This is a genomic window from Mesorhizobium sp. B2-4-1 (genome assembly GCF_006442185.1).
Lineage (GTDB): Bacteria > Pseudomonadota > Alphaproteobacteria > Rhizobiales > Rhizobiaceae > Mesorhizobium.
The window spans coordinates 111,820-223,514 of record NZ_VFVN01000008.1; the positions used below are offsets into that span (position 1 = coordinate 111,820).

Consider the following 111,695-nt stretch of genomic DNA (forward strand, 5'->3'; position numbering starts at 1 on the left):
CGGGCTCGCCATCTTCCCGCTGCGTTTCGGCGCCGCGGCGACGCTGCTGGAACAGGCAACGCCGCCCAACATGGTCCACATCATCGAAACCTACAAAGCGACGATCTCCTTCACCGCGCCCACCGCCTATCGCGCAATGCTCAAGGCCATGGACGAAGGGGCCGATTTATCGTCGCTGCGCGTCGCCGTTTCGGCCGGCGAGACCTTGCCCGCGCCGGTCTTCGAGGAATGGACTGAGAAAACCGGAAAGCCGATCCTTGACGGCATCGGCGCCACGGAAATGCTGCATATTTTCATCTCCAACCGCTTTGATGACATGAAGCCTGCCTCCACCGGCAAGGCCGTTGGCGGCTATCAGGCGCGCGTCGTCGACGACGAAATGCGCGAAGTGCCGCGCGGCACCGCGGGCAGGCTCGCGGTGCGGGGACCGACCGGCTGCCGCTACATGGCCGATGCCAGGCAGAGCGACTATGTCCGCGACGGGTGGAACCTCACCGGCGACACGTTCTGGCAGGACGAGGACGGTTTTTTCCACTTCGCAGCGCGCTCCGACGACATGATCGTCAGTGCCGGCTACAACATCGCCGGCCCAGAGGTCGAAGCGGCGCTGCTGGCGCATGCCGATGTCGCCGAATGCGCGGTGGTCGGCGCCGAGGATGCCGAGCGCGGCCAGATCGTCGAGGCTCATGTGGTGCTCGTGAAAGGCGTGGCGCCAGACGCAATGACCGTCAAGCGTCTGCAGGATCACGTCAAGGCCACGATCGCGCCCTACAAATATCCGCGCTCGGTAAAATTCATCGCCGCTTTGCCCAAGACGCAGACCGGCAAGATCCAGCGCTTCCGGCTGCGCGCGGAGAAGATCAATTGAGCAAGCCCTACGACCCGTCCGCCGAGGGCGCGGAAATGTCGTTCAAGGAGCGCATGTCCTACAGCGACTATCTGCATCTGGAAAAGGTGCTCGAGGCGCAGGAGCCGCTTTCGTCAGCCCATGACGAGATGCTGTTCATCATCCAGCACCAGACATCGGAACTCTGGATGAAGCTCGCGCTGCACGAAATCGGCGCCGCAATCCGCTCCATCCGCGCCGACCGTCTCGAACCGAGCTTCAAGATGCTTTCGCGCGTCGCCCGCATCTTCGAGCAGCTCAACAATGCCTGGGACGTGCTGCGCACGATGACGCCCAGCGAATACACCGAGTTCCGCGACGCGCTTGGCCAGTCCTCGGGCTTCCAGTCGTGGCAGTACCGTGCCATCGAGTTCATGGCCGGCAACCGCAATCTCGCAATGCTCGGACCGCACAAGCACCGGCCGGACCTCAGCGAGAAACTGGAGGCGATCCTGGCGCAACCGTCGCTCTACGACGAGGCGCTGCTGCTGCTCGCCCGTAACGGCTTCGACATCGGTGCCGACGCAAGGCGTACGGACTGGCGCGAAACGCGGACCGAGAACGAAGAGGTCCTTGTCGCCTGGCAGATCATCTACCGCGACCCGCAGCGCTACTGGATGTTCTACGAACTCGCCGAGAAGCTGGTCGATTTCGAGGATTATTTCCGCCGTTGGCGCTTCAACCACGTCACCACGGTCGAGCGCATCATCGGTATGAAGCGCGGCACCGGCGGCACATCGGGCGCGTCCTACCTGAAGAAGATGCTGGAGGTGGAGTTGTTCCCGGAGCTGTGGAAGGTCCGCACCCGGCTCTGACGTAGCTTTGCCGACTGCATATCGTTATCCCGAACCCACTGCGCTTTTCTGAGCGACAGGCTCTTAAGTCACCGCCGCCTTGACGGCGAAACGCGCCTCCTGCCACGCGTCCGTGCGCAAAATGTCTTCCAGCACCTCGACAGCCTGCCAGACATCGACATAGCCGACATAAAGCGGCGTAAAGCCGAAGCGAATCGTGGATGGCGCGCGGAAATCGCCGATCACGCCGCGCTCGATCAAGGCCCGCATCACCTGATAGCCATGCGGGTGGAGGAACGAAACCTGGCTGCCGCGCTCATTGCCATCGCGCGGGCTTTCGAGTTCGAGGCCGTAGGCGCCGCATTTTGCCTCGACCAGTTGGATGAACAGATCGGTCAACGCCATGCTCTTCCTGCGCACCTCTGCCATGTCGACGTCGTTCCAGACATCGAGCGCCCCTTTGAGCGCGCGCATCGACAGCACAGGCTGCGTGCCGCAGAGAAACCGGCGGATGCCTGTGCCGACAGCAAAACCCTGTTCGAAGGCGAATGGCCGCGCATGGCCCCACCAGCCGCTGAGCGGCTGGCGGACATCGCCATGGTGGCGCTCGGCCGCGTAGATGAAGGCCGGGGCACCCGGGCCGCCATTGAGATATTTGTAGGTGCAGCCAACGGCGAAATCGGCATTCGAACGGTCGAGCTCGACGGGCAAGGCGCCGGCGGTATGGCAGAGATCCCAGACAATCAGCGCGCCGGCATCATGTGCCGTCCGCGTCAGCGCGGCCACGTCGCGCAACTGCCCGGATTTGTAGTTGACGTGGTTGACCAGGATGACCGCGACCCGCTCGTCGATCAGTTCTTCTATGGTCGGCGCATCGACACCCTCGAGCCGCAGCACCGTGCCCGGCCGCGTCGAGGCAACGCCTTCGGCCATATAGAGATCGGTCGGAAAGCTGTCCCCCTCGGCGACGATGACTGACCTGTCCGGCCGCATCCCGAGTGCCGCATGCAGCACCTTGTAGATGTTGATCGAGGTGGTATCGCAGACCACCGTCTGGCCGGCGGCGGCCCCGATCAGGCGCCCGAGTTGGTCGCCGAGTTCGACCGGCATGTCGAACCAGCCGGCGGTGTTCCAGGCGCGGATGAGATCCTGCGCCCACTCCTGCGTGGCGGCCTTCTGCAGCTCGCCGAACACGGCGGGCGAAGCGGCGCCCAGCGAATTGCCGTCGAGATAGATCACCCCCTGGGGCAAGGTGAAGCGGTCACGCATGGCACGCAGCGGATCCGCGGTGTCCATTGCCTCGATCGCTGCGAGATCGGGAATTTTGCTCATGGTCGCGATGTTCCTCGGTGAGAAGAGCGCCCTGGAAACGGGCCGGCTGTTTTGCCGCCCGGGCAAGGGCTGGCCGCATAGACGCGCAAGAACAGGGTGAACGCCCGGTTCGATCTTTGCTCGATTTCCGCCCGAGGCAGTTCCTCGAGCACCCCAACGATCCGGCGAACCTGGAGATCGCCGATCAAAAGACTGATGTAGATGTCGGCGGCTTCGGCAGGATCGTCACAGGCGATCAGGCCGGCCCGACTTGCGGTTCGAAGCAGGTCGCCAACAAGCGGCATTATGGCATTGCGGCCGAATTGCGCGATCGATTGGCCAAGCGTGCCTGTATCGTTGACGTCGCCGGCCGCGGCGCGATTGAGCGCCACCGCCTTGTCGCCCGTCACGAGGGTCAGCAGGACTGGCCCGAGCAAGTTCAGGGTTTCGAGCGGATCGCGCGCCTGGTGAAGGGCGTCCTCCAGCAGCTTCCTTGCCTCTCCCGCATTGGCTTCGATCAAGGATCGAAACAGGGTCTGCTTGTTGCCGTACCAGTTGTAGAGGGTTTCGTTCGAGGCCGATGCCCGCTTGGCGATAGCAAGCAGGGAGGCGCTCTTGTAGCCGGCTTCCCGGAGCACCGCATAGGCGGCCTCCTCTATCCGTTCGCGTCGCGCGGCCTGCTTCGGCGTGGTCATTGGTGTTCCTCTTCGAAAACCGTACATTATTATACGGTTTCGTCAAGCGAACGGGAAGCAAGGAGCGAGCGAACGCAGCCCATCGCGACCAGTGGTGGTGCCTCGTCGTTTTCCCGCAGGAAGTTGGCATTTTGGTTTCGTTTCGTTCACGAGCCGCAGGGGTTTTTAATCCGCCCAAACGCACCCCGCACCTGCCGGTCACCCAGCTTGCAGGCTTGTGCCAAGAGTGGAGACCGGTCGGGCCACAGGCCATTAACCAAAATAGTTTCAAAGGGCCCGGGAGCGCATTGACGACGGACCGCGCTGGCAGGATGCTGGCTGCGGGAGGGCATTTCGTTTCCGTCGCCTTAACAAATTCATTAAACTTTAAATGGTTGCGGAACACAACTGGAACAGATAGTGTTTGTTCTGGGTTTGTTTTCTGATTCTGGTTCCAGACCCTTCGTGCAATGCCTTTGGGGGCCGCCATGCTCACGCGCAAGCAACATGAACTCTTGATGTTCATCCATGAACGGCTGAAGGAAAGCGGCATTCCGCCGTCCTTCGACGAGATGAAGGAAGCGCTGGACCTCGCCTCCAAGTCGGGAATTCATCGGCTGATCACGGCGTTGGAGGAGCGCGGCTTCATTCGCCGCCTGCCCAACCGGGCGCGCGCGCTGGAGGTGCTGCGCCTGCCGGACTCGATCGCGCCGGGTCTTAACGCGGCAAAGAAGTTCTCCCCGAGCGTCATCCAGGGCAGCCTCGGACAGGGCAGCAGCCCTAGCCGGCAGATCAAGCCGGCGACGTCTTCGCGTCTGCCCGCTGCCGGCAATGACGACGATGCGGTTTCAGCGGTGTCGATCCCGGTCATGGGTCGCATCGCAGCGGGTGTGCCGATCGACGCCATCCAGCATCAGACGCATTCCATTTCAGTGCCGCCTGACATGATCATGGGCGGCGAACACTATGCGCTGGAGGTCAAGGGCGATTCGATGATCGAGGCCGGCATTTTCGACGGCGACACGGTCATCATCCGCAATGCCGACACCGCAAGTCCCGGCGAGATCATCGTGGCCCTGGTGGACGAGGAGGAAGCAACGCTGAAGCGCTTCCGCCGAAAGGGTGCTTCGATTGCGCTCGAGGCTGCCAATCCGGCCTATGAAACACGTATTTTCGGACCGGACAGGGTCAAGGTGCAAGGCAAGCTGGTCGGCCTGATCAGGCGCTACTGAGCGGGGTCGGCGGTGGGCTTTTCGGGTTTGCGGTAAGGCGGCAGTCCCCTTGCCTCGCGTGAGAATTTCCGCTGTTCGTGCCAAGGCCGATATGGCCTGTCGACGGCAAAGCTGACCCGTGCCGGTGCCGTCGCCGATTGCTGGTCGAAGAAGACGGCGGCACTTCCCTTACGAGCGAGCTGCCGCTTGGTGATGACGAGAACCAGCGGATTGTGGCAGGGATCGTAGCCCGCGGGGTCGTTGATGACGATCAGATCCGCATAGGAGCAGGCCCTCCAGGCGTCCTTGCGATCCTCCACCTGCGCGATGATCGCCCCCGAGGTATGCCGGGCCATGCACAGGCCCGTGAAGCAATAGAAAGGCGCTCCCGCCGGAAGTTGCGCGGGATCGAAGATGTCGAACTGTCGGTCTCCGCTGTCGAACAGTTCCGGCGCAACGATGGTTTCGGACTTCAGCGCGCGTTTCCAATTATCGACGGTGAATTCGTTCGGGCGCGCCCGGTTGATCGCGAGCTCGCCGCCGCCGATCGGCAACGCCACCAGGCGGGCATCCTCCGAAATCAGCACGTCCGGCGTGCGCGTGTCCGAGACGGTCAACAGGCCGGCGAGCGCGAAGGGAAGTGCCGCCAGCCGCAGCCATGTCGTGGCCATCGTCGCGATGACCAGGGCGATCGCCACCAGAAGGACGGATGCTGCGAAATCAACCCGACCGCGTCGACCGGCGAGCGTTGCGAGATCCATCCTGATATGGCGATCATCGCGGTCAGTCCCTTGCCCATCAGATAAAGGGATGGTCCATCGAACCCGAACGGCATCAGCAGCGCGCTGGCAACCGCAAGGAACATCACGACAGAAACGATCGGCATGACGGCAAGATTGGCGAACAGGCTGAGCGGCGACACGCGCTGGAAATGCCAGATGGCGAAAAGCGCCGTGGCGCTTCCCGCGATAATCGAGGTCATCGCCAGCCCACCTGTCGCCAGCAGCAATTTTCGCGTCAGCAGGCCAGGCAAGGTCCGTTGCGGCGGCGGGGTCCGCGCTTTGTCGGCTTTGCGATCCGACCAGCCGGCATAGGCGCCGACCAGGGCCGCGGTGGCGGCGAACGACATCTGGAAGCTCGGCCCTACCACCTCGTGCGGCGACACCACGATGACGGCGATCGCCGAAATAGCCAGATTGCGCATGGTGAGTGCCGCCCGATCGAACAGAACGGCGATCAGCATCACCGCCAGCATGATGAAGCTGCGTTCGGCGGCGACAACGACGCCCGAAATGACGAGGTAGGCGGCGATCGAGAAAAGTGCCGCCGCGGCCGCGTATTTCTTGACCGGCCGGCGGGAGGAAAAATTCGGGAACAGCGCGAAGCCGCCACGCAGCAGACCCATGACCGTGCCGGCGACCAGCGCCATGTGCAGCCCGGAAATTGAGATGATGTGGTAGATGCCGGTGCGTCGCATCGCTTCATTGATCTCGTCGGGAATCCCGGCGCGCACACCCACGATCAGCGCCGCGGCGATCTCGCCCTCGGCACCGCCGATGCTGCCCCTGATATGGTCGGCAATGCTTTCGCGAGCACTCTCGATGGCGGCTGAAAGGGCGGCCCACAGCGGCCTGTCATCGGCTGAGACGATTTTGGGGTTGCCGAGAAAGAAGCCGCTGGCGCCTATGCCGGCGAAGTAGCTGTCGAAGGAAAAGTCGTAGCTGTCCGGCCGCACCGGTCCGGTCGGCGGCAACAGCCTGGCATAGCCGGTCACGAGCGAACCGGCCGTCACTTCAGCCGGCACCTTGCGTGCCGAAAGGCGAACGCGCTCCGGCGCGTAGAGTAGTTTCGGCCGCGCGGTCGATGTCACATCGATGGTCAGCCGGATGCGCCCGGTCTCCATCTGGTCGACCGAAACGACGCGGCCGGTGATTTGCGTGGAGATTTCCGAGCCCAGCATCCGCGTTCCCGCTCGCCACGTCTCGACTTTGCCGGCGAGCATGCCGAGCGCGCACAACAGCGCCGCCATGAAGCACAGATGCGTTTTCGGCCATGAGCGTGAAACGAGCGCGCACAGCGACATCAGGATCGCGACCGCGACAGGCTTGGCAAAGCCCGGCTCCGCCGCCAGCGAAAAATAGGCGATCGATCCGCATGCCAGGAACACCGGCACGAGCAGGAAGGCTATGCCCCGATCGAGTTCGAGCTCGGACGCTCTGGCCACGCCGTTGCGCAGACGAGGCCATGAAGCACGGCCGAACTCACGGCGCAGACGCACGGCCGCGCCGGCTGCGGGAATGCCGGGCGGCGTGGAAACATCCGCCGGCGGCGACTTGCCCGGCTGCTGTAGGGGCGGCAACGCCAGCGGCAATGAGGCGGGCGCGGGCATGGCAAAAAGGGAGCGTTCGCTGACGCCGGCAACGACGTCCTCGCCTTCCTCCGCGCCCCGGCCCGCTCCAGCCATCGGGTCTGCCCCTTGCGCCCTCGACACCCTATGCTACATGAACGCGCAACGCGCGAAAGTGCGTGTGATCCGCACCCCGCTCCAGACGTTTCCCGAGAGTTGTATGTCCGACAAGGTTGTCACCCGTTTTGCCCCCTCGCCCACCGGCTACCTGCACATCGGCGGCGCGCGTACGGCGCTCTTCAACTGGCTCTACGCCAAGCACACCGGCGGTACGATGCTGCTGCGCATCGAGGACACCGACCGCGAGCGCTCCACCGATGCGGCGACAGCAGCCATTCTCGAAGGACTGACTTGGCTCGGCCTCACCTGGGACGGCGACGCCGTCTCGCAGTTCGAGCGCGCGCCGCGCCATCGCGAGGTGGCCGAGGAGCTGGTGCGCATGGGCAAGGCTTACTACAGCTACGAGACCCCTGCCGAGCTTGAGGCAATGCGCGACGCGGCGCGGGCCAAGGGCCTGCCGCCGCGCTATGACGGAAGCTGGCGTGACCGCGACCCTTCGCAGGCGCCTCCTGGCGTCAAGGGCGCGATCCGCATCAAGGCGCCGACCAAAGGCGAGACGGTGGTGCATGACCGTGTCCAGGGCGACGTGCGCTTTCCCAACAAGGATCTGGACGACTTCATCATCCTGCGCTCGGACGGCAATCCGACCTACATGCATGCCGTCGTCGTTGACGATCACGACATGGGCGTCACCCACATCATCCGTGGCGACGACCACCTGACCAATGCCGCCCGCCAGACCGTGATCTACAACGCCATGGGCTGGGATGTGCCTTCAATGTCGCACATACCGCTGATCCACGGCGCCGACGGCGCCAAGCTGTCGAAGCGGCACGGCGCGCTGGGCGTGGAGGCCTACCGCGCCATGGGCTACCTGCCCGAAGCGCTGCTCAACTACCTGGCTCGGCTCGGCTGGAGCCACGGCGACGACGAGATCATGTCGATCCAGGACATGATCGCATGGTTCGACATCGGCGATGTGAACAAGGGCGCCGCCCGCTTCGATTTCGCCAAGCTGGAGGCGCTGAACGGCGTCCATATGCGCCGCATGGGCGATGCCGAGCTGTTCGATATCTTCATTGCCACCTTGCCCTATCTCGAGGGCGGCCCGGCGATGGCCGCACGCCTCGACGACAAGAACAGGGCGCAGTTGCTGGCAGCGCTGCCGGGCCTGAAGGAGCGCGCCAAGACGCTGGTCGAACTCGTCGATGGCGCTGCCTTCCTGTTTGCCGCGCGGCCGTTGCCGATCGATGAGAAGGCAGCCCTGCTGCTCAATGACGATGCGCGCAAGGTCCTGCGTGGCGCTCACGACGCGCTCGAGGCGGTTTCAGGCGACTGGACGGCGGCCTCGGCTGAAGCCGCGATCCGCGACTATGCGACGGCCGGCGGCTACAAGCTCGGCGCCGTCGCCCAGCCCTTGCGCGCCGCCTTGACAGGCAAGAGCACCTCGCCCGGCGTGTTCGACGTTCTCGCCGTGCTTGGTCGCGAGGAGAGCCTGGCGCGCATCGCCGATCAAATCGATTAGGAGCAATCTGGCCCAAGAAGATTGGCATTGAAAGGCGCGTTTCGCAGTGCAACATTGAGCCTTGGCCCAATCTGGCACGCACTTCCTAAAATGCGGTCGCGAATACGCGCATTCGGTGACTTCGACGTGTCGCTTTGCAGAATTTGCCTTTGCCGGCATGAGGAAACAAGAAGGAGTTTGCAATGACCGAAGCTGCGACAAGACGGGAACTGGGCGGCAAGACCCAGGAAGCCACGGCAAAGCTGGAATTCGCCGGCAAGACGCACGAATTCAAGGTGCGAAGTGGTTCAGTCGGGCCTGACGTCATCGACATCGCCACGCTGTACAGCACCACCGGCGCCTTCACCTACGATCCCGGCTTCACCTCGACGGCAAGCTGCGAGTCCGAGATCACGTTCATCGATGGCGACGCCGGCATTCTCCTGCATCGCGGCTATCCGATCGACCAGTTGGCCGAACATGGCGACTTCCTGGAAGTCTGCTATCTCCTGCTCTACGGCGAACTGCCGACCAAGGCGCAGAAGGACGATTTCGATTACCGCGTGACGCGCCACACCATGGTGCATGAGCAGATGTCGCGCTTCTTCACCGGCTTCCGCCGCGACGCGCATCCGATGGCGGTGATGTGCGGCGTGGTCGGCGCGCTGTCGGCCTTCTATCACGACTCCACCGACATCTCGGATCCTTACCAGCGCATGGTGGCGTCGATGCGGCTGATCGCCAAGATGCCGACGATCGCGGCCATGGCCTACAAATACCATATCGGCCAGCCCTTCATTTACCCGAAGAACGAACTGAATTTCGCCGCCAACTTCCTGCACATGTGCTTTGCCGTGCCGTGCGAGGAATACAAGATCAACCCGGTCCTGGCGCGCGCCATGGAGCGCATCTTCATCCTGCACGCCGACCACGAGCAGAACGCTTCGACCTCTACCGTTCGGCTCGCCGGCTCGTCTGGCGCCAATCCGTTCGCCTGCATCGCCGCCGGCATCGCCTGCCTGTGGGGCCCGGCGCATGGCGGCGCCAACGAAGCGGCGCTGAACATGCTCGGCGAGATCGGCCATGTCGATCATATTCCGGAATTCATCGCCCGCGCCAAGGACAAGGACGATCCGTTCCGGCTGATGGGCTTTGGCCACCGCGTCTACAAGAACTACGATCCGCGCGCCAAGATCATGCAGAAGACCGCGCATGAGGTGCTGGGCGAACTCGGCATCAAGGACGATCCGCTGCTCGACATCGCCATGGAACTGGAGAAGATCGCACTCACCGATCCCTATTTCATCGAGAAGAAGCTCTACCCCAATGTCGACTTCTATTCCGGCATCACGCTGAAGGCGCTGGGCTTCCCCACCACCATGTTCACCGTGCTGTTCGCCGTCGCCCGCACCGTCGGCTGGATCGCGCAGTGGAAGGAGATGATTGAGGATCCGCGCCAGAAGATCGGCCGCCCCCGCCAGCTCTACACCGGCGCGCCGGAGCGAGACTACGTGCCGATCGCGAAGCGGTAAAAAGGAAGAAGTGAATAAAAGTGAGTAGTCAGTAGGGAAAGAGCGGTAATCCTACTCACTACTCACTACTCACTACTCACTCTCTTGATATACCCCATCACCACCTGCGCGGCGATGTCGCCTGACGGCTTGGCGGTTGTCATGCGCCGCGCGATCTCGGCGAACCCGTCCTTCTGCCATCTGCGCATGCCTGTGTCGGCGAACAGCGCTTCGAGTTGGCGGGCCAGATTGTTCGGCTTGACATACTCGTTGTAGAATTCCGGGATCAGCGCCCGATCCGATATCAGATTGGGTAGCAGCGCCGACCAGACCGAAACGAGATATGGCGCCACGATGCGCGCAACAGGGTCAAGCCGGTAGCAGGAGATCATCGGCACATCGGACAGCGCCAGTTCAAGCGAAACCGTGCCGGACGCGATCAGCGCCGCGTCAGCCTTGCCGAAGGCCTGCCACTTTCGCTCAGCGTCGAGGATGATCTCGGGCTTCTCGTCCCAGCGAGCGACCGCCGAGCGCACGACATCGGCGACATGCGGCACGGTCGGCAACATCAGCCGCAGGCGATGCCCGCGTGCCCGCAGCATCGAAACGGTCTCCCCAAACGGCTCGAGCAGCCGCCGCACTTCGCTGCGCCGCGAGCCGGGCAGGACGAGCAGCGTCTTCAGGCGATCCGGCGAAAGATCCCGCGGTTGGGCCTGCGTCCTGGCTGCCGAGAGCACGCCCGCGTCATGGGTGAGGCGATGTCCGACATAGGTCCCTGGCGGTCCGCCGAGCCTGCCTAGCTCCTTCACCTCGAACGGCAGGATGCAGAGGATGTGGTCGACATAGGGCTTCATCGCCACCGCCCTGCCCGGCCGCCATGCCCAGACGCTGGGACAGACATAGTGGATGATCGGGATGGTGGGGTTGGCCGCGCGCACTTTCCTGGCCACGCGCAGGGAAAAATCGGGACTGTCGATGGTTATGAGGCAGTCGGGCTTCGCATCCGCGACCGTCCTGGCCAGCTGACTGATCCGCCGCATCAGCCGCGGCAGGTCACTCAGGATGGCGCTGAAGCCCATGAGCGCGATCTCGCCGGCGTCGAACGGCGAGACCAGCCCGAGCGCCTGCAGATGGCGGCCGCCGAGACCGACGAGCTGCACCTCGCGCCCCGTCGACTGCTTAATCGAACGCACGATGTCGGCGCCAAGCAGGTCGCCGGATTCCTCGCCGGCCACGATTGCGATCTTCAGCGCCTTGTCAGCCATGCGCCGGCTCCGCCGCTGGCAGGCCGACGATGAACAGACCGAGCGCATTCGCCCGCGACAGCGTCGCCGGCCCCTCCAGGATGAGAGAGCGCCCCGCTTCGACGGCAATGCCGGCAAGCCCCGCCGCATGGGCTGCTTCCACCGTCTGCGGCCCGATCGACGGCAGGTCGGCCCGCAGCTCCTGGCCGGGTTTGGCGCATTTGACCAGCACTCCGCGGGTCTTTCCGGCAAGCCTGCCATGGCCGCGCAGCGCGCGCGCTCTTTCGAGCAGGCCGCTCGTGCCTTCGATGCCTTCCAGCGCGATGGCCCGGCCTCCGATCGCAATCGCCGCCTGCCCGATATCAAGCGCGCCGATGGCCTTGGCGGCCAGCCTGGCCGCCTCGATGTCGCGCCAGTCCGATTGCTTTGGTTTCGCCGTGGTCAGTGTGCCTTCGCCGGCGGCCAGTTCGGGAACGACCTCATGCGCGCCGACCACTTTGATGCCCCGCTTCTCCAGGCCGCGTGTCACCACCTTCAAAAGTCCATCATCGCCGCGCGCCAGCGCCATGATCACCGATGGTACGATCGCCAGCAAGCCAAGGCTCGGACGGATGTCGGCCAGCCGGGGCCTGCGTCTGATTTCGCCGGCAAGGACCACATGAGTGATGCCGTGGCGCTTCAGCGTCGCCACCAGTGAACCGATCTGCTCAAGGGCGAGGCTGTCGTGTTCGTATCGGAGCAACTCCTGCCGGCGGTCGGCCTCACCTTCCATCAAGAGGATGAAGGGCGGGTAGCCATGCGCGGCCAGGCCTTGCGCGACTTCCACCGGCAGGCTGCCACCGCCGGCGACGATGCCGACCCTGGCCCCCGGCGAGAGAACGAAATCCGCTGCCGCCGCCTCAGTCTTCGTCATCGCCGTCATCGCCATCGCTCCCCTTGAGCGATGGCACAGCATAGTGCCGCTTGCCGCGACTGGAGATGAAATCGATGATCTTCATGGCGGTCGGTGACGTGGCGAATTCCGCCTTGGCGAATTCGATGTTCTCGCCAACGGTGCGCGAGCGGTCGAATATTGTCTTATAGACCCTGCGCAGCAGATAGATCTCGGATCTTGGCAGACCGGAGCGCTTGAGCCCGATGATGTTGAGGCCGCGCAGGCTGGCCCGATTTCCCGCCGCCATGGCATAGGGAATGACATCACCCACAAAAGCCGAGCACCCGCCAAGAAAAGCGTTGTCGCCTACCCGCACGAATTGATGAACGGCGCTGAGACCGCCGATATAGACGTTGTCGCCGATTTCGCAGTGTCCGCCCAGCGTCGCGCCGTTGGCGAAGGTGGCGTTCTTGCCGACGACGCAGTCATGGGCGATGTGGGCGTAGGCGAGAAAATTCCCATTGTCGCCGACCGTCGTTTCGCCGCGGCTGGTATCGGTGCCGACATGCATGGTGACGCCTTCGCGGATCGTGCAGTTCTCGCCGATGACGAGCGTGGTGCGGCCGCCCTTGTGCTTGGTGTTCTGCGGCGGCCCGCCCAGTATCGCCATCGGATAGACCTTGGTCGACGCGCCGATCGTCGTCGCGCCTATCACCGAGACATGGCTGACCAGTTCAACGCCGTCGCCAATCACGGCATCTGCGCCGACATAACAGAGCGGTCCTATGCGGACGCCTTGGCCGATTTGAGCGCCTTCCTCCACGACGGAGGAAGGATGGATGGATGTCTTGATTTTCATAAGCATTCGATTGTCAGTCGCCGGTGACCATCATGGCTGAGATCTCAGCCTCGGCGGCCTTGTTGCCGTCGACCAGGGCTTCACAGGCGAATTTGAGCAGGTTGCCGCGTTTCTTGATTTTCTTGACATGGATCTTCAACTGATCGCCGGGAACGACCGGTTTGCGGAACTTGGCGTTGTCGATGGTCAGGAAATAGACCAGCGACGGCTTTTCAGTGCGAAGACTGCGGATGCAGATGGCCCCGGCAGTCTGTGCCATCGCCTCGACGATGAGCACGCCCGGCATGACCGGCTGCTCGGGGAAGTGACCCTGAAAATGCGGCTCGTTTATGGTCACGTTCTTGATGCCGGTGGCGGATTCGTCGCCATCAATGTCGACGATGCGGTCGATCATCAGGAACGGATAGCGATGCGGCAGGAGCTTCATCAGCCCCAATATGTCGACTGCTTCCAGCGTCGTCCCGGTGATGTCAGCCATTGCTCCCCTCGCCCTGTTTGCGGGTCCTGGCGAGCTTGCGCAGCATGGCTATCTCGCGCATGGCTTCCGCCATCGGCTGTGCCGGATAGCCGCCCCAGATCTCGCCCGCGGGCACATTGCTCATGAATCCGCTTCTCGCGGCAAGCTTCGCGCCCGACCCTATGGTCAGGTGATCCGCAAGCCCGACGCCGCCGCCCATGGTGACATTGTCGCCCACGACGACGGAACCGGAGATACCCGAAAGTCCGGCCACGATGCAGTTGCGGCCGATGCGGACGTTATGGGCGATCTGCACGAGATTGTCGATCTTGGTGCCTTGGCCGATGATCGTGTCGGACATGGCGCCGCGGTCGACGGTGGAATTGGAACCGATCTCGACGTCGTCCTGGATGATGACGCGGCCGATCTGCGGAACACGTTCCGGCCCCTTGGCGCCGGCAACGAAGCCAAAGCCGTCCTGGCCGATCCGGGCGCCGCCATGGATGATGACGCGGTTGCCGATCAAGGCATACTGGACGCTGGCGCCCGGGCCGATATAGCCGTCACGCCCGATCTGGCAGGAACGGCCGACAACGGCGTGAGGCGCGATGACGGTGCCGGCGCCTATGGACACCGCAGGACCGATCACCGCGCCGGCTTCGACGACGGCACCTTCCTCGACATGTGCGCTCGGATCGATATGGGCATGCGGCGAGATACCGGTTTCACCGGTCATCGGACCAGGTGTCGCGGCCGTCGGAAACAGCAGTCGTCCGACCAGCGCGAATGCCTGTTGCGGACGGGGATGTACAAGGACGGCGATGGCGGCAGGCGCCTTGCCGGCGAACTCCGCCGGACACAGCACCGCGGCCGCCCGCAGCGACGGCATCAGCACGGAATTGCGTTTGCCATCGACGAAAACGAGTGCATTCTCGCCGCCTTCGTTGGCAGGCGCCAGCGCGTCGATGAAAACGCCGGACTGGCCGGAATCGACAAGCACCGAGCCGGTCAGATTCGCGACTTCGCCCGCCGTATACCGGCGTGATGGCGCGAAGAACACCGGATCGGTCATTCCAGAAGCTATATCCAGCTAGATCGGAACATTTTCTCCCGGACCTCAACGACCCGGGAGCATCGTCATCCGCCGGTCAGAAGCGGGTCGATATGCCGAAGTTGAATTCCTGCACGTCGTCCCTCGCTTCTTTCTTGACCGGGATCGCATAGTCGATACGGATCGGGCCGAACGGCGAAGCCCACATCAAGCCGACACCGACCGAGGCGCGCCATTGCATGCCAGTGGACGATTGATCGACCAAGCTCTGGTCGTCGATCTTGCTGCCGTAGAGCGTGGCGGCATCCGCAAAGACCGCGCCGCGCAAGCCGAAGCTCTCCGGAACGACCGGCAGCGGAAACTGCGCTTCCGCCGAGGCGTTGAAATAGGTGGTACCGCCGAGATGATCGCCGCTGGTGCCGGAAGCAATCGGGCCGATGCCGCCATAGGCGAAACCGCGGATCATGCGGTCGGTGCTCTGGAAATGATCGAAAATGCGCAGATCGCCGTCGTTTCCGTAGCCTTCGACATGGCCGGCGCCGCCCGAAAGGAGGCCGACAAGATCGAACTGCTCGGACAGCGTCTGATAGACGCTGCCGCGTCCCGTCACCTTTACGAACTTTGCATCGCCACCGAGACCTGCCACTTCCACGGTTGTGGTGGCATAGATACCCTCATGCGGGTTCTTCATGTCGTCGATGGTGTTGTAGACTAGTCCCAGGCTGACCGACGACTTGATCCACGGGCTTTGATCGATGCCATCCAAGATAGCCTCGGAAACATCACAGCCTGAGTCGGGAACACCGTCCCCGTTGTCGTCGCAACTGTTATCCAGCTCATACTTCTCCCGGGAAATATTATACGCCAGCTGGGTCGAGATGCTGTCGGTGATCGGCAGGCCGAAGCGCACCGTCGCGCCCAACGTATCGCTGTCGTAGTCGTCGTATTCCCTGGTCCGCTTGTAGACATCGAAGCCGGCGGCGATACGGCGCCCGAGGAAATAGGGCTCGGTGAACGAAAGGCTGTAATCGCGCGAGTTCTTGCCGCCACCCGCCGACACCTTGATGAACTGGCCGCGGCCGAGGAAATTGCGCTCGGTGATCGATCCTTCGACGGACGGACCGGCGGTGTCCCCACCGGTCGAATAGCCGGCACCGACAGAGAATTCGCCGGTCGACTTTTCGACCACGTCGACCACCAGCACGACCTGGTCCGGCGCCGAACCGGGCACCGTCGAAACCTCGACTTTGTCAAAGTAATTGAGATCTTCCAGCCGCTTCTTCGCGCGCTGGATCAGCACTTGGTTGAACGCATCGCCTTCGCTGACGTCGAACTCGCGGCGGATGACATAGTCGCGTGTGCGGTCGTTGCCGCGGATCTCGATACGCTCGACATAGGCCTTGGTGCCCTGGTCGATGGTGTAGACCACCGAAATCGTATGATTCTCGAAATTGCGGTCGCCACGCGGCGTCACCTGCGCGAAGGCGTAGCCGGAGCCGGCCACCTTCTCGGTCAGGGCAATGATGGTGTCCTCGACGTTCTTGGCGTTGTAGACGTCGCCCTTGTGGGTCTCGACCACCGATTCCAGCGCCTTCGAGTCGACTTCCGGAATCGTGCTTTCGACGCTGATGTCGCCGAACGTATAACGCTCGCCTTCCTGGACGGTTATGGTGACCGTGTACTTGTTGGTCGCGTTGTCAAGTTCGCCGACAGCGGACACGACCTGGAAGTCGGCATAGCCGTGATTGTAGTAGAAGCGCCGCAGCAGCTCCTGGTCGGCGCGCAGCTTGTCGTCGTCATAGACGTCGTCGCGCAGGATGAACGAAACCCAGGACGAGCGCTTGGTCGTGATCACATCTGACAGGCGGCGGCTCGAATAAGCGCTGTTGCCGACGAAATTGATCGCCGCGATCTGCGTGCGATCACCTTCATTGACATGGAAGACCACGTTCACGCGGTTGTCGCCGAGCTGCATGACCTCGGTGGTCACGGCGGCATCGTCACGGCCGATACGTCTGTAGGCGGCCTTGACCGACTCTACATCGGCGTCGAGCGCCGCCTGCGAGAACGTGCCGCGCGGCTTCAACTGCACGGCAGCCGCAAGCGCGTTGTCCTTGAGCTTCTTGTTGCCCTGGAACAGCACCTGGTTGACGACCTGGTACTCGGAGACCTTGACCACCAACGTCGAACCGACCTGATTGATCTGCACATCCGAGAACAACCCGGTTCCGAACAGCGCCTTGACCGCGCTGTCGATGTCGGAGCTGGAGAAGGATTTGCCCGGCTTGATGGTGATGTAATTGCGGATGGTATCGGCGTCGACACGTTGGTTGCCGCTCACCTCCACCCTGCTGACGACAGCGGCTTCGGCCGCCGATGTGGCAACGAACTGCACTGCGAGCGCACCTGGCACGACCAAAGCCGCGGACAGGGCTGCCGCGGAAGCGGCGCTCAAAAACTTGGATGCTGCCTTCATCGGGCTTAATAACCTTTTCTCGTAGTCCCCACGGCGAGAAAACCGGACGTGCGGTAATTTCTCGTACCGTATTAACCGGATTTTCCCTACACGCAAGGCTTCTGGTTAATTTGTATTTACTTAACCCTGGTGCGTGGCTTTCGCGTCACTCATATCCCCGTGCATGGTAAACGGCGTCTCAACATCGACCATCCCGAAGCCAAATTTCTTCATGATTTCAGCATCCAAACAGATCGTTCCAGAATACGAAACCCATGAAGCCCAAAACCAGAAGCAGACCGGCCCGATAGGCCATTTCCATCATCCGTTCCGACACCGGCCGGCGGATGACGGCCTCCACGCCGTAGAACAGGAGATGGCCGCCGTCGAGGGGGGGAATCGGCAAAAGATTGAGGATGCCGATGCCCACGGACAGCAGCGCAACGAGCTGCACGAGCCATTCGAAGCCGAGCTTCGCCGCCTTGCCGGCCATGTCCGCGATCTTCACCGGGCCGCCGAGCTGGCACTTGTCCTCGCGCCCGACGACGAAACGCTGCAGGAACTGGCCGGTGCGCTGGATGACGTGCCCGGTTTCCTCCACCGCCGCGGCCAACGCGCCGGCGGGGCTGTAGGTGATCAGCCTGGGCTGGCCGAGTTCCTGGTTGTTGACGACGCCGATCACGGCCACCTTGACCTTGTTGCCGAGCGCGTCCTGCTGCTCCATCAGCTGCGGCGTGGCGGTCACGGTCACTTCCTTGCCGTCGCGCAGCATGACGAAGGTGATGCTGTCGCCGGCCCGGCCCGAAACCAGGCGTTGGACGTCACCGAAGGTTTCGATCTTGCTGCCGTCGACGCTGACGAATCGGTCGCCGGGCAGGATGCCGGCTTTCGCCGCCGGGCTGCCGGCGGTCACCTCGGCCACCATGGGTTCCGCGACATAGCGGCCATAGGCTGAAAACAGCACCGAAAAGACGACGATCGTCAGCAGGAAATTGAACAGCGGCCCGGCCACCACCGTCGCCGCCCGCTTCCAGATCGGCTGGGTGTGAAAGGCGACCTTGCGTTCCTCGTCGGTCAGCGTTTCGATCTCTTCCGTCGACGGCTGGCTGGAGGTGGCGTTCATGTCGCCGACGAATTTGACATAGCCGCCAAGCGGTATGGCGCAGAGCTTCCAGCGCGTGCCGTGCCTGTCGTTGAAGCCGAAGAGTTCCGGGCCGAAACCGATCGAAAAGGCCCTGACGCCGATGCCGCACCAGCGGCCAACGAGATAGTGGCCCATCTCGTGGACGAACACGACCACGGTCAGCACGAACAGGAAGGGCACGAGCGTGCCGAGAAGGAAGCCTTCCATGCCGAAGATCGCGTGAAGAATCTCGTTCAACTCAAATCCTCAGTTCTTCCGCGACACCGTTGCGCCGCGACTGTGACATCAATCCAGGCGAATCCAAGGCGCGCCCGCATCGATCGTGGAACGATGCCGTTCAAATGGGAAACAGCCCCTGTGCCGGCTGATCGGCGCCCGCCGAAATCCAGCCGATGACGTATAGGGCGAAAGCCGCCGCGACAAGCCCGTCGACACGGTCCATGACGCCGCCATGGCCCGGAATGAGCGCGCCCGAATCCTTGCGGCCGTGGCGGCGCTTGACCCAGGATTCCAGGAGGTCGCCAGCCTGGGAGACGATTGAAAGCGCGAGCGCGACGAGACCGAGCATTGGCAGGTTGCCCGCACCGGCGGCGACGGCCAGGATGAGCCCCGCAACGACCCCGCCCACGGCGCCGCCGAGCGCGCCACTTCGCGTCTTGCCGGGAGAGATGGACGGCGCCAGCCTCGGGCCACCGACGGCCCGGCCGACGAAATAGGCAAAGATGTCGGTCGCCCAGACCACCGCGAACAGGAACAGGATGGCGACGAGGCCGGAATGGTCGCCGTCACGCAGAAGCGCAAGGGAAAGACCCGAGACGGCTGCATAGGCAAGGCCGGAGGCATCCCACTGCCCGGCCCCGCGCAGTTGGGCGGCGATGGCCGTGACGGCGACCAGTGCAGCCACTAGAAGCAGCAGCCACAAGGCAGGCAGGCCGGTGATCAGGGCGCCGAGAAACACCAGCAGCAGCGCTTCCGGCAAAAAACCGAGCCCGGTCGTCCCGGAAGGGCGAGACATGCGCGTCCATTCGTAGAAGATCACCGCCGAAATCGCGGCTGAAAGCAGCCGGAACGGCAGGCCGCCGAACCAGGTCAGGCCAAGCGTCGCGATGGCAAGCACGACCGCCGAAAGAACGCGAAGCTGGAGATTGCTCATCCCGCGGCCGGCCGCGAAGCGACATCTTGCGGATCCAGCCCGCCAAAACGGCGTTCGCGCCCGGCGAACTCGCGCAAGGCCTCGGCTAGATGCTCTCGGCTGAAATCGGGCCAATAGCAGGGCAGGAACACAAGCTCGCTATAGGCAGCCTGCCACAGAAGAAAATTGGAAAGGCGAAGCTCACCGCTGGTGCGTATGACCAGTTCGGGATCGGGAACGCCTTGCGTGTCGAGGCAGCCGGCAAAGGATTCGGCGGTGATCGCCTCGCTGTCGAGCTCGCCGCGCGCGACGGCCGAGGCAAGCTTGCGCGCCGTGCGCACGATCTCGTCGCGTCCGCCGTAGTTGAAGGCGATGATCAGCGTCAGCGCCTCGTTGGCCGACGTCAGCGCTTCGGCTTCTTCGAGCAGGAGCCTGATATCGGGCTGCAGCCCTGCCCTGTCGCCGATGATCCTGACGCGCACGCCGCTGCGGTGCAGTTCGGCGAGATCGCGGCGAATGAACAGCTTCAACAGGCCCATCAGGTCGCTGACTTCGGATTTCGGCCGCGACCAGTTTTCCGAAGAGAAGGCATAGACAGTCAGGTAGGAAATGCCGAGATCGGGCGCGGCGCGCACCGTCTTGCGCAGTGCTTCTACGCCCGCGCGATGGCCGGCGAGCCGCGGCATGCCGCGCGCCTTGGCCCAGCGTCCGTTTCCATCCATGATGATCGCGACATGCGCGGGCGTTGCCATGATCTCGCTTTCGGGCCAGCCGCCGGCCAGACCCTAAACCTGCATGATTTCAGCTTCCTTGTCGGAAAGCAGGTGGTCGATGGTGCTGATCGTTTCGTCGGTAAGCTTCTGGACCTGGTCGGAGCGCTTGCGCTGATCGTCCTCGCTGATGACGCCGTCCTTCTCCGCCTTCTTCAGGAAGTCCATGCCGTCGCGGCGCACATGGCGCGCTGCGACACGGGCGTTCTCGGCGTAGCCATGCGAGATCTTGACGAGTTCCTTACGGCGCTGCTCGTTGAGTTCCGGAAGCGGAATCCTGAGATTGGTGCCGTCCACGATAGGGTTGAAGCCCAGATTGGATTCGCGGATGGCGCGATCGACCGCGCCCACCATCGACTTGTCCCAGACCGACACCGAAATCATGCGCGGCTCAGGCACCGTGACATTGGCCACCTGGTTGATCGGCATGCTGGTGCCATAGGCCTGCACCTGGATAGCGTCGAGCAGGTTGCTGGAAGCGCGACCGGTCCGCAGCGAAGCCAGGTCATGCTTGAACGCGGCGATTGCCCCATCCATGCGCCGCTTGAGATCGTCGTACTCACCACTCATCTTAGTCTCCTCGACCCGTCTGACGCGGGTTCACTGCTTTCGGGGCAAGGCCCCGTGTTCGAGCCTGATTTCGAAACCGGTTTTCGCCTTTTCCGCGATCAGGCCCCGGATCAATCGTCCGCGACGACCGTGCAGCGGCCGCCGCCCCTTAGAATATCGCCGAAACCACCTTTTTCGTGGATCGAATAGACGATTATCGGAATGTTGTTTTCGCGCGCAAGTGCAATCGCTGCCGTATCCATGATGGAAAGGCCGCGATTTATCACTTCGGCATGGCTGATGCGCTCGAAACGCGTCGCGTTCGGGTCCTTCTTCGGGTCGGCAGAATAGACGCCGTCGACCTGTGTGCCCTTGAACAGCGCGTCGGCGCCGATTTCAGCGGCGCGAAGTGCCGCGGCCGAATCAGTGGTGAAGAACGGATTGCCGGTGCCGCCGGCAAAGATCACCACCTTGCCCTGGTTCATGTAGGCGGTTGCCTGGCGCTGCGAAAAGCTCTCGCAAAGCTCAGGCATGGCGATCGCGGAAAGAACCACCGCATCGACGCCGATCTTGTTCAGCGAGGTGCGCAGCGCTAGCGAATTGATGACGGTGGCGAGCATACCCATATGGTCGCCGGTGACGCGGTCGCCACCCTTGGAGGCAACCGCCACACCGCGAAAGATATTGCCGCCGCCGATGACGACGCCAACCTCGATGCCGAGCGCGCGGGCTTCGGCGATGTCGCCGGCGATGCGGTCGACGACCGAGACGTCGATGCCGAAATGCTGTTCGCCCATCAACGCTTCACCAGACGCTTTCAGCAAGACACGTCGGTAGAGGGGCTTCACCGTCATCTGGTCCTCGAAAATCTCGGCGCGGCAAATCAGGAGGCGAAACTGCCCCGCTTCGCCTGGCGGCGCTGGCATGATGGTTCGACCCGATACACGAAGGGCGCGGCGATGTCACGCCGCGCCCTTGCGCAAAATCCCAGGCTTTTTCGATCAGTTGCTGCTGATGCTGACCGCCTCGCCTTCCACCAGAACCTGCGGCGAATAGCCGGAGGGCTTGTCGCCGGTCACGACACCGCCGGCCACCCTGACCTGGATCTCGGGCCCGAAATAGGAATGCGGGAACGGCGCCGGCATGCTGCTCACCGAATCCAGCCGCTTGCGGAGTTCGGGGGCAATCGAAAAATCCAGCGCCGCGAGGTTGTCCTGCAGTTGCGCGAGCTTGGTCGCGCCCAGGATGACGGTTGCGACGCCGGGCTGCGTCGCCACCCAGTTGAGTGCCACCTGGGCCATGCTGCGGCCGAGTTCGGCGGCCACCTTTTCGAGCTCGGCCACGATCGCCCAATTGCGGTCGCTGAATTTCCGGAAGCTCGGATGCGTGGTGTTGCGGAAACCGTCGAGCCGGCCGGCATTGCCGGCTTGCGTCGGGCGATATTTGCCGCTGAGCAAGCCGCTGGCCAGCGGGCTCCAAACCATGACGCCGGCGCCATGATGCGTGGCGAAAGGCACGAACTCATGCTCGATCGAGCGTTCGGCCAGCGAATATTCGAGCTGCAGGGCCGAGATCGGCTCATAGCAGCGCAATTCTGCGATCGCCTGCGCCCGCCCCGCATACCAGGCCGGCACATCGGAAAGGCCGACGTGGCGCACCTTGCCCGCGCGCACCAGGTCGTCCAGCGTGCGCAGCACCTCCTCGGCCGGCGTCAGCCTGTCCCACACATGCATGAGATAGAGGTCGATATAGTCGGTTCCGAGCCGCTTCAGAGAGGCGTCCACGGCGCGCATTATGTTCTTGCGGCCATTGCCGCCGGCGTTCGGATTGCCCGGTTCTGAATTGAAGGTGAATTTAGTGGCGATCACCGCCTTGTCGCGCAATCCGCGCTCGGCGACGAATTCGCCGAGCCAGGTCTCGGCGGTGCCGCCGGTATAGAGATCGGCCGTGTCGAAGAAATTGCCGCCCGCCTCGACATATTCGTCGAAGATTGCGCGGGCTGTATCCCTATCAGTGCCCCAGCCCAATTCGGTGCCGAAGGTCATGGTGCCCAGCGCCAACCGGCTGACGCGCAAGCCGCTATTGCCAAGCGTGTAGTAGTTCATGGTCATGATATTCTCCGATCGAGTTTGATGTTGGGTTATTGGCCGGGTGTCGTCTTGACCCAGGGATTGCCGCGCTCATGGGTCACGCGGAAGGTGAAGCCGTCGACCTTCCAACCCGCGCCGGAGCGGGTCAGGTGGTGCTCATATGTGCCCCAGACTTCCCAAAGCGGGTCGCCATCGCCTTCCATCCGGTTCCAGGCATAGCCGTTCGACAGGACGGTCGCCGTGTCCGCTTCGAGAACGACCTGGTGATTGGTGCGCAGATGCAGGCTGGTCTTGCTGCCCTTGAGGTTGCCGGCCCAGGCGCCGATCAGGTCGTCGGAGGCAATGTTGGCCGCCGGCTGTCCGGACAGGCTGCTGAAATCTGCGGTAACCCGATCCGCGAAATAGCTGCGGGCAAGTTTCCAGTCCTGTGCATCGACGGCGCGGTCGATGGCATCGGCGATGCGGATGACCGCGCGCTCGTCGGCAAGCACCTGCCATCTGGCCGGTTCGGCGCCACCGGCATCGATCAGCGCCAGCGCCAATCCTGCGGCGAAGGGAACGTGTTTCAAAGCGTTCATGTCTCGTCTCCAGGAAATCAGCCCGCCCGCTGTGTCGAGGACAATGTGGGTCAACGGGCCGCCATCGATAAGATTGCATTGTTCGCAAAGACTATGCGATATCATTCATGAATGGACCGGGACCTGCTTACCCACCTGCCCGTCATCGTTGCCGTGGCGCGACGGGGCGGCTTCGCGCTTGCCGCGGCCGAGCTCGGCATGAGCCCGTCGGCGGTCAGCCATGCTGTGCGGCTGGTGGAAGAGCGCATCGGCCAGCCGCTGTTTGCACGCACGACGCGCAGCGTCTCGCTGACCGAAGCCGGCAAGGCACTGGTGGAGACAACGGGCCCTGCCCTCCAGGACATCGCGGAGCGGATGGACCGCATCCGCGGCGTCAAGGGGCGGCCCTCTGGCCTGCTCAGGATCAATGCCTCCAACATCGCGATCCCTTTGGCGGTGACGCCTGTGATCGCAGCCATGGCCGATCGCTATCCGGATGTGACGGTCGAGGTTTTCGCCGATCAAGCCCTGGTCGATATCGTCGGGGAAGGTTTTGACGCCGGCATTAGGCTGGGCGAGATGATCGCGCAGGACATGACCGCCATACGGCTGACGCAGCCCTTCAAGGCCGTGCTCGTCGCCTCGCCGGACTATATCGGAAGGCACGGCCGTCCCTGCGACGTGGCCGACCTCGCGAACCATAATTGCATAGGCTACAGGCTTCTCCGCTCCGGCGCGTTCTATCGCTGGGATCTGAACGACAATGGCAAGGAGGTCGTCGTCGAGACGCGTGGCACGGCCGTCGTGACCGATTCGCTGGCGGCGATCGATCTTGCGCTTGCAGGGGTCGGGCTCGCCTATGTGTTCGAGCCGCTTGTACGCGCCGATCTTGCCGCAGGACGCCTCGTCCAGGTCCTGCCAAAGACGGCAATCGAGGAGCCCGGCCTTTTCCTTTACTTTCCGCGCCGGGCTTCGATGGCGCCGAAGCTGAGGGCCTTCATCGACGCCGCACAAGAAATCGGCCGAGCATCCATGCGGACACCCGGCCGAGTTGCCTGAGCCGTTTAGCCTTACTTGTTCTTCGGGCTATTTCTTGACCGCCGCCGCGACTTCCGCCGCGAAATCGGTCGCTTCCTTCTCGATGCCTTCGCCGAGCGCGAAACGCAGATAGGCCGAGATCTTGGCCGGAGCGCCGATCTCCTTCTCGGCATCCTTCAGCGCCTTCTCGACGGTGATATCGGGATTGAGCACGAAGGCCTGCTTCAGAAGCACGACTTCCTCGTAGAACTTGCGCAGGCGGCCCTCGACCATCTTCTCGATGATCGCCTCCGGCTTGCCGGACTGGCGAGCCTGGTCGGCGAAGATCGCCTTCTCGCGCTCGACTGCCGCGGGATCGAGTTCCTCGGTGGTCAGCGCCATCGGGTTGGTGGCGGCGACATGCATGGCGACCTGGCGGGCGAATGCGTTGGCCGCGTGCTCGTTGCCCGTGGTCTCGATGGCGACAAGGACGCCGAGCTTGCCAAGGCCGTCGGCAACCGCGTTGTGAACATAGGTCGCGACGGCGCCGTGCGGAACGGTGAGCTTGGCCGAACGGCGGAAGCCCATGTTCTCGCCGATGGTGCCGACGGCGTCCTTGATGGTGTCGGTGACCGACTTGTCCGAACCCGGGTACTTCGCGGCAGCCACGGCCTCGCTCGTGCCATAGGCCAGTGCCACCTTGGCGACGTTGGCGACGATCTCCTGGAAGGCGGCGTTGCGGGCGACGAAGTCGGTCTCGGAATTGACCTCGACGACCGCGGCCTCGCGCACGCCGGAATCGACGCCGATCAGGCCCTCGGCCGCGGTGCGGCCTGCCTTCTTGTCGGCCTTGGAGATACCCTTCTTGCGCAGCCAGTCGACGGCTTCTTCCATGTTGCCGTTGGTCTCGTTCAACGCCGCCTTGCAGTCCATCATGCCCGCGCCGGTCAAGTCGCGGAGTTCTTTGACCTGTGCAGCCGAAATGCTCATTGTCGCCTCTTTGTTCAATGCGCCGACGCACCATCGAATCTCGACGGTGCGTCCGTTTAACGCGTCAAAATATTAGAAAGATGAAGGCCGTGACCGGCCCTCGCTATCACGCTTCCGGAGTTTCCGCCGCCGGAGTTTCGCCGAGCACCGGTTCGACCGGAGCTTCCACCGAAGCGCCGATGTCGACACCCAGCGCGCCCTGCTGGCGGGCGATGCCGTCGATGGCAGCCTTCGCGATGAGGTCGCAATAGAGCTGGATGGCGCGCGCGGCGTCGTCATTGCCGGGGATCGGGAAGTCGATCTTGTCCGGATCGCAGTTCGAATCGATGATGGCGACGACCGGAATGCCAAGGCGCTTGGCCTCGAGGATGGCGATCGCTTCCTTGTTGGTGTCGATCACGAACATCAGGTCGGGCGTCGAGCCCATGTCCTTGATGCCGCCGAGAGCCTTGTCGAGCTTCTCGCGCTCGCGGTCGAGGTTGAGACGCTCCTTCTTGGTCAACCCTTGCGCCTCGCCGGCCAGCATCTCGTCGAGCTTGCGCAGGCGCTGGATCGAGTTCGAGATCGTCTTCCAGTTGGTCAGCATGCCGCCCAGCCAACGCGAATTGACATAGTATTGGGCCGAACGCTGCGCGGCATCGGCGACGATGTCGGACGCCTGGCGCTTGGTGCCGACGAACAGCACGCGGCCGCCCTTGGCGACGGTGTCGGAAACCTGCTTCAGCGCCTGGTGCAGCAACGGCACCGTTTGGCTGAGGTCGATGATGTGGATGTTGTTGCGGGCGCCGTAGATGTAGGGCGCCATCTTCGGGTTCCAGCGGTGGGTCTGGTGGCCGAAGTGAATGCCAGCTTCCAAAAGCTGGCGCATGCTGAAATCAGGCAGAGCCATTCTCATTTTCCTTTCCGGTTAGCCTCCACGGACACAGGCATTTTCGGACGAAGTCCTCGATGCCACCGGAGGTTTCAGCCGGATTTCTCCCGGGCAGACACCAAAGTCCGTGTGTGGAATGAGCGCGCATATAGAGGGGAAGTGCTCCAAACGCAAGCGCAACGACGCATTGCGGCGCGCCTGCGGCGATCCGCGCGTGCCCTCAACGCTTTATCTTACCCTTTGGCACCCTCACCCGCCGGAAGATCGCGACGATCTCCTCGCGGCTGCACTCGACGGCGCCGAGCCGCACCGCGCGGTCGCGCTCGAAACCGGTTATGTCATAATGCGGCGCCGATGTCTTCGGCGGCCCCTGGTAGGATGAGCGCTTGATGCCGAGTTGCGCGGCGAAACGATGCAGTTCATCGGTGTCGTCGGCCATCAGATGGCACCAGCGGTGACCAACCCATTTCCAGATCGCCGCGTCGACATAGACCGCCATGAGGCTCGCCGCATTCCTTCTTCCGCCGACCGGTACCGGCGACGAGCGATGATAGAAGGGATTCGCACAGAAGATGAAGCGGCCGGCGGCCTCGAGAAGATGAGAAGCCGCCGCGACGCTTTCAAGCCGTGGACCGCGACGGCGCTGCGTCGAGGCAAATCGAAGTTTATTTCGTCGGGCAGGCCTTCGTCTGGTCGAAAAGCGACAGATTGACCAGCTTGCCGGTCATGGAGAAATCGCCATAGTCCATGGTTAGATCGCGGGTGATGCCGTTCTCGTGCAGCTTGAAGCTGATCCGGTATTCCGGCGTTTCTTCTCCGTTCTTGGCACTGTCGTCGAAATAGGCGATGTCGACCGGCCAGTATTTGTCGGTGGCAAGCTTGGCCAGCGCCGGTGCTTCCGGATCGGCCTTGTCGGCATCGGTCCTCCTGCCGACGACGACGGTGGTGGACATCACCTTGTTGGCGTCCTCGGAACCGTCGAACAGATTGGTTTGATAGAAGTTTTCACCCTTCTCGGCCTTGTCTATCAATTCGACCAGATGCTGGGTCGGAAACTGGGTGGCGGCAAGTTCCAGGCTGCTCTTCTCGGGCTTGTCGATATCGACCTTCAGCCCTTTCGTTTCCTTCGTGGCGACGCCTTTGACCTCCTTGTCGAGGTTCTGGTCGACGAAGGATTTGGTCACGAACGAGAAGGTCTTGCCTTCGGCGTCTTCGAACGTCGTCGTCTGCTGGTCGGTCAGCTTGGTGTTGTCGCTGGTGGCAATCTGGGTGACAAAGCGGAATTTCACCGTATAGCCTTCGCAGGCCGAGCCGTTGAATTCATAGACCATGCGGCCGGTAATGCCGGTGATCCCGGAGCGGTCGTCCGCCTTCTTGAGCGTAAGGTCGTAAACGGCGCGATGTGCCTGCAGCGCCGGCACGGCGAAAGCGGGACCTATCGAAAAGACCGCCGACAACAGGACGGCATGGAATACAAGGCGCGTTGCGCGCATGAGAGGCTCCGATCGTCGCGGCTGATGGCAGGCCGCATGGAAAGATGGTCCAGCTTAAAAAAAGTCGTGGCGGAAGCGAGGCAAAAATAGCAATTTCGGCCCGGCTGACGCGGCGCCTTCCAGCAATAGGGAAAAGCAATGAGTGAAACAATCGAAAAGCGGCTAAACGACCTCGGGGTCACCATTCCCGCGGCCGCGGCGCCTGCCGCCAACTACGTGCCGCATTGCAGGACCGGAAACCTGCTTTTCACCGCCGGACAATTGCCGCTCAAGGACGGTAAGCTGCAGGCGAGCGGACTGCTTGGCCGCGACGTCGACACAGCAACCGGCAAGGAAGCGGCAAAATACTGCGCGATCAACATTCTGGCACAGGCCAAGGCGGCACTTGGCGATCTTGAGAAGATACGCCGGCTGGTCAAGATCACCGTCTTCGTCGCCTCGGCGCCGGATTTCGTCGAGCAGCATCTGGTCGCAAACGGCGCCTCCGATTTCCTGGTGGCGGCGCTCGGCGAGCGCGGCAAGCATGCCCGTTCCGCCGTCGGCACGGCTTCGCTGCCGCTTAATGCCGCGGTGGAAATCGAAGCGATCTTCGAAGTCGAGTGAGCGAGCCTGACATGACCGACCTTTCCTGGCTGATTGCCCGGCCTGTCGCCCATCGCGGCTTTCACGACATGAACAAGACGCGCTGGGAAAACACCCTCTCCGCCTTTGCCGCCGCGGCCGAACGCGGCTATGCCATCGAATGCGACGTGCACCTGTCGTCGGACGGAGTTCCCGTCATTATCCATGATGGCGACTTGCAGCGGCTGACTGGGCACGACGGTTTCGTCTGGCAGCGCACGGCGGCCGAACTGGCAGCGCTCAAGGTCGGCGGCACGTCTGATCATGTGCCGACGCTGCGCGAGGCGCTCGATCTGATCGACGGGCGGGTGCCGCTGGTGGTCGAACTGAAAGGCATGGCTGGATACGACAATGGCCTGGTGGCGAGCGTCGGTAGGCTGCTCAAGCGCTACAAGGGCAAGGTGGCGATCATGTCGTTCGACCACTGGCTGATCCGCGATTTCGCCAGGGATGCGCCGGGCATCCCGGCTGGATTGACCGCCTATGGCAAGGACGACAGGCTGATCGAAGCGCATTTCGCCATGCTGGCGCATCAGATCGCCTTCACCTCCTACGCAGCGGGCGACCTGCCGAATCCATTCGTCAGCTTTGTCCGTGAACGGCTCAAAATGCCGGTCATCACCTGGACGGTGCATGACCAGCCGGCGGTCGACCTTACATTCAAATATGCGGACCAGATGACGTTCGAAGGGTTCGAGCCCGATCTGGTCAAGGTCGCTTGATATGGGTGCCTAGAACGTGACTTGTAGCGGTCCGGATGGAGCTTAAATAAGCCTCATGGATCAGGGCGACGACGGCGACGGGCAAACGGTTGATGCGGAGTATGCGATCCGCATTGCGGCGGGCATCGGCGCCTTCACCTGCGAAGAGTGGGACGGTTTCGCCGGGACCACGCGCAGTGATGCCGAAAACGGTTATAACCCCCTCGTTTCATATGCTTTCCTGAGCGCACTCGAGGATTCCGGCTGCGCCGTGCGGCGCACTGGCTGGCAAGGTCATCATCTCAGGCTGGAGAATGGTCAAGGCACGCTGCTCGGCGCGGTCCCTTGCTATCTCAAGTCACACAGCCAGGGCGAATATGTGTTCGATCACGGCTGGTCGGATGCCTTCGAGCGCGCCGGCGGCCGTTATTATCCCAAGCTGCAATGCTCGGTACCGTTCACGCCGGTCACCGGCCCTCGCCTGCTGGTGAGCAGGGGCCAGCATTCCGGCACCGTCAAGGCCGGGCTCGCCGCGGGATTGAAGGCAGTGGCGGAAAAGCTCGGCGTCTCTTCCGCGCATGTCACCTTCGCGCAGGAGAGCGACGTGGACGTGCTGGAGGCGGCGGGCTTCCTGCATCGCACCGACCAGCAGTTCCACTTCGTCAACGAGGGCTTCTCGACCTATGACGATTTCCTCGCCACGCTGGCCTCCCGCAAGCGCAAGGCCATGAAGAAGGAGCGCCGCGAGGCGCTTGCCGACGGCATCTCCATCGACTGGCTTACCGGCAAGGACCTTACAGAACGGGCCTGGGACGATTTCTTCGCCTTCTACATGGACACCGGCAGCCGCAAATGGGGCCGGCCCTATCTGAACCGGGAATTCTTCTCGCTGATCGGCGATCGGATGCCCGATGACATCCTGCTGGTGATGGCCAGGCGCAACGGCCGCTACATTGCCGGCGCTATCAACTTCATCGGCTCGGATGCGCTCTACGGCCGCAACTGGGGCTGCATCGAGGATCATCCGTTCCTGCATTTCGAGGTCTGCTATCATCAGGCCATCGACTTCGCCATCGAACGCAAGCTGAAGGTGGTCGAGGCGGGCGCACAGGGCGAACACAAGCTGGCGCGAGGCTACCGGCCGGTGACCATGCATTCCGCGCATTACATCGCCCATCCCGGCCTGCGCAACGCCGTCGCCGATTATCTCAGGCGCGAACGGCGCGAGGTTGAACGCATGGGCGAATACCTGGAAGAGCACACACCGTTCCGCAAAGATCTCGAGGAGTAGGCCCATCCTGCAGGGCAGGAGCATATGTCAGGTTCGGCATCCCTGGGTTGGCAGTGCACGCCTGTCGAGATCGGCTTCATCGATCTCGCCCGATCGTCTTGCCGCTCACGAGAGGCTTCGCTACACCAATTAGCGAGGCACAATCCGGAGCGTTCGCCATGGCCGAAACCGCCTATGACACCGACAACATCTTTGCCAAGATCCTGCGCGGTGAAATTCCCTCGCACCGCGTCTACGAGGACGAAGCGGTCGTTGCCTTCATGGATGTGATGCCGCAGGGAACGGGCCATACGCTGGTGGTGCCGAAGGCGCCGTCGCGCAATCTGCTCGACGCCGATCCGGCAACGTTCGGCCCGCTTTTCACGGTCGTGCAGAAGGTGGCGCTCGCCGTCCGCGAGGCATTCAAGGCCGATGGTGTCACCGTGATGCAGTTCAACGAGCCGGCTTCCGGGCAGACCGTCTATCACCTTCACGTCCACGTCATTCCGCGCTTCGAAGGCATCGCGCTGAAGCCGCATACGGGCCAGATGGAGAAACCCGAGGTGCTGGCCGAGAATGCCGGCCGGATAAAGGCGGCCATGCCACTATCCTGACGCCTGGCTTTCAGTGGTTCCCAGCAGCTGCGGCCGTCTGGGAAGGTTACGCGGTTGCGCATCGAAAATCATGGATCCGAGCCGCCGGGACATCAGCGTGATCGCCATTCCGCCGAGCACATCAATCAGATTATGCCCGCCGTAGATGAGGGCGGGCCGCGCGGCTGAGATTCATTCTCATCGCCGCTGAGCGCGCGATCAGGACAGCTTGTTTGCGGAGAACGCCAAAAGCCTCTCAAACGCCGTCGGAGGCTCTACATTTTGCCTGAGCCGCCCGCGGATCGCATCCGCACATTGTGCCGGCGTCAGAAGCGATGTGTCCACTTCCAGATCATACACGCCAGGCCGGTGTACCTCCTCCTGCCACAGACGCACCGCCAGCGGTACAGGGTCGTCAGGCGATCCCGTCACATATCCCCTCCCCGCCGGACTGTCGGCGCGCCTCTGCATGATGATTTCGATCGGGCAGCGGACACCGACAAACAGAACCGGCAGGCCTGCGAGGCGCCGGGCGCAATCGACAAGGCAATCAAGGGGTCGCGAATAGCTGTCGTGATGACCGAGATCGGCCACGACATTCAACCCCACTCGGCTGTGGGCGGCGATCGATTCGTAGAGCGCGGCGTAGAACCTCGGCACGAGACCCTCAATATCCGGGCGCTCGCCGCCGGGCCGCAAACCTATCCCCGGGCGACAGCGCAGCGGCGTGACCTGCTCATAGGTGTCGACCCCCAGGTTCATCCATGGGCCCTCGAAGCTCTCCTGAACTGCCTGGACGATGCTCGATTTCCCCGATCGCGGTGCGCCGTTGAGGATGATGATCTGGCCTGGTTCAGACATAAAATTCCCCATCTCATGGAGGCACTTGACCGGAACGGCATCCAACGCGCCGCCATGGTCTGGTCCCGCGGAGCGAACTCCTTCACCAACGAGGCCATGGTCTCCGAGATCGGCGATGCGTACAGTCTGGGCGCTACTTTCGGAAACGACTTTTCGCGCATGCTCGTTACCGGCAAGGCGCCGTCGGGATTGCATATCTCGATACCGTCGGGTCAACGCATAAAATCGTTCCTCGGCGGTAAGCCGAAATACGCGGCCTGCGAGGCCTTCGGCCGGGCACCCGGCCTGTCCGGCATGGTCGGCGCCAAGGTGGGAGCACCACCGTCCTGGACGGACAAATCAGCCAAAATCCGCCCGACGCCGCTTGCTGTCCAGGGGCCGCCGGCAACGCTTCAGTGATCGTCCCTTTGTGCCAACAAAAAAGCCCCGTTTCCGGGGCTTTTTCGAGGGAGTGACTATCAGCTCTTGCGCGGCAGTTGCGGCACCAGGCTGCGCTTGCCGCCGTCCTTGCCCTTGGGCTCGGGCTTCTGCGCGACGGCCTTCTTGGCCGCCGGCTTCTTGGCCACTGCCTTGCGCTGCTTGGGGGCGTCTTCCGGTTCTTCCTTCTTGGGCTTCACCGGTGCCTCGTCTGCGAGCGATTCGAGCTTCAGGCCGGTCTCGCCGGTTTCCTTCTTCTCGACGCTGACGCGCACCGTGCCGCCCTTCTTGAGCTTGCCGAACAGCACTTCGTCTGCCAGCGGCTTCTTGATGTGCTCCTGGATGACGCGGCCGAGCGGACGCGCACCCATGCGCTCGTCATAGCCCTTGTCGGCGAGCCAGGCGATCGCATCCGGCGACAGGTCGAAGGTGACGCCACGCTCGGAGAGCTGGGCCTCCAGCTGCATGACGAACTTCTGCACCACCTGATGGATAACCGGCACCGGCAGCGAGCCGAACGGGATGATCGCATCGAGACGGTTGCGGAACTCCGGCGTGAACAGCCGGTTGATCGCCTCGACATCGTCGCCTTCGCGCTTGGTCGACCCGAAACCGATCGCCGCGCGCTGCGCATCCGACGCGCCCGCATTGGTGGTCATGATCAGGATCACATTGCGGAAGTCGATCTGCTTGCCGTTGTGGTCGGTCAGCTTGCCATGGTCCATCACCTGCAACAGGATGTTGAACAGGTCCGGATGTGCCTTCTCGACCTCGTCCAGCAGCAGCACGCAATGCGGATGCTGGTCGACGCCGTCGGTCAAAAGGCCGCCCTGATCGAAGCCGACATAGCCGGGAGGCGCACCGATCAACCGAGAGACCGTGTGGCGTTCCATGTATTCCGACATGTCGAAACGGATCAGCTCGACGCCGAGCGAAGCGGCCAATTGCTTGGCGACTTCGGTCTTGCCGACGCCGGTCGGACCCGAGAACAGATAGGAGCCGATCGGCTTCTCCGGTTCCCGCAGGCCGGCACGCGCCAGCTTGATCGCCGAGGTCAGCGCGGTGATCGCGGTGTCCTGGCCGTAGACGACGCGCTTCAGCTCGATATCGAGCCCCTGCAGCACCTTCTCGTCATCGGCCGAAACAGTCTTCGGTGGGATGCGCGCCATGGTGGCGATCGTCGCTTCGATCTCCTTGATGCCGATGGTCTTCTTGCGCTTGGCCTCCGGCACCAGCATCTGCGAGGCGCCGGTCTCGTCGATCACGTCGATCGCCTTGTCCGGCAGCTTGCGGTCGTTGATGTAGCGCGCCGACAGCTCAACCGAAGCCTTGATGGCTTCCGTCGTGTAGCGGACCTTGTGGAACTCCTCGAAATAGGGCTTCAGGCCCTTCATGATCTCGATGGCGTCCTCGATGGTTGGCTCGTTGACGTCGATCTTCTGGAAGCGACGTACGAGCGCGCGGTCCTTCTCAAAGAACTGGCGGAACTCCTTGTAGGTTGTCGAACCGATGCAGCGGATCGCACCCGAAGACAGTGCCGGCTTCAACAGGTTGGACGCATCCATGGCGCCGCCCGACGTCGCGCCGGCGCCAATGACGGTGTGGATCTCGTCGATGAACAGCACAGCGCCCGGATAATCCTCGAGCTCCTTGACGACCTGCTTCAGCCGCTCCTCGAAATCGCCGCGATAGCGCGTGCCGGCCAAAAGCGTGCCCATGTCGAGCGCGAAGATGGTGGCGTTGTGCAAGACTTCCGGAACATCACCCTCGACGATGCGCTTGGCGAGGCCCTCGGCGATCGCCGTCTTGCCGACGCCGGGATCGCCGACATAGAGCGGATTGTTCTTGGAACGGCGGCACAGCACCTGGATGGTGCGGTTGATCTCGGACTCGCGCCCGATCAGCGGATCGATCTTGCCGGCCTTGGCCTTGTTGTTGAGATTGACGCAATAAGCGGTCAGCGCGTCCTGCTGCTGCTTCTTCTTGCCGCCTTCCTCTTGCGGCTCGGCGCCGTTCGCGCCACCCTGCTCGTCATCGGCGCCGCGCGGCGAACGCGTCTCCGACGCGCCCGGACGCTTGGCGATGCCGTGCGAGATGTAGTTGACCGCGTCGTAACGGGTCATCTGCTGTTCCTGCAGGAAATAGGCGGCATGGCTCTCGCGCTCGGCGAAGATGGCGACGAGCACGTTGGCGCCGGAGACCTCTTCGCGGCCGGACGACTGCACATGGATCACCGCACGCTGAATGACGCGCTGGAAGCCGGCGGTCGGCTTGGAATCCTCGTCATAGCCGGTAACCAGATTGTCGAGCTCGGTGTCGATATAGGTGAGAACAGTGTGCTTCAACTCGTCGAGATCGACATTGCAGGCGCGCATGACGGCGGCCGCCTCGGTGTCGTCGATCAGGGCGAGCAGCAGATGTTCAAGGGTTGCATATTCATGGTGCCGCTCGTTGGCGAGCGTCAGCGCTTGGTGAAGCGCCTTTTCCAGGCCTTGGGAGAAAGCCGGCATGTTACCTCACTTCTTCTCCATCACGCATTGCAGCGGATGCTGATTTTGTCGGGCGAAATCCATGACCTGGGACACTTTGGTCTCGGCCACCTCGAATGTATAGACCCCGCACTCGCCCACTCCATGATTGTGAACATGAAGCATGATGCGTGTGGCGGCTTCGCGGTCCTTCTGGAAAAAACGCTCCAGCACGTGAACCACGAACTCCATCGGTGTGTAGTCGTCGTTCAGGATGAGGACCCGATAGAGGCTGGGTTTCTTGGTCTTGGTCTTTGTGCGCGTGATGACCGCCGTGCCGCGGCCGGCCTCATTGCCGTCGCCGCTGCCGTTCTGCATCCGTGCCCTGGTGGCAGTCAAACCGATCGTCACGTAATCCTGCCTCTTTCGAATCCTCATGCGAGTTCGACATGTAGGTGTTCGATGGACGATTTTAAGCCCTTCTGGTTAGCTGACAATATGGCTAGGTGCCCAACTTGGCGGATTTTCGCAATCGTGAAGGCGAGCCAGGCCCCTGATCGGAAATTGACATGAAAAAACCCGGCCACGCTGCCGCGGCCGGGCTCTGTCTTGGCCCAATGGGCCCAGTTCTCGTACTGCCGAACGGAATTACTTCGCCTTGGCAACGATCGATTCGAACGGCTTGTAGGCTTCCTTGGCGAGTTCGGCATAGAGGTCGCCGATCTTGGTGGCCTCGGCGACGAACGCCTCATAGGACTGCTTGGCATAGTCGGACTGGACCTCGATCGCCTTGTCGAGCGACTTGGCCGAAACAATCTTCTCGAAAGCGGCGCTGCCGGCTTCGAAGCTCTTCTTGGTGTATTCGCCGGCCTCGGCCGCAATTGCCTGCGCGCCCTTGGACAAGGAGGCGAAGCTCTTCAAGCCGGTGTCGGCGAACTCTTTGCCGTATTTGCTGAAGTCCTCATAGGTCTGCGTCATTTCAATTCTCCCTGGACGGTTGATGCGCCCTGCCCCGAGCGCCTTGTGCAATGCACTCGAATATATTGTGCGACGCACAAAAGTCAAGAAATCGCCAGCTTCCGTCCTAGCCGGTGTGGGCAATGGCTAAAATTCGAATAAACAGAGGCTCAAACCACCAGAAAATGGTGAACGCGGCGGTTACCATAAACGGATTGGTAACGCTGCCCCGATAGCTTGCCCGGAAGTGAGGCAGGATCCCTTTGCCGCCTCCAGCGCAACAAGAAATTCAAAGGAACTATCAGTGCGTCAGGCGTTGTCGGGCATCGTTTCCAAATCCGCGTCCCCTTTCAAAACGGTCATGATCATCGCCGTGGCGATGACCATCGTCGTTGCAAGTGCGGCCCCGTCGCTCGCCGCGAAGTCCGCGGCCATCGTGGTCGACGCCAAGACCGGCAAGGTGCTCTACTCCTCGGATGCCAACGCCCGGCGTTATCCCGCCTCGCTCACCAAGATGATGACGCTTTATTTGACTTTCGAGGCTCTGGCCAAGGGCAAGATCAGCCGGAACTCGCCGGTCGTCTTCTCGGCTCATGCCGCGGCAGAGCCGCCGACGAAGCTCGGCGTGAAGCCGGGCGGATCGGTGGCGGTCGAGACCGCCATCCTGTCGATGGTGACCAAATCGGCCAATGATTCGGCCACCGCGCTCGGCGAAATGCTCGGCGGCAACGAGACCAACTTCGCCCGCATGATGACTGCCAAGGCGCGGCAGCTCGGTATGAACGGCACCGTGTTCCGCAACGCCAACGGCTTGCCCGATCCCGGCCAGTTCACCACTGCGCGCGACATGGCAACGCTCGGCATCGCGCTGCGCGAACATTTCCCGCAATATTACGGCTATTTCTCGCAGCGCTCCTTCCTCTATGGCCGCCAGCGCATCAACGGCCACAACCGCCTGCTTGGACGCATCAAGGGCGTCGACGGCATCAAGACCGGCTACACCCGCGCTTCGGGCTTCAACCTGGTTTCGTCGGTTTCCGACGGCAACCGTCGCATTGTCGGCGTGGTCATGGGCGGCACCTCGGGCAGCAGCCGCGACAATCAGATGGCGGCCCTGATCAACACCTATCTGCCGCGGGCATCGACCCGAGGCGGCGGCGATCTGGTCGCCAAGGCCGATAGCGGCAACCCGGTGACGGCATTGGCCAAGGTGCTGTTGCCCAAGCACGACGCACCGACTCCGGATGAGAAGCCGATGGCGGTGGCCAGCGCCGATGACGCGGACGAGGCCGTTGCCGACGACGCGACGGTAGCCCAGGGCGACAGCGAGGACGCCGACGATAACGCAGCCGAAGAAACCGAAGTGGTTGTTCCGGCAAAGAAGGTGAAGACGGTTATCGTCTCCGCCCCCAAGGTCGCCACGGCACAGGTGGTGTCCGCTTATGCCGAGCCCGCGCCGGCCGTCGACCCGGTCAATACCGCGTCGGTGCCGTCGGGTTGGGCCATTCAGGTCGCCTCGTCGCCGAAACAGTCCGAAGCCCAGGCCTTCCTCGACAAGACCACCAAGCAGGCGCCCAAGGCGCTGGCAGATGCCTCCGGCTTCACCGTCGCCTTCGACAAGGACGGCGTCACGTACTACCGCGCCCGCTTCGGCGGCTTCGGTTCCAAGACCGCGGCCTGGAAGGCCTGCACCGCCCTCAAGAAGAAGAAAATCGAGTGCTACGCCGTCCAGCAGTAGGGACGGCGTAGAAGATATCTCCCGGAAAATTTCTGCGTCGAAGGAGACTAGTTGTGATTGGAGAGCAAGACGTCCTTGGCTTCGTTGATCCGCGCCGCCAGGAAAGACGTGCCGCCGATATCGGGGTGCAGGCGTTGCATCAGGCGGCGGTGCGCCTTGCGGACATCCGCCGCGGCGGCCCCCGCTTCAAGACCAAGGACCTTGTAGGCCTCCTCCTTAGTCATGGCGCCCGGACCTGGCGCAATACCCAGCCCTTCGCCACTGTGCGCCTCAGCGTTTTTGCGCCAGACGGGAAATCTGCCGTCAAGATACGTCTCTAGCAGTTGCCGGCTCTCCGGGTCACCGGAGAGTTCGCGAAACAGCTGCAGCAATTCGGCTTTGCCCATCGCACCAAGCATCTTGCCTTCATGGCGGCCTGCCAGGACAAGGCCTTCAAGGCCTCCTGTATCGTGATCGAGGTCCATTTCCAGCGCCGCTGTGCGTACGGTCGAGCGTCTCCGCGCCGGCATCACGGCTCGCCGGTTCAGCCGCATCGAGCCGTACCAGGCGATCGCTGCGAGCAGGATGATGCCGCCGAGACCGCCGCGCCCGACCAGCAGCACGGCGCCCCCGACCAACGCCAGCAAAACCGGCCCAACCTTCCTCATGTCGCCTGCAAGCCTGCTCGGGTCGGCCCGCACGAAAGCCGTTGCCAGGCCCATCAGCACCAGCAGCAATGCGACGACAGCGATGATCGCGCCTACCATATTCCACTGCCCCGTGAATGCCTGGCGATCGGCCGGTTTTCCAGACTATTCCTGAACACGAGCATGCCGCCACCGGGTGTTATTTCTGCGCCGCAATCATGACCTTGCGCGACACATGGTCCGCATCCCACCACGCCGCGGCGCGATGTGGTCGGCGCGAGTGCGTCAGATATCGAAACCGGATGGTTCCTATCGCTCATGATTTTCAAGATGTGGCGTTGTCGCGACGCTTGCAAGTCCAACGGACAGCAACATTGAGGGCCAGCAACCGCAGTCCGCCTATACGGGCCGACCATGCCGCCAGATTGCCCCGGAGCAAGCCAACTGGCTGCTCGGAGCAAGCCAATGGGCTGCTCGGAGCAAGCCGATAGTGATTTAGAGCAGGCCGAGATCGGCGAGCTCGCGCCGGAGTTTCGGCGGCATTTCGACCTGCCCCGGCTTGCCCTTGCCGAGATCGGCGGGTGCATCCGATGGCTTTAGATAGCGCCAGCCCTGAAAGGCGCGGCGCGGCTGCCAGTCGGTGCGCACCACTTGCGGATCCAGCATCAGATGGCAGCGGCCGATGCCCTCGTCATCGGTGAATGGCCGGATCTCGGTGATCAACTGCCGGCATTGCACACTTCCCTTGATCACCCAGTAGAGCGAGCCACCGTCGGTAACCTCATCGGCGCGCGTCGGCACCATGCGGGTGGTGTGCCAATGCTCGGCCGGTTCGCCGGCACGGCGCCGCTCGTCGAGGCGGAACGCGATCCATTCTTCGAGATCCTCGACGCTGTCGCAGCCGACGCAGAGCTTTAGGAGGTTGAGAGCCATTGCCCAAGATTTAATCCGTCGCACGGATGCGTCAACGGCCTGAGCAAGTTCTCCACAGTGCCAGCGGGCTCAACACTCCACCACATTGACCGCCAGCCCGCCGAGGCTGGTCTCCTTGTACTTCTCGTTCATGTCAAGGCCGGTCTGGCGCATGGTTTCGATCGCGGCGTCCAGCGGCACGAAATGGGTGCCGTCGCCCTTGATGGCAAGCGAGGCGGCCGTCACCGCCTTGACCGCGCCCAGCGCATTGCGCTCGATGCAGGGCACCTGCACCAGCCCGCCGACCGGATCGCAGGTCATGCCCAGATGGTGCTCCAGCGCGATCTCGGCGGCGTTCTCGACCTGTTCGGGCGTGCCGCCCATGACGGCGCACAGGCCGGCCGCCGCCATGGCCGAAGCCGAGCCGACTTCGCCCTGGCAGCCGACCTCGGCGCCGGAGATGGACGCATTGGACTTGATGATGCCGCCGACGGCGGCTGCCGTGAGCAGGAAATCGCGAATGCTGGGCTGGTCGGCCTCGGGATGGAAATGCAGCCAGTAGCGCAGTACTGCCGGCAGCGTGCCGGCCGCGCCGTTGGTCGGCGCGGTGACGACGCGCCCGCCGGCCGCATTCTCCTCGTTGACGGCCATGGCATAGATCGACAGCCAGTCATTGGCGAGCAGCGGATTGGGCCGGTTCTGCTGCCACTGCTCCTGCAGCTTGTCGTGCAATTGCCTGGCCCGGCGGCGCACCTTCAGCCCGCCCGGCATGATGCCGTCCTGCGACAGGCCGCGCTCGATGCAACTCTTCATGGCACCCCAGATGGCGTCGAGGCCGTCGTCGAGCTCATCGCGCGACATTTGTGTTTCCTCGTTGACCCGCTTCATCTCGGCAATGGAAAGGCCGCTCTTGCCAGCCATCTTCAGCATCTCGAGGGCGTTCTTGAAGGGATAAGGGACTTTTTTGCCTTCGGTCGTCACCGAACCCTTGGCTTTCATGCGCTGCAGCTCTTCTTCCGAAACCACGAAGCCGCCGCCGATCGAATAATAGATGCGCTTGAGCAGCAGGCGGTCGCCGGCATCATGGGCATAAAACGCCATGCCGTTGGCGTGGCCGGTGAGCGGCGTCTTGCGGTCGAGCACCAGGTCGCCGGCCGGATCGAAACGGTAGGAAGGATGACCAGGCGGTGAAATCAGCTTGTCGGCGGTGATGCGAGCGACAATGCCGTCCGCCTGGTCAGGGTCGACCGTCTGCGGCGTCTGCCCGGCAAGGCCGAGAATGACGGCACGGTCACTGCCATGGCCGATGCCGGTATAGGCGAGCGAGCCGTGCAGGCTGGCGCCGATGCGAGCGACCTTGGCGCCGGCCGGACGCGGCCAGTCGTCTCCGGCGATCTCGTCGAGGAAACGGCGGGCGGCCGTCATCGGTCCCATCGTGTGCGAACTCGATGGTCCGATGCCGATCTTGAACAGGTCGAAAACCGAAAGGAACACGCGCCACAATCTCCCGAAGCCGCTCTGGGACTACATATAGGAACTCCCGCGATGTTTCCGCTGTTTTGAACGGCGCGGCGCAGCGCCCGCCGACCTTGTTTGCTCCGGCAGCGACATGACCGTCGCTGCCGGCGGACGATCGAAGCAATCGCACTGGATGTGATAGGTTCCGCCAATGGGCGATTCCCTCGATCTTTCGACAGCCGATCTCGCGGCGTTGGCGTTCTTCCTCATTGCGTGGGTTCTGCATACGCTCGCCTCGGACGGCGTGCTGGTCAGCCGCATGTCGCTGACAACGGCGATGAATGCGCAGCGTCAAGCCTGGATGCACCGGATGGCCGAGCGTGAGATCCGCATCGTCGACACAGCCATCATGGGTGGCCTGCAGCAAGGCACCGCCTTCTTCGCCTCCAGCTCCCTGATCGCGCTTGGCGGCTGCTTTGCCTTGCTCGGTGCCTCCGACCGCGTCCTCGAGGTGTTGAGCACCCTGCCTCTGGGCGGCGCCCCGTCGCGCCCGGCTTTTCAGATCAAGGTGCTGGGACTGGTGCTGATCCTGGCGTTTTCGTTCTTCAAGTTCGGCTGGGCCTACCGTCTGTTCAACTATTGCTCGATCCTGATCGGTGCTGTGCCGATCCCGCATGGCGAAGCCTCGCGCAACCCGGTCACCGAAACGGCGGTGTGGAGGGCGGCGCAGATGAACATGCTGGCAGGCAAGCATTTTAATTCCGGCCTGCGCGGCGTGTTCTTTTCGATCGGCTATCTCGGCTGGTTCGTCGATCCGGTGGTGTTCGTGCTGTCGACGCTTCTGCTCCTGGCCGTTCTGGTGCGGCGCCAGTTCTTCTCGGCGGCGCGCCGCGCCGTGATCGGTCAGCCGCCAGGTGCGGGAAAAGGCCGATCGATGCGGCCGGACAGCCAATAGGCGAACAGCCCTATCCATTCGCGGATCGCCATTGTGGCCGCCTGCAGCGCATCGGCCGGATTGTCGCGGAACAGGCCGATGCCTTCGTCTCCCGACGTTCGATAGTCGACCGGCCACGGGACGGTCGCGAAGCCGACCTTGTCGAACAGCGCCTTGGCGCGCGGCATATGGTAGGCCGAGGTGACCAGCAGCCAGGTTTCGCCCGGCTTCGGCGCTATCAAGGCCTTGGTGAAGACGGCATTTTCATAGGTGTTGCGCGATTTGCCCTCGAGAATCAGTCGCTCCGGCGTCACGCCAAGCGCGCCAAGCAGGCGCGGCGCGGTGGCGGCGTCGCCCTCGCCGTCGAGGAACAATTCGCCATTGCCGCCGGAGACGACCACCTTGGCGTTGGGAAAGCGCCGCGCCAGCACGGCCGTCTCGACCATCCGGTCGCCGCCGCTGTTCAGCTCATAACCGCCGCGCACCAGATTGATGCCGCCCTCGAAGCCGCCGCCGAGCACGACGATGCCATCGACTTTTTGCGGCAGCGGCGGGCGCGGAAAGCGTTCCTCCAGCGGGTTGAGCAGCAATGCGCCGAGTGAGGTCCAGGCCGAAAGCGCCAGAACCAAAAACGCCAGCACGCCGCCGGTGGCTGCCAGCCGCCGGCGGCCGAAAAATGCCGCGACCAGCCCCGCCAGCAGCAGGAAGATCGTCAGGTTGAGCGGCTGGATAAAGAACCAGAAGATTTTCGAAAGATAAAAGAACATCCCTCACCCCTTAGATGAGAGACGATCCTACCACCACTTCTCCGGCTGGAACGTTCCGGCCGCCTGCTCGATGACGGCAGCGGTCTGGAACAGCGTCTCTTCCTCGAACGGCCTGCCGATCAGTTGCAGGCCGAGCGGCAAGCCCTTGGGGTCTAGGCCGGCGGGCACCGCAATGCCCGGCAGGCCCGCCATGTTCACGGTGACGGTGAAGATGTCGTTCAGGTACATCTTCACCGGATCGGAAGCCATGTCCTCGTCTGCAATGCCGAAGGCGGCAGATGGCGTCGCCGGTGTCAGGATGACATCAACGCCGGCGGCAAAGACGTTCTCGAAGTCCCGCTTGATCAGATTGCGCACCTTCTGCGCCTGCAGATAGTAGGCGTCGTAATAGCCCGCCGACAGCACATAGGTGCCGATCATGATCCGGCGCTTGACCTCGCGGCCAAAGCCGGCGGCGCGGGTCTTCTCATACATCTCGACGATATCCTTGCCCGGGACGCGAAGGCCGTAGCGGACGCCGTCATAGCGCGCAAGGTTGGACGAGGCTTCGGCGGGCGCCACGATGTAGTAGGCCGGTAGCGCGTATTTGGTGTGCGGCAAGGAGATGTCGACGATCTCGGCGCCGGCATCCCTGAGCCAGGCAATGCCCTTCTGCCACAGCGCCTCGATCTCCTCCGGCATGCCGTCGACGCGGTATTCCCGGGGAATGCCGACCTTCATGCCCTTGATCGGCTTGCCGATCGCCGCCTCATAATCCGGCACAGGCCGGTCGACAGAGGTCGTGTCCTTCGGATCGACGGAGGCCATCGATTTGAGCAGGATCGCGGCATCGCGCACGTCGCGGGCGATCGGCCCGGCCTGGTCGAGCGACGAGGCGAAGGCGACGATGCCCCAGCGCGAACAGCGGCCATAGGTCGGCTTGATGCCGACCGTGCCGGTGAACGCGGCCGGCTGGCGGATCGAGCCGCCAGTGTCGGTGGCCGTGGCGCCCGCGCACAGGAAAGCCGAGACGGCGGAGGCCGAGCCGCCCGACGAGCCACCCGGCACCAGCTGCGCATTGTCCAGGGTGCGCGCGGTCCTGGTGCCGCCGGCCGAAACGAAGCCGCCATCGCCCTGATGCGTGGTCGGCATCACCATCGTATCGACGCGCGAACGCCGCCACGGGTTGACCACCGGCCCGTAATAGGACGTCTCGTTGGACGAGCCCATGGCGAACTCGTCCATGTTGAGCTTGCCCAGCATGACCGCCCCGTCAGCCCACAGATTGGAGGTGACGGTCGATTCGTAATGCGGCCTGAAGCCGTCGAGCACGTGGCTGCAGGCCTGGGTGTGCACGCCCTCGGTGCCGAACAGGTCCTTAATGCCGAGCGGAATGCCTTCCAGCGCACCGCCCTCGCCTTTGACCAGCCTGGCGTCGGAGGCCTTGGCCATGTCGCGCGCCTTGTCGCCGGTCACCACGACGTAGGCGTTGAGCGCCGGATTGGCGCGCTCGATCGCAGCAAGATAGGCGTCGGCGATCTCGGTCGCGGTGATTTCCTTGGCGCGCAGCTTGGCGCGGGCCTGCGAAATCGTCAGTCGGGTCAGGTCGCTCATCAGGCAAGGCTCTTTTCGTAAAACACCGACCACTCGGAATCGGGATAATCCAGCACCGGACCGCAACGCGAGAAGCCGGAACGTTCATAGACAGCCCAGGCGGCAGGATGGCGATCGCCCGTCTCCAGAACCAGACGCTTCAATCCTTCCTCGCGCGCCAGCGCTTCGACACGCTCCACGATCCTGGCGCCGATTTTCTGGCCGCGATGCGTGGGCCGCGTGTACATGCGCTTGACCTCGCCTATGGCACCGTCATGGCGCTTCAGCGCCCCGCAACCGATTGCAAGACCGTCGTCGCGGGCGACGAAGACCGTGGTGTCCGGGCCGGCCATCTGCTCGACGGTCAGGTGATAGCAGTGTTCCGGCGGCGTCAGTTCGAGCAGCGTCTCGTTGAGCTCCGCGACCAAGCCGCGCACATCGTCCTGCAGCGGCGTCTCGATGGCGATTTCGATGGCCATCGGCCTGTTACTCCACGACCTTCGGCACGAGGAAGAAGTTCTCTTCCGTGGCAGGCGCGTTGGCGACGATGTCGGCAGCCTTGTTGCCGTCGGTGACGACGTCCTGGCGCTTCTTCATCCCCATCGGAGTTACCGAAGTCATCGGCTCGACCCCGGAAACATCGACCTCGTTCAGCTGTTCGACGAAGCCCAGTATGGCATTCAGCTCGCCGGTCATGCGTTCGGCATCTTCCTCGCTCACCGCAATGCGGGCGAGACGCGCGACGCGCTTCACTGTCTTGACGTCAACGGACATGTTTGTGCCTCGGGAAAACCAGCCCCGGCCTATAGCGGCGCCGCGCGCGGCGCGCAACATGTGCATGCCCACAATCGGGCAAATGACCTCACGGCGGGGCCATGCCCTCGCACAGATAGTAGCTGCCGCTGTTGCCGCTCGCCTCGCTCTCGTCTTCGATGGGCCGGACGGAGACGAGATCGATCTCAGTCGGGCTCATCTGCGTCACTGAGAGCACGTCGGGAAAAACGTAGCCCGGCTCCTGGCAAATGGCCGTCACCGCCCAGCTCGGCGAGCGTGTTGCCTTACTGATCTGCAAGAACTCGCAATTGTATTCGACCCCCTGCAGGCCATGGGCCGACAGCACGATGTTGCCGGCATCGATCAGCGTCTGCAGGGTGTCTTTCCCGGCCTGTGCGCAGAGCTCCTCGGACTTGAGGTAGACCCCTTCAATGAAATCGTCCGCGGCAAACGCCGGCGACGCCGCAAACAGAATCGAAACGCAAAGAGAGTTCCTCAAGCCCATGTTCTAATTCCGTTTTCAATTTATAGCGTGACCGCCTCGCCGATCCCAGGCACGACGACATTCACGCCCGAACCCTCCATTCCGGCGACGAATTTGTCGGGGGTCTGGTCGAGCAGGCCGAAAGTCGCATAGTGGCATGGCACGGCGACATCGAACTTGAAATAGCGGCGGCAGGCGAGAGCCGCGACAGCGCCTCCCATGGTAAAGCGGTCGCCGACCGGCACCAGGCCGATCTTCGGCTCATGCAGCTCGTTGACCAGCGCCATATCCGAGAAGATGTCGGTATCGCCCATGTGATAGAGCGTCTTGTCGTCCTGGAAATGCAGGACCAGCCCGCAGGGATTGCCCATATAGATGCCGTCCCCATAGGACGAGGAATGCAATGCCTGGACAAAAGTCGTCGTGAACGGGCCGCAGTCCACCGTGCCACCGGTGTTGCCCTGGTTGATATTGTTCTGGTCGACGCCCTGGCCGCCGAGATAGCCGCAGACCTCGGGGTTGGCGACCAGCATCGCTCCGGTCTTCTTGAGGATCTCGAGCGCATCGCCGACATGGTCTCCGTGACCATGCGTCAAAAGCACATGGGTGACACCTTCGGCCGGGCCTTCCCAGCTTTTCTTCCAAAGCGGATTGCCGCTCAGGAACGGGTCCATCAGGATGCTTGCGCCCGCCACCTCGATCTTGAAGGCGGATTGTCCGTACCAAGTGAGTTTCATCAGCGAGTTCCTCGATTTTTGCTCCGCCGGAGGATAGAACGGCGTCAGCTCAAGAGCAAAGTGTTACGGCGTTCTCGCGTGTTCAAAACGCCGCGACGGCGCTGTCGGGTCAAAGGAAAACCGTTGGCTATCATTACCATCGAGGAATTGCCGGCACGGCTGGCCGGCGGTAGGACGCTTGCCGGGCTCGATCTCGGCGACAAGACGATCGGCGTCGCCGTTTCGGACCGTGGCTTTTCCTTCGCGCATCCGCGCCCGGTCATCATGCGACGAAAATTCTCGCTCGACGCGGCCGTGCTGCTGGATCTGCTGCAAAAGGAGAATGCCGGCGCGGTGGTGATTGGACTGCCGGTCAATATGGACGGCTCGGAAGGTCCGCGCGCGCAGAAATCGCGCGCCTTCGTACGCAACATGGCCGCCTTGAGCGACCTTCCCTTCCTGTTATGGGACGAGAGGCTGTCGACGGTAGCCGCCGAACGGACGCTGATCGAGATGGATTTTTCGCGCGCCAAGCGGGCCGGCAAGATCGATTCGGCCGCCGCCGCCTTTATTCTGCAGGGAGTTTTGGACCGGCTTCGCTTGCTCGGTGCAGCCGCTCGAACTGCACCGGAACCGCCGCCCGCCCCCTGATCCAGCCGATGATTTCACGGCGGCGGCGAAACGCCCAGATCGCCAGCAGCAGCAGGCCGTCGAATATACAGGCTCTTCCAACCATACCGGGAATGATTGCCGGGTCGATGCCGAGCATCTGGCCGTAGAGTTGGAAGACGAAATCATGCAACTGCCGGCTCAGCATGACGTAGCCGAAATTCATGTCGTTGAGCGACAGGTAGAACCAGCCCCAGAAAAGCGCCATCGGAGCCGCCCACAATGCGAAGATGTAACGCATCAGCGGCCTTCCTTCCGGGTCGGCTGGGGTCGGCCCGATATCAGCGAAAGCAGCGAATTGTGGGCTGCGGCCCTGGCCATGCTGTGCGCCGTGGCGTGGATTTCAACCTCATCCGATGTGGCCAGGGTGCGGCGCTCGGCAAGCATGGCGACATAGGAGGCCAGAAGTGCGGCCAATTGCACGGCGACGACCAGGAACAGCCCGTTGATGCCTTGCGCCGCGCCTCCGACCAAGATCAGCGACAGCACGCCGGAAGCGCTGATGAAGGCGATGCGGGCAACGCTGTCGGCGCCCGGATTGCTGGCATTGTTGATCAGCGCCTCGACAAAAGCCCAGAAGAACAGCACCGCCACGACAAGCAGGGCCGTTGCCAGAGGCGCAACCACGACGACATTTTCGAGATCGACGAAGCGGGCGCTCTCGATCGTCACGCCCAGCACACCAAGCGCCCCGGCCACGCCGCGGTTTCCATCGATGCAGATGATCGCCAGCAGGGCGAAAACGATCGTCCAGTGCAAGGCGAGAAAAGAGGTCAATACCTGTCGCATCGTGATTCCTGCTTCGACAGGAATGACAGTGGGCTTTGCCGCCAGCCCTCGCAACGGAAACCATTTGTTAAGGTTAACGGCGCAGGGGAATGACCAAGGCGTGGTCCATGGCTGCTGCTCAGGTGGTTGGCGGATAGAGCGTGTCGATGATCATGCGCGCATCATGGCGCGAATCGAGCATGCCGTAGGTGTTGCGCCACTGGCCCGCCAGCCGCGTCTCGACGAAGGCATCGGCGATCCGCCCTGCCCCCAACCGGCGCAATTCCGCCGCCGCCGCCGACAGCGCCAGTTGCTCCGTCAGCAGGCGGGCCGAGCCTTCGTCGGTCGCGGCGACCTGCATCGCCGCCTTCAGCACACCGATGGTGCCGCGTCCGCCCGCGCCCAGGTCGCGATCGATGCCGGCAAGCACCTCCTCGAACAGGCCCGGCGCGCGGCCAAGCACGCGCAGCACATCCAGCGCCATGACATTGCCCGACCCTTCCCAGATAGCGTTCACCGGAGCTTCGCGATAGTAGCGGGCGAGCGGCGCCTCCTCAACATAGCCGTTGCCGCCGAGGCATTCCATCGCCTCGTAGAGCAGCGGCGGCGCAATTTTGCAGACCCAATATTTGACGACCGGCGTCATGGCGCGGGCAAAGGCCGCCTCGCCGCGATCGCTCGCCGCCTCGTCGAAGGAACGCGCCAGCCGGAACGACAGCGCCGTGGCAGCGGCGACATCGAGCGCCATGTCCGCCAGCACGCGCTGCATCAGCGGCTGCTCGATCAGGTTGGTGCCGAACACCTGGCGATGGCGGGCGTGATGAACGGCTTCGGCCAGACCCGCCCGCATGATCGCCGAAGACGCCACGGCGCAGTCGAGCCGGGTCAAGGTCACCATGTCCATGATCGTCTTCACGCCGGCGCCCGGCTCGCCGACCATCTCACCGATCGCGTTGGCGAACTCCACCTCGGAAGACGCATTCGACCGGTTGCCGAGCTTGTCCTTCAGGCGCTGGAAACGGAAGCCGTTGCCCGAGCCGTCGCCAAGGACGCGCGGCACGAGGAAGCACGACAATCCCTCCGGCGCCTGCGCCAGCACCAGGAAGGCATCCGACATCGGCGCCGACATGAACCATTTATGGCCGGTCAGGCGATAGAAGCCGCTGCCGACGCGCTCGGCCTTCGTCACATTGGCGCGCACATCCGTGCCGCCCTGTTTCTCGGTCATGCCCATGCCAAGCGTAAGCCCGGTCTTCTCGACCGGCGGCTTTTGGCTCTGGTCATATTTGCGCGTCGTCACGCGCGGCGCCCACTCGCGGAACAGTTTCGGGCTCGCCATCAGCGCCGCCAGCGAAGCGCTGGTCATGGTGATGGGACACAGATGTCCGGTCTCGAGTTCGGCCGTCAGGTAGAACCGGGCCGCGCGCACCTGATGGCGGCGGCCGATCTCGGCGTCGCCGTTCTCCCAGACCGAGGAGTGCAGCCCGTTGGCGACGGAACGGCGCATCAAGGCGTGATAGGCGGGGTGAAACTCGACCAGATCAATGCGCCGGCCCTGGCGATCATGCGTCCTGAGCCTCGGCGTTTCGACATTGGCGAGGCGGGCCAGTTCCTGGGCCTCCTGCGTCAACACGAAGCGGCCGAGCCCGTCGAGATCCTTGCGCACCGGATCGGAAAAGCGCTCGGCAAGCTGGATCAGCAACGGATCGCCCCGCCAGGCGTTGCCGCCTGTCAGCGGCGGCGGCTGGTTCGTCACGTCGTCGGTCACGCTTCATCCTTACTGCCAGGCGGCTACGAATCCGGAGCCATCGGCTAGATATAGCCCAAGGCGCGCGACGAAAATACCGGGGAGAACAGCCGCAATCCAAAGCTGGCGCTTGCAGCCATGGAACGTCCACCCTATAGCAGCCCCTTGAGATGACCGACGCTTCGTCCCTGCCACTCTATCCCCACCGCCATCTTCTGGGGATCCGCGATCTTTCCCCCGCCGACATCGAGCTTCTGCTCGACAGGGCGGACCGGGCGGTCGCGATCTCGCGGCAATCCGAGAAGAAAACCTCGACGCTGCGCGGCCGCACCCAGATCAACCTGTTCTACGAGGCTTCGACGCGGACGCAGTCGTCGTTCGAGCTAGCCGGAAAGCGTCTCGGCGCCGACGTCATGAACATGTCGGTGGCGAGTTCCTCGGTGAAGAAGGGCGAGACGCTCATCGACACGGCCATGACGCTGAACGCCATGCGGCCCGACATATTGATCATCCGCCACCAGTCGGCGGGAGCGGCCGCCCTTCTGGCGCAGAAGGTCGGCTGCTCCGTGGTCAATGCGGGGGACGGCGCGCACGAGCATCCCACACAGGCGCTGCTTGACGCGCTGACCATCCGTCGCGCCAAGGGTCCGCTGTCGAAACTGATCGTGGCGATCTGCGGCGACATCCTGCATTCGCGCGTCGCCCGCTCCAATATCATGCTGCTCAACGCGCTCGGCGCGCAGGTCCGCGTCGTCGCGCCCTCGACATTGCTTCCCTCGGGAATCGACAGGATGGGCGTGATCGTCTGCCGCTCGATGGCAGAAGGCCTCAGGGATGCCGACGTGGTGATGATGCTGCGCCTGCAGCGCGAGCGGATGGAAGGGGCCTTCGTGCCTTCGGTGCGCGAATATTTCCGCTATTTCGGCCTTGACGCCGAGAAGCTGAAGGCGGCCAAGGACGACGCTCTGGTAATGCATCCTGGACCGATGAACCGTGGCGTCGAGATCGCCTCGGAGATCGCGGACGGGCCACAGAGCGTCATCCAGGAACAGGTCGAGATGGGCGTTGCCGTGCGCATGGCGGTGATGGAAGCGCTGCTCGACCCGCGCCGCAACCACGAGGGCCGTGGCCCATGACCATCACGGTGTTCGAGCGCGCCCGCATCATCGACCCCTCGCGCGGCGTAGACGAGACCGGGACGGTCATCGTCGAGGGGAAGAAGATAGCCGCCGCCGGCAAGGCTGCGCTGAACCAGGGGGCGCCCGAGGGCGCCACCATCATCGACTGCGCCGGCAAGGCGGTCATTCCAGGCCTGATCGACGGCCGCGTCTTCATCGGCGAACCGGGCGGAGAACATCGCGAAACGATCGCGTCAGCAAGTGTCGCCGCGGCTGCCGGCGGCGTCACCTCGATCGTCATGATGCCCGATACCGATCCGGTCATCGACAATGTGGCCCTGGTCGAATTCGTGCTGCGCACCGCCAAGGACACGGCAATCGTGAATATTTTCCCGGCCGCAGCCATCACCAAGGGCCTCGACGGCCGCGAGATGACCGAATTCGGGCTGCTGCGCGAGGCCGGCGCCGCCGCCTTCACCGACGGCCGCCACACCATATCAAGCGCGCTGGTGATGCGCCGGGCGCTGACTTATGCCCGCGATTTCGGCGCAACCATCGTGCACGAAACCCAGGATGCCGACCTCGCGTCGTCGGGCGTGATGAACGAGGGACTCTACGCCAGCTGGCTGGGGCTTTCCGGCATTCCGCGTGAAGCCGAAACCATCCCGCTGGAGCGCGACCTTGCCCTGGCGCGCCTGACGCGCGGCTCCTACCACGCGGCAAAGATATCGACGGCGATGGCGGCGGCATCGGTGGCGCGCGCGAAGACCGACGGCGCGACCGTCACATCGGGCGTGTCGATCCACAATCTGTCACTCAACGAAAACGATGTCGGCGAATATCGCACCTTCTTCCGGTTGACCCCGCCGCTGCGCGCCGAGGAAGACCGCCTGGCGATGATCGAAGCGATCAGGGACGGCACGGTCGACATCATCGTCTCCTCGCACGATCCGCAGGACGTCGACACCAAGCGCCTGCCCTTCGCCGACGCCGCAGCCGGCGCCATCGGGCTGGAAACGTTGCTGGGCGCCGCCTTGCGGCTCTACCACAATGGCGACGTGTCGCTGCCGCGGCTGATCCAGACCTTGTCCACGGCGCCGGCACGGCTGTTCGGCCTGCCTGGCGGCACGCTCAAGCCCGGCGCTCTCGCGGACCTTGCGCTTGTCGATCTGGATGAACCCTGGATCGTCAGCGAAAGCGGCATCCGCTCGCGCTCGAAGAACACCTGTTTCGAAGGCGCGCGCCTGCAAGGCAAGGTCTTGCAAACGCTGGTGGCGGGCCGCACAGTGTTCTCGGTCTGAGCGGGCGGCCGCGCATCGCGCCGGATTCAGCCCGTCAGGGGAAATGCGGGGGGAACAATGACTTACAACCTGATCCCGGCGCTGGTGCTCGGCTATTTCTTGGGCTCGATTCCGTTCGGGCTTCTGCTGACCCGTGCGGCAGGGCTTGGCGACGTGCGCCAGATCGGCTCCGGCAACATCGGCGCGACAAATGTGCTACGCACCGGCAACAAGGGCCTTGCCGCGGCCACGCTGCTGCTCGACGCGCTGAAGGGCACGGCCGCGGTGCTGATCGCGGGCCATTTCGCGCCCGAACTCGGCGCTTGGGCCGGCCTTGGCGCCTTCCTCGGCCATCTCTTCCCGATCTGGCTCGGATTCAAGGGAGGCAAGGGCGTGGCCACCTATCTCGGCGTGCTGATCGGCCTTGCCTGGCAGGTGGCGCTGATCTTCGCCATCGTCTGGCTGGCCATGGCATTCCTGTTCCGCTACTCCTCGCTTGCAGCGCTGACGGCCGCGGTCGCCGTGCCGATCGCCCTCTATTTCCTGAGCACACCGCAGATTGCCGCATTGTTCGTCGTGATGAGCCTGATCGTCTTCATCAAGCACCGGGCCAACATTTCACGCCTGCTTGCCGGCATCGAGGGCAAAATCGGGGCGAAGGAGTGAGCAAGCCGCTCGCCGGACCGCGCCTCAGCGACCGGCAGCGGTTGAGTTGGCTGCGGCTGATCCGCACCCAGAATGTAGGTCCTGCCTCCTTTCGCGATCTGATCAACCGCTTCGGTTCGGCCGAAGTCGCGCTGGAAATGCTGCCGGAACTTATGATTTCGGGCGGCGCCAGCAGGATCGCCCGCATTCCCTCGATCGCCGAGGCCGAAGCGGAACTGGAGGCCGCAAGGCGGGCAGGCGCCCGCTTTGTCGGTATCGGCGAGCCGGACTATCCCGCCCTGTTGAAAAACATGGACCATCCGCCGCCGCTGCTGGCGGTGAAAGGCGAAGGCGCGGTGTTCCGGCTGCCCGCGGTGGCTATCGTCGGCGCCCGCAACGCCTCGCTCGCCGGCATCAAGATGGCGCGCATGCTGGCGACCGACCTTGGCCGCGACGGTTACGCCATCATCTCCGGCCTCGCGCGCGGCATCGACACTTCAGCACATCAGGGCAGCCTTTCGACCGGCACGATCGGCGTGCTGGCCGGAGGCCTCGATCTGCCCTACCCGCCTGAGAATGCCGGCCTGTGCGACGAGATCGTCGAGCGCGGCGGCGCCATCATTTCGGAGATGCCGTTCGGCTGGCAGCCGCGTGCCCAGGATTTTCCGCGCCGCAACCGTCTCGTCGCGGGCGCGGCAGTCGGTCTGGTGGTGGTCGAGGCAGCACAGCGTTCCGGATCCCTGATCAGCGCCAGGCTCGCAGGCGAAATGGGCCGGCTGGTCTTCGCCGTACCCGGCTCGCCGCTTGATCCACGCGCCGCCGGCACCAATGGCCTGCTCAAGGACGGTGCCACCTTGGTCACCGAAGCCGCCGACATTCACAGGGCAATCGCGCCGCTGACCGGTTTGCGGGCCCCCGAACTGCCGCCCTTTGAAGATCCCCCCGATTTCTCGGCCACGCCGCCACCCGGCGAAAACGACCGCGCCAGGGTGACCGAAGCGCTCGGCCCGACGCCGGTGGCGATCGACGAGATCATCCGCCACACCGGCCTGCATCCGGCACAGGTGTTCATGGTGCTCCTGGAGCTCGACCTCGCCGGCCGGCTCGAACGGCATGCCGGCGGCAACGTCTCGCTGGTCTTCGCGGAAGGCTGACAGCCTCCGTCAGTGGTGATCGCGTTTCTTCTGTTCGGTCTCGGTATAGTCGGGCGTGTTTGCGCCGAACAGGTCCCTCTCGACAGCCTTTCGCCAGACGGCATCGGCGTCTTCAGGACGCGAGGGATCGAAAGTTGTCTCGGTATCTTGCATGCGCCGGCGCGAACGCCGCCGGAGCCACGCAGGCATGATCTCGTGGATGAGGCTGGTGAATTGGATCATTGATCAACTCCTGAAACCCGTTCTTCAAAGGCGCAAAATGCGTTTTGCGGCCTCAACTCTGCCGGACAGTGGCCTGGACCGCCTCCTCAAACCGGCCCGTGCCCGATCGGTCGTGACATAGGGATTCAAGCCAGGCCAGGGTCTCGCCGACATCGGCCAGCGCGTGGCGCGCCACGGTTTTCCCTTGCGGTTTGATGCGGACCGAAATGCCATCCATTTCATTGACGGCTTCGAAGCCGTTCTCATCCGACGTGTCGTCTCCGAGGAATACGGGAATCCGCCCCCGGAAAGCCGGCAACTCGCAGAAACGCCTGATTGCCGCTCCCTTGGCCGCCTCGAGCGGCATCAGTTCCACCCCGGCATTGCCGGCAAGCACCCGATATCCCCGCGGAAGCCGCTCCAGTGCCTGTTCGACCAGTTGCGTCGCCCGTTGCAGCAACTGCGGCGCCGCACGCGTATGAATGGCCAGGATCGGGCCCTTGCGCTCGATATAGACATCCACATTGTCCAGTTCCGCCTCGATTTCCTCGGCAAGCGCGGCAATGTCGGCGGGCTCGTCGGCCGCCTCGACGGGCCCGTCACGGACAAGCCGGTGCTCCAGGCCGTATAGACCCGCAGCCGGCAGGCGCAACGGCTGGAAGAGCTGGTCGACGGCGGAAACGGATCTTCCTGTAATGAAAGCCAGAGCGCCAGCCAGACGCCCGTCCAGCCTTGTCAGCATGCTTCGCAACGCATCGCCGACGACCACGGCGTCGGGATGCGCGGCATGTTCCAGAAGCGTACCGTCAATGTCCAGGAAGAGTGCCCATCGGCCTTCCGGGACGGTCGGCACGGACAGATTTGCCGATCCCGACATCACAGCGCCGCGACCCGTTTGCGATCAAGCAGCGATATCACATTGGCCGCGGCAACAGAGCCCGGCCCGGCAGGGTCGATCGCGATTCGCTTGCGCAAGCGGGCGGCGTCGAGAAGCATGCTGCCCGCCCAGCGATAGACATTGTTGTCGCGGACGATCTCGCGCATGCGCTGCATGCGCTGGCGCTGCTCGGCGGGCACCATGGTCAATGCCTGCAGCAACGCCTCGGCCATCATCGTCGCGTCGTAAGGATTGACGATCAGCGCCTCGAGAAGCTCCTTGGAAGCGCCGGCAAACATGCTGAGCATCAGCACGCCTTGCTCGTCGTCGCGCGCGGCGACAAATTCCTTGGCGACCAGGTTCATTCCGTCGTGCAGGCTGGTCACCATGCAGACATCGGCGGCCCGGTAGATTTCGTAGACCTGCTCCTGGGAATGGTGTTCAGCCACCATCAAGACAGGCGTGTAGCCGTCCCGGCCATAACGCTCGTTGAGCTCCGCCGCGCAACGCAGGCATTCCTCGTGCAGTTGCTGGTAGGCCGGCAAGGTTCCACGGCTTGGTGCCGCGATCTGCAGGAAGGCCACCTGGCCGATCCACTCCGGGTGTTGCTTGAACAGTTCGTCCAATGCATGAAACCGGTCGAGAATGCCTTTCGTATAATCGAGGCGCTCGACGCCGACACAGAGGCTGACATTGTCCGCCAGCCCGAATTTTTCGCGAATGCGCGCGCGGCACTGCGCGATGGCGGGCAATTTCCCGAGTTGAGCCGGCGGCCACTCTATCGAGATCGGATAGGCGTGGACCAGACTGGTCTGGCCGCCATAGGAGATGGCCGAATCCTCGCGCTCGATCCTGCTTTCCAGAAAGCGGTCGACGCTCTCGATGAAGTTGTTGCAGTGGAACTGCGTATGAAAGCCGATGATCGAGCTCCCCAGCAGGCCGTCCAGGATTTTTTCCCGCCAGGGGCAGATGCTGAAGACTTCCGAATTCGGCCACGGAATGTGCCAGAAGGTGATGACGATCGCATCGGGCAGGCGTTCCCGGATCATTCGGGGCAGCAGCGCGAAATGATAATCCTGGACGAGGACGATCGGGCGTTCGTTCCGGGCTTCGGCAACGACGGTATCGGCGAATTTGCGATTGACGGCTTCGTACGTTTCCCAGTCGGACGTGCGGAAGACGGGCCGTGTAAAGGCTATGTGGCACAGGGGCCAAAGACCCTCATTGGCAAAACCCAGATAATAGCCTTGCTGTTCCTCTTCGGTCAGCCAGACACGCCGCAACGTGTAGGACGGGTTCTCGGGTGGGACCTCGATGCGGTCGTTCTGGTCGACGACGAGATGATCCGCCGAGCCGCCGCCATAGGCTATCCAGGTTCCCGCGCAGGCACGGGTGATCGGCTCCAGCGCCGAGACAAGTCCACTGGCCGGCACAACCAGGTCGACATTGTCATCCCTGAGATTGTGAATGTAGGGCTCGCGGTTGGAGACGACGATCACTTGCGCATCCGGCAGTTCCTTCGCCAGGATTTCGCGCAGTGTCGAGGGCGACCAGTTGACGAGCGCCGCGTCGGCGGAATGGCCATTCTTTTCGAACTCCCGCAATACGACGCGAGCCGGTGGAGGCTCAACATTCGCCGGCTCCGACGGGGTCCGGCGGGATCGCAGCGCGGAAATCACCAAGGCAACAAGGGAAACGCAGAGGCTGGCAAGAATGACGAACCATAGAGCGGAGGCAGAGTGGAGGAAGTCAAAATTGTTGTCTGGCATCGATGTGAATTGCTCCGGCCTAGGTCGCGCCTCTCCGCGGGGGAGATGGTGCAACGCACGTCGCCGGTGATGGTTCCGGTTTTTAGCTGCGCACGATCAAAGGCGCCAACCCTTCATGGCGGTCGGCCAGGAACGCGCCCACACGATCTCCTACACGCTGGAACGTCAGGTCGACTGCCGTGCCCGCCACCGCGAGATGGCGGATCACCAGGCTGTCGATGCCGATTGGCAGGCGCGGCCTTGTGACATGGATTTCGCCGGCCCAGCCGTCGATATGGAGGCCTAGACAGGCCTGCATCAACATGAAGGCGGAACCTGCCGACCAGGCCTGCGGCAGGCAAGCGACCGGATACGCGATCGGCGCCTCGCCCGGTGCGCGGGTGAAGCCGCAGAAAAGTTCGGGCAGGCGCATGTTGAAATGAACGGCGGATTCGAACGTCCCGCTCATCAGCCGCACCACATTGTCGCGGATGCCGTATCGCGCAAGGCCTGCCGCGCATATCGCCGTGTCGTGCGGCCAGATGGAGCCATTGTGATACGACATGGGATTGAAGAATATCGCGTCGTCGGCGAGCGTCCTCAATCCCCAGCCGGAGTGGAAAGAAGCCGACAGCAACTGATCGGCGACGATCCGCGCCCGATCCGGATCCGGAAGCCCCACATAGAGCAGATGTCCAGCATTGGACGTGCGCACCTCGCATGGCCGGCCGTCGCCATCGAGCGCCAGCGCGTAATAACCCAGCTCTTCGATCCAGAAATGGCTTTCAACCCGTTGGCGGATCTCTTCGGCCCGCCTTTCCCAGGCTTCCGCCTTTTCTGTCTCGCCTCGCCGGCGAGCCAGTTTCGCCAGCCCCTGGAACGCCGCGAAGACGTAGCCCTGCACCTCGACCAGCGCGATCGGCCCCTTCGGGATACGACCGTCTGCATGAAAGACCGAATCAAAGCTGTCCTTCCATCCCTGGTTGGCGAGGCCTGACTCCGCCGCACGCCGGTAGGTGACGAATCCGGTCGAAGCGCTTGCCGCCTCGATCCATTCGGCGGCTGCACATAGCGACTGCCACAGGCCGTCGATAAAGACCATGTCGCCGGTGCGGTCCGCGTAAGCGCAGGCGAGATGAACGTAGAGCGGGGTGGTGTCGACGCCGCCATAGTAGCGGCCGAACGGCAACTCGCTCAGCGCCGTCATTTCACCTTTGCGCGTTTCATGCATGATCTTGCCGGGCTGAGAGTCGCTGAAGGGCGAGGTTTCGGTCGCCTGATGTTGCGCGAGAAAGGCAAGCACGCCGCGCGCCAGGCCGGGATTGAGCCAGAGCATCTGCAACGCCGAGATCACGCCGTCTCTGCCGAAGGCCGTCGAGAACCACGGAATGCCGGCATAGGGATAAGGGCCGGTCGCAAGTTCGGTGGTGAGCAGCGCCACATCGGCACGGGCGCGCTCCATCCAGTCGTTGAACACCCTGCCCGAACTGTGCAGCGTCGCGCCATGGCGGCGCTTGGCGCGCATGCCGAAACGCGCGCGCGCCGCTGCGGCGCGAAACCGGTCGCGGTCGGGCACATCGGCCATCTCGCTGCCGACCTCGACATACAGTGTCTTGCGGCTGCGTTTGGTGACTGCAATGAAGAAATCCGCCCGGTCGGAGGTCAATTCGTCGGGTTTCTGCGAAAACGATATCGTCGACGTACGCACCACCTTGTCCAGGCCTTCATAGCGAAGCAGAACCGAGTTCTGGTCCATCTCGGCGGTATGGGCGGTGCCTCGTTTGGCGCGTGTCGAGCCACGAACTTCGAACATGTCGCGGAAATCGGCGGCGAAGCGCAGCGAAAGCAGGACGGTCGAATGTTCCTGGCTGTAGTTGGAAAGGGTCAGGCGCTCATACAGCCGGTCCTCCCACAGCAGCCTGACACGCTCGATGTGGATCGCTCCTTGCGGGATGGGACGGCCGCCGGCACTCTCTATAGGCAGATTGGTCAGGTTGGAGGTGAACAGGACATTGTCCTGGCTCAGCGATGCGCCCAGCAACGACGTCGAACGACCGCCCACCGCGAGGCGGAATTCGGAAAGCACGCGCGTGTCGTCGCGGAAGAAGCCGTCGCCCACACCGCGTATGTCGCCATAGGAATCGGCGACGGCGAAGCAGTCGCCATGCTTGAGTGCGAAGAGCCGGTGCGGTTCCCTCGGCGCGGTTTCGTCCAGGGAGGCCAGGGCTATTGCGGGATCAAGCTTGCGCTCGTCAAGTTGGGTGATGGTCAAGAAGACTGTCCCGTGCTTGTTTCTGAACGGGGCACTGTACTAGGAAGCCCTGATTTGTTGAGTGTCGATCGCCTGTGAATAGGTGGCGACATAGTCGCGCGCCATGCGGTCGGCCGAGAACCGTCCTTCGAAAACGGCCCTTAGCCGGCGCCTGTCGAGCTGAAGCAGGGCCGGCATGGTGGCGACGGCATCCTCGAGGGTTTCGACGACGAAGCCGGTCACACCGTGATCGATGATCTCGGGCATGGCGCCGCAGCTCCAAGCCATGACAGGGGTTCCGCAGGCCATCGCCTCGATTACCGCCAGACCAAAAGGCTCGGGCCAGTCGATGGGGAACAGCAAGGCAGCGGCATTGCCGAGAAACCTGCTCTTCTGGTCCTCGCTGATCTCGCCGACATATTCGACGCGATCGCCATCGATCAGCGGCTGGACGACCTCCTCGAAATAGGCCCGGTCGCCGTCGCCCACCTTGGCCGCGAGCTTGAGCCTCAGGCCCGTGCGCCTGGCAATCTCAATCGCCCGGTCCGGCCGCTTGTCGCGCGACATCCTGCCGAGGAACGCCAGATATGTGCCGTCGGAGCCGGCTTCAAAATCCGGCCTATAGAGATCGAGCGGCAGCCCATGATGGATGGTCGCCAACCAGTTGGCGGACGCGAGCCTCGTCCTCTGGCTGCGTGAAATGGAAATCATCGGAAAACGCGGGAACCGCTCATAGGCCTGTGCCAGATCCACATAGTCCAGCCTGCCATGCGGCGTCGTCACCGTGCGCTCCGGCATATGGCGGAAAAACGGGAAATGCAGGAAGTGGCTGAGATGGAAGTGAAGAATGTCGAAATCGTCGGCCTGTCTCCTGACTTCCTCGAGCATCGAAAGATGCGCCGCGATCTCCGACTTCAACGGCCGGGGATCGAGGCGCAGCGCCCGTTCCCGGCACGCGACCAGCCGGGCCGAGGTCCTGGTATCGCCGCTGGCAAACAACGTTACATCGTGGCCGAGCCCGACCAGAGCTTCGGTGAGATAGGAGATGATGCGTTCGGTGCCTCCATAGAGCCTTGGCGGCACGGATTCATACAGCGGCGCGATATGGGCGATCTTCATTGGCCTGCGTTCCCTCAATAAGCTGGTCAAAGGCAAAAATGCATCAGCGGCGCGATCGTTCCTCCGGTATCGGCAGATGCGTCATTTCTCATGTTTGATGTTCTTCCGGGCGGCCCTATCTCTTTAGGTGCTGCTCCTGCGCGCCATGACGACCCGAGGAGGTTCCGATGCAGCAATCAAAGGACATTGCAGCCCGCCGGCTTGACATGATCATCGAACAATATGTCGAAGCTAGAAAACAGCGCTTCGGCTATGTTTCGACGGACCAGGCCGCCAGGGTGATTCACAGAGTCCTGAAACCCACGCCTTCCGACCCCAGCTTTTCGGACCACGAACTCGACGACATGGTCGCGGCCCTCGCCGTCAAGAACGGGTTGGCCGTCGTCTTTGACCGCGGCATCAGAGGATCGGTCGGCGGCACCGAGGCGGAGCTGGACAGAAAGGATCCGACCATGAGAGCACCAGCGGAAGGCCCCGACGTTGCCGGCGCGGTGGACGCGATCCTGATTCAGCAAAAAACCGCCCCGCTTTCGATGAGCGCGATGATCTCCCTGCTGCGCCAACGCACCGGCACCACCCGATCGGACGCGGATCTGGAAGGACTGATCGCCAAAAAAGCCGCTGTCCTGAACGTGCATTTGTCACGGGACTGAGTGGTGAGCGCGTCGGGGTTCGAACCCGAGACCTACTGATTAAAAGTCAGTTGCTCTACCGGCTGAGCTACGCGCTCCCGTGGGCTGGAAACGGCGCCCTCGAAATTGCGCGGAACATAGGGAGAGTGCCTCGACCGGTCAACCGGAAAAAACGGGCCACCAAGCCATGCGTCCCCGCCGTGCCGGCTTTCCCGGCCGGCCGTTTCGGCAAGGACATGCCGAACCTTTGCCAGGCAGGCCAAAGACCCTGTGGCCTCCATCGATCCCAAACCGGAGAAACATTACAAATCAGCAACTTGCCTTTTTTTCCAGGAACAATTCGCGAGCGTGTCCGTTTCCTCCGCCACAAGGGACGTCAACCTCTCAAGGAGAAGATCATGAACAAAGTCCTGTCGGGTTTGCTGGCGACCACACTGTCAGCTTCGTTCGCAGTGGCGGCGGCCATGCCGGTCGAAGCCGCACCGGCCTATGTGCCGCAGCCTGCATCTGTCTCGTCCGATGTCCAGACCGTGCAGTACAGGCCCTGGGAGCGGCGCCGTAACTTCCGCGGCGAGTTTCGCGGCAACCGCAACTTCTACCGCGACAACCGCGGAGCCTACTGGAACGGCCATCGCGGCTACCGTGAATATCGCCCGGGCTATCGCCGTCACGGCGATTTCTGGTTCCCGCTGGCTGCTTTCGCCACTGGCGCGCTGATAACCGGCGCGATCGCCAACAACCGGAACCGCGTCTATGAAGGCAATTCGCATGTGCAGTGGTGCTATGACCGTTACCGTTCCTACCGCGCATCCGACAACACGTTCCAGCCGTATAACGGCCCGCGGCAGCAGTGCATTTCACCCTACTGATGGGCGACAGTGTTCGTCAGAGGGATAGAAAGTCAAAGCCCGTGCCGGAAATGGCGCGGGCTTTCTGTCGTGCGAGGACGGTCCCCGGGCAGGCTGTGATCAGCTGGCCCAATTAATGGTCTTGAAGATATAATAAAGCGCGCCACCTTCACCACGGGGCGATCGGTACGCTCCGACGGCATCGCAAATTCGAACCGTGACGGCCGCCAATTCCCAACCCAGCACTTCCAGCTGATCCCCATCTATCACGTAAGCCTGAGCCAGTTCGTCAATGCCGTTCTTCTCGCCGAAGGACCGAACCAGCTTTGCGTCTCTGAGAAGACTATCGGGCAAATTTGAATTTGCCCACGCCCAGAGCCAGTTCTGTGCCTTGGCATTCGTGGAACCGGCGATCTGGATTTCGGTGATCACCTCGATCGCCCCGTCCTTGGAAAACAAGAGCTTTCCGTTGCTCAAGTCATAGCGCGACCAGTGGCCGATGCGGAATTCTTCCTCCAAGCGCTTATTCTTGGCCTTCAGTTGTTTGATAGCCTCGGCGCGCCAAGCAGAGTACCAGTTTGGCTTCATTTCCCCCTCGCCCAATCTGACTGTTGATTATGACACGCTCAGCGTCCTGCGAACAGCATCGCGCCACCCCGCCAGCTTGGCCGAGCGCGCCGCAGGCTCCATGTCTGGTCTGAAGCGGCGGTCGAGCGCCCATGTCTTGGCGAACTCCCGCGCCTTAGGCCACACGCCCGCCTTCGAGCCGGCGAGCCAGGCGGCACCGAGCGCGGTCGTCTCCAGAATGGTCGGACGGTCGACCGGGGCGTCGAGAATGTCGGCCAGCCGTTGCATGGTCCAGTCGGACGCCACCATGCCGCCGTCGACCCGAAGCACCGTCTTGGCCGCCGTACCTTTCCAATCCTTGCGCATGGCATCGAGCAGGTCGCGGGTCTGGTAGGCCACGGATTCGAGCGCGGCGCGGGCAAACTCCGCCGGCCCCGAATTGCGGGTCAGGCCAAAGATCGCGCCCCGCGCCTCGGCATCCCAGTGGGGCGCGCCGAGCCCGACAAAGGCCGGCACCAGATACACGTCCTGGGTCGGATCGGCCTCGGCCGCCAGCTTGCCGCTCTGTTCGGCCTTGCCGATCACCTTGATGCCGTCGCGCAACCACTGCACGGCGGCGCCGGCGATGAAGATCGATCCTTCCAGCGCATAGGTGGTCTTGCCGTTCAGCCGATAGGCAATCGTGGTCAACAGCCGGTTCTTCGAGCGCACCAGATCGGCACCGGTGTTGAGCAGCGCGAAACAGCCGGTGCCGTAGGTCGATTTCATCATGCCGGGCTCGAAACAGGCCTGGCCGATGGTCGCGGCATGCTGATCGCCGGCAACGCCGAGGATCCTTATCTCGGCGCCAAAGAGATTTTTCTCCGTGATTCCAAAATCATCGGCGCAGTCCTTCACCTCGGGGAGCATCCTTGCCGGGATGTTCAGGATGGCCAGCAACTCGTCGTCCCACGCATTCTTCTCGATGTTGTAGACCAGCGTGCGGGAGGCGTTTGTGGCGTCGGTGGCATGCACCTTGCCGCTGGTCAGGCGCCAGATCAGGAAACTGTCGATGGTGCCGGCCAGCAATTCACCTTTCTCGGCGCGTTTCCTGGCGCCTTTCACCTTGTCCAGGATCCAGGCGATCTTGGTGCCGGAGAAATACGGATCGAGCAGCAGGCCGGTCTTCCTGGTGAAGGTCTTTTCCAATCCCTGCTTCTTCAGCTTCCGGCATAGCGGCGCGGTGCGCCGGTCCTGCCAGACGATGGCGTTGTGGATCGGCTTGCCGGTCGCCCTGTCCCAGATGACGACCGTCTCGCGCTGGTTGGTGATGCCGAGCGCGGCGACGTCCGATGCCTCCCGCCCGGCATTCTTCAATGCGCCCTTCACGGTCGCCACGACGCTGGCCCAGATATCTTCCGGATCATGCTCGACCCAGCCGGAAGCAGGATAGTGCTGGGTGAATTCTTGCTGGCTGCTGCCGACGACTTTCATGTCGCCGTCGAACAGAATCGACCGGCTCGATGTCGTGCCTTGGTCGATTGCCAGGACAAAGCCATTCATTCGCACTTCCTCCGTCACGACACAAAGAAGGGAGACGGCAACGTGCCGCCTCCCTGAATTTTACACGGGCGCGAACGCCCGCATAGGTCAGTCCTACTTCTGCCAGCTCTTGACCAGCTCGTCATAGTTGATGGTCTGGGGCTTCTCCTTCTCGTTCTCGATCTTGAGCTGAGGAGCGAGATTGCCGGCCTTGACCGCGTCGGCATTCCAGTAGGCGAGATCATGTTCCTCGGCGAGCTTCGGCCCGATATCGCCCTGGACGCCGGACCTCTCGATGCGGCCCATGACCTTCTCCTGCTCGGCGCAAAGCGAATCCATCGCTTCCTGCGCACTCTTTGCGCCCGACGAGGCATCGCCGATCGCCTGCCACCACAGCTGTGCCAGCTTCGGATAGTCCGGCACGTTGGTGCCGGTCGGCGACCATTGCACGCGGGCCGGCGAGCGATAGAACTCGATCAGGCCGCCGAGCTTCGGCGCGCGCTCCGTGAAGCTCTTGTCGTGAATGGTGGAGTCGCGGATGAAGGTGAGGCCGACATGGCTCTTCTTCACGTCCACCGTCTTCGAGGTGACGAACTGGGCGTAGAGCCAGGCGGCCTTGGCACGGTCGGTCGGGGTCGACTTCATCAGCGTCCACGAACCGACATCCTGGTAGCCGAGCTTCATGCCGTCCTTCCAGTAGACACCGTGCGGCGACGGAGCCATGCGCCATTTCGGCGTGCCGTCGTCGTTCATGACGGGCAGGCCGGGCTTGACCATGTCGGCGGTGAAGGCCGTGTACCAGAAGATCTGCTGGGCAACATTGCCCTGCGCGGGAACCGGACCGGATTCCGAGAAGGTCATGCCCTGCGCTTCCTGTGGTGCGTAGGCCTTCAGCCAATCGAGATATTTCTGGATCGAGTAGACGGCGGCCGGGCCGTTGGTGTCGCCGCCCCGCGCCGTGCAGGAGCCGACCGGCTGCGATTTCTCGTTGACCTTGATGCCCCATTCGTCGACCGGCAGGCCGTTCGGGATACCCTTGTCGCCATTGCCGGCCATCGACAGCCAGGCATCGGTGAAGCGCCAGCCGAGCGACGGGTCCTTCTTGCCGTAGTCCATGTGCCCATAGACTTTTTTGCCGTCGACGTCGCGGCCGGTGAAGAACTCGGCAATGTCCTCATAGGCCGACCAGTTGACGGGAACGCCGAGATCGTAGCCGTACTTGGCCTTGAAGTCGGCCTTGTTCTTCTCGTCGTTGAACCAGTCGTAGCGGAACCAGTAGAGGTTGGCGAACTGCTGGTCGGGAAGCTGATAGAGCTTCTTGTCCGGAGCGGTGGTGAAGGAGGTGCCGATGAAATCCTTCACATCGAGGTTCGGATTGGTGACATCCTTGCCTTCGCCCGCCATCCAGTCGGTCAGGTTGCGCACCTGCTGGTAACGCCAGTGGGTGCCGATCAGGTCGGAATCGTTGACCCAGCCGTCATAGAGGTTCTGGCCAGTCTGCATCTGGGTCTGGATCTTTTCAACGACGTCGCCTTCCTGGATGACGTCGTGCGTGACCTTGATGCCGGTGATGGCGGTGAAGGCCGGAGCCAGAACCTGCGACTCGTATTGATGCGTCGTCAGCGTTTCCGACACGACCTTGATATCCATGCCGGCGAACGGCTTGGCGGCGTCGACGAACCACTGCATTTCCTTTTCCTGATCGGCGCGCGAAAGCGTCGACAGATCGCCTATCTCCTTGTCAAGAAAGGCTTTTGCCTCGTCCATGCCGGCATAGGCGTTGCCCACGCCGAGCAAGAGGACAAGGGCGGTCGTAGATGTCAATAATTGCCGTCGCATTGTGTTTCCTCCACGTTTGAAAAGACTTCAAGTGCGATCTGGAGAGGCCGCCAACAAGCGGCCGCTCCAACAGTTTCCCCCTCTATACGTAGCGGAAGACGCCGATGGCGTAGACCACGGAGAGAGCGAGAGCCCACCACAGGCTGGGTCCGACAAGACCCAGCCAAGCGAGATGGATGAAGGCGCTGCCAAGCAGCGAAACGAAGAGACGATCGCCGCGCGTCGTCTTGAAACGCAGCACGCCGATGCGCGGATCGCCGCCGGGCGAGGCATATTCCCAGACACCCATGCCGACCAGCAGCAGCGCTATGACGGCGAAGAAGGCGGCCGTCGGCCAGGTCCACGCCATCCAGGAGAAGTCGAGGTTCATGGTCACACCCTCCCCAGGGCGAAGCCCTTGGCGATGTAGTTGCGAACGAACCAGATGACGAGCGCCCCGGGGATCAGCGTCAGCACCCCGGCGGCTGCCAGCAGCCCCCAGTCCATTCCCGACGCCGACACGGTGCGGGTCATGGTAGCGGCGATCGGCTTGGCATCGGTGGTGGTCAGCGTGCGGGCGATGAGCAGTTCCACCCATGAGAACATGAAGCAGAAGAAGCAGGCGACGCCGATGCCGCTGGCGATCAGCGGCATGAATATCTTCACGAAGAAACGCGGAAACGAATAGCCGTCTATGTAGGCCGTTTCGTCGATCTCCTTCGGCACTCCGGACATGAAGCCCTCAAGGATCCACACCGCCAGCGGCACGTTGAACAGGCAGTGTGCCAGCGCCACCGCGATATGCGTATCGATGAGGCCGAATGCCGAATAAAGCTGGAAGAACGGCAGCGCGAACACCGCCGGCGGTGCCATGCGGTTGGTCAACAACCAGAAGAACAGATGCTTGTCCCCGAGGAAGCGGTAGCGTGAGAAGGCGTAAGCCGCCGGCAGCGCCACGGCGACCGAGATCACCATGTTCATCACCACATAGGTGATCGAATTGATGTAGCCCGAATACCAGGACGCATCGGTGAAGATGATGGTGTAGTTGCGCAGCGTCGGCGCATGCGGATAGAGCGTCAGCGAATTGACGATCTCCGCATTGGTCTTGAAGCTCATATTGATGAGCCAGTAGATCGGCAGCAGCAGGACGATGATGTAGAGCGTCGGCACGATCCACCACCAGCGCGATTCCTCGCCACGGCGGCGCATGCGCCTGTCCAGCTCGCTCTGCGACAGCGAACTGGCGAGTCTTTCCGAAGCGGCGGTCCCGTTCACCAGGTTGCGCTCGGTACGTTCGTTGGCGCCGGCCATATCAGCGTTCCGCGTCGTAGTTGGTCATCACGGTGTAGAACACCCACGACAACAACAGGATGATCAGGAAGTAGACCAGCGACATCGCCGCCGCCGGACCGAGGTCGAACTGTCCGAGCGCGGTCTTGACGAGGTCGATCGACAGGAAGGTCGTCGAATTGCCCGGACCGCCGCCGGTGACGACGAAGGGCTCGGTGTAGATCATGAAACTGTCCATGAAACGCAGCAGCACCGCGATCAGAAGCACGCGCTTCATCTTCGGCAACTGGATGTAGCGGAACACCGCCCAGCGCGAGGCGCCATCGATCTTGGCCGCCTGGTAGAAGGCGTCGGGGATCGAGACCAGGCCGGCATAGCAGAGCAGCACGACGAGGCTGGTCCAGTGCCAGACGTCCATGATGATGACGGTGACCCAGGCGTCGAACGGATCCTGCACGTAATTGTAGTCGATGCCGAGCGCGTTGACGTAGTAGCCGAGCAGGCCGATATCGTTGCGGCCGAACACCTGCCAGATCGTGCCGACGACATTCCACGGGATCAAGAGCGGCAGCGCCATCAGCACCAGGCAGACCGGCACGCCCCAGCCCTTTTTGGGCATGTTGAGGGCAATGAAGATGCCGAGCGGCACTTCGATCGCCAGGATGATGAAGGAGAAGATCAGGTTGCGCACCATGGCTTCCCAGAAGCGATCGGAATGCAGCAACTCTTCGAACCATTCGGTCCCCGCCCAGAAGAAGACGTTATTGCCGAACGTGTCCTGTACCGAGTAGTTGACGACGGTCATCAGCGGGATAACGGCCGAGAACGCCACCAGCACGAGCATCGGCAGCACGAGGAACCAGGCCTTGTTGTTCCAGGGCTTTTCCATTTACGCCCCCATCTCGACACGCCAGGAATCGGCATAGATGTTGATGCCGGCTGGGTCGAACCGCACTTTTGGATCGGCGGGAACGGTTTCGTCCTCGCCGATGACGGCCGCGATCTCGCGGCCTTCCAGACTGGCGCGCACGACCTTGTGGCGGCCCACATCCTCGACCTTGCTGACGTGGACGGCCATGCCATCGCGGCCGAGCCTGACATATTCAGGACGGATGCCGAGTTCGACGACGCCGCTTCCGGCCTTCGGCGCGCCTGGCAATTGGATGCGCTGGGAACCAAGCGTCGCTGTCTTGCCATCGATCGCTACCGGCATGACGTTCATGCCGGGCGAGCCGATGAAGTAGCCGACGAAGGTGTGGCGCGGCCGCTCGAACAGCTCGGCCGGCGTGCCGATCTGCACGATGCCGCCATCATACATGACCACCACCTGGTCGGCGAAGGTCAGCGCCTCTGTCTGGTCATGCGTAACATAGACCATGGTGTAGCCGAAGCGGCGGTGAAGCTGCTTCAACTGCGAGCGCAGCACCCACTTCATGTGCGGGTCGATGACGGTCAGCGGCTCGTCGAACAGGATCGCATTGACATCCGAGCGCACCAGTCCGCGGCCGAGCGAGATCTTCTGCTTCTGGTCGGCGGTCAGGCCCCTCGCCTTCTTCCTGGCCCAGTCTGCCAGGTCGATCATGTCGAGCGTCTCGCGCACCTTGCGGTCGACGTCGGCCTCCGGAACGCCGCGGTTGCGCAGCGGGAAAGCCAGGTTGTCGTAGACGGTCATCGTGTCGTAGATGACAGGGAACTGGAACACCTGCGCGATGTTGCGCTCCTGCGTCGACAGTCTCGTGACATCCCTGCCGTTGAACAGCAATTGGCCGTGCGAGGGGTGGAGCAGGCCGGAAATGATGTTGAGCAGCGTGGTCTTGCCGCAGCCGGATGGGCCTAGCAGCGCATAGGCGCCACCGTCCTCGAAAGTGTGGTGCACCTCCCGCAGTGCGAAATCCGCATCGGTACGCGGGTTCGGCAGATATGAGTGCCTGACATGGTTGACGTCGATGCGCGCCATCGTTTTCTCCTCAGGCCGCCAGCTTTGCCGCGGCCACGGCGACGCCGTGTTGGTCGAAAACCATGATGTGGCGCGGGTCGATGAACACTTCGACCGCTTCGTCGGTCTCGAAATCGCGGATGCCATGGGTCAGCATCACCCAGCGCGCGTCGGCGAAATCAAGATGGATGAAGCTTTCCGAGCCGGTGATCTCGGTGATGGTGACCTTTGCCCGCACCGGCACGGCACACGCATCCGGCCGCTCGAGCGACAGATGGTGCGGCTGGAAGCCGATCGTGTAATTGCCGTCGGCAATGCCGACAAGTTCCGGCGGCACCGGCAGCTTGACGCCGCCCTCCAGCAGGAAATCGGGCCCGTTCTTGACCAGCACGATCGTGTTGAGCGGCGGATCGGCGAAGGTCCTGGCCGTCACCAGGTCGACCGGTTTGCGGAACACCTCGATGGTCGGGCCGAACTGGGTGATGCGGCCTTGCGACAGCGTCGCCGTATTGCCGCCGAGCAGCAGCGCCTCGTGCGGTTCGGTCGTGGCATAGACGAAGATGGTACCGGCGGCGGCGAAGATCCTCGGCAGTTCTGCGCGCAATTCCTCGCGCAGCTTGTAGTCGAGATTGGCGAGCGGCTCATCGAGCAGCACCAGGCTTGCATTCTTGACGATGGCGCGCGCCAGTGCGGTGCGCTGTTGCTGGCCACCGGACAGGCTGAGCGGCGTGCGGTCCAAATAGGGCGTCAGCTTGAGCAGGGCAGCGGCTTCCCGCACCTGACTGTCGATCCTGGCCTTCTCGACGCCCGCTACCCGCAATGGCGAAGCGATGTTTTCGTAGACGCTCATCGCGGGGTAGTTGATGAACTGCTGGTAGACCATGGCGATCTTGCGCTTTTGAACAGGCTGTCCGGTGACGTCCTTGCCGTCGAACCAGACCGAGCCGGAAGTCGGCGCGTCGAGGCCGGCCATCAGCCGCATCAGGCTGGTCTTGCCGGACAGCGTCGGCCCGAGCAGCACGTTCAGCGAGCCATGCTGGAGCGTCAGCGACACGTCGCGGATATGCTCCACCGCGCCGACCGTCTTGGTGACGTTCCTCAGTTCCAGCATGATGCCTCCTCCCAGGCCGTGTGCATCAGCAGCCCTTCATTCCGCGGCCGCGACGTGGCGGCGGCTTATGCCGCGCATGAATTCATCCAACGCCGCCGTCTGCTCGCGGCTGAAATGCAGGCCGCGCTTGGTCCGACGCCACAGCACATCTTGCGATGTGACGGCCCATTCGTTCTCGACGAGGTAGCGCACCTCGGCCTCGTAAAGGTCCGCGCCGAAATTGCGGCCGAGGTCGGCATTCGATTTGGCAAGGCCAAGCAACATCTGCGCGCGCGTGCCGTAGAGCCGCGTGAGCCGGCGCGCCAAACGCTGGTCGAGAAAGGGATAGGCGCTCTTCAGCCTCGCCACTTGCGCATCAAAACCGGTCGCCGCGAAATCGCCGCCCGGCAGCGGCGCATTTGCCGTCCACGGCTTGCCGCGCCTGCCGAGAAAGCCTTCGATCTTCTCCAGCATCGATTCCGACAGCCGGCGATAGGTGGTGATCTTGCCGCCGAACGTGTTGACGATCGGGGCTGTGCCCTCGCCGCCATCGGCCTTCAGCACATAGTCGCGTGTCGCCTCCTGCGCCTTCGAAGCGCCATCGTCATAAAGCGGACGCACGGCCGAATAGGTCCAGACGATGTCCGAACGCTTGACGGGTTGAGCGAAGTACTCGCTTGCCGCCGCGCAGAGATAGTCGATCTCGGTGTCGCTGATCTTCACGTCGTGCGGATCGCCGGGATAGTCCTGGTCGGTGGTGCCGATCAGCGTGAACTCGTCCTCGTAAGGAATGGCGAAGATGATGCGGCCATCCTTGTTCTGGAAGAAATAGGCGCGTGGATCGTCGAATTTCTTCGCGATGACGATGTGACTGCCCTGCACGAGGCGGACATTGTGCACATCGTTGAGGCCGACGACGCCGGAAAGCACATGATCGACCCAGGGGCCCGCGGCATTGACCAGCAGCCGCGCCTTGACCTCTTCGGTCTCGCCGGTCCGCAGATTTTCGATCCTGATCGTCCACAGCCCGCCTTCGCGGCGCGCCCCGACCACCTTGGTGCGGGTGCGGATGGTCGCGCCCCGGTCGGCGGCGTCACGCGCGTTCAGCGTCACCAGCCGCGCATCGTTGACCCAGCCGTCGGAATATTCGAAGGCCTTCTTGAACAATGGTTTCAATGGCTTGCCGGCAGGGTCGGTGGCCATGTCCAGGGTTCTGGTCGCCGGCAGCAATTTGCGCCCGCCAATATGATCGTAAAGGAAAAGGCCGAGCCTGATCAGCCAGGCCGGACGCAGGCCCTTGGCATAGGGCAGCACGAAGCGCATCGGCCAGATGATGTGCGGCGCGTTCTTCCACAGCACTTCGCGTTCCATCAGCGCTTCGCGCACCAGGCGGAATTCGTAGAATTCGAGATAACGCAGGCCGCCATGGATCAGCTTGGTCGAGCCTGAGGAGGTTCCGCTGGCGAGATCGTCCATCTCGGCCAGAAATACCGAAAACCCGCGGCCGGCGGCATCACGGGCAATGCCGCAGCCATTGATGCCACCGCCTATGACGAAAATGTCACGGATCGAAGATGCGTCCACCAATTCCTCCAGCGATTTCGCATTGCACCATTTGGCTCTTTTGCGAAACCGTGGCGGAATTATTTCGAACTCATAACGAATGTCAAACGAAATATCACAAGCTCGTGAAAGCGCTGCAACGTCCTCAATCGAGCGAGGTTTCGATCAGTTGAACCTCGGCCTCCTGGCAGATATTGCGCACCGAGGGGATATCGCAGCGGTCGGTGATGAAGGTGTTGACCTGCGACAGATGGCCGATGCGAACCGGCGCCGTGCGCTCGAATTTGGTCCGGTCGGACACCAGGATGACGTGCCTGGCATTGGCGATAATGGCTTGCGCGACCTTGACCTCGCGGAAATCGAAATCGAGCAAGGCGCCGTCATGGTCGATTGCCGAGGCGCCGATGACGGCGTAGTCGACTTTGAACTGCCTGATGAAATCCACCGCCGCCTCGCCGACGACGCCGCCATCCGAGCCGCGAACCACCCCGCCCGCGATCACCACCTCGATCGAAGGATAGATGCGCATCCTGTTGGCAACATTGATGTTATTGGTGATGACCATGAGGCCGCTGTGATCCAGCAGCGCCTTGCTGACCGACTCCGTCGTGGTGCCGATATTGATGAACAACGAGGCATTGTCCGGGATCAGCCTGGCGGCCGCGCTGCCGATCGCCTCCTTCTCCTCGGCGGCGATCTTGCGCCTGGCTTCGTATTCCATGTTCTCGATGCCGGAAGGAAACAAGGCGCCGCCATGGATGCGCGACAGCAACCGCTGGTCGCAAAGATCGTTGAGGTCCTTGCGGATGGTCTGCGGCGTGACGTTGAAGTGGGTGGCCAGATCGTCGACCAGAACGCGGCCATGATCCTTTGCCATTTGGACGATTTCGGCATGGCGCGGCGACAGATACATCTGAAAACCTTCTGCTTTCGTTTTTCTTGACCATAGACGAAAACGAAAGCAATGAAAAGGCGTAAGCCGGCTAATGGAAACTACATGATAGCAAAGGCAAACTTCGTCGCAGTCCCGACTCAGCAGCCTCAGCTTAATCCGCGCGCGATTTCGGTGATGGCGGCAAAAGCCGAATCGACATCCGCCGCGGTCGCCTCGAACTGGCCGACCTGGAAGCGGATGGCGACGCGCCCGTTCACCCTGGTCTGTGTCAGGTAGATGCGTCCGTCATCATTGACCGCATTGACCAGCCGGAGATTGTGCTCGTCGGCATCGGCTCCCTCCGCCTTGTGCCGGAACGAAAACAGCGACAGCATCGGCTCGGTGACGATCTCGAAGTCCGGCTCGTCGGCCAGGCGCGCTGCCAGGCCTTCGCTCCAGGCGACGTGGTTGCGGATCATCGTGCGCAGGCCTTCCAGCCCGTGCGCGCGCAGCAGGAACCACAGTTTCAGCGCGCGGAAGCGGCGGCCAAGCGGCACCGACCATTCGGAATAGTTGATGATGCCGTCATGACCGTGCGTCTTCAGATAATCCGGCTTGATGGCGAGCGTCCTGACATGGCTTTCGGGGTCGCGCAGGAACTGGATCGAGCAGTCGAACTGCGCGCCCAGCCATTTATGCGGGTTGAAGACGATAGAATCCGCCTGCTCCACACCGGCCCAGAAATGCCGGTATTCCGGGCAGATCATCGCCGATCCCGCCCAGGCGGCATCCACGTGAAGATAGACCCCGTGGCGTTTGGCGATCGCGGCGACGCCGGCGATGTCGTCGGTGCCACCGGTGCTGGTGCCACCGACGCAGGCGATGATACCCGCGGGCAGCAAGCCTGCCTTCTTGTCGGCGACGATCGCCGCCTCGAGGGCCGCTATGTCCATGGCGCGAAAGCGGCCGGCGACCGGAATGCGCACGAGATTGTCCTCGCCGATGCCGGCCACCCAGATCGCCCGGTCGATCGAAGTATGCACCTGATCCGACGAATAGATGCGCAACCGCGCCTGCCCCGTCAGGCCCCTTTTGTTGCCTTGCCAGTCGAGCGCGCGTTCGCGCATCGTCAGCACCGCCGCCAGCGTCGCCGAGGAGGCAGAATCCTGGATGACGCCGGAAAAACCTTCCGGCAGGCCGAGCGCCTGGCGCATCCAATCGACAGTCCGAGTTTCGAGTTCTGTCGCCGCCGGCGAGGTCTGCCACAGCATGCACTGCGCGGCCATTGCCGAGACCAGATACTCAGCCACCACAGAAACTGGTGCCGCGTTGGCCGGAAAATAGGCGAAGAAGCGAGGATGCTGCCAATGCGTCATGCCCGGCACGATCTTCTCCTCGAAGTCGGCGAAGATCCTGTCCATCGGCTCCGCGTCTTCGGGCGGCGAGGCTTCTATGCTCCTGAATATGTCGCCGGACTCGATCCGCGGCCGTACCGGGCGCTGGCGCAGCGTTTCGCGGTAGTCGGCGCCCCAGTCAGCGGCCCGCCGCGACCATTGCCGGAAATCATCACTGTTCATCCTGTCCTCCCGACATGATCGCTTCACCGGCGCCCTTCGCCCGGTTTTCAAAACGACTGTTAAACATTTGCAACCACCGGAGAAATCCGGCGCGTCCTTATCCCGGGAAATCCGGCAGACTGGCAAACGCCGTCTTCAAGGCGCTCGACCATCCCTCGGAGATCGTGCGGTAGTACGGGTCGTCATGACCGATCCGTTTCTTCAACCCGACCTGGAAGGCATCCTTTTCCAGGAAAAGCAGATCCAGCGGCAGCCCGACCGACAGGTTCGACTTCAGCGTGGAATCGAACGATACCAGAAGCAGCTTCACGGTCTCCGCGAGACTCATCGACCGGTCATAAGCGCGAATGATGATCGGCTTGCCGTATTTGGTCTCGCCGATCTGGAAAAAGGGCGTGTCATCGGTCGATTCGATGAAATTGCCCTCGGGATAGATCATGAACAGGCGCGGTGCGCTGCCCTTTATCTGGCCGCCCAGGATGAAGGAGGCGTTGAAGTAGGAATCGGCCTTGTCGCCGGCGGGCGAGGAATGGGCGATGACGTCCTTGACGGTTTCGCCGACCAGCCGCACCGTCTGGTACATGGACGGCGTTTCGAGCACTGCCGCGTGCCGGTCGCCAACCGCCTTGGTGCGCTCGTCGAGCACGCTGATCACGGCTTGCGTCGTCGCCAGATTGCCGGCCGACATCAGCACGATGACGCGCTCACCGGGATCTTCCCAGACATGCATCTTCTTGAAGGTGGAGATCGAGTCCATGCCGGCATTGGTGCGCGTGTCCGACATGAACACGAGCCCGCGATCGATCTTGAGGCCGACGCAATAGGTCATGGTTTACTCTTCCGGCAGCGAACCGTAAAAACCGCGTCGCGTCGGAACGGATCCATGCGGCGCGCTCAGGTCCTTGTTTTCATGCATGTCGTCACCCAAACCAAGGTGGCGTTGGACGACCTGCATCGGGTGACTACTGCTCCACCGTGACGGTGACGGCAAGCCGCTCTTGCGCCTCTCCCAGCAGAATCCCCGAAACCGGCGACGCATCGCGATAGTCGCGCCCCGTCGCCACTCTCACATAGCGCTCATCAGGAGAGATACCGTTGGAGGGGTCGAAGGCAACCCAGCCGAGGCCCTGGACATGCGCTTCGGCCCAGGCATGGCTTGCCGCCTGCTCGATGGCCGCGTCCATCATCAGATAGCCGCTGACATAGCGTGCCGGGAAACCCATGGCGCGGGCGGTGGCGGCAAAGATATGGCTATGATCCTGGCAGACCCCGGTTTTCAGCGCGAGAGCCTCTTCAGCCGGGGTCGTCGCATTGGTGGTGCCCGGCGCATAGGCGACCCGCTCGGAGATGATAGCCATCAGACGGTGCAGTCTTTCGATATCGGTGCCCTTGCCGGCTGCCTCGGCGAGTGCGCGAATGCCATCGCCGATCATGGTCAAAGGCGTCTCCTGTGCGAACAGCCAGAGCGGCGCGAATCCCTGATGCGGCCCACAAACCCCCGATGTATCGCGCGTCACCACCTCGCCTGACGCCTCGACCGTAATGAAATCATGGTCACCCTCGACGCTCAACAATCGGGTGTCATTGCCGTAGTGGTCGGCAAATCGCACTTCCTCGCGCGCGCCTTCTACCTTCAGGGCCCAGGACAGCACGGTCTGCGTGCGCCCGCTCACCGGAAGCAGCCGCAGCCGCTGCAGCAGGTACTGCACCGGTGCGTCGTAACGGTATTCGGTCCGATGGGTGATCTTGAGCCGCATGGCCTCCTCAATAGAACCTGTAATCCTGCGCGATCTCGTCGCCGAGCCTGGTGTTGTCGCGAATGAAGCCGGCAAGGAATTCATGCAGGCCGGCGTCGAAAATATCCTTGATCGAGCCTGCCTGCAGCATGGCCTGGGTCTTTTCCGCCGTCGCATGGCAGGGATGGCGCCCGCCATAGTCGTCGCCGAGGAACTTCAGGTGCTCGGCCAGGAAGCGATAGCAGAAGGTCAGCGATCGCGGCATGCGCACATTGAGGATCAGATAGTCGGCGATGTTGGTCGGCTTGTAGTCGGCGTCGTAGACCCAGCGGTAGGAGCGGTGCGCCGATACCGAGCGCAGGATCGATTCCCACTGGTAATTGTCGAGCGTCGAGCCGACCCAGGAGATCGACGGCAAGAGCACGTAGTACTTCACGTCGAGGATGCGCGCCGTATTGTCGGCGCGCTCGACATAGGTGCCGAGCTGCGAGAAATCGAAGATCTCGTTGCGCAGCATGGTGCCGTAGAACGAGCCGCGGATCAGCGCCGTTTCGCGCTTGATCGCATCGAGCACGTTTGGCAGGTCACGCTCGTCGATCGGCCTTGCCAGCATGCGCTTCAGCGCCATCCAGGCCTCGTTGATGCTCTCCCAGGTCTCCCGCGTCAGCGCGGTACGCACCATGCGGGCATTGTTGCGTGCCGTCTCGATCGACGACATCGTGCTCGACGGGTTCGACGTGTCGCGCAACAGGAAGTCGGCTACATCGGCCGCCGTATAGTCCTGATACTTCTGCGTGTAGGCGACGTCGGAGCCGGCGCTGAGCAGCACCGAATTCCACTCTTCCGACGCGCTCTGCGTGCGCGTCAGCGCCATGCGCAGGCCCGCATCGACCAGACGCGCCATGTTTTCCGCCCGCTCGATATAGCGGTTCATCCAGTAGAGCCCGTTGGCGGTGCGGCCGAGAAGCATGGAGTGGCCCTTCGGGCTAGTGAGCAGGGAATAGTGAGTAGCGAGTAGGGAATGTTCGAATTTCGATTGGATACGGCATCGTTCTGTCCCCTCTGATACCAACTACTGCCTACTGCCTACTGCCTACTGACTACTGACTACTGACTACTGACTACTCATCTCAATCATCCAGCACCCAGGTATCCTTCGTGCCGCCGCCTTGCGAGGAATTGACCACCAGAGAGCCCTCCTTAAGCGCGACGCGCGTGAGCCCGCCCGGCACGATCTGGATGCGGTCGGAGACCAGCACATAGGGTCTCAGATCGACATGGCGCGGCGACAGGCCCTTTTCGGTCAGGATCGGACAGGTCGAGAGCGCCAACGTCGGCTGGGCGATGTAATTGGACGGCTTGGCCTGCAGCTTCTTGGCGAAATCCTGGCATTCGTTCTTGGTCGCCGCCGGTCCGACCAGCATGCCATAGCCGCCTGAACCGTGCACTTCCTTGATCACCAGCTCATCGATGTGTTCGAGTACATATTTCAGGCTGTCCGGCTCCGAACAGCGCCAGGTCGGAATATTGCCGAGGATCGCCTTGCGGCCGGTGTAGAATTCGACGATCTCGGGCATGTAGGAATAGATCGCCTTGTCGTCGGCGATACCGGTTCCCGGCGCATTGGCGATCGTGATGTTGCCGGCCCGGTAGACATCCATGATGCCAGGCACGCCGAGCGCGGAGTCCGGCCGGAAAGTCAGCGGATCGAGGAAGGCATCGTCCACCCGGCGATAGAGCACGTCGATCTGCTTGTAGCCTTCGGTCGTGCGCATCGCGACATGACCGTCCACCACGCGCAAATCCTGCCCCTCGACCAGTTGCACCCCCATCTGATCGGCCAGGAAGGCATGTTCGAAATAGGCGGAGTTGTAGCTGCCGGGCGTCAGCACGGCGATGGTCGGCGTGCCCTTGGCGTTCTGCGGCCGCACCGCCGCCAGCGACTGGCGCAAAAGCTGCGGATAGTTCTCCACCGGCCGCACCTTGATTTGTTGGAACAACTCGGGGAAGAGCTGCATCATCGTCTCGCGGTTTTCCAGCATGTAGGAAACGCCCGATGGGGTGCGCGCATTGTCCTCCAGCACGTAGAACTCGTTTTCGCTGATGCGCACGATGTCGACGCCGATGATGTGGGTGTAGACGCCGGCGGGTGGCCTGACCCCGATCATCTCGGGCAGGAAGGCTTCGTTCCTGGCGATCAGGTCGCGGGGAACGCGTCCGGCCCGCAGGATTTCCTGGCGGTGATAGATGTCGTCGAGAAAGGCGTTCAGTGCCTGCACGCGCTGCTCGATGCCTTGCGTGAGGCGGCGCCACTCATTGCCAGAAATGATGCGCGGAACGATGTCGAAGGGGATAAGCCGCTCGGAGGCTTCCTGCTCGCCATAGACGGCGAAGGTGATGCCGGTTTTGCGGAAGACGCGTTCGGCGTCCTGCATTTTCTCGGTAAGCCTGGCCGGGTCCTGCTCTTTCAGCCAGCGATCGTAAGCCGAATACGGTCTTCTAAGTCCGGAGACCTCCGGAAGCATTTCATCGAACGCTGCCAATCGCATACTCCCCTGTGACGCCATTTCACTGGCGCCGCTGGAGAAAATCAAGCGTAATCGGTGATTTGAGGGATGCGGACGATCAGTATGTCGCCCCTGCCTAAAATTGAGGCAGCTGAAATATGAGCTTGGTCAGCCTTTGCCTCATGCTCGGGCAATGGGCTCCGACGCTAGAAGGCGCGAAAGGTGACGACGGTGAACGTGTCCTTGATGCCGGGGAGAATCTGCACCTTCTCGTTGACGAAGTGGCCGACATCCTCCTCGTCGTCGACATAGAACTTGGCGAGCAGATCGTAATTGCCGGCAGTGGAGTAGATTTCCGAGGCGATCTCGGCGTCGGCGAGCGCGCTGGCAACCTCATACGACTTGCCCAGTTCGCATTTGATCTGCACGAAAAACGCCTTCATGGCTCCGCCCTGCTAAACGTCCAATCCAAGCGGCCCTTCTGGCAGACTGGAGGCGGGCTTTCAAGCGCTGGAACGGTACTTAGCCGGTTCGGGCGTTGGCCACGCCTCCCGCAATTCCGCCAAGGCTGCCTGGACTTCGTCGCGCGACAACACTGAATATTCGCCGCCGGTGAAACCCTGAAGCGCCACCAAACGTATGTTAGGATGCCTGCACGGGCAGGATTTTTCGAAAGGCAAGTTCTCGAAAGACAAGGGAAACAGGCTATGCGCCGCACGCTTTTCGCATTCGCATTCCTTCCTCTCCTCCTGCCCTTGTCGGCGTTTGCCGGCGAGGCCGAGATCAAGGCGGCGCAAGCGGCCATTGACGGCCAGCTGAGAGCGTTCCTGGCCGATGACGGCGTCACGGCCTACAGCTTCGCCGCACCGAACGTGAAGCGGATCTTCCCGACCGTCGACACCTTCATGAACATGGTGACCAACGGCTACGCGCCGGTGCGCAACCCACGGAGCTACTCGTTCGGCAAGGTCGAGGAGACGGGTCCGACCTCGATCATCCAGCAGGTGCTGATCGTCGGCCCTGACGGCAAGGACTATGAAGCTGTCTACACGTTGGAGCGACAGCCCGACGGCACGTTCCAAATCACCGGCTGCAGCCTGCGCGCGTCGAATTCGCTGAGCACCTGAACCGTCACAGCGCCGGGATATCGCCCCTCGCCCAGCCCCCGGTAATTTCGGCAGCGCGTGCCTCGAAAGTGCCGGTCTCTATCGCGGCGCGTATGTCCTGCATCAGCTTCTGATAATAGGACAGATTGTTCCAGGTCAGAAGCATCGCACCGAGCGCCTCTTGCGAGCGCACGAGATGGTGCAGATAGGCGCGGGAATAATCGCGTGCCGCCGGGCAGTCGCTTTCCTCATCGAGGGGTCGTGGATCGTCGGCATGGCGGGCGTTGCGCAGATTGACCTTGCCGCGCCTTGTATAGGCAAGCCCATGCCGGCCGGCCCGCGTCGGCATCACGCAGTCGAACATGTCGATGCCGCGCGCCACCGATTTCAAGATGTCGTCCGGCGTGCCGACCCCCATGAGATAGCGGGGTTTGTCATCAGGCAGTTCCGGGCAGGTGATGTCGAGCATGTCGAGCATGACCGCCTGCGGTTCACCGACGGCAAGGCCGCCGACCGCATAGCCTTTCAGATCCATCGCGCTCAGCGCTTGCGCAGAACGCACGCGCAAATCCGCATTGTCGCCGCCTTGCACGATGCCGAACATCGCCTTGCCCGGCTGGTCGCCGAACGCCGTCTTGCAGCGCTCAGCCCATCGCAGCGACAATTCCATGGCGCGCTCGATCTCCTTGAGCGCGGCCGGTAGCGCCGTGCATTCGTCGAGTTGCATCTGGATGTCTGAATCGAGCAGGCCCTGGATCTCGATCGAACGTTCCGGCGACATTTCGTATGCAGCGCCATCGATATGGGAGCGAAATGTGACGCCCTTCTCGGTCAATTTCCGAAGCTTCGACAACGACATGACCTGGAAGCCACCGCTGTCGGTCAGGATCGGATGCGGCCAGCGGGCGAATTCGTGCAGGCCGCCAAGCTTCGCCACGCGTTCGGCGCCGGGCCGCAGCATCAAATGGTAGGTATTGCCCAGGATGATATCGGCGCCGACGCCGCGCACCTGATCCATGTACATCGTCTTGACCGTGCCGCCGGTGCCGACCGGCATGAAGGCAGGCGTGCGGATTTCGCCGCGCGGCATGCTGATCAAGCCGCGCCGCGCCTTGCCTTCGGTCGCCAGCACCTTGAAGGTGAACGTCTCAGCCATTGAATTCCTTGTCGTGTGCCGGTGCGCCCGGAGCCTGTTCGTCCAGCGACTGGCGATAGTGGATGCAGCCGCGCATGAATTTTGGCCAGGGCGGCACGGCGATTGCCGGATCGATCTTCTCGGGCAGCAGGTCCCACAAATCGGGATGATGCCAGCAAAGATCGTGCCCCGATGCATCGCGATGCTGGCGAATGCCGGCGCGCAATTTTTTGACTTCGGCGATCAAACTGCTCCGGTCCAGCCTGTCGAGGTCATCGTCCATCGCTCATCTCCGCTCGATACAGCAGGCTTGCATCTCCGTAGGAGTAAAATCTGTAATCGTGCTCAATGGCGTGTGCATAGGCGGCGCGCATCGTATCGAGGCCGCTGAAGGCCGAAACCAGCATGAACAGCGTCGAACGCGGCAGATGGAAATTGGTCATCAGCATGTCGGCGGTGCGAAAACGGTAGCCGGGCGTGATAAAGATGTCGGTCGGGCCGGACCATGCAGCCAGCACGCCATCCTCTCGCGCGGCGCTTTCCAGCAGGCGCAGCGAGGTCGTACCGACGGCAATGACGCGCCCGCCCCTCGCCTTTGCCGCATTCAACGCGTCGGCTGTTGCCTCGCTGACTGAGCCGATCTCCGCATGCATCTTGTGGTCGGCGGTGTCGTCCACCTTCACTGGCAGGAACGTGCCGGCGCCGACATGGAGCGTGACGAAGCGGCGTTCGATCCCCTTTGCGTCGAGTGCGGCAAACAGCTCCGGCGTGAAATGCAGACCGGCCGTCGGCGCCGCTACGGCACCTTCCTCCCGGGCATAGATGGTCTGATAATCGGCCCGATCGCGCTCGTCGTCATCCCGCTTCGAGGCGATGTAGGGCGGCAGTGGGATGTGGCCGACCGCATGCAGCGCCTCATCGAGGAAAGGGCCCGACAGGTCGAAGCCGAGCAGCGCCTCGCCCGCCTCGCCCTTTTCGATCACCGTGGCGTCAAGCTGGCCGAGGAAGCAGGAATTGCCGTCATGGCCGAAATGGATGCGGTCGCCGACGGCAACGCGCTTGCCCGGCCGCATGAAGGCCAGCCAACGGTCCGGCGCCATCCGCATGTGCAATGTGGCTTCGACCTGCGCCGCCGCCTCGCCGCGCCGCCTGATACCTTTGAGTTGCGCCGGGATAACCTTGGTGTCGTTGAAGACCAGCACGTCGCCGGCCTGGAGCAGGGAAGGCAGGTCGCTGACCGCCCGGTTCGAAACCCCCTCGCCGGGCCTGACCACCAGCATCTTTGCGCTGTCGCGCGGCTCTGCCGGGCGCAGCGCGATACGCTCTTCCGGCAGGTCGAAATCGAACAGATCGACACGCATCAGAAGAGCCTGATAAGCAGCGCCCCGGCCAGAAGCAGCACCGCGCCGGTCACGCGGCCGAGCGAGATTTCGCGAACCGCGACGCCGAGGAACCCGACGCGGTCGATCAGCATGCCGGCCAGCAACTGGCCCGCCACCAGGAACGCCATCAGGGCGGCGGCGCCTATGCGCGGCGTCAGGATGGTGGACAGCGTGACGTAGAAGCCGCCCAGCATGCCGCCGGCGATGAACAGCCAGGGCGCGGGCGCCTTCCAGTCGAGCGAGATGCCTTGCAGCCTCACCACCGCGACGGCAATGATGCCGAGCACGATGGCGCCCGACAGGAACGAAAACGCAGCCGCCGCGACCGGGAGCCCCAGGCCGCGCGCCAACTGCGAATTGATCGGCGCCTGAATGGCAATGAAGGCGCCGGACAGGATGCCGAGAAGCGACCAGACGACGCCCATCATTGTCCTGTCGCCTTACTTGACGTCGGCCGCGACCTTCAGCGACACGATCTTATCGGGATCCTGCACCGGCTCGCCGCGCTTGATCTTGTCGACATTGTCCATGCCTTCGATGACCTGGCCCCAGACCGTGTACTGGCGATTGAGGAAGGCTGCATCGTCGAAGCAGATGAAGAACTGCGAATTGGCGGAGTTCGGATTCTGCGAGCGCGCCATCGAGCAGGTGCCGCGGCTGTGGTTGGCATTGGAGAATTCGGCCTTGAGATCCGGCTTGTCGGAACCGCCCATGCCAGCGCGGGAAGGCGCGAAAGAGGGCTTGCTCGAATTGCCGAACTTGACGTCGCCGGTCTGCGCCATGAAGCCCTCGATGACGCGGTGGAAGACCACGCCGTCATAAGCGCCTTCGCGGGCCAGTTCCTTGATGCGGGCGACATGGCCGGGCGCCAGGTCGGGAAGCATTTCGATGACGACCTTGCCCTTGGTCGTTTCCATGATGAGCGCGTTTTCGCGATCCTTGATGTCGGCCATGTCTGATATCCTTTTCAAAAAACAGAACTATTTGTCGGCGGCGATGCGCACCTTGATCATCCGGTCGGGATCGGTGACCGTGCCGTTGTCGGCCTCGTCGCCCTTCTTGATGTGGTCCACGAGTTCCATGCCGCTGACGACATTGCCCACGATGGTGTACTGGCCGTCGAGCGGCGGCGCCGGCGCGAACATGATAAAGAACTGCGAGTTTGCCGAGTTCGGATCCTGCGAGCGTGCCATGCCGACCACGCCGCGCTTGTAGTGCTCGGTCTGCGAGAATTCCGCCGGCAGGTCCGGCAGGTCGGAGCCGCCGGTACCGACAGCCTGGGCGTTGAAGCCCTTGTTCATGTTGCCGAATTTGACGTCGCCTGTCTGCGCCATGAAGCCGTCGATGACGCGGTGGAAGGCGACGTTGTCATAGGCATGCTCACGCACCAGCTTCTTGATCTGCGCGACATGCTTGGGCGCGAGATCGGGACGCAGCGCAATGGTTACATCGCCGTCCTTCAACGTTATGATCATGGTGTTTTCCGGGTCGGCGGCATAGGCTGAGACCGATGCGGTCACGAGACCGGCAAGCACGACGAGGAACGAGGCGAGCTTTTTCAGCTGCATGGTCTTCTCCGAGAAACCTATTTTGCGAATTTAGCGGTGAGCGCACCGGCGACCGCGGCCGGCACGAAGGGGCGGATGTCGCCGCCCATCGAGGCAATCTGGCGGACAAGTGTGGCGGTAATGGTTCTAACCGAGGGGCTGGCGGGCAGAAAAACCGTTTGCAGCTCAGGCGCCATCGTTTCGTTCATGCCGGCCATCTGCATCTCGTAGTCGAGATCGGTGCCGTCGCGCAGGCCGCGGATCATGATCGAGGCTCCCTGTTTCCTGGCCGCATCGATGACCAGCCCGTCGAAGGCGACCACCTTGATGCGTGTGCCGTCGCGGCCGAATTCGGCCTTGGTCGCGGCCTCGATGAGTTCGACCCGCTCCTCGAAGGAAAACAGCGGCTTCTTGCCGGGATGGATACCGATCGCCGCATAGACGATGTCCGCCACGGCCAGCGACGCCTTCAGCACGTCGAGATGGCCGTTGGTCAACGGGTCGAAGGAGCCGGCATAAAGGGCGATGCGCTCTGTCATGCCGGTGCTTCTAACGGGCGCGCGGACGGAAGGCAAATCTCATTGATGCGATCCCCTTGAACCTTTTTGCAGGGATGAACGACAGATGAATGCGCCGATCACGAACGCTTCACGCAGCGTTCACTACCTTGCCCCTTTAAGAAGATGAAACCAAAGTCCCATGTAAGCGTTGTAGAGCGCAGGAGAACACGCACATGCTGATCTACATGCTCGCCACTGCAATGACCGTCGCCATGCTGATTGCCACTGTATTCGGGCTGCATCAGGAGGCCCAGCGCGTCCGCATCAAGACCAACGCCAAACGCTTCGAAGGGTTCGGCCCCCGCAAGCCTCACCGTCACTATTGAATTAGCCTGAATTTGTTGCGACGCGCCGGCCGATTGGCCGGCGTTGCCATGTCTGGGCCAAGCCAGACTTATTGCGCATCATCCGGGCCGGCATCCGCCGCTGGATCGATCTCGGCACCAACCTCGACGATTTCTTCCTCGTCCGATTGCGGCTCGGAAATGCGCTCGACCGAAACCACCTTCTCGCCTTCAGCCGTGTTGAAAATGGTCACGCCCTTGGTGGCACGGCTGGCGAAGCGGATGCCGTTGACCGGCACCCGGATAACGGTACCGCCGTCGGACACCAGCATGATCTGGTCGTCATTGCCGACCGGGAAGGTTGCCACCAGCCTGCCGATCTCGGCCGTCTTCGACACGTCGGTGGCCCGAATGCCCTTGCCGCCGCGTCCGGTCAGACGGAAATCATAGGACGATGAGCGCTTGCCGTAGCCGTATTCCGTCACCGTCAGCACGAACTGCTCATGCGCCTTGAGGAACTCATAGCGCTCGTCCGACAGCTCCGCCTCCTCGCCGACCTCTTCGTTGGTCAACGCGATCTCTTCCTCCTCACCTGCCGGGATGCCGGCGGCCAGGCGCCGTTCGGCCACCACGCGCTTCAGATAGGCGGCGCGTTCGGCCGGCGGCGCATCGACATGCTCGATGACAGCCATCGAAATGACGCGATCGGTTTCGGCCATGGCGATGCCGCGCACGCCGACCGAGTTGCGGCTCTGGAAGACGCGCACATCGCCGACGGAAAAGCGGATGCACTGGCCGGAGCTGGCGGTCAGAAGCACGTCGTCATTGTCGGTGCAGGTCTCGACGCCGAGGATCTCGTCGCCCTCCTCCTCCAGCTTCATGGCGATCTTGCCATTACGGTTGACTTGGACGAAGTCAGAGAGCTTGTTGCGGCGCACCGTGCCGCGCGTGGTGGCGAACATCACGTCGAGCTCGCCCCAGCTCGTCTCATCTTCCGGCAACGGCATGATTGTGGTGATGCGCTCGCCCTGCTCCAGCGGCAGCATGTTGATCAGCGCCTTGCCGCGTGACTGCGGATTGCCGATCGGCAGGCGCCAGACCTTCTCCTTGTAGACGATGCCGCGCGAGGAGAAGAACAGCACCGGCGTGTGCGTATTGGCCACGAACAGGCGGGTGACGAAATCCTCTTCCTTGGTCGACATGCCCGAGCGACCCTTGCCGCCGCGGCGTTGCGCCCGGTAGAGCGACAACGGCACGCGCTTGATGTAGCCGGAATGGCTCACCGTCACGACCATGTCTTCGCGCTGGATCAGGTCCTCGTCTTCCATGTCCGCGCCGCCTTCGCTCAGCTCGGTGCGGCGCGGCGTGCCGAATTCGTCACGCACGGCCGCGAGCTCGTCCTTGACGATCTGCTGGACGCGGGCGCGGGACGACAGGATATCGAGATAATCGACGATCTCGGCGCCGATCGTGTTCAACTCGTCGGCGATTTCGTCGCGGCCGAGTGCCGTCAGGCGCTGCAGGCGCAACTCCAGGATCGCGCGCGCCTGTTCCTCGGACAGATTGTAGGTGCCGTCCTCGTTGATGCGGTGGCGCGGGTCGTCGATCAGGAGGATCAGCGATTCGACGTCGCCGGACGGCCAGCGCCGCTCCATCAACTGCTCGCGCGCGGTCTGCGGGTCCGGCGCGGTGCGGATCAGTTTTATCACTTCATCGATGTTGGCGACTGCGATTGCGAGGCCGACCAGCACGTGGGCCCGGTCGCGCGCCTTGCGCAGCAGGAACTTCGTGCGTCGGGTGACCACCTCCTCGCGGAAGGACACGAATGCTCTCAGCATGTCGGTCAGCGTCAGCAGTTCGGGCTTGCCGCCATTGAGCGCCACCATGTTGGCGCCGAAAGAGGTTTGCAGCGGCGTGAAGCGATAGAGCTGGTTGAGGATGACGTCGGCCACGGCGTCGCGCTTCAGCTCGACGACGACTCTATAGCCCTGGCGGTCGCTCTCGTCGCGAATGTCGGAAATGCCCTCGATGCGCTTGTCGCGCACCAGTTCGGCCATCTTCTCGATCATCGACGACTTGTTCACCTGGTAGGGAACTTCGGTGATGATGATCGATTCGCGGTCATTGCCGCGGGCCTCGATGTTGACCTTACCGCGCATGACGATGGAGCCGCGGCCGGTCGAATAGGCGCTGTAGATGCCGGAGCGGCCGAGCACGATGCCGCCGGTCGGGAAATCCGGCCCCGGAATGATTTCCATCAGCGCCGGCAGGTCGATGGCCGGATTGTCGATGATCGCGATCGCGGCGTTGCAGACTTCGCCCAGATTGTGCGGCGGGATGTTGGTGGCCATGCCGACGGCGATGCCGCCCGAGCCATTGACCAGCAGATTGGGAAAGCGCGCCGGCAGGACCTTCGGCTCGCTGCCGGAAGCATCGTAAGTGTCCTGGAAATCGACCGTATCCTTGTCGATATCCTCCAGCAGTTCATGCGCGACCTTGGTCAGCCGCGACTCGGTGTAGCGCATGGCCGCCGGCGGATCGCCGTCGATCGAGCCGAAATTGCCTTGCCCGTCGATGAGCGGCACGCGCAGCGACCAGTCCTGCGCCATGCGCACCAGGGCGTCATAGATAGAGGCGTCGCCATGCGGATGGTATTTACCCATCACGTCGGCGACCGGGCGCGCCGACTTCACATATTTGCGGTTCCAGTGATAGCCGCTCTCATGCGCGGCGAAGAGAATGCGGCGATGCACCGGCTTCAGCCCGTCGCGCACGTCGGGCAGCGCGCGGCTGACGATCACGCTCATGGCGTAATCGAGATAGGAGCGCTGCATCTCCTCGATAATCGAAATCGGCTCGATGCCGGTGGGGCCGCCGTCGGCGCCGCGCGGTGTTTTTTGGTCGGTCAAATCGGATCACAATCTAAACAGGAATCACTTGCCGTATATATAGGAAGCGCGGCCGAAACTCCAATGTCGATGGCACTTTTCCAGTGTCGATTTTGGCGGTGATTTCAAAAGGATACCGGTGATTGCGACGATATGGCCGATGTGCTTTTCGAAGCCATCGACACAAAGGCTCGCCATCTCGTGTTAGCGGCGGCCCGCGCGGCGGGCGCGATAGCCGCCGGGCGTCTCGCCCATTTCGCGCCGGAAGCGGCGATTGAAGGTCGAAAGGTCCCCGAAGCCGGCCTCGAAGGCGACCGTCGAGATGGCATCGTCGGAAATGCGTAGCCGCACCGCCGCCCGGTGCAGCCTGGTCCTCAGCAGAAACCGGTAGGGGGTCATTCCGGCAATCTGGCGGAATGTGCGCAGGAAATGATACGGACTGGTCGCCGTCTCCCGGGCAAGCACGGCCAGCGAAAGCGGCTGATCGGCATCGACCTCGATACGCCGAACCGCCTCCGCGATCCGTTTCTGGTCGCGGCCGCTGGGTGTCCGCGCCACCTTGGTGTGCCCTGAGCTTGCGGCGACTGCTGCGCCGGCAATGCGCAAGCCGAGTTCCTCGAAAGCAGCGGTTTCGCCCACATCGCGCGCGGCCTCCGCTTCGGCCAGCAGCGGCATCAGCGCCGGCAGGGGCGGCAGGCGCGGCGTCTCGAAGGCCAGCATTCTGGCGCCTGGTACGTTCTCCACGATCCGTTCCATATAGGCCGGAGCAAAATGGAAGGAGAGGCAGCGGTCGCCGGCGCCGTGCTCGTGGCCGCATTCGTAGCATGTGCCGGGATTACCGAGCAGCACCGCGCCTGGCGCGAGCATCGCGGTGCCCTGGCTGGCGCGATAGCGGAAGGTGCCGCTGGTCACCGCGGCGACGCAGAACGTCCGGTGCTCCTCCTCGAACGGCCGGTCGCCGGCGCCGGCCGTGCACACCACGTCCGACACCTGCCAGCCTGGCCCCGAGGCAATGATCCTGTCGCTCGTCGTCATAGCCTGAAAGATAGCAATTTTTCCCAAGCGCAGAACCCTGCCCCGGCCTATCGCTTGCGGTCTCCTGACAGCATGAAGGCACCAGCCATGACCAACCAGCCCACTTTTACCGAGGCCCTGCACAGCGACGGGCCCGCCCCCGGCTTTGCCGAGAATTTGGATCTCTACGGCCGCTTCGTCGGCGCCTGGACTTTCGATGCCAGCCGTCATCTCGAGGACGGCACCGTGCTGACCGGACGCGGCGAGGTGCATTTCGGCTGGGTGCTGGAAGGCCGCGCGATCCAGGACGTCTGGATCCTGCCCGCGCGCGATGCCGGCCCCTCGCCTTCTCTCGGCAAATGGACCTTTTATGGCACGACCTTGCGCGTCTACGATCCCGGCGCAAATGCCTGGCATATTTTCTGGAGCGATCCGCGCAACCAGTATTACAGCCGCCAACTCGGTCGCGCCGAAGGCGACACGATTGTCCAAGTGGGCGCCGACGGCACCGGTTCCTCCGTACGTTGGAGCTTTTCACGAATAACCGAAAATTCCTTCCGCTGGCTCGGCGAGCGCTCGCACGACAATGGCGCGACATGGCGGCTCGAAGTGGAGTTCCTGGCGCGGCGCTCTGGCCGTACCTGATCAAGCAGCCCGCGACGCAAACTCAGGCATTCCCTGCGTTCTTTCGCGTCTCCCTCGGCCCAGCCGGCTTTCGCAGAGTTCGCGAGCCGCCTCTCCCCAGCCGGTTTCCTCCGTCCCTGCTTTGCTCTACCAATGTCGGGATGCGGGCTCGGCCCGGCGGGAGGGGTGAGAGATGCCGAGTTTCGACAGCCTGTTCAACGCCTTCGTCACCATTCTGGTGACCATCGACCCGCCCGGGCTGGCGCCGCTGTTTCTGGCGATAACGCGCGGCATGAACCGCGAGGAGCGCCAGCAGGTCTCGGTCCGCGCTTCGGTCATCGGCTTCCTGGTGATGGCGCTGTTCGCGGTTGCCGGCGCCTCGATCCTGTCGGTGTTCGGCATCACGCTGCCGGCCTTCCGTGTCGCCGGCGGCTTTTTGCTCTTCTTCATCGCTTTTGAAATGGTGTTCGAGCGCCGGCAGGACCGTAAGGAGAAGATCGGCGACGTGGCCATCACCAAGGACATGATCCACAACATCGCCGCTTTCCCGCTGGCGATCCCGCTGATCGCCGGCCCCGGCGCGATTTCGGCGACTGTGCTGCTCTCCGGCTCGTTTCAGGGCTTTGGCGCCCAGGCGGCACTGGTCGGCATCATCTTCGTCTGCCTCGCCATCACCTATCTCGTGTTCGTGCTGTCGGAGCGCATAGACCGCATCCTCGGCCAGACCGGCCGTTCGATCCTGACCCGCCTGCTCGGCGTTATCCTGGCGGCACTTGCCGTCCAGTTCGTGGCTGACGGCATCAAGGCGCTGATGGCCTCATAGGCCGCTTATTTTGCCGTCGTGTCGATAATTTCGAAATCGTGGGTAATGGCGGCGGTCTTGGACATCATGGCCGAAGCCGAACAGTATTTTTCGATCGAGAGATCGATCGCCCGCTTCACCTTGTCGGGCGACAGCGCCCTGCCCTTGACGATGAAATGCATATGAATGCGGGTGAACACCTTGGGATCGGTCTCGGCTCGGTCGGAATCGAGCTCGACCACACAGTCCTCGATCGCCTCGCGCCCCTTTTCGAGGATATGGACGACATCATAGGCCGAGCAGCCGCCGGTGCCGATCAGCACCAGTTCCATCGGGCTCGGCCCCGGCGTTCTCCCTTCAGGGCCGAACGCGGTCCCCAGTACGACCTTATGGCCTGTGCCGGACTCGCCGACGAAGGTGCGTTCCTCGACCCATTTGATGCGTGCTTTCAACTGATATTCCTTCCACTCGGGATCACGGTCTGGCTTGCGCGACGCCGAAGACCACGTCGTGCAAGATTCTGCCGGGCACCAGCGTAAAGACACCGGCACCCACCAACGCAAAGACATACAGCGCAATCATCGCCTTGCGGTGCTTGGCGACGCGGTGATTGCGTGCATGCCAGACCGCCAGCGGCACCGTGACCAGCACCAGGATCGACAAGAGATGGATCGGGCTGAAAGGGCCAATGAGCCGTATCTGCTGGATCCAGAAACTCGAGATGGCGACGGCCAGCATCAGCGCCGCCCAGAGATAGCCCATCGCGCGGTGGCGCAGCGTGCCTTTCGGCAGCGCCAGCTGCGCGCCGCCTATCGCCAGCGCGGCAAAGGCCGCGAACGCATGCCATGGGATCGGAGAACGTGCCGATAGGAGCGGTCCGAGCGACATCGTGCCCTCTCCTAAAATGCCCGTCACGCCGCGTCGATGCTCAGAACGGAATTTCGTCGTCCAGCTCGCGCGACGAACCGCCGCCGCCCTTGGGAGCACCGCCGCCACGATTGAAGCCTTCGTTCGGGCCGGACTGGCCGAAATCGGAACCACGGCTGCCGCCGCCGGAATAACCGCCGACCTGGCCGCCTTCGCCCTGGCCGCGCGCGTCGAGCATCTGCAGCTCGCCGCGGAATCTCTGCAGCACGACTTCCGTCGTGTATTTGTCGGCACCGGTCTGGTCTTGCCATTTGCGTGTCTGCAACTGGCCCTCGACATAAACCTTCATGCCCTTCTTCAGATACTGCTCGGCAACCTTGGCGATGCCCTCATTGAAGATGACGACATTGTGCCACTCGGTCTTTTCCTTGCGCTCGCCGGAATTCTTGTCGCGCCAGCTTTCCGATGTTGCGATGCGGATGTTGACGACCGGCTCGCCAGAATTCAGGCGGCGGATCTCCGGGTCCGCTCCGAGATTGCCGACCAGAATGACCTTATTGACGCTACCCGCCATGATACTTCTCCGCGCTCGTCCGAAACAAATTTTTGTCGCAGCACCTTACAGGTTGCGCACACCCGTTGCCTGCTGTGGCTGCCTTTTCCCACAAGGTTTTTGTTCTCTTTTCGTTCCTATATGCATCGCCGCTCATTGTCAAGGATTGGCAGCAATGCCGGAGCCGCCAGCTTCCTTTTATATGGGCCGCAAAAGACCGCTTGCCAAACCAATAAGTATCGACTTATGCCTTCACCATGATCGAAGCGGAAATTTTCCGGGCGCTGGCCGACCCCACCCGACGCGCCGTCTATGAACGCCTCGCCACCAGCGAGATGACGGTGTCGCAACTGCGCACCGGCATGACGGTGTCGCAGCCGGCTGTGTCGCAGCACCTGGCTGTGCTGCGCGGCGCAGGCTTGGTGGTCGAGCGGCGGGCGGGCCGCAACGCCTATTACCGCGCCGATCCGCAAGGGCTCGACCCGCTGCTCGGCTGGATCGAACGCTACCGGACCTTCTGGCCCGAGCGCATCGAAAAACTGAAGACGGTTCTCAAGGACATGGACCAATGACGCACGCACCAGTGACCGGCGAAAGCCATGCGCGGACCGCTCCCGACGCGATCGAGTTCGAGTGCGATCTTCCCGAGCCGCCGGAAAAGGTATGGCGGGCGTTGACCGTGCCCGAATTGCTTGCGGCCTGGATGATGCCCAACGACATCAATCCTGAGATCGGCAGCAATTTCGCCTTTGCCGGACCCGAAGCCCCGATCGAATGCGAGATCCTCGATGCCGAGCCCGGAAAAAGGCTTCGCTATACCTGGCGGGAACAGCCGCGGCCCGGCGAGGAACGGAACCCGCTCGACAGCATCGTCACCTTCACGCTCGCTCGCACTGTTTCGGGCGGCACGCATCTGCATATCATCCATGAAGGCTTTGCCCGTGCGGCGACATCCGCCGCCAGGCCCATGGTGACCATGGCAGGCGTCGGCTGCCGGCTTTCATTTGCTGCGAGCGCCTCCGGCCGTACGGCCGCCGCCAATTCATTTTGCCTTCTGCAGCGCGCCGCTTGACCGGCCGACACATGAAAAACGGAGAGAGACGATGACCGGTTTTGCCAATCTGGTGCCGATGGTGATCGAGCAGTCGAGCCGCGGCGAGCGCGCCTTCGACATTTTCTCGCGGCTGCTGCGCGAGCGCATCGTCTTTATCAACGGCGAGATCAACGACGGCATGTCGGCGCTGGTCTGCGCCCAGCTTCTGTCGCTGGAATCGGATAATCCCGACAAGGAGATCTCGCTTTACATCAACTCGCCTGGCGGCGTGGTGACCAGCGGCTTCGCCATCTACGACACGATGCAATATGTCAGCTGTCCGGTGTCGACGGTGTGCATGGGCTTTGCCGCCTCGATGGCTTCGTTCCTGCTGATGGCTGGCACGCCGGGACGGCGCATCGCGCTGCCCAACGCCAGCCTCGTCCTGCACCAGCCGCTTGGCGGCTTCCAGGGTCAGGCATCGGACATCCAGCGTCACGCCGAAGGCATCCTGCGCACCAAGCGGCAGATGACCGAGCTCTATGCGCGCCATTGCGGCCGCACCTATGAAGAGGTCGAGCGCACGCTCGACCGGGACTATTTCATGACCGCCGAGGAAGCGAAGGCCTGGGGTCTCGTCGATCATGTCTACGACACCCGCAAAAAGGCGGCATGACCAGCACAAGCACGATGAATTGAGCCGCGACGACCCCGCCATGCGGCGATTTGATGACCGCCGGTCTGGCCACCTAGACGGGGCGACGCTATAACCGGCAGATGATCGACAGCCGCTCATTCCGACCTCGGCGCCTTGCCGTCACCGCCGTCGCCGGTGCGCTCATGCTGGCCGGCGGCGCCTTTGCCGACGACAGCCAGAAAGGCAGCCTGCCCGGTGTGGCCGGCGATTATCGCATCGCCAAGCCGGCCCCGCAGCCCGAACCCGATGACGCCTTCCCCGCCAACGGAAACGGCCAGTTCAAGATCGGCGATACCGATGTCAGGATTTCTGGCAGCATCGCGGTCGATGTCGGCGCCGGCGGCATCAAACCGCCGCGGTAGCTGACATGTCGGGGCCGTCAGTACCTGCGCGTTCCCCCAAAAGAGCAGCCCCGCCGTGCTTTTAGCAAACGGACGGGGCTTTTCTGGATCTATAATCCAATCTTTCGCCGGGAATGTTTTACCGGCTTTCGATTTCGGATGCTTCGCGGCGTTCAGCCGACGATCCGACCAGTAGTCTCTGATTTTGGTGCATCCGGCAGGTTCACGTCGGAAGGCGCTCGCGTCTCCCTGGCATTCATGCCTGCCGCGGCTCCAATCACTGCTGGAGCCTCAAGGGACTGTCCGGTGGCGTCATGCTCCACTCCTGTGTCCGTTGCGACAATCGTCGTCAGAAGCACTGATCGCAGTAGCCCGCGGCGTCTCGCAAGCAGCCTTTGGGCGGCGAGGCCATCGAAAGACAGCCGGCTTCATTGACGTGTGGAGTCTGCTCCCCTCAGCCGGGGACGTCAACCGCTCGATGTCCGATCGGAAAAAATGTGATCGAGCGACATATCCCCTGATGGGAACCACACCGCCTGCTCCACCGCTTTTGTCAGGAGCGTGTTCGGTCTTTGTTCTTTCCGCTTGCCCGTCCGCCCGAAAGACGGTTAAACGACTTGGTCGAGAATTGTGGCGTCTCTCGACGCGGCGGCAAAAATACCTACATAGAGGACGGCCGGTGAAAACCCGCCGATCCCACAAATTCCAGATCTGAGGCGGCGACCGGCAATGGCCGACCATAAATATCTTTCCATTCGCGGGGCGCGCGAACACAATCTGAAGAATGTCGATCTCGACCTGCCGCGTGACAGCCTGATCGTCATGACCGGCCTGTCGGGCTCCGGCAAATCGTCGCTTGCCTTCGACACCATCTACGCCGAAGGCCAGCGCCGCTATGTCGAGAGCCTGTCGGCCTATGCGCGGCAATTCCTCGAAATGATGCAGAAGCCGGACGTCGACCAGATCGACGGCCTGTCGCCGGCCATCTCCATCGAGCAGAAGACCACCTCGAAGAACCCGCGCTCGACGGTCGGCACCGTCACCGAGATATACGATTATATGCGGCTTCTGTTCGCGCGTGTCGGCGTACCCTATTCGCCGGCCACCGGGCTGCCGATCGAGAGCCAGACGGTGTCGCAGATGGTCGATCGCGTGCTGGCGGTCGAGGAAGGCACGCGCCTGTTCATCCTGGCGCCGATCGTGCGCGGCCGCAAAGGCGAATACCGCAAGGAATTGCTCGAGCTGCAGAAAAAGGGATTTCAGCGCGTCAAGGTCGACGGCGTCTTCTACGAGATCGCTGATGTGCCGCCACTCGACAAGAAATACAAGCACGACATCGACGTGGTCGTGGACCGCATCGTCGTGCGTGGCGACCTCGCAACGCGCCTTGCCGATTCCATGGAGACCGCGCTGAAGCTCGCGGAGGGGCTGGCGGTAGCGGAGTTCGCCGACAAGCCGCTCGATGCCAGTCAGACGGGCGAGGATTCGGTCAACAAATCGAAGAACGAGACGCATGAGCGCATCCTGTTCTCGGAAAAATTCGCCTGTCCGGTCTCCGGTTTCACCATTCCCGAGATCGAGCCCAGGCTGTTCTCGTTCAACAACCCGTTCGGCGCCTGCCCGACCTGCGACGGGCTGGGCAGCCAGCGCGCCATCGATCCCAATCTGGTCGTTCCCGACGAGAACGTCTCGCTGCGCGATGGCGCCGTCAGCCCATGGGCGAAATCGACTTCGCCCTACTACGTGCAGACGCTGGAGGCGCTCGGCAAGGCTTACGGCTTCAAGCTCGGCGACAAGTTCAAGGATTTGAGCAGGGAAGCCCAGGAAGCCATCCTGCGCGGCACCGGCGAGCGCGAGATCACCTTCCAGTATGATGACGGCCTGCGCTCCTACAAAACGACCAAGACCTTCGAGGGCGTCATCCCCAACCTCGAGCGGCGCTGGAAAGAGACCGAATCCGCCTGGATGCGCGAGGAAATCGAGCGCTTCATGTCGGCCACCCCCTGCCCGGCCTGTCGTGGCTACAGGCTGAAGCCGGAAGCGCTGGCGGTGAAGATCGCCGGCAAGCACATCGGCGAAGTGACCGAACAGTCGATCCGCAAGGCCGACCAGTGGTTCACCGACCTGCCGGCGCAGCTCAACGACAAGCAGAACGAGATCGCCGTGCGCGTGCTCAAGGAAATCCGCGAGCGGCTGCGCTTCCTCAACGACGTCGGCCTCGACTATCTCACCCTGTCGCGCAATTCCGGCACGCTGTCGGGCGGCGAGAGCCAGCGCATCCGGCTGGCATCGCAGATCGGCTCCGGCCTCACCGGCGTGCTCTACGTGCTGGACGAACCGTCGATCGGCCTGCACCAGCGCGACAATGCGCGCCTGCTCGACACGCTCAAGCACCTGCGCGACATCGGCAACACGGTGATCGTGGTCGAGCATGACGAGGACGCCATCCTGCATGCCGACTACGTCGTCGACATCGGTCCGGCCGCCGGCATCCATGGCGGTGAAATCATTGCCCAGGGCACGCCGCAGCAGGTGATGGCCAACCCGAATTCGATCACCGGCAAATACCTCTCGGGCGAGCTCGAGGTGGCGACACCAGCGGTTCGCCGCGAGGCGAAGAAGAACCGCCGCCTGAAAGTCGTCGGCGCGCGCGGCAACAATCTGAAGAACGTCACCGCCGAAATTCCGCTCGGCACCTTCACCGCCGTCACCGGCGTATCGGGCGGCGGCAAATCGACCTTCCTGATCGAAACGCTTTTCAAGGCGGCCTCGCGCCGCATCATGGGCTCGCGCGAGCATCCGGCCGAGCACGACCGCATCGAGGGCTTGGAGTTCCTCGACAAGGTCATCGACATCGACCAGTCGCCGATCGGACGGACCCCGCGCTCCAACCCCGCCACCTATACCGGCGCCTTCACGCCGATCCGCGATTGGTTCGCGGGCCTGCCCGAGGCCAAGGCGCGCGGCTACCAGCCGGGCCGCTTCTCCTTCAACGTCAAGGGCGGCCGCTGCGAGGCCTGCCAGGGCGACGGCGTTATCAAGATCGAGATGCACTTCCTGCCCGACGTCTACGTCACCTGCGACGTCTGCCACGGCAAGCGCTATAACAGAGAGACGCTCGACGTGCTGTTCAAGGGCAAGTCGATCGCCGACGTGCTCGACATGACGGTCGAGGAAGGCGTCGATTTTTTCGCCGCCGTGCCCGGCGTGCGCGACAAGCTCGACACGCTGAAGCAGGTCGGCCTCGGCTACATCCATATCGGCCAGCAGGCGACGACGCTGTCGGGCGGCGAGGCGCAGCGGATAAAACTCGCCAAGGAGCTGTCGCGCAAGGCGACCGGCAAGACGCTCTATATCCTGGACGAGCCGACCACTGGCCTGCACTTTCACGATGTCGCCAAGCTGCTGGAAGTGCTGCACGAACTGGTCGATCAGGGCAACACGGTGGTGGTGATCGAGCACAATCTCGAAGTGATCAAGACCGCCGACTGGGTGCTCGACCTCGGCCCCGAGGGTGGCGATGGCGGCGGCGAGCTGGTCGCCTCCGGCACGCCGGAAGCGATCGTGCGCGAAAAACGCAGCTACACCGGCCAATTCCTCAAGGAATTGCTGGAGCGACGCCCCGGAGGCAAGCGCGAAGCAGCGGAGTGATGGCGGGCTGGCGTTGGGAATCTCCGGAATGAAGATCAGGAAAGCCCTCGCCCCGGATGTCACCGCCGTCATGACTCTGACCACGGATGCCTACGCGCCCTACACCGCGCTGTTGGGCGCGCCGCCGATCCCGGTCACCGAAGACTATGCGCCGCGCATCGAACGCGGCGAGGCCTGGCTGCTGGAGAGTGGCGGCGACCTGGCCGGGCTGATCGTCCTGGAGCGGCACGAAGACCACGCGATGATCTTCTCCGTCGCGGTGGCGCCAGGATTTCAGGGCAAGGGCTTCGGCATCGCATTGTTGAAACATGCGGATCAGCAGGCGCGCCTGTGGGGCGTGCCGGAGGTGCGGCTCTACACCAATGCGAAAATGGAGCGCAACATCGCGCTCTATTTGGCCTACGGCTATCGCGAAACGGGTCGCCGGCCCAATCCCTACCGGCCAGGATGGGTGCTCGTCGACATGGCCAAGCCGGTCGACGAGGTCACGGCGGCCTGATTTTTCTGAACGCGGCCAGATTTCTGAAACGGGAGGACGACAATGAGCAAATCGGGAACAATCCGCGCCGGCATGGGCGGCTGGACCTTCGAGCCATGGGACACGTCCTTCTACCCGGAAAAACTCCCCAAGGCCAAGCAGTTGCAATACGCCAGCCGGCAGGTACCGAGCATCGAGGTCAACGGCACCTACTATTCCAGCTTCAAGGAACCGACCTTCGTCAAATGGGCCAATGGGGCCCCCGACGGTTTCGTCTATTCGCTGAAGGGCAACCGCTTCGTCACCAACCGCCGCGTGCTGGGCGAAGCAGGTGAATCGATGATGCGTTTCCTTGGCTCCGGCGTCGCCGCGCTGGGCGACAAGCTTGGACCGATCCTTTGGCAGTTCGCGCCGACCAAGAAATTCGATCCCGACGATTTCGAGGCGTTTCTGAAGTTGTTGCCGGAAAGCCAAGACGGTATCGCGTTGCGCCACGCGCTCGAAGTTCGCAACGACAGTTTCATCGTGCCGGAATTCCCGGCGCTCGCGCGCAAATACAAGGCGGCCATCGTCTATGCCGATCACGCAAAATATCCTGATATCGCCGATATCACCGGCGATTTCATCTATGCGCGGCTGCAGACCGGCTCGGATGACAATCCCGACTGCTACACGCCAAAAGGCCTCGATGAATGGGCGGCGCGGGCCAAGGTCTGGGCGGAAGGCAAGCAGCCGGCCGATTTGCGGCGCGCCGACCCTGCCACCGACGCGCCGGTGCAACCGCGCGACGTGTTCGTCTACTTCATCACCGAGGGCAAGGTGCGCGCGCCCTTCGGCGCCATGGCGCTGATGAAGCGAGTGACAGAAACCAGCTAAGCGGCAAGCCTCTGCGGCTATCTCCATTTGCATGAATTGCCGGCGTCAACAGCCTCTGTCGGAACCTCAAGGCGTCATCATCGTTTTGCCTTGGTGGCGGGTTCCCGCGCGGGAAAACCGCCAGAAAAGCGAGGAAGGATGGCTGTCATCCTTATCGGTGCGTTTCTCATCGTCGCCGGCGTTGTGTATACGGCGGGCGCAGCTCTCAGGCGTGGACGGCTCAGCGATCCGGCACCTGCAGCTTCGGATCGACGGATGCCAAATCTCGCAACGCAGGCCCCGACGCTTGAGCCACGCCGCCGCGGCCTCGGTTTCCTAGGCGTGTCACAGAATTGGCCGGGTCTGCTGATGATGGCGGTCGGTGCCGTTCTGCTCCTGTCGGCGGTAGTCCTCTAACGCCGTGCAAGCTTGGCTTTTTCGCCGCGATCGTAACCTTATCGACACTTCCTTGCGTCATGACTCCAGCAACGTCAGGCTGCAGGGTCGTCGCGGGCAAGGAACGAGGGGCATGTCGCTCGACTACAACTCACTTCTGCTGGCGGTCGGTTTCTCCGCTGCCTGCCTGAGCCTGACGTTGTTCGGCACATGGCTCACCGCCCGCACCGACAAGTTCCTGCTCACCTGGGCGCTCAGCGCCATGCTGGTGGTGGGCGAGGTCTTCACCTATGACGCCTATATCGACGCGCCCAGGCGCGGCCTCGGCATCGCCACCTTCACCTTGCTGCTGGTCGGCTTCTCCATGATGCTGGGCGCCGCATACCAATTCAGAAGCGGCGGCTCGCCGATCCCCAGGGTTTTGATCGGCAGCGGCATTTCGCTGGCAGTGGCGCTGCCGCCCATGGCTCTCGGCTATGACGGGCTCGGCTTCATGTTCGAGAATCTGTTCGCGGCCCTGCTCCTGTTCGCAACCGCCGCCGAATACTGGAAGGGCCGCGCCGAGGCCCCAGCGCTTACCATCGGCGCCGCCGCACTCTATTCAGCGACCGCCATGTCCTTCCTGCTCTGCGCGACGGTTTTGGCATGGGACGGCAAGCTGATCCTGAGCCATGCGCCGACGAACTGGGCCGAGGATCTCAGCCTCATCGTCGTCATCGCCAGCATGACCGGCATCGGCGCCTTGTCGCTGGCCCTCAACCAGGGGCGTCTGGCGGGGCATCATCGCCGCAACGCGCTGACGGATCAGCTGACCGGGCTGCTCAACCGCCGCGCGCTGTTCGACCTCTTTGGCGATTCTCCCGTCGGCGCCTTCACCGCCGTGGTCGTGTTCGACCTCGATAGCTTCAAGGCCATCAACGACCAGTTCGGCCACGCGACGGGCGATGAGGTGCTGAAAGTGTTCGCCAAGGAGCTTGCCGGCAACCTTCGCCCCACCGATGTCGCCGCGCGCATGGGCGGCGAGGAGTTCGCGGTGGTGTTGAAGCGGACTTTGCCCGAAACAGTGGAAAACACGGCCGAGGCGATACGAACCTCATTCGCCGCGCGCCGCATCGACACCGAGAACGGTCCCCTGACGTGCACCGTCAGCGCCGGCTTTGCTTTCGGCACCAAAGAGGGCCTGAGCTTCGACAAGGTGCTCAGCGCCGCCGACAAGGCGCTCTATGCCGCCAAGCGCGGCGGCCGCAACCGCGTCACCGCCTCTCCATTCCGGCGCGCTAGCTGACCAAGCGCATCAATGCCGTGCCCATCATTGTTGAATGGCCGAATGCGGCTTTTACGCCGCCATGACAATTTCATTGAAGGCATCGAGGTCGACATAGAAGACCTTGGTGATCTCCTCGATCAGCTCGTCGTGGTCATAGCCCTGGGACTTCAGAATGTTGATGGCTGTGATGATGTCGACGCGCTCTGTGAGCCGCCGCTTCTGGTAGTCCTCGACGTAACGTTCCATGGCTGCCCCTTGGCCTGTATGCCCAAACGCGTTGAACGACAGAGATCGCAGGGAGGATGCTAGGAACGCATGCTTGCGCGGAACTTGCCCGTCGCCCACCTCGATCTGCGACAAACCAGACTGATACGGAAGCGGCCGACTCACAAAGCCATCAGAAGACTAGCATGTAGTATTGAGCGTGCCAGCGGGTGTTGAAGAAAGATTGAGCAATCTTTCATCAGGAGATGGATTTACACCGTCAGGAACTTCCTGACATCCGCCCGGTCGAGATCTTCGGCAGGACCAGTATGGACGATCTGGCCGCGGTCCATGATGTTGACCTCGTCGGCGAGTTCGCGGCAGAAGTCGAGATATTGCTCCACGAGAAGAACCGCAATTCCGACCTGGTCGCGCAAATAGCGGATGGCGCGGCCGATGTCCTTGATAACGGACGGCTGGATACCTTCCGTCGGCTCATCGAGCACCAGAAGCTTGGGCCGCATCACCAGCGCCCTGCCGATGGCGAGCTGCTGCTGCTGGCCGCCGGAGAGATCGCCGCCGCGGCGGCCAAGCATCTGCTTGAGCACCGGAAACAATTCGAAGACATGCGCCGGCACGTTGCGGTCGGCCCGTTTCAGGGGCGAGAATCCCGATTCAAGGTTTTCCCGCACGCTGAGCAGCGGAAAGATCTCCCTGCCCTGCGGCACGAATGCGATGCCCGACCGGGCGCGGTCATACGCCGCGCTCCGGTCGAGCGCCTTCCCCTCGAAGGCAACGCTTCCGCTCGTCAGCCTGTGGTGGCCGACGATCGATCTCATCAAACTGGTCTTGCCGACGCCATTGCGGCCGAGCACGCAAGTGATCTTGCCGGCGCCCGCCTTCAGCGACACGCCGCGCAGCGCCTGGGCGGCGCCGTAGTGGAGCGTGGCATCGGAAATTTCGAGCATGTCAGCGCCTTCTCCAGAACCGAAGGAAGGCAAGATCGAAGCGATGGAATTGCACCCGCCAAACCATGCTCATCTCCCCAGATAGACTTCGACGACGCGTTCATCGGCAGATACGAAATCGAGCGTGCCTTCTGAAAGCACCGAGCCCTCATGCAGGCAGGTGACCTTGACGCCGAGCTCGCGCACGAAATGCATGTCATGCTCGACGACGATCACTGAATGGTCGCGGGCGATCTCCTTGAGCAGGCGCGCGGTTTCCTCGGTTTCGGCGTCGGTCATGCCGGCGACCGGCTCGTCGACCAGCAGCAGCTTCGGGTCCTGCGCCAGGAGCATGCCGATCTCCAGCCACTGCTTCTGCCCATGGCTGAGATTGGCGGCGAGCTCGTCGCGTTTGTCGCCGAGCCGGATGGTCCCGAGGATGTCATCGATCCGCCGCGTCTCGGCGGGCGAGCGTCGATGGAACAGCGCCGGGAAGATCGAGCGCGGCCCCTTCAGCGCCAGCATCAAATTTTCCTCGATCGTATGGCTTTCGAAAACCGTCGGCTTCTGGAATTTGCGGCCGATGCCCATCATGGCGATCTCGGCCTCGTCATGCCTGGTGAGATCGACCTGGCCGTCGAAGAACACCTCGCCCTCGTCGGGCCGTGTCTTGCCGGTCACGATGTCCATCATCGTGGTCTTGCCGGCGCCGTTGGGGCCGATGATGGCGCGCATCTCGCCCTTGTCGAGCACCAGCGACAGATTGTTGATGGCGCGAAAGCCGTCGAAGGAAACCGAGACGCCGTCGAGATAGAGAATGGTGTTCGACTTCGACATCGCTCGTTACTCCGCCGGCTGTGGTTCGAGGCTGGACGAGGACCATTCGCCGGGTGTTCTGGCCGCCGCCTGCACGACTTTGGACGGCGCGATTTCACCATCGGCGCCGGCCTCCTCGGCCAACGATGCCGCGCGCAGTGCCTTGGCGTTGCCGCGCCAGCTATCCCACATGCCGATGATGCCTTTCGGCAAGAGCAGCGTCACGGCGACGAACACGCCGCCGAGTGCGAACAGCCACAGTTCAGGCAGCACGCCGGTGAACCAGGATTTTCCGGCGTTGACCAGCAGCGCACCGATGATCGGCCCGATGATGGTGCCGCGCCCGCCGACCGCGGCCCAGATCACCACCTCGATCGAATTGGAGGGTTCGAATTCGCCCGGATTGATGATGCCGACCTGCGGCACGTAAAGCGCGCCCGCGACGCCGGCCATGACAGCTGAAACCGTGAAGGCGAACAACTTCACATTCTCAGCCCGCCAGCCGAGGAAGCGGGTGCGGCTTTCGGCATCGCGCACCGCCATCAGCAGCTTGCCGTATTTGGAGCCGACGATCGCCCAGGTGACGAAGACGCCGAGCGCAAGCATCACCGCGCTGGCCGCGAACAGCGCCGAGCGGGTCACGTCGGCCTGGACGTTGAAGCCCAGAATGTCCTTGAAATCGGTCAGGCCGTTGTTGCCGCCGAAGCCCATGTCGTTGCGGAAGAAGGCGAGCAGCAGCGCATAGGTCATCGCCTGTGTGATGATCGAGAGATAGACGCCTGTGACGCGGCTGCGGAAGGCGAACCAGCCGAAGACGAAGGCGAGCAGGCCGGGCACCGCGAGCACCATGAGGCCGGCGAACCAGAAATGGTCGAAGCCGGTCCAGAACCAGGGCAGCTCCTTGTAGTTCAGGAATACCATGAAATCAGGCAGGATCGGGTTGCCATAGACGCCGCGCGGGCCGATCTGGCGCATCAGATACATGCCCATCGCGTAGCCGCCGAGCGCGAAGAAGGCGCCGTGGCCGAGCGAAAGGATGCCGCAATAGCCCCAGACAAGATCGAGCGCCAAGGCAAGCAGCGCGTAGCAGAGATATTTGCCGGTCAGCGCCACGATATAGGGCGGGACGTAGAAGGCGCTCGTCGGTGACACAGCAAGATTGAGCAGAGGGCCGACGATCGCGGCCGCGAGCAGGATGAAAATGGTGATGGCGATGCGGCGGTCCGCGCCCGCGGCGAAGAAGCGTCCCGACATCATGCTTCCACCGCCCTGCCCTTGAGCGCGAACAGGCCGCGCGGGCGCTTCTGGATGAACAGGATGATCAGCACCAGCACGACGATCTTGCCGAGCACGGCGCCGGCATAGGGTTCCAGGAACTTGTTGACGATGCCCAGCGAAAAGGCGCCGACCAGCGTGCCCCACAGATTGCCGACGCCGCCGAAGACGACGACCATGAAACTGTCGATGATGTAGCCGCGGCCGAGATTGGGCGAGACATTGTCGATCTGGCTGAGCGCCACGCCGGCAATGCCGGCAATGCCGGAGCCGAGCGCGAAGGTCAGCGCGTCGACCCATGGCGTCCTGATGCCCATAGAGGCGGCCATGCGGCGGTTGGCGGTGACGGCGCGCATCTGTAGGCCCCAGGGGGTGCGCTTCATCACATAGAGCAGCACGGCAAAGACGCTAAGCGCGAAGACCAGGATCCAGAGCCGGTTCCAGGTGATGGCAAGCTGGCCGACATCGAACGAACCCGACATCCAGGAGGGATTGCCGACCTCCTGGTTGGTTGGCCCGAAGATCGAGCGCACTGCCTGCTGCAGGATCAGCGAAACGCCCCATGTCGCCAGCAGCGTCTCCAGCGGCCGGCCGTAGAGGAAGCGGATAATGCCGCGCTCGATGGCGAGGCCGACAAGCCCCGCGACCAGGAAGGCAAGTGGCAGCGCGATGACCAGCGACCAGTCGAACAGGCCGGGAAACGACGTGCGGATCACCTGCTGGACGACGAAGGTCGTGTAGGCGCCGAGCATCACCATCTCGCCATGCGCCATGTTGATGACGCCCATGACGCCGAAGGTGATGGCAAGCCCGATCGCTGCCAGCAGCAGCACCGAGCCCAGCGAAATGCCATACCAGATGTTCTGTCCGGCGTCCCACAGGGCCAGCGTCGAATTGATGTTGGCGATAGCCGCCGTCGCGGCTTCCTGCACTGCGCCCAAGGCATTGGCCCCTGCCGAGGTGAGCAGCGATACCGCATCGCGGTCGCCGCGCGCGCCGATCAGGGCGATTGCCGCGAGCTTGTCGGCATCAGGCCGATCCGAGCTCAGAATCGACGCGGCACGAGCCTGTTCCAGCAAGGTCTTGACACTGGCGACCGTCTCATTGGCGATCGCAGCGTCGAGCGGCTCGATGTTTGCGGAATCGGGCGTCTTGAACATGGTGTCGGCGGCGGCGAGCCGCACGGCCGGATCCTTGGCGCCAAGCGTCAGCGTGCCCAGCGCATCGCGGATGGTGCGGCGCAGCGTGTTGTTGACCTTGATCTTGGTGATGTCGTCCTTGGCTGCTTCACCGGATGGCTCACCGCTCAGCGGGTCGAAAAGCTGGACCCGTTCGCCGCCTTCCTTGCCGACGAAGACCAGGGAATCGATCTTGCGGATGTAAAGATTGCCATCGGCGAGTGCCGCAAGAGGCCGCTCCACTGCCGGATCGCCGGTCGCCGCCAGGTCGTGAACGACAGCTCCCGTCTCCGAAAAACCCTTGGCGGCGGCGAACTTGGCGATGATGCCACGCAGATCGGCTTCGCCGGCGCCCGATGACGACAGCGTCGCCAGCAAGAACAGCAGTGTCAGGCCAAGTGCGCGGAAAAGGTTCATCGGCGTCAGGCGACTCTTCAGGGTTGAGTTGGACGTCCGGACGGCGAAGGAACCGTCCGGACGCTCGCGGTCATGGGCATGGACCTGAAGGTCCAGCCCGGGAGGATCAGTTTGTGCCCTTGCCGCCGCATTTGCCGGTGGCGACATTGAAGTTGCCGCAGGACAGAGGCGCCCGCCAATCGGAGATCAAGTCCTTGGAGTCGGGCAGGTAATCCGACCACTCGTCGCCCATCACCAGCCCCGGCGTGCGCGAGACCGTCTCGAACTGGCCGTCGGCCTGGATTTCACCGATCAGCACCGGCTTGGTGATGTGATGGTTCGGCATCATCGTCGAATAGCCGCCGGTCAGGTTCGGCACCGAGACGCCGACCATGGCGTCAATCACCTTGTCCGGATCGGTGGTGCCGGCCTTCTCGACCGCCTTCACCCACATGTTGAAGCCGATATAGTGGGCCTCCATCGGGTCGTTGGTGGTGCGCTTGTCGTTCTTGATGAACTTGTGCCAGTCGGCGATGAACTTCTTGTTCTCGGGCGTGTCGACGCTCTCGAAGTAGTTCCAGGCGGCGAGATGGCCGACCAGCGGCGCCGTGTCGAGACCGGCAAGCTCCTCCTCGCCGACCGAGAAGGCCATGACCGGGATGTCCTCGGCCTTGATGCCCTGGTTGCCCAGTTCCTTGTAGAACGGCACGTTGGCGTCGCCGTTGACGGTGGAGACGACGGCGGTCTTCTTGCCGGCCGAACCGAACTTCTTGATTGCCGAGACTTCGGTCTGCCAGTCCGAGAAACCGAACGGCGTGTAGTTGACCATGATGTCTTCCGCCGCGACGCCCTTGGCCTTCAGATAGGCCTCGAGGATCTTGTTGGTGGTGCGGGGATAGACATAGTCGGTGCCTTCCAGCACCCATCGCTTCACCGAGCCGCCATCCTCGCTCATCAGATAGTCGACGGCCGGAATGGCCTGCTGGTTCGGCGCCGCGCCCGTATAGAACACGTTGCGCTCGCTCTCCTCGCCCTCATACTGGACGGGATAGAACAGGATGTTGTCGAGTTCCGAGAACACCGGCAGCACCGATTTGCGCGACACCGAGGTCCAGCAGCCGAACACCGCCGCGACCTTGTCCTTGGAGATCAGCTCGCGCGCTTTCTCGGCGAAGAGCGGCCAGTTGGACGCCGGATCGACGACGACCGCTTCGAGCTTCTTGCCGAGCAGGCCGCCCTTGGCATTCTGCTCGTCGATGAGCATCAGCATGGCATCCTTCAGCGTCGTCTCCGAAATCGCCATCGTGCCGGACAGCGAATGGAGGATGCCGACCTTGATCGTGTCGTCGGCCGCCTTCGCGGGCGCCGACATCGACAGGCCGGCAGCGACCACGCCCGCCGAAAACATTTTTGTTATTGTCGAGAAATTACCCCTCATGCCTGACACTCCCAAGCTGATTGATTGCAACGCAACACTACGAAGCAACCCCCATGCCAATCGCCGAGGCGGTTTCGTGGAAGGAGTTAATGCTCAATATTATCAGTGGATTGACATATCGTGCTTAGAGAAAGCGTGAGGGCCGGTTAAAAATTGGTTGAGGGAAATTTGCGCAGCGCACACGGTTTTTGCCTAATTTTCGTCCAATTTCTCCAAATGCCTAGATTTTGATCTCCGGACGCGGGCCGCACGCGACAAATATTGCGGTACGGCACACAAATGGGGCAAGTTCGCCCCTCAACCGAGCGACGTCATGGCATCCGGAATTTCACGCATCTCTACCGGCCTATTGTTTCTGGCGGCGGCGACCGGGGCGGCGCGAGCCGACTTCAGCGACGGCAAGATGCCCGACGGCATTTATCATTGCGAGGTCTACCTGCTCGGCATGTTCCTCAACCTCGGCGACATCACCATCAAGGGAAACGTCTATACCGGCCCAGTCACCTTCGGGACCGCCCAGCAGGGCTACAATTACCAGATGGACGCAAATGGGGTGATCTCCTGGCTGGGACCGCTCGGCGGCTACACCGCCGGCGGCAACTCGTTGTCCCTCACTCAGGCAACTCTGGATGGTCAGGGCCCGCCCTCGTTCGACATCATCATGAGACAGCCCGACGGCGCCTTCACCGCCTCGACCTGCACCAAGGGCTGAAAGTCGAGAAAAATGGCGCGGAACCCCGGTCGGGGCTCCGCGCCAGCAGGCAGTCGGGAGGTGGAACTAGATGCTTCTCGCTGACATTTGGCTGGCGATGTAATCGGCCTGCCGGATCGCCAGCGAGACGATCGTCAGCGTCGGGTTCTCGGCCGCGCCTGTCGTGAACTGGCTGCCGTCGGAAACGAACAGGTTATTGATGTCGTGCGTCTGGCCGTGCTTGTTGACGACGCCTTCGGCCGCCTTCTCGCTCATCCGGTTTGTGCCGAGATTATGGGTGGAAGGATAAGGCGGCGTCGGGAAAGTACGCGTCGCTCCAACCGCATCGTAGAGCGCCGTGGCCTGTTTGTAGGCATGATCGCGCATCGCCGTATCGTTGGGATGATCGTCGAAATGCACATCGGCGATCGGCATGCCGTGCTCGTCCTTTTCGTCGGCATGCAGCGTGATGCGGTTTTCTTCGCGCGGCATGTCCTCGCCGACGATCCACAGCCCTGCCATGTGGTCGTAGTGGTCGAGTGCGGTGGTGAAGGAGCGGCCCCAAGCGCCGGGATCGAGGAAGGCCGCCATAAACGGCAGGCCGAGCGAAAGCGTCTCGAATTCGTAGCCGCCGACGAAACCGCGCGATGGATCATGCCGCGCCTCGTCGCGGATGATGCCGGCCATCGTGGTGCCGCGATACATGTGCACCGGTTTGTCGAAGATGGCATAAACCGAGCCGGTGGTGTGGCGCATGTAGTTCTTGCCCACCTGCCCCGATGAATTGGCGAGGCCGTCAGGGAACTTGCTCGAAGCCGAATTGAGCAGCAGGCGCGGGCTTTCAATCGAATTGCCGGCGACGGCGACGATGCGGGCCTTCTGCTCCTGCAGCTTGCCGTCCTTGTCGGCATAGACGACGCCGGTCACCTTTCCCGAGGCGTCATGGTTGATCTTGACGGCCATGGCGTTCGGCCTCACCTCGAGATGGCCTGTCGCTTCGCCTTTCGGGATCTCGGTGTAGAGCGTCGACCATTTGGCGCCCCATTTGCAGCCCTGGAAGCAGAAGCCGGTCTGCTGGCAGGACATCCGGTCGTCACGCTCGACCGAATTGATCGCCATGTTGCCGGTGTGGCATTCCTTGTAGCCGAGCTTGTCGGCGCCAGCCTTCAACAGCTTGAAATTATTGTTGCCCGGCAGCCTCGGCCAGTCATTGGTGCCGGTGACGCCCATCTTGGCTTCGGCCTTGGCGTAATAAGGCTCCATCTCGGCCAGTGTCACCGGCCAATCGAGCAGGTTCGCGCCCTCCACCTTGCCGTAGGTCGAGGCGGTCTTGAACTCATGCTCCTGGAAGCGCAGCGAAGCGCCGGCCCAGTGCGTGGTCGAGCCGCCGACCGATTTCACGATCCAGGCCGGCAGGTTCGGAAAATCCCTGGCCACGCGCCAGTCGCCCGAAGTCGTGCGCTTGTCTTTCCAGGCGAGTTGGGCAAAGGAGTCCCACTCGTCATTGATGAAGTCGTCGAATTCGTGGCGAGCGCCGGCCTCCAGGATCACGACGTCGATGCCCTTCTGGGCGAGTTCATTGCCGAGTGTGCCGCCGCCGGCTCCCGAGCCGATGATGACGACCAAATTGTCGTTTTTCAGATCAAACGCTGCTGCCATGGTTTCCTCCCATGATTTCGATTTTGCTGGGTGACGAGAGGAGCGGCTCAGAGCCACTCGATGTCGTCGAAGCCGCGCGCGATATAGCCGCCCTTGGAATAGGATTCGCCCTCATAGCCAAAGACTGGCCAGACCTCCTTCTGGTTGTAGAGGCTGACGACGAGGCCCCCGCGCACCGCCTGGAAGAAAGGCGTGGCTTCGACCTGCTTCAGCACTGCGACACGCTGATCCTCCCAACCAAGGTTCCGGTAGCCGCCCTTGCCGGACCTCTTGTCGAGATCGGCGATGCCGTTCTCGATGAGATCCCTATGTGCGGCATCCTTGCCGGCCTGCTCGTCATGGCTCTTGACCGCGACGGCGTACTATTTGTCGGGAAGCTGATCGTGCGGGTAGACGTCCCGCGCCATCTGGATCAGCGTCGCCATCGTCTCCGGCTTCAGCGCCGATGTTTCGAGGCCCCAGGCATGTTCCGGGCTGATGACCGCGCTGCCGGAAATGACGAGCAAGGCTCCGACGCCGCTGCGCTTCAGAAGCTCGCGCCGCGAAAGCCCGGGCCTGCTTTCATAGACCGTGACCATATTTTCCTCCCTGCTTGCTGGTTGCATCCATGGGATGCCTTGGCTGGCGCCGCGCACACGCGGCCGCGATCTCTACTGGAACCTGCCTCCTCGTTGCAGAACCTCGATCCTGTAGCCGTCCGGATCCTCGATGAAGAAGAAGCGTGCGATCAGCGAACCGTCACGGTTGAATTCGACGATCTTCTTCGGGTTGAGGCCGAGCGCGCCGAGCCGGTCGTGCTCGCCGTCGAGATCGACGACCGAAACCGCGAGATGGCCGTAGCCATCGCCAAGCGCATAAGGCTCCTGCCGACCCTTGTTCACGGTCAGTTCGACTTCGAATTGCGTCTCGGCATTGCTGAGGTAGATGAGCGTGAACGTGTCGAAATCCAGCCTTTCGGCGACATCGAGGCCGAAGGCATTTCTGTAGAAATCGACGGAGCGGGTCTCGTCGAGAACCCGGATCATGGTGTGAATTGCCTTCGCCAAATCAGTCCTCGCCACTCGATGCTTCGAAGATGATTATGCGCGGCGACGGCAAAAGATGGTGGCAGCCGGTTACCACGCTTCGAAGATCGACTCGCCTGACAATCGCAAGGACGAAAGTCCGATTGCTGTTCAGCCGATTTTGCCGGAGAATGCTGTTGGGGACAAAGGCCGCGTCGCCTCTGGCGGCAAAAGCATCTGTCCACCCAAAATCAACGCCAAAAATCAACGAACGTGGGAGGTTGTCGGATGTGCAGGGTATTTGCGGCCCAGGACCCCGAAGGTTATCGCCAGATCAACCGGTCGATCCGCATCGACGGATATTCGACCAGCATCCAGCTTGAGGCGACGTTTTGGGCACTGCTCGACGAAATCGCCGAAAGCCAGGACCTGACGACGCCGAAATTCATCTCGAAACTCTATGACGAGGCCATCGAGATCAATGGCGAGATTCCCAACTTCGCCTCCATGCTGCGCACCACCTGCGCGCTCTATCTGCGCAGCCACCGGCCGGGCATGGAAGACCAGATGCCGCCGAAATGGGAAGCCGCCTGAAGATCCAGAAAAGTGCCCCCCGGCTTTGTGTTCGGAATGCATCAGGAACTGGGGCGGCTCGGCGGGCCTATCACGCACCGGGCCGATCGGCGGCGGCGATTTCCAGCGCCAGCCGCGTCATGTCGGTAAAAAGATCCTGGCGCTCTGCATATTGGGTCTGTTCGCCGCTGTCGATATCGTCGACCACCGTGCAGATCGATAGCGCACGGGCCCCGAAATGCCTGGAAATGCGATAGAGCGCACTGGTCTCCATGTCCACGGCCAGCGCGCCGGCTGCCTGCGCATCGGCAAAACGGGCGCGTCCCTCCGGATGGTGGAAGACGTCGCTGCATGCCGTCAACCCGGCACGATGGTCGATGCCGAGTTCGGCCGCCTTCGCCAATGCGCGAGCAAACAGCGCCGGGTCCGGCCCGGCTGCTGCGTCATAGAGGCCGAAAACCTGACCGCTTCGGGCGCTTTCGGGCCGCACCGATTGCGAGATGACGAGGCTGCGCAGTTTTACGTCAGCGGTCAGCCCGCCGCAGGTGCCAGTACGGATCAAGGTCCGCACGCCATAGCCGTCCAGCAGTTCATGCGCATAGATCAGAAAGGAGGACCCGCCGATGCCGGTCGCCTGGATGCTGATTGGCTGACCACGAAACAGGCCAGTGAAGCCAAGGGCCCCGCGCCGGCGGTTGATGCAGCGCGGGGCCTCCAGGAATGTCATGGCCATCCATTCGGCGCGCTGGGGGTCGCCCGGCAACAGCACAATGTCGGCGTAGTCACCCTTGCTGGCTTCGATGTGTGGCGTCAACAGCTCGTCCCTGCCGTTTCATCCACAATCATGGCCTTGTCGCGGTATTGCGCAAGAGGCATTCGGGAACGCTAATACACGGAAACTTCGTTTCAGGACGACAATATCACGAAAACAAAGAGTTAAAGCGGCCGGCGACTCTATCAAAGTCGTAGCGGTGGCGACACGCCGGAAGTGCTTCAGCTTGGAGGAGAACCGCTCGATCAGGTTGCGCTCGCGATAGAGCCGCCCGCTGAAGCAAGGCTTCACTTGGTTGCTCTTCGGCGGGATGTTCGGCCGGCGGTCAGGCCGAGCCGCACCAATTGCAGGCTGATGAAGACGCGCGGCGCGTCTTCATCAGCCGACGCGCTCCAAGCGCTCATGATGCGAAGCTGGTTGAGCGCGAAAGCTCCTCCCACGCGCTGATTTCGCCCCGCATCGCGTCGAGCTTCTGGTCGACCAGCCCCAGCGCGTCGTCGCCCAGGAACAGCCGTACCGGCGGGTTCGCGGCATCGACCAGCACGAGCAACGCCTGCGCGGCCTTGGCCGGATCGCCCGGTTGGTTGCCGCTCTTGGCCTGTCGCGCGGCGCGGATCGGGTCCATGACCGCGTCATAGTCGGCAATGCTGCGCGGCGTGCGATCCATCGAGCGTCCGGCCCAATCCGTGCGGAATTGGCCGGGAGCGAGCGCCGTCACCCGAATTCCAAAGCCTGCCACTTCCTTGCCGAGCGCTTCGGAAATGCCTTCGAGCGCGAATTTGCTTCCGCAATAGAAGGTGATCCCGGGCATGGTGATGAAGCCGCCCATGGACGTGACGTTGATGATATGGCCGCGACGCCGCTCGCGCATGCCCGGCAGCACCGCCTTGATCATCGCGACGGGCCCGAAGACGTTGGCGGCGAACTGGCGCTGGAGATCGTCCATGGAGGACTCCTCCAGCACGCCCTCATGGCCGTAACCGGCGTTGTTCACCAGCACGTCGATTAGACCCGCCTGCCGTTCCGCCGCGGTGACAGCCGCCGGGACCGTCTCGAAATCGGTCACGTCCAGCAAGAGCGGGTGGGCGCGATCGGGCGCGAGCGCGGCGAAGATCTCGGCGTCGGCTTCCCGCCGCACGGTGCCGATCACCCGATGGCCCGCTTCAAGCGCGCCTCTTGCAAATGCTCGCCCCAGCCCGGAGCTGACACCGGTGATGAGGAATGTCTTAGGGGTGGAAGTCATGGTTCACTCCGGGCTATGATTGAAACTATATCATGATATAGATAACAGCATGACACCAAACAAGACCAAGGTTGCTCCGACCGCCACGCGGGGTGAGCCGCTTCGCCGGCGTGTGATCGATGCGGCGGAGCGACTGCTCCGACAGGGTAAGGCCGATTTCTCGATGCGCGACCTCGCCACCGAGGCCGGAGTCAGTTTCGCGACGCCGTTCAATCAGTTCGGGAGCAAGGCCGCGATCATGCATGCCCTTTCGCGGCGGCGGATCGATACGATGGCCCAGCGCTTTGCCGGGATGTCACCGCCTGCCGATGCCGCAGGCCGCGTGCTGTTGGCCATCGATACCGCGGTCGAGGTGATGCTGGAGGAGCCGGAGATAAACCGGGCCGTGATGGGATGGATCGGCACGGCCGGCCCGTCCCCCGGAAAGGTCCTGGCGCACTCCACAACCTTGTGGTCGCTGGCCCTTGGAGCGGGCGAAGGCTTGATCGCGGCCGGCAGGCAGGAGGCGCTGCGCAGTTTGCCGGAGCAGCTCGCATTTGCCTTTCGTGGGGTCCTGTCATTCTGGACCGCCGGCGAACTGCCGGATGAGGCGCTTGCCTCGAAGGCGCGAGAGATCGCAAAAACCTTGCTGCTCGGATTTGCTGAACGGCCGCTATTCGGCGATTCCGCCTCCTAAGCTGCCCTCCGGGAACCACCAATC

General features: G+C 62.8%; 113 protein-coding genes, 1 tRNA gene and 4 pseudogenes (1 of these 118 running past the window's edge). 36 read left to right on the plus strand and 82 right to left on the minus strand.

Annotation, left to right across the window (positions count from 1 at the left end; translation table 11 throughout):
• Both FJ949_RS20905 and kynA read left to right on the plus strand, forming a co-directional pair.
• On the plus strand, window positions 1-868 hold the 3' portion of the coding sequence (locus tag FJ949_RS20905; protein WP_140498666.1) for an AMP-binding protein. 758 nt of this gene lie to the left of the window's left edge; 868 of the gene's 1,626 nt are visible here — the last part of the coding sequence; its start codon lies beyond the left edge, outside the window; its stop codon occupies window positions 866-868.
• The gene (gene kynA / locus FJ949_RS20910) at window positions 865-1,701 is read left to right on the plus strand and encodes a tryptophan 2,3-dioxygenase (RefSeq protein WP_140498668.1); all 837 of its coding nucleotides are present in this window, start codon (window positions 865-867) and stop codon (window positions 1,699-1,701) included. The genes FJ949_RS20905 and kynA overlap by 4 nt, the downstream gene beginning before the upstream one ends.
• Window positions 1,702-1,764: 63 nt before the next feature.
• On the opposite strand, the gene kynU is transcribed toward kynA, so the two are convergent.
• Both kynU and FJ949_RS20920 read right to left on the minus strand, forming a co-directional pair.
• Entirely contained in the window at window positions 1,765-3,012 is a 1,248-nt protein-coding gene (kynU, locus tag FJ949_RS20915) for a kynureninase (protein ID WP_140498670.1), read from the minus strand.
• A complete protein-coding gene (locus tag FJ949_RS20920; protein ID WP_181172122.1) occupies window positions 3,009-3,686 on the minus strand; it encodes a TetR/AcrR family transcriptional regulator C-terminal domain-containing protein in 678 nt (225 codons plus the stop codon). The genes kynU and FJ949_RS20920 overlap by 4 nt, the downstream gene beginning before the upstream one ends.
• Before the next feature lie 467 nt (window positions 3,687-4,153).
• Between FJ949_RS20920 and lexA the strand changes: the two genes are divergently transcribed.
• On the plus strand, window positions 4,154-4,897 hold the full coding sequence (lexA, locus tag FJ949_RS20925; RefSeq protein WP_140498674.1) for a transcriptional repressor LexA: 744 nt from the start codon (window positions 4,154-4,156) through the stop codon (window positions 4,895-4,897).
• Here the strand turns inward: lexA and FJ949_RS20930 are convergent.
• Window positions 4,891-7,340, minus strand: a pseudogene (locus FJ949_RS20930) (ComEC/Rec2 family competence protein). The gene lexA and the pseudogene FJ949_RS20930 overlap by 7 nt on opposite strands.
• Before the next feature lie 103 nt (window positions 7,341-7,443).
• Between FJ949_RS20930 and gltX the strand changes: the two are divergent.
• Window positions 7,444-8,868 carry a glutamate--tRNA ligase gene (gene gltX / locus FJ949_RS20935; protein WP_140498676.1) on the plus strand — a complete coding sequence of 475 codons (1,425 nt, stop codon included), beginning with the start codon at window positions 7,444-7,446 and terminating at the stop codon, window positions 8,866-8,868.
• A gap of 182 nt (window positions 8,869-9,050) precedes the next feature.
• Window positions 9,051-10,379, plus strand: a complete 1,329-nt coding sequence (gene gltA, locus FJ949_RS20940) for a citrate synthase (protein WP_140498678.1) — start codon at window positions 9,051-9,053, stop codon at window positions 10,377-10,379.
• A gap of 65 nt (window positions 10,380-10,444) precedes the next feature.
• Here gltA and lpxB read toward each other — a convergent pair whose 3' ends face one another.
• The 13 genes from lpxB to FJ949_RS21005 all read right to left on the minus strand — a co-directional run bounded on the left by lpxB (window position 10,445) and on the right by FJ949_RS21005 (window position 23,561).
• A complete protein-coding gene (gene lpxB / locus FJ949_RS20945; RefSeq protein WP_140498680.1) occupies window positions 10,445-11,623 on the minus strand; it encodes a lipid-A-disaccharide synthase in 1,179 nt (392 codons plus the stop codon).
• The gene (locus FJ949_RS20950) at window positions 11,616-12,530 is read right to left on the minus strand and encodes an LpxI family protein (protein ID WP_140498682.1); all 915 of its coding nucleotides are present in this window, start codon (window positions 12,528-12,530) and stop codon (window positions 11,616-11,618) included. The genes lpxB and FJ949_RS20950 overlap by 8 nt, the downstream gene beginning before the upstream one ends.
• Window positions 12,502-13,335: an acyl-ACP--UDP-N-acetylglucosamine O-acyltransferase gene (lpxA, locus tag FJ949_RS20955; RefSeq protein ID WP_140498684.1), complete on the minus strand. Its 834-nt coding sequence runs from the start codon at window positions 13,333-13,335 to the stop codon at window positions 12,502-12,504. Before lpxA ends, FJ949_RS20950 begins: the two co-directional genes overlap by 29 nt.
• A gap of 13 nt (window positions 13,336-13,348) precedes the next feature.
• Entirely contained in the window at window positions 13,349-13,813 is a 465-nt protein-coding gene (fabZ, locus tag FJ949_RS20960) for a 3-hydroxyacyl-ACP dehydratase FabZ (RefSeq protein WP_140498686.1), read from the minus strand.
• On the minus strand, window positions 13,806-14,864 hold the full coding sequence (lpxD, locus tag FJ949_RS20965; protein WP_140498688.1) for a UDP-3-O-(3-hydroxymyristoyl)glucosamine N-acyltransferase: 1,059 nt from the start codon (window positions 14,862-14,864) through the stop codon (window positions 13,806-13,808). Before lpxD ends, fabZ begins: the two co-directional genes overlap by 8 nt.
• Before the next feature lie 76 nt (window positions 14,865-14,940).
• On the minus strand, window positions 14,941-17,319 hold the full coding sequence (gene bamA, locus FJ949_RS20970; RefSeq protein WP_140498690.1) for an outer membrane protein assembly factor BamA: 2,379 nt from the start codon (window positions 17,317-17,319) through the stop codon (window positions 14,941-14,943).
• Between the two features lie 217 nt (window positions 17,320-17,536).
• The gene (rseP, locus tag FJ949_RS20975) at window positions 17,537-18,679 is read right to left on the minus strand and encodes an RIP metalloprotease RseP (protein ID WP_140498692.1); all 1,143 of its coding nucleotides are present in this window, start codon (window positions 18,677-18,679) and stop codon (window positions 17,537-17,539) included.
• A 100-nt stretch (window positions 18,680-18,779) separates the two neighbouring features.
• On the minus strand, window positions 18,780-19,595 hold the full coding sequence (locus FJ949_RS20980; RefSeq protein ID WP_140498694.1) for a phosphatidate cytidylyltransferase: 816 nt from the start codon (window positions 19,593-19,595) through the stop codon (window positions 18,780-18,782).
• Window positions 19,592-20,326: an isoprenyl transferase gene (locus tag FJ949_RS20985; RefSeq protein WP_140498696.1), complete on the minus strand. Its 735-nt coding sequence runs from the start codon at window positions 20,324-20,326 to the stop codon at window positions 19,592-19,594. Before FJ949_RS20985 ends, FJ949_RS20980 begins: the two co-directional genes overlap by 4 nt.
• A gap of 33 nt (window positions 20,327-20,359) precedes the next feature.
• On the minus strand, window positions 20,360-20,914 hold the full coding sequence (gene frr, locus FJ949_RS20990) for a ribosome recycling factor (RefSeq protein WP_140498698.1): 555 nt from the start codon (window positions 20,912-20,914) through the stop codon (window positions 20,360-20,362).
• A 110-nt stretch (window positions 20,915-21,024) separates the two neighbouring features.
• A complete protein-coding gene (gene pyrH, locus FJ949_RS20995) occupies window positions 21,025-21,747 on the minus strand; it encodes a UMP kinase (protein ID WP_140498986.1) in 723 nt (240 codons plus the stop codon).
• Window positions 21,748-21,894: 147 nt separating this feature from the next.
• On the minus strand, window positions 21,895-23,004 hold the full coding sequence (locus tag FJ949_RS21000) for an aldo/keto reductase (RefSeq protein ID WP_140498700.1): 1,110 nt from the start codon (window positions 23,002-23,004) through the stop codon (window positions 21,895-21,897).
• A gap of 29 nt (window positions 23,005-23,033) precedes the next feature.
• The gene (locus FJ949_RS21005; protein ID WP_140498702.1) at window positions 23,034-23,561 is read right to left on the minus strand and encodes a nuclear transport factor 2 family protein; all 528 of its coding nucleotides are present in this window, start codon (window positions 23,559-23,561) and stop codon (window positions 23,034-23,036) included.
• 111 nt (window positions 23,562-23,672) lie between these two features.
• Between FJ949_RS21005 and FJ949_RS21010 the strand changes: the two genes are divergently transcribed.
• Complete coding sequence (locus FJ949_RS21010; RefSeq protein WP_140498704.1) at window positions 23,673-24,599, plus strand: LysR family transcriptional regulator; 927 nt, start codon at window positions 23,673-23,675, stop codon at window positions 24,597-24,599.
• A 27-nt stretch (window positions 24,600-24,626) separates the two neighbouring features.
• Here the strand turns inward: FJ949_RS21010 and tsf are convergent, their stop codons facing one another.
• The 4 genes from tsf to FJ949_RS21030 all read right to left on the minus strand — a co-directional run bounded on the left by tsf (window position 24,627) and on the right by FJ949_RS21030 (window position 27,911).
• Complete coding sequence (tsf, locus tag FJ949_RS21015; RefSeq protein WP_140498706.1) at window positions 24,627-25,547, minus strand: translation elongation factor Ts; 921 nt, start codon at window positions 25,545-25,547, stop codon at window positions 24,627-24,629.
• 106 nt (window positions 25,548-25,653) lie between these two features.
• Window positions 25,654-26,436 carry a 30S ribosomal protein S2 gene (gene rpsB / locus FJ949_RS21020; RefSeq protein WP_140498708.1) on the minus strand — a complete coding sequence of 261 codons (783 nt, stop codon included), beginning with the start codon at window positions 26,434-26,436 and terminating at the stop codon, window positions 25,654-25,656.
• Between the two features lie 202 nt (window positions 26,437-26,638).
• Complete coding sequence (locus FJ949_RS21025) at window positions 26,639-26,917, minus strand: DUF4031 domain-containing protein (protein WP_140498710.1); 279 nt, start codon at window positions 26,915-26,917, stop codon at window positions 26,639-26,641.
• Window positions 26,918-27,083: 166 nt separating this feature from the next.
• A complete protein-coding gene (locus FJ949_RS21030) occupies window positions 27,084-27,911 on the minus strand; it encodes a cell envelope integrity EipB family protein (protein WP_140498712.1) in 828 nt (275 codons plus the stop codon).
• A 138-nt stretch (window positions 27,912-28,049) separates the two neighbouring features.
• Between FJ949_RS21030 and FJ949_RS21035 the strand changes: the two genes are divergently transcribed.
• The 4 genes from FJ949_RS21035 to FJ949_RS21050 all read left to right on the plus strand — a co-directional run bounded on the left by FJ949_RS21035 (window position 28,050) and on the right by FJ949_RS21050 (window position 31,117).
• Window positions 28,050-28,514 carry a RidA family protein gene (locus FJ949_RS21035; RefSeq protein ID WP_140498713.1) on the plus strand — a complete coding sequence of 155 codons (465 nt, stop codon included), beginning with the start codon at window positions 28,050-28,052 and terminating at the stop codon, window positions 28,512-28,514.
• Between the two features lie 11 nt (window positions 28,515-28,525).
• A complete protein-coding gene (locus FJ949_RS21040; protein WP_140498715.1) occupies window positions 28,526-29,254 on the plus strand; it encodes a glycerophosphodiester phosphodiesterase in 729 nt (242 codons plus the stop codon).
• 55 nt (window positions 29,255-29,309) lie between these two features.
• Entirely contained in the window at window positions 29,310-30,524 is a 1,215-nt protein-coding gene (locus FJ949_RS21045) for a GNAT family N-acetyltransferase (RefSeq protein WP_140498717.1), read from the plus strand.
• A 158-nt stretch (window positions 30,525-30,682) separates the two neighbouring features.
• Window positions 30,683-31,117 carry an HIT family protein gene (locus FJ949_RS21050; RefSeq protein ID WP_140498719.1) on the plus strand — a complete coding sequence of 145 codons (435 nt, stop codon included), beginning with the start codon at window positions 30,683-30,685 and terminating at the stop codon, window positions 31,115-31,117.
• A gap of 198 nt (window positions 31,118-31,315) precedes the next feature.
• On the opposite strand, the gene FJ949_RS21055 is transcribed toward FJ949_RS21050, so the two are convergent.
• Window positions 31,316-31,957 carry a chloramphenicol phosphotransferase gene (locus FJ949_RS21055; protein ID WP_140498721.1) on the minus strand — a complete coding sequence of 214 codons (642 nt, stop codon included), beginning with the start codon at window positions 31,955-31,957 and terminating at the stop codon, window positions 31,316-31,318.
• Between the two features lie 18 nt (window positions 31,958-31,975).
• On the opposite strand from FJ949_RS21055, the pseudogene FJ949_RS21060 reads away from it, so the two are divergent.
• Window positions 31,976-32,356, plus strand: a pseudogene (locus FJ949_RS21060) (hypothetical protein); the annotation flags it as partial.
• Window positions 32,357-32,415: 59 nt separating this feature from the next.
• On the opposite strand, the gene clpA reads toward FJ949_RS21060, so the two are convergent.
• From clpA to FJ949_RS21075, 3 genes are all read right to left on the minus strand, one after another.
• Window positions 32,416-34,884 (minus strand): ATP-dependent Clp protease ATP-binding subunit ClpA, encoded by a 2,469-nt coding sequence (clpA, locus tag FJ949_RS21065; protein WP_140498724.1) that lies wholly within the window; start codon window positions 34,882-34,884, stop codon window positions 32,416-32,418.
• A gap of 6 nt (window positions 34,885-34,890) precedes the next feature.
• Window positions 34,891-35,220, minus strand: coding sequence for an ATP-dependent Clp protease adapter ClpS (clpS, locus tag FJ949_RS21070; protein WP_027051901.1), 330 nt, complete (start codon window positions 35,218-35,220; stop codon window positions 34,891-34,893).
• Between the two features lie 270 nt (window positions 35,221-35,490).
• Window positions 35,491-35,820 carry a phasin family protein gene (locus tag FJ949_RS21075; RefSeq protein WP_140498728.1) on the minus strand — a complete coding sequence of 110 codons (330 nt, stop codon included), beginning with the start codon at window positions 35,818-35,820 and terminating at the stop codon, window positions 35,491-35,493.
• 283 nt (window positions 35,821-36,103) lie between these two features.
• On the opposite strand from FJ949_RS21075, the gene FJ949_RS21080 reads away from it, so the two are divergent.
• Entirely contained in the window at window positions 36,104-37,537 is a 1,434-nt protein-coding gene (locus tag FJ949_RS21080) for a D-alanyl-D-alanine carboxypeptidase family protein (RefSeq protein WP_140498730.1), read from the plus strand.
• A 47-nt stretch (window positions 37,538-37,584) separates the two neighbouring features.
• Here the strand turns inward: FJ949_RS21080 and FJ949_RS21085 are convergent, their stop codons facing one another.
• From FJ949_RS21085 to FJ949_RS21095, 3 genes are all read right to left on the minus strand, one after another.
• Window positions 37,585-38,283 (minus strand): DnaJ domain-containing protein, encoded by a 699-nt coding sequence (locus FJ949_RS21085; protein WP_140498732.1) that lies wholly within the window; start codon window positions 38,281-38,283, stop codon window positions 37,585-37,587.
• A gap of 375 nt (window positions 38,284-38,658) precedes the next feature.
• On the minus strand, window positions 38,659-39,096 hold the full coding sequence (locus FJ949_RS21090; protein ID WP_140498734.1) for a DUF1489 family protein: 438 nt from the start codon (window positions 39,094-39,096) through the stop codon (window positions 38,659-38,661).
• Between the two features lie 69 nt (window positions 39,097-39,165).
• Complete coding sequence (locus FJ949_RS21095) at window positions 39,166-40,569, minus strand: L-serine ammonia-lyase (protein WP_140498736.1); 1,404 nt, start codon at window positions 40,567-40,569, stop codon at window positions 39,166-39,168.
• A gap of 175 nt (window positions 40,570-40,744) precedes the next feature.
• Between FJ949_RS21095 and FJ949_RS21100 the strand changes: the two genes are divergently transcribed.
• A complete protein-coding gene (locus FJ949_RS21100; protein WP_140498738.1) occupies window positions 40,745-41,488 on the plus strand; it encodes a DUF599 domain-containing protein in 744 nt (247 codons plus the stop codon).
• On the opposite strand, the gene FJ949_RS21105 is transcribed toward FJ949_RS21100, so the two are convergent.
• The 6 genes from FJ949_RS21105 to FJ949_RS21130 all read right to left on the minus strand — a co-directional run bounded on the left by FJ949_RS21105 (window position 41,437) and on the right by FJ949_RS21130 (window position 45,801).
• Window positions 41,437-42,234, minus strand: coding sequence for a YdcF family protein (locus tag FJ949_RS21105; protein WP_140498740.1), 798 nt, complete (start codon window positions 42,232-42,234; stop codon window positions 41,437-41,439). The two genes, FJ949_RS21100 and FJ949_RS21105, sit on opposite strands and share 52 nt — an antisense overlap.
• 27 nt (window positions 42,235-42,261) lie before the next feature.
• Window positions 42,262-43,827, minus strand: a complete 1,566-nt coding sequence (locus tag FJ949_RS21110) for an amidase family protein (RefSeq protein WP_140498741.1) — start codon at window positions 43,825-43,827, stop codon at window positions 42,262-42,264.
• Window positions 43,827-44,285 carry a GNAT family N-acetyltransferase gene (locus FJ949_RS21115; protein WP_140498743.1) on the minus strand — a complete coding sequence of 153 codons (459 nt, stop codon included), beginning with the start codon at window positions 44,283-44,285 and terminating at the stop codon, window positions 43,827-43,829. Before FJ949_RS21115 ends, FJ949_RS21110 begins: the two co-directional genes overlap by 1 nt.
• 7 nt (window positions 44,286-44,292) lie before the next feature.
• Complete coding sequence (gene gatC / locus FJ949_RS21120) at window positions 44,293-44,580, minus strand: Asp-tRNA(Asn)/Glu-tRNA(Gln) amidotransferase subunit GatC (RefSeq protein WP_140498745.1); 288 nt, start codon at window positions 44,578-44,580, stop codon at window positions 44,293-44,295.
• A gap of 88 nt (window positions 44,581-44,668) precedes the next feature.
• Complete coding sequence (locus tag FJ949_RS21125; RefSeq protein WP_140498747.1) at window positions 44,669-45,085, minus strand: hypothetical protein; 417 nt, start codon at window positions 45,083-45,085, stop codon at window positions 44,669-44,671.
• A 20-nt stretch (window positions 45,086-45,105) separates the two neighbouring features.
• On the minus strand, window positions 45,106-45,801 hold the full coding sequence (locus FJ949_RS21130) for a metal-dependent hydrolase (RefSeq protein ID WP_140498750.1): 696 nt from the start codon (window positions 45,799-45,801) through the stop codon (window positions 45,106-45,108).
• A 123-nt stretch (window positions 45,802-45,924) separates the two neighbouring features.
• Between FJ949_RS21130 and ruvX the strand changes: the two genes are divergently transcribed.
• Window positions 45,925-46,431, plus strand: a complete 507-nt coding sequence (gene ruvX / locus FJ949_RS21135) for a Holliday junction resolvase RuvX (RefSeq protein WP_140498752.1) — start codon at window positions 45,925-45,927, stop codon at window positions 46,429-46,431.
• On the opposite strand, the gene FJ949_RS21140 is transcribed toward ruvX, so the two are convergent.
• From FJ949_RS21140 to FJ949_RS21150, 3 genes are all read right to left on the minus strand, one after another.
• Complete coding sequence (locus tag FJ949_RS21140) at window positions 46,349-46,690, minus strand: DUF6105 family protein (RefSeq protein WP_140498754.1); 342 nt, start codon at window positions 46,688-46,690, stop codon at window positions 46,349-46,351. The two genes, ruvX and FJ949_RS21140, sit on opposite strands and share 83 nt — an antisense overlap.
• Window positions 46,690-47,238, minus strand: a complete 549-nt coding sequence (locus FJ949_RS21145; protein WP_140498756.1) for a hypothetical protein — start codon at window positions 47,236-47,238, stop codon at window positions 46,690-46,692. The genes FJ949_RS21140 and FJ949_RS21145 overlap by 1 nt, the downstream gene beginning before the upstream one ends.
• Window positions 47,239-47,356: 118 nt before the next feature.
• Complete coding sequence (locus tag FJ949_RS21150; RefSeq protein ID WP_140498758.1) at window positions 47,357-48,985, minus strand: DNA alkylation response protein; 1,629 nt, start codon at window positions 48,983-48,985, stop codon at window positions 47,357-47,359.
• Window positions 48,986-49,134: 149 nt separating this feature from the next.
• On the opposite strand from FJ949_RS21150, the gene FJ949_RS21155 reads away from it, so the two are divergent.
• Genes FJ949_RS21155 through dprA form a run of 4 tightly spaced genes read left to right on the plus strand, consistent with a single transcriptional unit; the run spans window position 49,135 to window position 53,161 of the window.
• Window positions 49,135-50,100, plus strand: coding sequence for an aspartate carbamoyltransferase catalytic subunit (locus tag FJ949_RS21155; protein ID WP_140498760.1), 966 nt, complete (start codon window positions 49,135-49,137; stop codon window positions 50,098-50,100).
• On the plus strand, window positions 50,097-51,383 hold the full coding sequence (locus FJ949_RS21160; RefSeq protein ID WP_140498762.1) for a dihydroorotase: 1,287 nt from the start codon (window positions 50,097-50,099) through the stop codon (window positions 51,381-51,383). The genes FJ949_RS21155 and FJ949_RS21160 overlap by 4 nt, the downstream gene beginning before the upstream one ends.
• A gap of 57 nt (window positions 51,384-51,440) precedes the next feature.
• Window positions 51,441-52,028 carry a glycerol-3-phosphate 1-O-acyltransferase PlsY gene (gene plsY / locus FJ949_RS21165; protein ID WP_140498764.1) on the plus strand — a complete coding sequence of 196 codons (588 nt, stop codon included), beginning with the start codon at window positions 51,441-51,443 and terminating at the stop codon, window positions 52,026-52,028.
• Window positions 52,025-53,161: a DNA-processing protein DprA gene (dprA, locus tag FJ949_RS21170; protein WP_140498766.1), complete on the plus strand. Its 1,137-nt coding sequence runs from the start codon at window positions 52,025-52,027 to the stop codon at window positions 53,159-53,161. Before plsY ends, dprA begins: the two co-directional genes overlap by 4 nt.
• Window positions 53,162-53,170: 9 nt before the next feature.
• Here the strand turns inward: dprA and FJ949_RS21175 are convergent, their stop codons facing one another.
• The 5 genes from FJ949_RS21175 to FJ949_RS21195 form a co-directional block, all read right to left on the minus strand.
• A complete protein-coding gene (locus FJ949_RS21175; RefSeq protein ID WP_140498769.1) occupies window positions 53,171-53,383 on the minus strand; it encodes a hypothetical protein in 213 nt (70 codons plus the stop codon).
• Between the two features lie 52 nt (window positions 53,384-53,435).
• Window positions 53,436-54,239 (minus strand): trehalose-phosphatase, encoded by an 804-nt coding sequence (otsB, locus tag FJ949_RS21180; RefSeq protein WP_140498771.1) that lies wholly within the window; start codon window positions 54,237-54,239, stop codon window positions 53,436-53,438.
• Window positions 54,239-56,008 (minus strand): trehalose-6-phosphate synthase, encoded by a 1,770-nt coding sequence (locus FJ949_RS21185; protein WP_140498773.1) that lies wholly within the window; start codon window positions 56,006-56,008, stop codon window positions 54,239-54,241. The genes otsB and FJ949_RS21185 overlap by 1 nt, the downstream gene beginning before the upstream one ends.
• Window positions 56,009-56,090: 82 nt before the next feature.
• Complete coding sequence (locus FJ949_RS21190) at window positions 56,091-58,253, minus strand: amylo-alpha-1,6-glucosidase (protein WP_140498987.1); 2,163 nt, start codon at window positions 58,251-58,253, stop codon at window positions 56,091-56,093.
• 45 nt (window positions 58,254-58,298) lie between these two features.
• Window positions 58,299-59,357: a glycosyltransferase family 4 protein gene (locus FJ949_RS21195; RefSeq protein ID WP_140498775.1), complete on the minus strand. Its 1,059-nt coding sequence runs from the start codon at window positions 59,355-59,357 to the stop codon at window positions 58,299-58,301.
• Between the two features lie 167 nt (window positions 59,358-59,524).
• Here FJ949_RS21195 and FJ949_RS21200 point away from each other — a divergent pair, with 167 nt between their 5' ends.
• Window positions 59,525-60,010 carry a hypothetical protein gene (locus FJ949_RS21200; protein WP_140498777.1) on the plus strand — a complete coding sequence of 162 codons (486 nt, stop codon included), beginning with the start codon at window positions 59,525-59,527 and terminating at the stop codon, window positions 60,008-60,010.
• A 1-nt stretch (window position 60,011) separates the two neighbouring features.
• Here FJ949_RS21200 and FJ949_RS21205 read toward each other — a convergent pair.
• Window positions 60,012-60,087, minus strand: a tRNA-Lys gene (locus FJ949_RS21205).
• A 300-nt stretch (window positions 60,088-60,387) separates the two neighbouring features.
• Between FJ949_RS21205 and FJ949_RS21210 the strand changes: the two genes are divergently transcribed.
• The gene (locus FJ949_RS21210) at window positions 60,388-60,858 is read left to right on the plus strand and encodes a BA14K family protein (protein WP_140669967.1); all 471 of its coding nucleotides are present in this window, start codon (window positions 60,388-60,390) and stop codon (window positions 60,856-60,858) included.
• A gap of 99 nt (window positions 60,859-60,957) precedes the next feature.
• Here FJ949_RS21210 and FJ949_RS21215 read toward each other — a convergent pair whose 3' ends face one another.
• The 16 genes from FJ949_RS21215 to FJ949_RS21290 form a co-directional block, all read right to left on the minus strand.
• Complete coding sequence (locus FJ949_RS21215; RefSeq protein ID WP_140498781.1) at window positions 60,958-61,425, minus strand: DUF6882 domain-containing protein; 468 nt, start codon at window positions 61,423-61,425, stop codon at window positions 60,958-60,960.
• A 27-nt stretch (window positions 61,426-61,452) separates the two neighbouring features.
• On the minus strand, window positions 61,453-62,946 hold the full coding sequence (glpK, locus tag FJ949_RS21220) for a glycerol kinase GlpK (RefSeq protein WP_140498783.1): 1,494 nt from the start codon (window positions 62,944-62,946) through the stop codon (window positions 61,453-61,455).
• A 93-nt stretch (window positions 62,947-63,039) separates the two neighbouring features.
• Window positions 63,040-64,764 carry an ABC transporter substrate-binding protein gene (locus FJ949_RS21225; RefSeq protein WP_140498786.1) on the minus strand — a complete coding sequence of 575 codons (1,725 nt, stop codon included), beginning with the start codon at window positions 64,762-64,764 and terminating at the stop codon, window positions 63,040-63,042.
• A gap of 82 nt (window positions 64,765-64,846) precedes the next feature.
• Entirely contained in the window at window positions 64,847-65,134 is a 288-nt protein-coding gene (locus tag FJ949_RS21230) for a DUF2160 domain-containing protein (protein ID WP_140498788.1), read from the minus strand.
• Between the two features lie 2 nt (window positions 65,135-65,136).
• The gene (locus FJ949_RS21235) at window positions 65,137-66,057 is read right to left on the minus strand and encodes a carbohydrate ABC transporter permease (RefSeq protein WP_140498790.1); all 921 of its coding nucleotides are present in this window, start codon (window positions 66,055-66,057) and stop codon (window positions 65,137-65,139) included.
• Between the two features lies 1 nt (window position 66,058).
• Window positions 66,059-66,925 carry a sugar ABC transporter permease gene (locus FJ949_RS21240; RefSeq protein ID WP_140498792.1) on the minus strand — a complete coding sequence of 289 codons (867 nt, stop codon included), beginning with the start codon at window positions 66,923-66,925 and terminating at the stop codon, window positions 66,059-66,061.
• On the minus strand, window positions 66,926-67,993 hold the full coding sequence (locus FJ949_RS21245; RefSeq protein ID WP_140498794.1) for an ABC transporter ATP-binding protein: 1,068 nt from the start codon (window positions 67,991-67,993) through the stop codon (window positions 66,926-66,928).
• Between the two features lie 10 nt (window positions 67,994-68,003).
• A complete protein-coding gene (locus FJ949_RS21250) occupies window positions 68,004-69,083 on the minus strand; it encodes an ABC transporter ATP-binding protein (RefSeq protein WP_140498796.1) in 1,080 nt (359 codons plus the stop codon).
• Window positions 69,084-69,119: 36 nt separating this feature from the next.
• Complete coding sequence (gene glpD, locus FJ949_RS21255) at window positions 69,120-70,646, minus strand: glycerol-3-phosphate dehydrogenase (protein WP_140498798.1); 1,527 nt, start codon at window positions 70,644-70,646, stop codon at window positions 69,120-69,122.
• A 124-nt stretch (window positions 70,647-70,770) separates the two neighbouring features.
• Window positions 70,771-71,538, minus strand: coding sequence for a DeoR/GlpR family DNA-binding transcription regulator (locus FJ949_RS21260; protein WP_140498800.1), 768 nt, complete (start codon window positions 71,536-71,538; stop codon window positions 70,771-70,773).
• Between the two features lie 128 nt (window positions 71,539-71,666).
• A complete protein-coding gene (locus FJ949_RS21265) occupies window positions 71,667-73,076 on the minus strand; it encodes an aspartate aminotransferase family protein (protein ID WP_140498802.1) in 1,410 nt (469 codons plus the stop codon).
• 97 nt (window positions 73,077-73,173) lie between these two features.
• A complete protein-coding gene (locus tag FJ949_RS21270) occupies window positions 73,174-73,905 on the minus strand; it encodes a peptidase (RefSeq protein WP_140498804.1) in 732 nt (243 codons plus the stop codon).
• A 133-nt stretch (window positions 73,906-74,038) separates the two neighbouring features.
• Window positions 74,039-74,833, minus strand: a complete 795-nt coding sequence (locus FJ949_RS21275; protein ID WP_140498806.1) for a transglutaminase family protein — start codon at window positions 74,831-74,833, stop codon at window positions 74,039-74,041.
• Window positions 74,834-74,840: 7 nt separating this feature from the next.
• Window positions 74,841-75,782, minus strand: a complete 942-nt coding sequence (locus tag FJ949_RS21280) for an alpha-E domain-containing protein (protein WP_140498807.1) — start codon at window positions 75,780-75,782, stop codon at window positions 74,841-74,843.
• Between the two features lie 160 nt (window positions 75,783-75,942).
• Window positions 75,943-77,355, minus strand: coding sequence for a circularly permuted type 2 ATP-grasp protein (locus FJ949_RS21285; RefSeq protein WP_181165357.1), 1,413 nt, complete (start codon window positions 77,353-77,355; stop codon window positions 75,943-75,945).
• A 170-nt stretch (window positions 77,356-77,525) separates the two neighbouring features.
• A complete protein-coding gene (locus tag FJ949_RS21290; protein WP_010909609.1) occupies window positions 77,526-77,762 on the minus strand; it encodes an Lrp/AsnC family transcriptional regulator in 237 nt (78 codons plus the stop codon).
• Window positions 77,763-78,026: 264 nt separating this feature from the next.
• Between FJ949_RS21290 and FJ949_RS21295 the strand changes: the two genes are divergently transcribed.
• Window positions 78,027-78,446, plus strand: a complete 420-nt coding sequence (locus FJ949_RS21295) for a DUF4864 domain-containing protein (protein WP_140498811.1) — start codon at window positions 78,027-78,029, stop codon at window positions 78,444-78,446.
• A gap of 4 nt (window positions 78,447-78,450) precedes the next feature.
• On the opposite strand, the gene tgt is transcribed toward FJ949_RS21295, so the two are convergent.
• From tgt to coaD, 7 genes are all read right to left on the minus strand, one after another.
• The gene (tgt, locus tag FJ949_RS21300) at window positions 78,451-79,581 is read right to left on the minus strand and encodes a tRNA guanosine(34) transglycosylase Tgt (protein ID WP_140498813.1); all 1,131 of its coding nucleotides are present in this window, start codon (window positions 79,579-79,581) and stop codon (window positions 78,451-78,453) included.
• Window positions 79,574-79,843, minus strand: coding sequence for a hypothetical protein (locus tag FJ949_RS21305; protein ID WP_140498815.1), 270 nt, complete (start codon window positions 79,841-79,843; stop codon window positions 79,574-79,576). Before FJ949_RS21305 ends, tgt begins: the two co-directional genes overlap by 8 nt.
• Window positions 79,833-80,921: a tRNA preQ1(34) S-adenosylmethionine ribosyltransferase-isomerase QueA gene (gene queA, locus FJ949_RS21310; RefSeq protein WP_140498817.1), complete on the minus strand. Its 1,089-nt coding sequence runs from the start codon at window positions 80,919-80,921 to the stop codon at window positions 79,833-79,835. Before queA ends, FJ949_RS21305 begins: the two co-directional genes overlap by 11 nt.
• A complete protein-coding gene (locus tag FJ949_RS21315) occupies window positions 80,921-81,370 on the minus strand; it encodes a DMT family transporter (protein WP_140498819.1) in 450 nt (149 codons plus the stop codon). Before FJ949_RS21315 ends, queA begins: the two co-directional genes overlap by 1 nt.
• A gap of 12 nt (window positions 81,371-81,382) precedes the next feature.
• Complete coding sequence (locus tag FJ949_RS21320; protein ID WP_140498821.1) at window positions 81,383-81,895, minus strand: peptidylprolyl isomerase; 513 nt, start codon at window positions 81,893-81,895, stop codon at window positions 81,383-81,385.
• Window positions 81,896-81,922: 27 nt separating this feature from the next.
• Window positions 81,923-82,417: a peptidylprolyl isomerase gene (locus FJ949_RS21325; protein ID WP_224518951.1), complete on the minus strand. Its 495-nt coding sequence runs from the start codon at window positions 82,415-82,417 to the stop codon at window positions 81,923-81,925.
• 110 nt (window positions 82,418-82,527) lie between these two features.
• Window positions 82,528-83,028, minus strand: coding sequence for a pantetheine-phosphate adenylyltransferase (gene coaD / locus FJ949_RS21330; RefSeq protein WP_140498825.1), 501 nt, complete (start codon window positions 83,026-83,028; stop codon window positions 82,528-82,530).
• Between the two features lie 194 nt (window positions 83,029-83,222).
• Between coaD and FJ949_RS21335 the strand changes: the two genes are divergently transcribed.
• Window positions 83,223-83,375 (plus strand): hypothetical protein, encoded by a 153-nt coding sequence (locus FJ949_RS21335; protein ID WP_140498827.1) that lies wholly within the window; start codon window positions 83,223-83,225, stop codon window positions 83,373-83,375.
• A gap of 68 nt (window positions 83,376-83,443) precedes the next feature.
• Here the strand turns inward: FJ949_RS21335 and gyrA are convergent, their stop codons facing one another.
• Window positions 83,444-86,242, minus strand: coding sequence for a DNA gyrase subunit A (gyrA, locus tag FJ949_RS21340; RefSeq protein ID WP_140498829.1), 2,799 nt, complete (start codon window positions 86,240-86,242; stop codon window positions 83,444-83,446).
• A gap of 183 nt (window positions 86,243-86,425) precedes the next feature.
• Entirely contained in the window at window positions 86,426-87,256 is an 831-nt protein-coding gene (locus FJ949_RS21345; RefSeq protein WP_140498989.1) for an AraC family transcriptional regulator, read from the minus strand.
• Between the two features lie 87 nt (window positions 87,257-87,343).
• Between FJ949_RS21345 and FJ949_RS21350 the strand changes: the two genes are divergently transcribed.
• Both FJ949_RS21350 and FJ949_RS21355 read left to right on the plus strand, forming a co-directional pair.
• Window positions 87,344-87,880, plus strand: a complete 537-nt coding sequence (locus FJ949_RS21350; protein WP_140498831.1) for a hypothetical protein — start codon at window positions 87,344-87,346, stop codon at window positions 87,878-87,880.
• Between the two features lie 172 nt (window positions 87,881-88,052).
• A complete protein-coding gene (locus tag FJ949_RS21355) occupies window positions 88,053-88,682 on the plus strand; it encodes a MarC family protein (protein ID WP_140498833.1) in 630 nt (209 codons plus the stop codon).
• Window positions 88,683-88,687: 5 nt separating this feature from the next.
• On the opposite strand, the gene FJ949_RS21360 is transcribed toward FJ949_RS21355, so the two are convergent.
• Genes FJ949_RS21360 through FJ949_RS21370 form a run of 3 tightly spaced genes read right to left on the minus strand, consistent with a single transcriptional unit; the run spans window position 88,688 to window position 90,102 of the window.
• Window positions 88,688-89,113 carry an OsmC family protein gene (locus tag FJ949_RS21360; RefSeq protein ID WP_140498836.1) on the minus strand — a complete coding sequence of 142 codons (426 nt, stop codon included), beginning with the start codon at window positions 89,111-89,113 and terminating at the stop codon, window positions 88,688-88,690.
• A 22-nt stretch (window positions 89,114-89,135) separates the two neighbouring features.
• Complete coding sequence (locus FJ949_RS21365; RefSeq protein ID WP_140498838.1) at window positions 89,136-89,549, minus strand: DUF2306 domain-containing protein; 414 nt, start codon at window positions 89,547-89,549, stop codon at window positions 89,136-89,138.
• A 40-nt stretch (window positions 89,550-89,589) separates the two neighbouring features.
• Window positions 89,590-90,102 carry a single-stranded DNA-binding protein gene (locus tag FJ949_RS21370; RefSeq protein ID WP_140498840.1) on the minus strand — a complete coding sequence of 171 codons (513 nt, stop codon included), beginning with the start codon at window positions 90,100-90,102 and terminating at the stop codon, window positions 89,590-89,592.
• Between the two features lie 236 nt (window positions 90,103-90,338).
• Here FJ949_RS21370 and FJ949_RS21375 point away from each other — a divergent pair, with 236 nt between their 5' ends.
• From FJ949_RS21375 to FJ949_RS21415, 9 genes are all read left to right on the plus strand, one after another.
• Window positions 90,339-90,653, plus strand: coding sequence for a metalloregulator ArsR/SmtB family transcription factor (locus tag FJ949_RS21375; protein WP_140498842.1), 315 nt, complete (start codon window positions 90,339-90,341; stop codon window positions 90,651-90,653).
• Entirely contained in the window at window positions 90,650-91,153 is a 504-nt protein-coding gene (locus FJ949_RS21380) for an SRPBCC domain-containing protein (protein WP_140498844.1), read from the plus strand. Before FJ949_RS21375 ends, FJ949_RS21380 begins: the two co-directional genes overlap by 4 nt.
• A gap of 31 nt (window positions 91,154-91,184) precedes the next feature.
• The gene (locus FJ949_RS21385) at window positions 91,185-91,790 is read left to right on the plus strand and encodes an ATP-dependent Clp protease proteolytic subunit (protein ID WP_140498846.1); all 606 of its coding nucleotides are present in this window, start codon (window positions 91,185-91,187) and stop codon (window positions 91,788-91,790) included.
• Between the two features lie 101 nt (window positions 91,791-91,891).
• A complete protein-coding gene (locus FJ949_RS21390) occupies window positions 91,892-92,173 on the plus strand; it encodes a hypothetical protein (RefSeq protein ID WP_140498848.1) in 282 nt (93 codons plus the stop codon).
• 708 nt (window positions 92,174-92,881) lie between these two features.
• Window positions 92,882-95,803, plus strand: coding sequence for an excinuclease ABC subunit UvrA (uvrA, locus tag FJ949_RS21395; protein WP_140498850.1), 2,922 nt, complete (start codon window positions 92,882-92,884; stop codon window positions 95,801-95,803).
• Window positions 95,804-95,831: 28 nt separating this feature from the next.
• Window positions 95,832-96,302, plus strand: a complete 471-nt coding sequence (locus FJ949_RS21400) for a GNAT family N-acetyltransferase (protein ID WP_140498852.1) — start codon at window positions 95,832-95,834, stop codon at window positions 96,300-96,302.
• 42 nt (window positions 96,303-96,344) lie between these two features.
• Complete coding sequence (locus FJ949_RS21405; protein WP_140498854.1) at window positions 96,345-97,157, plus strand: DUF72 domain-containing protein; 813 nt, start codon at window positions 96,345-96,347, stop codon at window positions 97,155-97,157.
• Window positions 97,158-97,295: 138 nt separating this feature from the next.
• Window positions 97,296-97,553: a hypothetical protein gene (locus FJ949_RS30765; protein ID WP_140498856.1), complete on the plus strand. Its 258-nt coding sequence runs from the start codon at window positions 97,296-97,298 to the stop codon at window positions 97,551-97,553.
• Window positions 97,554-97,665: 112 nt separating this feature from the next.
• Window positions 97,666-98,817 (plus strand): GGDEF domain-containing protein, encoded by a 1,152-nt coding sequence (locus tag FJ949_RS21415; protein WP_140498858.1) that lies wholly within the window; start codon window positions 97,666-97,668, stop codon window positions 98,815-98,817.
• 51 nt (window positions 98,818-98,868) lie between these two features.
• Here the strand turns inward: FJ949_RS21415 and FJ949_RS21420 are convergent, their stop codons facing one another.
• From FJ949_RS21420 to urtA, 6 genes are all read right to left on the minus strand, one after another.
• Window positions 98,869-99,045 carry a hypothetical protein gene (locus FJ949_RS21420; protein ID WP_140498860.1) on the minus strand — a complete coding sequence of 59 codons (177 nt, stop codon included), beginning with the start codon at window positions 99,043-99,045 and terminating at the stop codon, window positions 98,869-98,871.
• A 230-nt stretch (window positions 99,046-99,275) separates the two neighbouring features.
• Window positions 99,276-99,971: an urea ABC transporter ATP-binding subunit UrtE gene (gene urtE, locus FJ949_RS21425; RefSeq protein WP_140498862.1), complete on the minus strand. Its 696-nt coding sequence runs from the start codon at window positions 99,969-99,971 to the stop codon at window positions 99,276-99,278.
• Window positions 99,972-100,040: 69 nt separating this feature from the next.
• Complete coding sequence (gene urtD / locus FJ949_RS21430) at window positions 100,041-100,787, minus strand: urea ABC transporter ATP-binding protein UrtD (RefSeq protein ID WP_140498864.1); 747 nt, start codon at window positions 100,785-100,787, stop codon at window positions 100,041-100,043.
• Between the two features lie 6 nt (window positions 100,788-100,793).
• Window positions 100,794-102,023 (minus strand): urea ABC transporter permease subunit UrtC, encoded by a 1,230-nt coding sequence (urtC, locus tag FJ949_RS21435; protein WP_140498866.1) that lies wholly within the window; start codon window positions 102,021-102,023, stop codon window positions 100,794-100,796.
• A complete protein-coding gene (gene urtB, locus FJ949_RS21440; protein ID WP_140498868.1) occupies window positions 102,020-103,636 on the minus strand; it encodes an urea ABC transporter permease subunit UrtB in 1,617 nt (538 codons plus the stop codon). The genes urtC and urtB overlap by 4 nt, the downstream gene beginning before the upstream one ends.
• Window positions 103,637-103,742: 106 nt before the next feature.
• Entirely contained in the window at window positions 103,743-105,053 is a 1,311-nt protein-coding gene (urtA, locus tag FJ949_RS21445) for an urea ABC transporter substrate-binding protein (RefSeq protein ID WP_140498870.1), read from the minus strand.
• Window positions 105,054-105,366: 313 nt separating this feature from the next.
• On the opposite strand from urtA, the gene FJ949_RS21450 reads away from it, so the two are divergent.
• Complete coding sequence (locus FJ949_RS21450) at window positions 105,367-105,765, plus strand: hypothetical protein (RefSeq protein ID WP_140498872.1); 399 nt, start codon at window positions 105,367-105,369, stop codon at window positions 105,763-105,765.
• 66 nt (window positions 105,766-105,831) lie between these two features.
• Here FJ949_RS21450 and FJ949_RS21455 read toward each other — a convergent pair whose 3' ends face one another.
• From FJ949_RS21455 to FJ949_RS21465, 3 genes and pseudogenes are all read right to left on the minus strand, one after another.
• Window positions 105,832-107,403 (minus strand): GMC family oxidoreductase, encoded by a 1,572-nt coding sequence (locus tag FJ949_RS21455; RefSeq protein WP_140498874.1) that lies wholly within the window; start codon window positions 107,401-107,403, stop codon window positions 105,832-105,834.
• Between the two features lie 47 nt (window positions 107,404-107,450).
• Window positions 107,451-107,981, minus strand: a pseudogene (locus tag FJ949_RS21460) (gluconate 2-dehydrogenase subunit 3 family protein).
• Between the two features lie 72 nt (window positions 107,982-108,053).
• Complete coding sequence (locus FJ949_RS21465) at window positions 108,054-108,449, minus strand: VOC family protein (protein ID WP_140498876.1); 396 nt, start codon at window positions 108,447-108,449, stop codon at window positions 108,054-108,056.
• Between the two features lie 246 nt (window positions 108,450-108,695).
• Between FJ949_RS21465 and FJ949_RS21470 the strand changes: the two genes are divergently transcribed.
• Window positions 108,696-109,001 (plus strand): ribbon-helix-helix domain-containing protein, encoded by a 306-nt coding sequence (locus FJ949_RS21470; protein ID WP_140498878.1) that lies wholly within the window; start codon window positions 108,696-108,698, stop codon window positions 108,999-109,001.
• Window positions 109,002-109,071: 70 nt separating this feature from the next.
• Here the strand turns inward: FJ949_RS21470 and FJ949_RS21475 are convergent, their stop codons facing one another.
• The 3 genes and pseudogenes from FJ949_RS21475 to FJ949_RS21485 all read right to left on the minus strand — a co-directional run bounded on the left by FJ949_RS21475 (window position 109,072) and on the right by FJ949_RS21485 (window position 110,995).
• Window positions 109,072-109,794 (minus strand): DeoD-type purine-nucleoside phosphorylase, encoded by a 723-nt coding sequence (locus FJ949_RS21475; RefSeq protein ID WP_140498880.1) that lies wholly within the window; start codon window positions 109,792-109,794, stop codon window positions 109,072-109,074.
• A gap of 156 nt (window positions 109,795-109,950) precedes the next feature.
• Window positions 109,951-110,070: pseudogene (locus FJ949_RS21480) on the minus strand (IS5/IS1182 family transposase); the annotation flags it as partial.
• Between the two features lie 82 nt (window positions 110,071-110,152).
• Window positions 110,153-110,995 (minus strand): oxidoreductase, encoded by an 843-nt coding sequence (locus tag FJ949_RS21485; protein ID WP_140498882.1) that lies wholly within the window; start codon window positions 110,993-110,995, stop codon window positions 110,153-110,155.
• A 49-nt stretch (window positions 110,996-111,044) separates the two neighbouring features.
• Between FJ949_RS21485 and FJ949_RS21490 the strand changes: the two genes are divergently transcribed.
• The gene (locus FJ949_RS21490; protein WP_140498884.1) at window positions 111,045-111,671 is read left to right on the plus strand and encodes a TetR/AcrR family transcriptional regulator; all 627 of its coding nucleotides are present in this window, start codon (window positions 111,045-111,047) and stop codon (window positions 111,669-111,671) included.
• Window positions 111,672-111,695 lie beyond the last annotated feature (24 nt).

Bases quoted from the DNA above. Each gene is read 5' to 3' on its own strand.
- urtA (WP_140498870.1), bottom strand. From the start codon at position 105,053: ATGAGGGGTAATTTCTCGACAATAACAAAAATGTTTTCGGCGGGCGTG.
- FJ949_RS21375 (WP_140498842.1), top strand. From the start codon at position 90,339: ATGATCGAAGCGGAAATTTTCCGGGCGCTGGCCGACCCCACCCGACGC.
- FJ949_RS21035 (WP_140498713.1), top strand. From the start codon at position 28,050: ATGAGTGAAACAATCGAAAAGCGGCTAAACGACCTCGGGGTCACCATT.
- FJ949_RS21140 (WP_140498754.1), bottom strand. From the start codon at position 46,690: ATGCGTTACATCTTCGCATTGTGGGCGGCTCCGATGGCGCTTTTCTGG.
- plsY (WP_140498764.1), top strand. From the start codon at position 51,441: ATGACTTACAACCTGATCCCGGCGCTGGTGCTCGGCTATTTCTTGGGC.
- FJ949_RS21325 (WP_224518951.1), bottom strand. From the start codon at position 82,417: ATGATCATAACGTTGAAGGACGGCGATGTAACCATTGCGCTGCGTCCC.
- FJ949_RS21005 (WP_140498702.1), bottom strand. From the start codon at position 23,561: ATGAACGCTTTGAAACACGTTCCCTTCGCCGCAGGATTGGCGCTGGCG.
- FJ949_RS21230 (WP_140498788.1), bottom strand. From the start codon at position 65,134: ATGAACCTCGACTTCTCCTGGATGGCGTGGACCTGGCCGACGGCCGCC.
- FJ949_RS21125 (WP_140498747.1), bottom strand. From the start codon at position 45,085: ATGGGCTTGAGGAACTCTCTTTGCGTTTCGATTCTGTTTGCGGCGTCG.
- coaD (WP_140498825.1), bottom strand. From the start codon at position 83,028: ATGACAGAGCGCATCGCCCTTTATGCCGGCTCCTTCGACCCGTTGACC.
- FJ949_RS21195 (WP_140498775.1), bottom strand. From the start codon at position 59,357: ATGAAGATCGCCCATATCGCGCCGCTGTATGAATCCGTGCCGCCAAGG.
- FJ949_RS21160 (WP_140498762.1), top strand. From the start codon at position 50,097: ATGACCATCACGGTGTTCGAGCGCGCCCGCATCATCGACCCCTCGCGC.
- FJ949_RS21280 (WP_140498807.1), bottom strand. From the start codon at position 75,782: ATGCTTCTCGGCCGCACCGCCAACGGGCTCTACTGGATGAACCGCTAT.
- FJ949_RS21385 (WP_140498846.1), top strand. From the start codon at position 91,185: ATGACCGGTTTTGCCAATCTGGTGCCGATGGTGATCGAGCAGTCGAGC.
- FJ949_RS21000 (WP_140498700.1), bottom strand. From the start codon at position 23,004: ATGACCATGAACTACTACACGCTTGGCAATAGCGGCTTGCGCGTCAGC.
- FJ949_RS21085 (WP_140498732.1), bottom strand. From the start codon at position 38,283: ATGGTAGGCGCGATCATCGCTGTCGTCGCATTGCTGCTGGTGCTGATG.
- glpK (WP_140498783.1), bottom strand. From the start codon at position 62,946: ATGAATGGCTTTGTCCTGGCAATCGACCAAGGCACGACATCGAGCCGG.
- FJ949_RS21260 (WP_140498800.1), bottom strand. From the start codon at position 71,538: ATGTATCTGTCGCCGCGCCATGCCGAAATCGTCCAAATGGCAAAGGAT.
- FJ949_RS30765 (WP_140498856.1), top strand. From the start codon at position 97,296: ATGGCTGTCATCCTTATCGGTGCGTTTCTCATCGTCGCCGGCGTTGTG.
- FJ949_RS21485 (WP_140498882.1), bottom strand. From the start codon at position 110,995: ATGACTTCCACCCCTAAGACATTCCTCATCACCGGTGTCAGCTCCGGG.
- FJ949_RS20950 (WP_140498682.1), bottom strand. From the start codon at position 12,530: ATGGCGATGACGGCGATGACGAAGACTGAGGCGGCGGCAGCGGATTTC.
- uvrA (WP_140498850.1), top strand. From the start codon at position 92,882: ATGGCCGACCATAAATATCTTTCCATTCGCGGGGCGCGCGAACACAAT.
- FJ949_RS21240 (WP_140498792.1), bottom strand. From the start codon at position 66,925: ATGGAAAAGCCCTGGAACAACAAGGCCTGGTTCCTCGTGCTGCCGATG.
- tgt (WP_140498813.1), bottom strand. From the start codon at position 79,581: ATGGCTGAGACGTTCACCTTCAAGGTGCTGGCGACCGAAGGCAAGGCG.
- FJ949_RS21050 (WP_140498719.1), top strand. From the start codon at position 30,683: ATGGCCGAAACCGCCTATGACACCGACAACATCTTTGCCAAGATCCTG.
- FJ949_RS21420 (WP_140498860.1), bottom strand. From the start codon at position 99,045: ATGGAACGTTACGTCGAGGACTACCAGAAGCGGCGGCTCACAGAGCGC.
- FJ949_RS20920 (WP_181172122.1), bottom strand. From the start codon at position 3,686: ATGACCACGCCGAAGCAGGCCGCGCGACGCGAACGGATAGAGGAGGCC.
- urtD (WP_140498864.1), bottom strand. From the start codon at position 100,787: ATGTCGAAGTCGAACACCATTCTCTATCTCGACGGCGTCTCGGTTTCC.
- lpxB (WP_140498680.1), bottom strand. From the start codon at position 11,623: ATGGCTGACAAGGCGCTGAAGATCGCAATCGTGGCCGGCGAGGAATCC.
- urtE (WP_140498862.1), bottom strand. From the start codon at position 99,971: ATGCTCGAAATTTCCGATGCCACGCTCCACTACGGCGCCGCCCAGGCG.
- FJ949_RS21100 (WP_140498738.1), top strand. From the start codon at position 40,745: ATGGGCGATTCCCTCGATCTTTCGACAGCCGATCTCGCGGCGTTGGCG.
- FJ949_RS21265 (WP_140498802.1), bottom strand. From the start codon at position 73,076: ATGAACAGTGATGATTTCCGGCAATGGTCGCGGCGGGCCGCTGACTGG.
- FJ949_RS21295 (WP_140498811.1), top strand. From the start codon at position 78,027: ATGCGCCGCACGCTTTTCGCATTCGCATTCCTTCCTCTCCTCCTGCCC.
- FJ949_RS21090 (WP_140498734.1), bottom strand. From the start codon at position 39,096: ATGGCTCTCAACCTCCTAAAGCTCTGCGTCGGCTGCGACAGCGTCGAG.
- FJ949_RS21210 (WP_140669967.1), top strand. From the start codon at position 60,388: ATGAACAAAGTCCTGTCGGGTTTGCTGGCGACCACACTGTCAGCTTCG.
- lexA (WP_140498674.1), top strand. From the start codon at position 4,154: ATGCTCACGCGCAAGCAACATGAACTCTTGATGTTCATCCATGAACGG.
- lpxD (WP_140498688.1), bottom strand. From the start codon at position 14,864: ATGACCGATCCGGTGTTCTTCGCGCCATCACGCCGGTATACGGCGGGC.
- FJ949_RS21110 (WP_140498741.1), bottom strand. From the start codon at position 43,827: ATGAGCGACCTGACCCGACTGACGATTTCGCAGGCCCGCGCCAAGCTG.
- FJ949_RS20985 (WP_140498696.1), bottom strand. From the start codon at position 20,326: ATGGCAACGCCCGCGCATGTCGCGATCATCATGGATGGAAACGGACGC.
- FJ949_RS21315 (WP_140498819.1), bottom strand. From the start codon at position 81,370: ATGATGGGCGTCGTCTGGTCGCTTCTCGGCATCCTGTCCGGCGCCTTC.
- FJ949_RS21045 (WP_140498717.1), top strand. From the start codon at position 29,310: ATGGATCAGGGCGACGACGGCGACGGGCAAACGGTTGATGCGGAGTAT.
- gltA (WP_140498678.1), top strand. From the start codon at position 9,051: ATGACCGAAGCTGCGACAAGACGGGAACTGGGCGGCAAGACCCAGGAA.
- FJ949_RS21115 (WP_140498743.1), bottom strand. From the start codon at position 44,285: ATGGCCATCGAAATCGCCATCGAGACGCCGCTGCAGGACGATGTGCGC.
- urtC (WP_140498866.1), bottom strand. From the start codon at position 102,023: ATGATGTCGGGACGCTTCTTCGCCGCGGGCGCGGACCGCCGCATCGCC.
- FJ949_RS21055 (WP_140498721.1), bottom strand. From the start codon at position 31,957: ATGTCTGAACCAGGCCAGATCATCATCCTCAACGGCGCACCGCGATCG.
- rpsB (WP_140498708.1), bottom strand. From the start codon at position 26,436: ATGGCTCTGCCTGATTTCAGCATGCGCCAGCTTTTGGAAGCTGGCATT.
- FJ949_RS21355 (WP_140498833.1), top strand. From the start codon at position 88,053: ATGCCGAGTTTCGACAGCCTGTTCAACGCCTTCGTCACCATTCTGGTG.
- FJ949_RS21380 (WP_140498844.1), top strand. From the start codon at position 90,650: ATGACGCACGCACCAGTGACCGGCGAAAGCCATGCGCGGACCGCTCCC.
- FJ949_RS21345 (WP_140498989.1), bottom strand. From the start codon at position 87,256: ATGACGACGAGCGACAGGATCATTGCCTCGGGGCCAGGCTGGCAGGTG.
- FJ949_RS21450 (WP_140498872.1), top strand. From the start codon at position 105,367: ATGGCATCCGGAATTTCACGCATCTCTACCGGCCTATTGTTTCTGGCG.
- FJ949_RS21075 (WP_140498728.1), bottom strand. From the start codon at position 35,820: ATGACGCAGACCTATGAGGACTTCAGCAAATACGGCAAAGAGTTCGCC.
- urtB (WP_140498868.1), bottom strand. From the start codon at position 103,636: ATGAACCTTTTCCGCGCACTTGGCCTGACACTGCTGTTCTTGCTGGCG.
- FJ949_RS21490 (WP_140498884.1), top strand. From the start codon at position 111,045: ATGACACCAAACAAGACCAAGGTTGCTCCGACCGCCACGCGGGGTGAG.
- clpA (WP_140498724.1), bottom strand. From the start codon at position 34,884: ATGCCGGCTTTCTCCCAAGGCCTGGAAAAGGCGCTTCACCAAGCGCTG.
- FJ949_RS21470 (WP_140498878.1), top strand. From the start codon at position 108,696: ATGTGCAGGGTATTTGCGGCCCAGGACCCCGAAGGTTATCGCCAGATC.
- queA (WP_140498817.1), bottom strand. From the start codon at position 80,921: ATGCGTGTCGATCTGTTCGATTTCGACCTGCCGGAAGAGCGTATCGCG.
- bamA (WP_140498690.1), bottom strand. From the start codon at position 17,319: ATGAAGGCAGCATCCAAGTTTTTGAGCGCCGCTTCCGCGGCAGCCCTG.
- FJ949_RS21040 (WP_140498715.1), top strand. From the start codon at position 28,526: ATGACCGACCTTTCCTGGCTGATTGCCCGGCCTGTCGCCCATCGCGGC.
- pyrH (WP_140498986.1), bottom strand. From the start codon at position 21,747: ATGACGGTGAAGCCCCTCTACCGACGTGTCTTGCTGAAAGCGTCTGGT.
- FJ949_RS21025 (WP_140498710.1), bottom strand. From the start codon at position 26,917: ATGGCGGTCTATGTCGACGCGGCGATCTGGAAATGGGTTGGTCACCGC.
- fabZ (WP_140498686.1), bottom strand. From the start codon at position 13,813: ATGGCTGACATCACCGGGACGACGCTGGAAGCAGTCGACATATTGGGG.
- FJ949_RS21245 (WP_140498794.1), bottom strand. From the start codon at position 67,993: ATGGCGCGCATCGACGTCAACCATGTCAGGCACTCATATCTGCCGAAC.
- FJ949_RS21275 (WP_140498806.1), bottom strand. From the start codon at position 74,833: ATGCGGCTCAAGATCACCCATCGGACCGAATACCGTTACGACGCACCG.
- FJ949_RS21350 (WP_140498831.1), top strand. From the start codon at position 87,344: ATGACCAACCAGCCCACTTTTACCGAGGCCCTGCACAGCGACGGGCCC.
- FJ949_RS21320 (WP_140498821.1), bottom strand. From the start codon at position 81,895: ATGGCCGACATCAAGGATCGCGAAAACGCGCTCATCATGGAAACGACC.
- FJ949_RS21400 (WP_140498852.1), top strand. From the start codon at position 95,832: ATGAAGATCAGGAAAGCCCTCGCCCCGGATGTCACCGCCGTCATGACT.
- FJ949_RS21175 (WP_140498769.1), bottom strand. From the start codon at position 53,383: ATGATCCAATTCACCAGCCTCATCCACGAGATCATGCCTGCGTGGCTC.
- FJ949_RS21145 (WP_140498756.1), bottom strand. From the start codon at position 47,238: ATGCGACAGGTATTGACCTCTTTTCTCGCCTTGCACTGGACGATCGTT.
- frr (WP_140498698.1), bottom strand. From the start codon at position 20,914: ATGAGTGGTGAGTACGACGATCTCAAGCGGCGCATGGATGGGGCAATC.
- FJ949_RS21130 (WP_140498750.1), bottom strand. From the start codon at position 45,801: ATGAAACTCACTTGGTACGGACAATCCGCCTTCAAGATCGAGGTGGCG.
- gatC (WP_140498745.1), bottom strand. From the start codon at position 44,580: ATGTCCGTTGACGTCAAGACAGTGAAGCGCGTCGCGCGTCTCGCCCGC.
- otsB (WP_140498771.1), bottom strand. From the start codon at position 54,239: ATGTCGGGATCGGCAAATCTGTCCGTGCCGACCGTCCCGGAAGGCCGA.
- kynU (WP_140498670.1), bottom strand. From the start codon at position 3,012: ATGAGCAAAATTCCCGATCTCGCAGCGATCGAGGCAATGGACACCGCG.
- FJ949_RS20980 (WP_140498694.1), bottom strand. From the start codon at position 19,595: ATGAGCAATCTCCAGCTTCGCGTTCTTTCGGCGGTCGTGCTTGCCATC.
- FJ949_RS21155 (WP_140498760.1), top strand. From the start codon at position 49,135: ATGACCGACGCTTCGTCCCTGCCACTCTATCCCCACCGCCATCTTCTG.
- clpS (WP_027051901.1), bottom strand. From the start codon at position 35,220: ATGCAGAACGGCAGCGGCGACGGCAATGAGGCCGGCCGCGGCACGGCG.
- FJ949_RS21365 (WP_140498838.1), bottom strand. From the start codon at position 89,549: ATGTCGCTCGGACCGCTCCTATCGGCACGTTCTCCGATCCCATGGCAT.
- FJ949_RS21305 (WP_140498815.1), bottom strand. From the start codon at position 79,843: ATGGACGATGACCTCGACAGGCTGGACCGGAGCAGTTTGATCGCCGAA.
- FJ949_RS21455 (WP_140498874.1), bottom strand. From the start codon at position 107,403: ATGGCAGCAGCGTTTGATCTGAAAAACGACAATTTGGTCGTCATCATC.
- FJ949_RS21215 (WP_140498781.1), bottom strand. From the start codon at position 61,425: ATGAAGCCAAACTGGTACTCTGCTTGGCGCGCCGAGGCTATCAAACAA.
- FJ949_RS21415 (WP_140498858.1), top strand. From the start codon at position 97,666: ATGTCGCTCGACTACAACTCACTTCTGCTGGCGGTCGGTTTCTCCGCT.
- FJ949_RS21270 (WP_140498804.1), bottom strand. From the start codon at position 73,905: ATGACCTATTGCGTCGGCCTCAAGATCGATCGCGGGCTCGTGTTCATG.
- lpxA (WP_140498684.1), bottom strand. From the start codon at position 13,335: ATGAAAATCAAGACATCCATCCATCCTTCCTCCGTCGTGGAGGAAGGC.
- FJ949_RS21390 (WP_140498848.1), top strand. From the start codon at position 91,892: ATGATCGACAGCCGCTCATTCCGACCTCGGCGCCTTGCCGTCACCGCC.
- FJ949_RS21010 (WP_140498704.1), top strand. From the start codon at position 23,673: ATGGACCGGGACCTGCTTACCCACCTGCCCGTCATCGTTGCCGTGGCG.
- FJ949_RS21250 (WP_140498796.1), bottom strand. From the start codon at position 69,083: ATGCTGGAACTGAGGAACGTCACCAAGACGGTCGGCGCGGTGGAGCAT.
- FJ949_RS21405 (WP_140498854.1), top strand. From the start codon at position 96,345: ATGAGCAAATCGGGAACAATCCGCGCCGGCATGGGCGGCTGGACCTTC.
- FJ949_RS21030 (WP_140498712.1), bottom strand. From the start codon at position 27,911: ATGCGCGCAACGCGCCTTGTATTCCATGCCGTCCTGTTGTCGGCGGTC.
- FJ949_RS21235 (WP_140498790.1), bottom strand. From the start codon at position 66,057: ATGGCCGGCGCCAACGAACGTACCGAGCGCAACCTGGTGAACGGGACC.
- tsf (WP_140498706.1), bottom strand. From the start codon at position 25,547: ATGAGCATTTCGGCTGCACAGGTCAAAGAACTCCGCGACTTGACCGGC.
- FJ949_RS21290 (WP_010909609.1), bottom strand. From the start codon at position 77,762: ATGAAGGCGTTTTTCGTGCAGATCAAATGCGAACTGGGCAAGTCGTAT.
- FJ949_RS21335 (WP_140498827.1), top strand. From the start codon at position 83,223: ATGCTGATCTACATGCTCGCCACTGCAATGACCGTCGCCATGCTGATT.
- FJ949_RS21225 (WP_140498786.1), bottom strand. From the start codon at position 64,764: ATGCGACGGCAATTATTGACATCTACGACCGCCCTTGTCCTCTTGCTC.
- FJ949_RS21185 (WP_140498773.1), bottom strand. From the start codon at position 56,008: ATGCCAGACAACAATTTTGACTTCCTCCACTCTGCCTCCGCTCTATGG.
- FJ949_RS21370 (WP_140498840.1), bottom strand. From the start codon at position 90,102: ATGGCGGGTAGCGTCAATAAGGTCATTCTGGTCGGCAATCTCGGAGCG.
- FJ949_RS21200 (WP_140498777.1), top strand. From the start codon at position 59,525: ATGCAGCAATCAAAGGACATTGCAGCCCGCCGGCTTGACATGATCATC.
- FJ949_RS21105 (WP_140498740.1), bottom strand. From the start codon at position 42,234: ATGTTCTTTTATCTTTCGAAAATCTTCTGGTTCTTTATCCAGCCGCTC.
- gltX (WP_140498676.1), top strand. From the start codon at position 7,444: ATGTCCGACAAGGTTGTCACCCGTTTTGCCCCCTCGCCCACCGGCTAC.